At 69.4% G+C, this 107,822-nt stretch carries 119 protein-coding genes and 2 pseudogenes (1 of these 121 cut by a window edge); 67 read left to right on the forward strand and 54 right to left on the reverse strand.

What is annotated here, in order from left to right; translation table 11 throughout:
- Positions 1-36: 36 nt before the first annotated feature.
- The 7 genes from K6T25_RS06455 to K6T25_RS06485 all read right to left on the reverse strand — a co-directional run bounded on the left by K6T25_RS06455 (position 37) and on the right by K6T25_RS06485 (position 5,480).
- On the reverse strand, positions 37-1,602 hold the full coding sequence (locus K6T25_RS06455) for a sulfatase (protein ID WP_222917414.1): 1,566 nt from the start codon (positions 1,600-1,602) through the stop codon (positions 37-39).
- A gap of 270 nt (positions 1,603-1,872) precedes the next feature.
- Complete coding sequence (locus K6T25_RS06460; RefSeq protein WP_222917415.1) at positions 1,873-2,259, reverse strand: NifU family protein; 387 nt, start codon at positions 2,257-2,259, stop codon at positions 1,873-1,875.
- 64 nt (positions 2,260-2,323) lie between these two features.
- Positions 2,324-2,659: a DUF5783 family protein gene (locus K6T25_RS06465; protein ID WP_222917417.1), complete on the reverse strand. Its 336-nt coding sequence runs from the start codon at positions 2,657-2,659 to the stop codon at positions 2,324-2,326.
- A 256-nt stretch (positions 2,660-2,915) separates the two neighbouring features.
- Positions 2,916-3,542 (reverse strand): RAD55 family ATPase, encoded by a 627-nt coding sequence (locus tag K6T25_RS06470; protein WP_222917419.1) that lies wholly within the window; start codon positions 3,540-3,542, stop codon positions 2,916-2,918.
- A 250-nt stretch (positions 3,543-3,792) separates the two neighbouring features.
- Complete coding sequence (locus tag K6T25_RS06475) at positions 3,793-4,257, reverse strand: DUF8057 family protein (protein WP_222917421.1); 465 nt, start codon at positions 4,255-4,257, stop codon at positions 3,793-3,795.
- Positions 4,257-4,952, reverse strand: coding sequence for an RAD55 family ATPase (locus tag K6T25_RS06480; protein WP_222917423.1), 696 nt, complete (start codon positions 4,950-4,952; stop codon positions 4,257-4,259). Before K6T25_RS06480 ends, K6T25_RS06475 begins: the two co-directional genes overlap by 1 nt.
- A gap of 75 nt (positions 4,953-5,027) precedes the next feature.
- Positions 5,028-5,480 carry a chemotaxis protein CheW gene (locus tag K6T25_RS06485; protein ID WP_222917425.1) on the reverse strand — a complete coding sequence of 151 codons (453 nt, stop codon included), beginning with the start codon at positions 5,478-5,480 and terminating at the stop codon, positions 5,028-5,030.
- A gap of 188 nt (positions 5,481-5,668) precedes the next feature.
- Between K6T25_RS06485 and cheB the strand changes: the two genes are divergently transcribed.
- The 6 genes from cheB (at position 5,669) to K6T25_RS06515 (ending at position 13,434) form a co-directional block, all read left to right on the forward strand.
- Positions 5,669-6,709: a chemotaxis-specific protein-glutamate methyltransferase CheB gene (gene cheB, locus K6T25_RS06490; RefSeq protein WP_240009241.1), complete on the forward strand. Its 1,041-nt coding sequence runs from the start codon at positions 5,669-5,671 to the stop codon at positions 6,707-6,709.
- 49 nt (positions 6,710-6,758) lie between these two features.
- Positions 6,759-9,041 carry a chemotaxis protein CheA gene (locus tag K6T25_RS06495; protein WP_222917429.1) on the forward strand — a complete coding sequence of 761 codons (2,283 nt, stop codon included), beginning with the start codon at positions 6,759-6,761 and terminating at the stop codon, positions 9,039-9,041.
- Positions 9,038-9,862: a CheR family methyltransferase gene (locus K6T25_RS06500; RefSeq protein WP_222917430.1), complete on the forward strand. Its 825-nt coding sequence runs from the start codon at positions 9,038-9,040 to the stop codon at positions 9,860-9,862. The genes K6T25_RS06495 and K6T25_RS06500 overlap by 4 nt, the downstream gene beginning before the upstream one ends.
- Positions 9,862-11,088 (forward strand): HEAT repeat domain-containing protein, encoded by a 1,227-nt coding sequence (locus K6T25_RS06505; protein WP_222917432.1) that lies wholly within the window; start codon positions 9,862-9,864, stop codon positions 11,086-11,088. The genes K6T25_RS06500 and K6T25_RS06505 overlap by 1 nt, the downstream gene beginning before the upstream one ends.
- A 92-nt stretch (positions 11,089-11,180) precedes the next feature.
- On the forward strand, positions 11,181-11,993 hold the full coding sequence (locus K6T25_RS06510; RefSeq protein WP_222917897.1) for a CheF family chemotaxis protein: 813 nt from the start codon (positions 11,181-11,183) through the stop codon (positions 11,991-11,993).
- 265 nt (positions 11,994-12,258) lie between these two features.
- Positions 12,259-13,434: an inorganic phosphate transporter gene (locus K6T25_RS06515; RefSeq protein ID WP_222917433.1), complete on the forward strand. Its 1,176-nt coding sequence runs from the start codon at positions 12,259-12,261 to the stop codon at positions 13,432-13,434.
- Between the two features lie 94 nt (positions 13,435-13,528).
- Here the strand turns inward: K6T25_RS06515 and K6T25_RS06520 are convergent, their stop codons facing one another.
- From K6T25_RS06520 to K6T25_RS06530, 3 genes are all read right to left on the reverse strand, one after another.
- Entirely contained in the window at positions 13,529-14,395 is an 867-nt protein-coding gene (locus K6T25_RS06520) for a CheF family chemotaxis protein (RefSeq protein ID WP_222917434.1), read from the reverse strand.
- 125 nt (positions 14,396-14,520) lie between these two features.
- Positions 14,521-15,720, reverse strand: coding sequence for a cation:proton antiporter (locus tag K6T25_RS06525; RefSeq protein ID WP_222917435.1), 1,200 nt, complete (start codon positions 15,718-15,720; stop codon positions 14,521-14,523).
- On the reverse strand, positions 15,720-16,262 hold the full coding sequence (locus tag K6T25_RS06530; RefSeq protein WP_222917436.1) for a cation:proton antiporter regulatory subunit: 543 nt from the start codon (positions 16,260-16,262) through the stop codon (positions 15,720-15,722). Before K6T25_RS06530 ends, K6T25_RS06525 begins: the two co-directional genes overlap by 1 nt.
- 148 nt (positions 16,263-16,410) lie before the next feature.
- Here K6T25_RS06530 and hisA point away from each other — a divergent pair, with 148 nt between their 5' ends.
- Positions 16,411-17,133, forward strand: coding sequence for a 1-(5-phosphoribosyl)-5-[(5-phosphoribosylamino)methylideneamino]imidazole-4-carboxamide isomerase (gene hisA / locus K6T25_RS06535; protein WP_222917437.1), 723 nt, complete (start codon positions 16,411-16,413; stop codon positions 17,131-17,133).
- 9 nt (positions 17,134-17,142) lie between these two features.
- Here hisA and K6T25_RS06540 read toward each other — a convergent pair whose 3' ends face one another.
- The gene (locus K6T25_RS06540) at positions 17,143-17,295 is read right to left on the reverse strand and encodes a hypothetical protein (RefSeq protein ID WP_222917438.1); all 153 of its coding nucleotides are present in this window, start codon (positions 17,293-17,295) and stop codon (positions 17,143-17,145) included.
- Positions 17,296-17,535: 240 nt separating this feature from the next.
- On the opposite strand from K6T25_RS06540, the gene hisB reads away from it, so the two are divergent.
- Complete coding sequence (gene hisB / locus K6T25_RS06545) at positions 17,536-18,126, forward strand: imidazoleglycerol-phosphate dehydratase HisB (protein WP_222917439.1); 591 nt, start codon at positions 17,536-17,538, stop codon at positions 18,124-18,126.
- Between the two features lie 30 nt (positions 18,127-18,156).
- On the opposite strand, the gene K6T25_RS06550 is transcribed toward hisB, so the two are convergent.
- On the reverse strand, positions 18,157-18,819 hold the full coding sequence (locus tag K6T25_RS06550; protein WP_222917441.1) for a hypothetical protein: 663 nt from the start codon (positions 18,817-18,819) through the stop codon (positions 18,157-18,159).
- A 327-nt stretch (positions 18,820-19,146) separates the two neighbouring features.
- Here K6T25_RS06550 and trpY point away from each other — a divergent pair, with 327 nt between their 5' ends.
- From trpY to K6T25_RS06575, 5 genes are all read left to right on the forward strand, one after another.
- Entirely contained in the window at positions 19,147-19,647 is a 501-nt protein-coding gene (gene trpY / locus K6T25_RS06555; protein WP_222917443.1) for a TrpY family transcription regulator, read from the forward strand.
- A gap of 42 nt (positions 19,648-19,689) precedes the next feature.
- The gene (locus tag K6T25_RS06560; protein WP_222917445.1) at positions 19,690-20,193 is read left to right on the forward strand and encodes a hypothetical protein; all 504 of its coding nucleotides are present in this window, start codon (positions 19,690-19,692) and stop codon (positions 20,191-20,193) included.
- Between the two features lie 30 nt (positions 20,194-20,223).
- On the forward strand, positions 20,224-20,859 hold the full coding sequence (locus K6T25_RS06565) for an IMPACT family protein (protein WP_222917447.1): 636 nt from the start codon (positions 20,224-20,226) through the stop codon (positions 20,857-20,859).
- 84 nt (positions 20,860-20,943) lie between these two features.
- Positions 20,944-22,986: a S9 family peptidase gene (locus K6T25_RS06570; protein WP_222917449.1), complete on the forward strand. Its 2,043-nt coding sequence runs from the start codon at positions 20,944-20,946 to the stop codon at positions 22,984-22,986.
- An 82-nt stretch (positions 22,987-23,068) separates the two neighbouring features.
- Positions 23,069-23,245, forward strand: coding sequence for a hypothetical protein (locus K6T25_RS06575; RefSeq protein WP_222917451.1), 177 nt, complete (start codon positions 23,069-23,071; stop codon positions 23,243-23,245).
- A 9-nt stretch (positions 23,246-23,254) separates the two neighbouring features.
- On the opposite strand, the gene K6T25_RS06580 is transcribed toward K6T25_RS06575, so the two are convergent.
- The 3 genes from K6T25_RS06580 to mdh form a co-directional block, all read right to left on the reverse strand.
- Positions 23,255-23,458, reverse strand: a complete 204-nt coding sequence (locus K6T25_RS06580) for a DUF7569 family protein (protein WP_222917453.1) — start codon at positions 23,456-23,458, stop codon at positions 23,255-23,257.
- A gap of 191 nt (positions 23,459-23,649) precedes the next feature.
- Complete coding sequence (locus K6T25_RS06585; RefSeq protein WP_222917455.1) at positions 23,650-24,534, reverse strand: NAD-dependent epimerase/dehydratase family protein; 885 nt, start codon at positions 24,532-24,534, stop codon at positions 23,650-23,652.
- Between the two features lie 81 nt (positions 24,535-24,615).
- Positions 24,616-25,530 carry a malate dehydrogenase gene (mdh, locus tag K6T25_RS06590; protein WP_222917457.1) on the reverse strand — a complete coding sequence of 305 codons (915 nt, stop codon included), beginning with the start codon at positions 25,528-25,530 and terminating at the stop codon, positions 24,616-24,618.
- A 189-nt stretch (positions 25,531-25,719) separates the two neighbouring features.
- Between mdh and upp the strand changes: the two genes are divergently transcribed.
- Positions 25,720-26,397 (forward strand): uracil phosphoribosyltransferase, encoded by a 678-nt coding sequence (upp, locus tag K6T25_RS06595; RefSeq protein WP_222917459.1) that lies wholly within the window; start codon positions 25,720-25,722, stop codon positions 26,395-26,397.
- Between the two features lie 184 nt (positions 26,398-26,581).
- Here upp and K6T25_RS06600 read toward each other — a convergent pair whose 3' ends face one another.
- Positions 26,582-28,315 carry an excinuclease ABC subunit C gene (locus K6T25_RS06600; protein ID WP_222917462.1) on the reverse strand — a complete coding sequence of 578 codons (1,734 nt, stop codon included), beginning with the start codon at positions 28,313-28,315 and terminating at the stop codon, positions 26,582-26,584.
- 173 nt (positions 28,316-28,488) lie between these two features.
- Between K6T25_RS06600 and K6T25_RS06605 the strand changes: the two genes are divergently transcribed.
- Together K6T25_RS06605 and K6T25_RS06610 are read left to right on the forward strand one after the other, a co-directional pair.
- Positions 28,489-30,246, forward strand: a complete 1,758-nt coding sequence (locus tag K6T25_RS06605; RefSeq protein WP_222917463.1) for a methyl-accepting chemotaxis protein — start codon at positions 28,489-28,491, stop codon at positions 30,244-30,246.
- 109 nt (positions 30,247-30,355) lie between these two features.
- The gene (locus K6T25_RS06610) at positions 30,356-30,607 is read left to right on the forward strand and encodes a DUF7967 family protein (RefSeq protein ID WP_222917464.1); all 252 of its coding nucleotides are present in this window, start codon (positions 30,356-30,358) and stop codon (positions 30,605-30,607) included.
- An 81-nt stretch (positions 30,608-30,688) separates the two neighbouring features.
- On the opposite strand, the gene K6T25_RS06615 is transcribed toward K6T25_RS06610, so the two are convergent.
- Complete coding sequence (locus tag K6T25_RS06615; protein ID WP_222918101.1) at positions 30,689-30,841, reverse strand: DUF7556 family protein; 153 nt, start codon at positions 30,839-30,841, stop codon at positions 30,689-30,691.
- Between the two features lie 230 nt (positions 30,842-31,071).
- Between K6T25_RS06615 and K6T25_RS06620 the strand changes: the two genes are divergently transcribed.
- From K6T25_RS06620 to K6T25_RS06630, 3 genes are read left to right on the forward strand one after another with little or no spacing between them, the layout of a single operon-like run.
- Positions 31,072-31,926, forward strand: a complete 855-nt coding sequence (locus K6T25_RS06620; protein ID WP_222917465.1) for a CBS domain-containing protein — start codon at positions 31,072-31,074, stop codon at positions 31,924-31,926.
- 1 nt (position 31,927) lies between these two features.
- Positions 31,928-33,769, forward strand: a complete 1,842-nt coding sequence (gene glyS / locus K6T25_RS06625; RefSeq protein WP_222917466.1) for a glycine--tRNA ligase — start codon at positions 31,928-31,930, stop codon at positions 33,767-33,769.
- Positions 33,770-33,776: 7 nt separating this feature from the next.
- Entirely contained in the window at positions 33,777-34,409 is a 633-nt protein-coding gene (locus tag K6T25_RS06630; protein WP_222917467.1) for a diacylglycerol/polyprenol kinase family protein, read from the forward strand.
- Positions 34,410-34,464: 55 nt separating this feature from the next.
- Here K6T25_RS06630 and K6T25_RS06635 read toward each other — a convergent pair whose 3' ends face one another.
- Complete coding sequence (locus K6T25_RS06635; RefSeq protein WP_222917468.1) at positions 34,465-34,644, reverse strand: DUF8107 family protein; 180 nt, start codon at positions 34,642-34,644, stop codon at positions 34,465-34,467.
- A 52-nt stretch (positions 34,645-34,696) separates the two neighbouring features.
- Between K6T25_RS06635 and K6T25_RS06640 the strand changes: the two genes are divergently transcribed.
- From K6T25_RS06640 to K6T25_RS06650, 3 genes are all read left to right on the forward strand, one after another.
- Complete coding sequence (locus K6T25_RS06640) at positions 34,697-35,020, forward strand: hypothetical protein (RefSeq protein WP_222917470.1); 324 nt, start codon at positions 34,697-34,699, stop codon at positions 35,018-35,020.
- Between the two features lie 71 nt (positions 35,021-35,091).
- Positions 35,092-35,496: an SRPBCC family protein gene (locus K6T25_RS06645; protein WP_222917472.1), complete on the forward strand. Its 405-nt coding sequence runs from the start codon at positions 35,092-35,094 to the stop codon at positions 35,494-35,496.
- 100 nt (positions 35,497-35,596) lie between these two features.
- Positions 35,597-35,821 carry a zinc-ribbon domain-containing protein gene (locus tag K6T25_RS06650; protein ID WP_222917474.1) on the forward strand — a complete coding sequence of 75 codons (225 nt, stop codon included), beginning with the start codon at positions 35,597-35,599 and terminating at the stop codon, positions 35,819-35,821.
- Between the two features lie 3 nt (positions 35,822-35,824).
- Here K6T25_RS06650 and K6T25_RS06655 read toward each other — a convergent pair whose 3' ends face one another.
- Positions 35,825-37,117, reverse strand: a complete 1,293-nt coding sequence (locus tag K6T25_RS06655) for a CobW family GTP-binding protein (RefSeq protein ID WP_222917476.1) — start codon at positions 37,115-37,117, stop codon at positions 35,825-35,827.
- A gap of 205 nt (positions 37,118-37,322) precedes the next feature.
- Here K6T25_RS06655 and K6T25_RS06660 point away from each other — a divergent pair, with 205 nt between their 5' ends.
- The 3 genes from K6T25_RS06660 to K6T25_RS06670 all read left to right on the forward strand — a co-directional run bounded on the left by K6T25_RS06660 (position 37,323) and on the right by K6T25_RS06670 (position 40,738).
- The gene (locus K6T25_RS06660) at positions 37,323-37,619 is read left to right on the forward strand and encodes a DUF7990 family protein (RefSeq protein ID WP_222917899.1); all 297 of its coding nucleotides are present in this window, start codon (positions 37,323-37,325) and stop codon (positions 37,617-37,619) included.
- Positions 37,619-38,620, forward strand: a complete 1,002-nt coding sequence (locus tag K6T25_RS06665) for an ArsA family ATPase (protein ID WP_222917478.1) — start codon at positions 37,619-37,621, stop codon at positions 38,618-38,620. Before K6T25_RS06660 ends, K6T25_RS06665 begins: the two co-directional genes overlap by 1 nt.
- Positions 38,621-38,854: 234 nt before the next feature.
- On the forward strand, positions 38,855-40,738 hold the full coding sequence (locus K6T25_RS06670; protein ID WP_222917480.1) for a carbon starvation CstA family protein: 1,884 nt from the start codon (positions 38,855-38,857) through the stop codon (positions 40,736-40,738).
- Between the two features lie 348 nt (positions 40,739-41,086).
- On the opposite strand, the gene flaJ is transcribed toward K6T25_RS06670, so the two are convergent.
- The 12 genes and pseudogenes from flaJ to K6T25_RS06730 form a co-directional block, all read right to left on the reverse strand.
- A complete protein-coding gene (flaJ, locus tag K6T25_RS06675; protein WP_222917482.1) occupies positions 41,087-42,835 on the reverse strand; it encodes an archaellar assembly protein FlaJ in 1,749 nt (582 codons plus the stop codon).
- A gap of 9 nt (positions 42,836-42,844) precedes the next feature.
- Positions 42,845-44,512 carry a type II/IV secretion system ATPase subunit gene (locus K6T25_RS06680; RefSeq protein WP_222917484.1) on the reverse strand — a complete coding sequence of 556 codons (1,668 nt, stop codon included), beginning with the start codon at positions 44,510-44,512 and terminating at the stop codon, positions 42,845-42,847.
- A gap of 263 nt (positions 44,513-44,775) precedes the next feature.
- Positions 44,776-45,534, reverse strand: a complete 759-nt coding sequence (gene arlH, locus K6T25_RS06685) for an archaellum protein ArlH (protein WP_222917486.1) — start codon at positions 45,532-45,534, stop codon at positions 44,776-44,778.
- A gap of 27 nt (positions 45,535-45,561) precedes the next feature.
- Entirely contained in the window at positions 45,562-46,014 is a 453-nt protein-coding gene (gene arlG, locus K6T25_RS06690; protein ID WP_222917488.1) for an archaellum stator protein ArlG, read from the reverse strand.
- A gap of 1 nt (position 46,015) precedes the next feature.
- Positions 46,016-46,462 (reverse strand): archaellum stator protein ArlF, encoded by a 447-nt coding sequence (gene arlF / locus K6T25_RS06695; RefSeq protein WP_222917490.1) that lies wholly within the window; start codon positions 46,460-46,462, stop codon positions 46,016-46,018.
- Complete coding sequence (locus K6T25_RS06700; RefSeq protein WP_222917491.1) at positions 46,446-48,023, reverse strand: FlaD/FlaE family flagellar protein; 1,578 nt, start codon at positions 48,021-48,023, stop codon at positions 46,446-46,448. Before K6T25_RS06700 ends, arlF begins: the two co-directional genes overlap by 17 nt.
- Before the next feature lie 150 nt (positions 48,024-48,173).
- Positions 48,174-48,713, reverse strand: coding sequence for a chemotaxis protein CheD (locus K6T25_RS06705; RefSeq protein ID WP_222917492.1), 540 nt, complete (start codon positions 48,711-48,713; stop codon positions 48,174-48,176).
- Between the two features lie 7 nt (positions 48,714-48,720).
- Positions 48,721-49,920, reverse strand: a complete 1,200-nt coding sequence (locus K6T25_RS06710) for a chemotaxis protein CheC (RefSeq protein WP_222917493.1) — start codon at positions 49,918-49,920, stop codon at positions 48,721-48,723.
- A gap of 2 nt (positions 49,921-49,922) precedes the next feature.
- Entirely contained in the window at positions 49,923-50,285 is a 363-nt protein-coding gene (gene cheY / locus K6T25_RS06715) for a chemotaxis protein CheY (protein ID WP_159670067.1), read from the reverse strand.
- Positions 50,286-50,392: 107 nt separating this feature from the next.
- Positions 50,393-51,325 carry a DUF7500 family protein gene (locus tag K6T25_RS06720; RefSeq protein WP_222917494.1) on the reverse strand — a complete coding sequence of 311 codons (933 nt, stop codon included), beginning with the start codon at positions 51,323-51,325 and terminating at the stop codon, positions 50,393-50,395.
- Between the two features lie 56 nt (positions 51,326-51,381).
- Positions 51,382-51,591: a hypothetical protein gene (locus K6T25_RS06725; protein ID WP_222917495.1), complete on the reverse strand. Its 210-nt coding sequence runs from the start codon at positions 51,589-51,591 to the stop codon at positions 51,382-51,384.
- Positions 51,584-51,700 (reverse strand): annotated as a pseudogene (locus tag K6T25_RS06730) (archaellin/type IV pilin N-terminal domain-containing protein); the annotation flags it as partial. The gene K6T25_RS06725 and the pseudogene K6T25_RS06730, both read right to left, overlap by 8 nt.
- Positions 51,701-51,900: 200 nt before the next feature.
- Between K6T25_RS06730 and K6T25_RS06735 the strand changes: the two are divergent.
- Positions 51,901-52,242 (forward strand): helix-turn-helix domain-containing protein, encoded by a 342-nt coding sequence (locus K6T25_RS06735; protein WP_222917496.1) that lies wholly within the window; start codon positions 51,901-51,903, stop codon positions 52,240-52,242.
- A gap of 49 nt (positions 52,243-52,291) precedes the next feature.
- Here K6T25_RS06735 and K6T25_RS06740 read toward each other — a convergent pair whose 3' ends face one another.
- Complete coding sequence (locus tag K6T25_RS06740) at positions 52,292-53,023, reverse strand: RAD55 family ATPase (protein WP_222917497.1); 732 nt, start codon at positions 53,021-53,023, stop codon at positions 52,292-52,294.
- A gap of 220 nt (positions 53,024-53,243) precedes the next feature.
- On the opposite strand from K6T25_RS06740, the gene K6T25_RS06745 reads away from it, so the two are divergent.
- Positions 53,244-53,828, forward strand: a complete 585-nt coding sequence (locus K6T25_RS06745) for a HalX domain-containing protein (protein ID WP_345778246.1) — start codon at positions 53,244-53,246, stop codon at positions 53,826-53,828.
- A 38-nt stretch (positions 53,829-53,866) separates the two neighbouring features.
- On the opposite strand, the gene recJ is transcribed toward K6T25_RS06745, so the two are convergent.
- Positions 53,867-55,339: a RecJ family nuclease gene (gene recJ / locus K6T25_RS06750; RefSeq protein WP_222917499.1), complete on the reverse strand. Its 1,473-nt coding sequence runs from the start codon at positions 55,337-55,339 to the stop codon at positions 53,867-53,869.
- A gap of 94 nt (positions 55,340-55,433) precedes the next feature.
- Positions 55,434-56,066 (reverse strand): GTP-binding protein EngB, encoded by a 633-nt coding sequence (engB, locus tag K6T25_RS06755; protein ID WP_222917500.1) that lies wholly within the window; start codon positions 56,064-56,066, stop codon positions 55,434-55,436.
- A 143-nt stretch (positions 56,067-56,209) separates the two neighbouring features.
- On the opposite strand from engB, the gene K6T25_RS06760 reads away from it, so the two are divergent.
- From K6T25_RS06760 to K6T25_RS06775, 4 genes are all read left to right on the forward strand, one after another.
- Complete coding sequence (locus K6T25_RS06760; RefSeq protein ID WP_222917501.1) at positions 56,210-56,932, forward strand: 5-formyltetrahydrofolate cyclo-ligase; 723 nt, start codon at positions 56,210-56,212, stop codon at positions 56,930-56,932.
- Positions 56,933-57,006: 74 nt separating this feature from the next.
- Entirely contained in the window at positions 57,007-58,335 is a 1,329-nt protein-coding gene (locus tag K6T25_RS06765) for a TIGR00341 family protein (RefSeq protein WP_222917502.1), read from the forward strand.
- A gap of 59 nt (positions 58,336-58,394) precedes the next feature.
- Entirely contained in the window at positions 58,395-59,135 is a 741-nt protein-coding gene (locus tag K6T25_RS06770; protein ID WP_225917829.1) for an SIMPL domain-containing protein, read from the forward strand.
- A 79-nt stretch (positions 59,136-59,214) separates the two neighbouring features.
- Complete coding sequence (locus K6T25_RS06775) at positions 59,215-59,607, forward strand: SHOCT domain-containing protein (protein ID WP_225917830.1); 393 nt, start codon at positions 59,215-59,217, stop codon at positions 59,605-59,607.
- Positions 59,608-59,662: 55 nt separating this feature from the next.
- Here the strand turns inward: K6T25_RS06775 and K6T25_RS06780 are convergent, their stop codons facing one another.
- Positions 59,663-60,631, reverse strand: coding sequence for an NOG1 family protein (locus K6T25_RS06780; protein ID WP_222917503.1), 969 nt, complete (start codon positions 60,629-60,631; stop codon positions 59,663-59,665).
- A gap of 309 nt (positions 60,632-60,940) precedes the next feature.
- Between K6T25_RS06780 and K6T25_RS06785 the strand changes: the two genes are divergently transcribed.
- From K6T25_RS06785 to K6T25_RS06820, 8 genes are all read left to right on the forward strand, one after another.
- The gene (locus K6T25_RS06785; protein WP_222917504.1) at positions 60,941-62,170 is read left to right on the forward strand and encodes a translation initiation factor IF-2 subunit gamma; all 1,230 of its coding nucleotides are present in this window, start codon (positions 60,941-60,943) and stop codon (positions 62,168-62,170) included.
- Positions 62,171-62,184: 14 nt separating this feature from the next.
- Positions 62,185-62,589, forward strand: coding sequence for a type II toxin-antitoxin system VapC family toxin (locus K6T25_RS06790; protein WP_222917907.1), 405 nt, complete (start codon positions 62,185-62,187; stop codon positions 62,587-62,589).
- Between the two features lies 1 nt (position 62,590).
- The gene (locus K6T25_RS06795; protein WP_222917505.1) at positions 62,591-63,169 is read left to right on the forward strand and encodes a DNA-directed RNA polymerase; all 579 of its coding nucleotides are present in this window, start codon (positions 62,591-62,593) and stop codon (positions 63,167-63,169) included.
- Positions 63,169-63,366, forward strand: a complete 198-nt coding sequence (gene spt4, locus K6T25_RS06800; RefSeq protein WP_222917506.1) for a transcription elongation factor subunit Spt4 — start codon at positions 63,169-63,171, stop codon at positions 63,364-63,366. Before K6T25_RS06795 ends, spt4 begins: the two co-directional genes overlap by 1 nt.
- A 24-nt stretch (positions 63,367-63,390) precedes the next feature.
- Positions 63,391-63,924 carry a GTP-dependent dephospho-CoA kinase family protein gene (locus tag K6T25_RS06805; protein WP_222917507.1) on the forward strand — a complete coding sequence of 178 codons (534 nt, stop codon included), beginning with the start codon at positions 63,391-63,393 and terminating at the stop codon, positions 63,922-63,924.
- Positions 63,925-64,026: 102 nt separating this feature from the next.
- On the forward strand, positions 64,027-64,335 hold the full coding sequence (locus K6T25_RS06810; protein ID WP_222917508.1) for a 30S ribosomal protein S24e: 309 nt from the start codon (positions 64,027-64,029) through the stop codon (positions 64,333-64,335).
- 6 nt (positions 64,336-64,341) lie between these two features.
- Complete coding sequence (locus K6T25_RS06815) at positions 64,342-65,991, forward strand: bifunctional N(6)-L-threonylcarbamoyladenine synthase/serine/threonine protein kinase (RefSeq protein WP_222917509.1); 1,650 nt, start codon at positions 64,342-64,344, stop codon at positions 65,989-65,991.
- Positions 65,992-66,107: 116 nt separating this feature from the next.
- Positions 66,108-66,389: a DUF5808 domain-containing protein gene (locus tag K6T25_RS06820; RefSeq protein WP_222917510.1), complete on the forward strand. Its 282-nt coding sequence runs from the start codon at positions 66,108-66,110 to the stop codon at positions 66,387-66,389.
- A 16-nt stretch (positions 66,390-66,405) separates the two neighbouring features.
- Here the strand turns inward: K6T25_RS06820 and K6T25_RS06825 are convergent, their stop codons facing one another.
- Positions 66,406-66,825, reverse strand: coding sequence for a hypothetical protein (locus K6T25_RS06825; RefSeq protein ID WP_222917511.1), 420 nt, complete (start codon positions 66,823-66,825; stop codon positions 66,406-66,408).
- A 77-nt stretch (positions 66,826-66,902) separates the two neighbouring features.
- On the opposite strand from K6T25_RS06825, the gene K6T25_RS06830 reads away from it, so the two are divergent.
- Together K6T25_RS06830 and corA are read left to right on the forward strand one after the other, a co-directional pair.
- The gene (locus tag K6T25_RS06830) at positions 66,903-67,139 is read left to right on the forward strand and encodes a hypothetical protein (RefSeq protein WP_222917512.1); all 237 of its coding nucleotides are present in this window, start codon (positions 66,903-66,905) and stop codon (positions 67,137-67,139) included.
- Positions 67,136-68,176 (forward strand): magnesium/cobalt transporter CorA, encoded by a 1,041-nt coding sequence (corA, locus tag K6T25_RS06835; RefSeq protein WP_222917513.1) that lies wholly within the window; start codon positions 67,136-67,138, stop codon positions 68,174-68,176. The genes K6T25_RS06830 and corA overlap by 4 nt, the downstream gene beginning before the upstream one ends.
- Before the next feature lie 71 nt (positions 68,177-68,247).
- On the opposite strand, the gene K6T25_RS06840 is transcribed toward corA, so the two are convergent.
- The 4 genes from K6T25_RS06840 to K6T25_RS06855 all read right to left on the reverse strand — a co-directional run bounded on the left by K6T25_RS06840 (position 68,248) and on the right by K6T25_RS06855 (position 73,435).
- Positions 68,248-69,633 (reverse strand): PQQ-dependent sugar dehydrogenase, encoded by a 1,386-nt coding sequence (locus tag K6T25_RS06840; protein WP_222917515.1) that lies wholly within the window; start codon positions 69,631-69,633, stop codon positions 68,248-68,250.
- A gap of 67 nt (positions 69,634-69,700) precedes the next feature.
- Entirely contained in the window at positions 69,701-70,123 is a 423-nt protein-coding gene (locus K6T25_RS06845) for a hypothetical protein (RefSeq protein WP_222917516.1), read from the reverse strand.
- 94 nt (positions 70,124-70,217) lie between these two features.
- Complete coding sequence (locus K6T25_RS06850) at positions 70,218-71,456, reverse strand: MBL fold metallo-hydrolase (protein WP_222917518.1); 1,239 nt, start codon at positions 71,454-71,456, stop codon at positions 70,218-70,220.
- Positions 71,457-71,740: 284 nt separating this feature from the next.
- Positions 71,741-73,435, reverse strand: coding sequence for an aldehyde ferredoxin oxidoreductase family protein (locus K6T25_RS06855; RefSeq protein WP_222917519.1), 1,695 nt, complete (start codon positions 73,433-73,435; stop codon positions 71,741-71,743).
- Between the two features lie 154 nt (positions 73,436-73,589).
- On the opposite strand from K6T25_RS06855, the gene glmM reads away from it, so the two are divergent.
- Both glmM and K6T25_RS06865 read left to right on the forward strand, forming a co-directional pair.
- Entirely contained in the window at positions 73,590-74,966 is a 1,377-nt protein-coding gene (glmM, locus tag K6T25_RS06860; RefSeq protein ID WP_222917521.1) for a phosphoglucosamine mutase, read from the forward strand.
- A gap of 123 nt (positions 74,967-75,089) precedes the next feature.
- Positions 75,090-75,614: a GNAT family N-acetyltransferase gene (locus K6T25_RS06865; protein WP_222917522.1), complete on the forward strand. Its 525-nt coding sequence runs from the start codon at positions 75,090-75,092 to the stop codon at positions 75,612-75,614.
- Between the two features lie 23 nt (positions 75,615-75,637).
- On the opposite strand, the gene K6T25_RS06870 is transcribed toward K6T25_RS06865, so the two are convergent.
- From K6T25_RS06870 to fer, 4 genes are all read right to left on the reverse strand, one after another.
- Entirely contained in the window at positions 75,638-76,837 is a 1,200-nt protein-coding gene (locus K6T25_RS06870) for a DUF7118 family protein (protein WP_225917831.1), read from the reverse strand.
- 3 nt (positions 76,838-76,840) lie between these two features.
- Positions 76,841-77,236 carry a phosphoribosyl-AMP cyclohydrolase gene (gene hisI, locus K6T25_RS06875; RefSeq protein WP_222917524.1) on the reverse strand — a complete coding sequence of 132 codons (396 nt, stop codon included), beginning with the start codon at positions 77,234-77,236 and terminating at the stop codon, positions 76,841-76,843.
- 96 nt (positions 77,237-77,332) lie between these two features.
- Positions 77,333-78,445, reverse strand: a complete 1,113-nt coding sequence (locus K6T25_RS06880) for a prepilin peptidase (RefSeq protein WP_222917911.1) — start codon at positions 78,443-78,445, stop codon at positions 77,333-77,335.
- A gap of 145 nt (positions 78,446-78,590) precedes the next feature.
- Positions 78,591-78,980 carry a ferredoxin Fer gene (fer, locus tag K6T25_RS06885; protein WP_222917525.1) on the reverse strand — a complete coding sequence of 130 codons (390 nt, stop codon included), beginning with the start codon at positions 78,978-78,980 and terminating at the stop codon, positions 78,591-78,593.
- 322 nt (positions 78,981-79,302) lie between these two features.
- Here fer and htpX point away from each other — a divergent pair, with 322 nt between their 5' ends.
- From htpX to K6T25_RS06930, 9 genes and pseudogenes are all read left to right on the forward strand, one after another.
- Positions 79,303-80,184 (forward strand): zinc metalloprotease HtpX, encoded by an 882-nt coding sequence (gene htpX / locus K6T25_RS06890; RefSeq protein ID WP_222917527.1) that lies wholly within the window; start codon positions 79,303-79,305, stop codon positions 80,182-80,184.
- A gap of 109 nt (positions 80,185-80,293) precedes the next feature.
- Positions 80,294-80,737 (forward strand): annotated as a pseudogene (locus K6T25_RS06895) (LURP-one-related/scramblase family protein); the annotation flags it as partial.
- A 96-nt stretch (positions 80,738-80,833) separates the two neighbouring features.
- Complete coding sequence (gene pspAB / locus K6T25_RS06900; RefSeq protein WP_222917913.1) at positions 80,834-81,448, forward strand: PspA-associated protein PspAB; 615 nt, start codon at positions 80,834-80,836, stop codon at positions 81,446-81,448.
- A gap of 176 nt (positions 81,449-81,624) precedes the next feature.
- The gene (radA, locus tag K6T25_RS06905; RefSeq protein WP_222917528.1) at positions 81,625-82,656 is read left to right on the forward strand and encodes a DNA repair and recombination protein RadA; all 1,032 of its coding nucleotides are present in this window, start codon (positions 81,625-81,627) and stop codon (positions 82,654-82,656) included.
- An 83-nt stretch (positions 82,657-82,739) separates the two neighbouring features.
- A complete protein-coding gene (locus tag K6T25_RS06910) occupies positions 82,740-83,114 on the forward strand; it encodes a DUF7475 family protein (RefSeq protein WP_222917530.1) in 375 nt (124 codons plus the stop codon).
- A 6-nt stretch (positions 83,115-83,120) separates the two neighbouring features.
- Positions 83,121-83,675 carry a metal-dependent hydrolase gene (locus K6T25_RS06915; protein WP_225917832.1) on the forward strand — a complete coding sequence of 185 codons (555 nt, stop codon included), beginning with the start codon at positions 83,121-83,123 and terminating at the stop codon, positions 83,673-83,675.
- 140 nt (positions 83,676-83,815) lie between these two features.
- Positions 83,816-84,232, forward strand: coding sequence for a 6-pyruvoyl trahydropterin synthase family protein (locus K6T25_RS06920; RefSeq protein ID WP_222917533.1), 417 nt, complete (start codon positions 83,816-83,818; stop codon positions 84,230-84,232).
- Complete coding sequence (locus K6T25_RS06925; protein ID WP_222917534.1) at positions 84,225-85,355, forward strand: glycosyltransferase family 4 protein; 1,131 nt, start codon at positions 84,225-84,227, stop codon at positions 85,353-85,355. Before K6T25_RS06920 ends, K6T25_RS06925 begins: the two co-directional genes overlap by 8 nt.
- The gene (locus K6T25_RS06930; protein WP_222917536.1) at positions 85,345-86,271 is read left to right on the forward strand and encodes a class I SAM-dependent methyltransferase; all 927 of its coding nucleotides are present in this window, start codon (positions 85,345-85,347) and stop codon (positions 86,269-86,271) included. Before K6T25_RS06925 ends, K6T25_RS06930 begins: the two co-directional genes overlap by 11 nt.
- Positions 86,272-86,313: 42 nt before the next feature.
- On the opposite strand, the gene sufU is transcribed toward K6T25_RS06930, so the two are convergent.
- The 4 genes from sufU to K6T25_RS06950 all read right to left on the reverse strand — a co-directional run bounded on the left by sufU (position 86,314) and on the right by K6T25_RS06950 (position 89,532).
- Entirely contained in the window at positions 86,314-86,736 is a 423-nt protein-coding gene (gene sufU, locus K6T25_RS06935) for a Fe-S cluster assembly sulfur transfer protein SufU (protein WP_222917915.1), read from the reverse strand.
- A gap of 168 nt (positions 86,737-86,904) precedes the next feature.
- Positions 86,905-88,188, reverse strand: a complete 1,284-nt coding sequence (locus tag K6T25_RS06940; RefSeq protein ID WP_222917537.1) for an aminotransferase class V-fold PLP-dependent enzyme — start codon at positions 88,186-88,188, stop codon at positions 86,905-86,907.
- Positions 88,189-88,293: 105 nt separating this feature from the next.
- Positions 88,294-88,662, reverse strand: coding sequence for a DUF424 domain-containing protein (locus K6T25_RS06945; RefSeq protein ID WP_222917539.1), 369 nt, complete (start codon positions 88,660-88,662; stop codon positions 88,294-88,296).
- On the reverse strand, positions 88,663-89,532 hold the full coding sequence (locus K6T25_RS06950) for a tetratricopeptide repeat protein (RefSeq protein ID WP_222917540.1): 870 nt from the start codon (positions 89,530-89,532) through the stop codon (positions 88,663-88,665).
- A gap of 74 nt (positions 89,533-89,606) precedes the next feature.
- Between K6T25_RS06950 and thpR the strand changes: the two genes are divergently transcribed.
- Both thpR and K6T25_RS06960 read left to right on the forward strand, forming a co-directional pair.
- Positions 89,607-90,167 carry an RNA 2',3'-cyclic phosphodiesterase gene (gene thpR / locus K6T25_RS06955; RefSeq protein ID WP_222917542.1) on the forward strand — a complete coding sequence of 187 codons (561 nt, stop codon included), beginning with the start codon at positions 89,607-89,609 and terminating at the stop codon, positions 90,165-90,167.
- Between the two features lie 90 nt (positions 90,168-90,257).
- Positions 90,258-91,904, forward strand: a complete 1,647-nt coding sequence (locus K6T25_RS06960; protein ID WP_222917544.1) for a methyl-accepting chemotaxis protein — start codon at positions 90,258-90,260, stop codon at positions 91,902-91,904.
- Between the two features lie 135 nt (positions 91,905-92,039).
- Here the strand turns inward: K6T25_RS06960 and K6T25_RS06965 are convergent, their stop codons facing one another.
- From K6T25_RS06965 to K6T25_RS06975, 3 genes are all read right to left on the reverse strand, one after another.
- On the reverse strand, positions 92,040-93,329 hold the full coding sequence (locus K6T25_RS06965; protein ID WP_222917545.1) for an adenosylhomocysteinase: 1,290 nt from the start codon (positions 93,327-93,329) through the stop codon (positions 92,040-92,042).
- A gap of 55 nt (positions 93,330-93,384) precedes the next feature.
- Positions 93,385-94,929: a histidine kinase dimerization/phospho-acceptor domain-containing protein gene (locus K6T25_RS06970; RefSeq protein WP_222917546.1), complete on the reverse strand. Its 1,545-nt coding sequence runs from the start codon at positions 94,927-94,929 to the stop codon at positions 93,385-93,387.
- Between the two features lie 125 nt (positions 94,930-95,054).
- Positions 95,055-96,356: an amidohydrolase gene (locus tag K6T25_RS06975; RefSeq protein ID WP_222917547.1), complete on the reverse strand. Its 1,302-nt coding sequence runs from the start codon at positions 96,354-96,356 to the stop codon at positions 95,055-95,057.
- Between the two features lie 465 nt (positions 96,357-96,821).
- Between K6T25_RS06975 and K6T25_RS06980 the strand changes: the two genes are divergently transcribed.
- Complete coding sequence (locus K6T25_RS06980) at positions 96,822-97,430, forward strand: archaellin/type IV pilin N-terminal domain-containing protein (RefSeq protein ID WP_222917548.1); 609 nt, start codon at positions 96,822-96,824, stop codon at positions 97,428-97,430.
- 456 nt (positions 97,431-97,886) lie between these two features.
- Here K6T25_RS06980 and K6T25_RS06985 read toward each other — a convergent pair whose 3' ends face one another.
- Positions 97,887-98,984, reverse strand: a complete 1,098-nt coding sequence (locus tag K6T25_RS06985) for a nucleoside recognition protein (protein WP_225917833.1) — start codon at positions 98,982-98,984, stop codon at positions 97,887-97,889.
- A 126-nt stretch (positions 98,985-99,110) separates the two neighbouring features.
- Here K6T25_RS06985 and K6T25_RS06990 point away from each other — a divergent pair, with 126 nt between their 5' ends.
- The 8 genes from K6T25_RS06990 to K6T25_RS07025 all read left to right on the forward strand — a co-directional run bounded on the left by K6T25_RS06990 (position 99,111) and on the right by K6T25_RS07025 (position 103,329).
- Positions 99,111-99,599: a hypothetical protein gene (locus tag K6T25_RS06990; RefSeq protein WP_222917549.1), complete on the forward strand. Its 489-nt coding sequence runs from the start codon at positions 99,111-99,113 to the stop codon at positions 99,597-99,599.
- Positions 99,600-99,725: 126 nt separating this feature from the next.
- A complete protein-coding gene (locus K6T25_RS06995) occupies positions 99,726-99,878 on the forward strand; it encodes a 50S ribosomal protein L39e (RefSeq protein ID WP_222917550.1) in 153 nt (50 codons plus the stop codon).
- The gene (locus K6T25_RS07000) at positions 99,879-100,154 is read left to right on the forward strand and encodes a 50S ribosomal protein L31e (RefSeq protein ID WP_222917551.1); all 276 of its coding nucleotides are present in this window, start codon (positions 99,879-99,881) and stop codon (positions 100,152-100,154) included.
- 3 nt (positions 100,155-100,157) lie between these two features.
- The gene (locus tag K6T25_RS07005) at positions 100,158-100,823 is read left to right on the forward strand and encodes a translation initiation factor IF-6 (RefSeq protein WP_222917552.1); all 666 of its coding nucleotides are present in this window, start codon (positions 100,158-100,160) and stop codon (positions 100,821-100,823) included.
- A gap of 457 nt (positions 100,824-101,280) precedes the next feature.
- Positions 101,281-101,457, forward strand: a complete 177-nt coding sequence (rpl18a, locus tag K6T25_RS07010) for a 50S ribosomal protein L18Ae (RefSeq protein ID WP_222917553.1) — start codon at positions 101,281-101,283, stop codon at positions 101,455-101,457.
- Complete coding sequence (gene pfdA / locus K6T25_RS07015) at positions 101,454-101,939, forward strand: prefoldin subunit alpha (protein ID WP_222917555.1); 486 nt, start codon at positions 101,454-101,456, stop codon at positions 101,937-101,939. Before rpl18a ends, pfdA begins: the two co-directional genes overlap by 4 nt.
- Positions 101,940-101,942: 3 nt before the next feature.
- The gene (ftsY, locus tag K6T25_RS07020) at positions 101,943-103,070 is read left to right on the forward strand and encodes a signal recognition particle-docking protein FtsY (protein ID WP_222917556.1); all 1,128 of its coding nucleotides are present in this window, start codon (positions 101,943-101,945) and stop codon (positions 103,068-103,070) included.
- Between the two features lie 31 nt (positions 103,071-103,101).
- Complete coding sequence (locus K6T25_RS07025; RefSeq protein WP_222917557.1) at positions 103,102-103,329, forward strand: DUF6199 family natural product biosynthesis protein; 228 nt, start codon at positions 103,102-103,104, stop codon at positions 103,327-103,329.
- A gap of 65 nt (positions 103,330-103,394) precedes the next feature.
- On the opposite strand, the gene K6T25_RS07030 is transcribed toward K6T25_RS07025, so the two are convergent.
- A complete protein-coding gene (locus K6T25_RS07030) occupies positions 103,395-104,399 on the reverse strand; it encodes a THUMP domain-containing protein (protein WP_222917918.1) in 1,005 nt (334 codons plus the stop codon).
- 144 nt (positions 104,400-104,543) lie between these two features.
- On the opposite strand from K6T25_RS07030, the gene K6T25_RS07035 reads away from it, so the two are divergent.
- Genes K6T25_RS07035 through K6T25_RS07045 form a run of 3 tightly spaced genes read left to right on the forward strand, consistent with a single transcriptional unit; the run spans position 104,544 to position 106,397 of the window.
- Positions 104,544-105,104, forward strand: coding sequence for a TATA-box-binding protein (locus K6T25_RS07035; RefSeq protein ID WP_222917558.1), 561 nt, complete (start codon positions 104,544-104,546; stop codon positions 105,102-105,104).
- 1 nt (position 105,105) lies between these two features.
- Positions 105,106-105,459: a DUF7473 family protein gene (locus K6T25_RS07040; protein WP_222917559.1), complete on the forward strand. Its 354-nt coding sequence runs from the start codon at positions 105,106-105,108 to the stop codon at positions 105,457-105,459.
- Positions 105,456-106,397 (forward strand): CPBP family intramembrane glutamic endopeptidase, encoded by a 942-nt coding sequence (locus tag K6T25_RS07045; protein WP_222917560.1) that lies wholly within the window; start codon positions 105,456-105,458, stop codon positions 106,395-106,397. Before K6T25_RS07040 ends, K6T25_RS07045 begins: the two co-directional genes overlap by 4 nt.
- 39 nt (positions 106,398-106,436) lie before the next feature.
- Here the strand turns inward: K6T25_RS07045 and hisG are convergent, their stop codons facing one another.
- Complete coding sequence (gene hisG / locus K6T25_RS07050) at positions 106,437-107,288, reverse strand: ATP phosphoribosyltransferase (protein ID WP_222917561.1); 852 nt, start codon at positions 107,286-107,288, stop codon at positions 106,437-106,439.
- 154 nt (positions 107,289-107,442) lie between these two features.
- On the opposite strand from hisG, the gene K6T25_RS07055 reads away from it, so the two are divergent.
- On the forward strand, positions 107,443-107,822 hold the 5' portion of the coding sequence (locus tag K6T25_RS07055) for a DUF4382 domain-containing protein (RefSeq protein ID WP_225917834.1). 199 nt of this gene lie beyond the right edge of the window; only the first 380 of its 579 coding nucleotides appear in the window; it begins with the start codon at positions 107,443-107,445; its stop codon lies off the right edge, out of view.

A 107,822-nucleotide genomic window follows, 5' to 3' on the forward strand; every position in this document is an offset into this window, starting at 1 on the left:
TTGTCAAAAAGCACAGTACGGACCCTGAACCGGCGCTTATTCTACGTAGCCCAGATCGCGAAGCCGCTCGGTCGCCTCCTCGTCCATCTCCGCCAGCGAGTCGTCCGTCACCTCGGCGTCGTCGGCATCCGTCCACGCGCCGCCGGCGGCCGCCTCGAACTTCCCCAGTCTGGCCTCGGCCTCGGCAACCCGATCATCCTCGCCGTCGGCGAGGTCGCTGTTCTCCTCGGGGTCCTCGTCGAGCCGGAACGCCTCGTCCGGAATCCGGTCGATGCGGACGTACTTCGCGTCCGTGGCGCGGGACGCGCGCATCCGTGAGTAAAACCGAGAGTCCTCGGGCAACTCGATCCCCGCGCTCGACGCCTTCTCCTCCAGTTGCTTCAGTTCGACCACGGGTCGAGAGTACTCGACGAAGCCGAACTCTCCCCCGGGTGACGCGCGCTGTCCCGGGTCGCGGTCGGCCTCGTCGACGCCGGCGAACTCCCGGTAGTCGGCCGACAGCAGCGAGCGCGTGCGGTCGAGCGCGACCGCCTCCTCGCCAGTGGCGGCCGGAGCGCCGCCCTCGACGTCCAGCGTGTCGAGCACCGTGTGGTAGGTGTCGAGGAGCTCGACCGTGTCCGCGCGGCGGTCCGCCTCCAGGTCCGGGTGCTTGATCACGAGCGGGACGTTGATCAGCTGGTCGTACAGGCAGAACTCGTGGCCGTACAGGTCGTGTTCGCCGTGGAGTTCGCCGTGGTCCGCACAGACGACGACCGCGGTGTCGTCCCACCGGTCGGTCTCCTTCAGCCAGTCGAACAATCGCGTGAGCTGGTCGTCGATGTGGGCGATCTCCGCGTCGTACAGGCCCCGGATGGCCGCCCACTCCTCGTCGTCGATGTCGCGGGCGCCGGCGTTGTACTCCTTGGAGTTCTGGCACACCTTCGTCGAGTCGACGCCCGGGGCGTGCTCGTCGACGTACTCCTGGGGCGGGTGATACGGGAGATGCGCGTCCATCAGGTTGATGAACGCGAACCAGTCGTCGCCGGCGGCCTCGCTGTCGTCGATGAACGACCTCGTGCGGTCGATCACCGCGGGCGTCTTCGAGTCGGCGCCCTCGCCGCTCGCGAGGTACTCGTGGGCGACGTTGCCCAGCGAGACGAGCTTGTCGGCGACCGTCCGGAGCGCTTCGTTGTCGTTCATCGTCTTCCAGGCCTTCGCGAGCGGCCCCGACAGGAGATCGCCGGGCATCACCTCGAAGAAGTTGTCCTGGTCGTCGAAGCCGTCGGTGAGGTGGGTGTACGGCGTGATCCAGGCGTTCGAGGAGTAGCAGGCCGTCCGGTACCCCTCGGCCGAGAGGGTCTCGGCGAGCGTCGTCGCCCCCTCCAGATAGGGGTTCTCCTGGTCGGCGCCGTGGCGGTACGGGTACATTCCGGTGAACAGCGACGCGTGTACCGGGAGCGTCCACGGCGCGGGCGCGACGGCGTTCTCGAACACCGTTGCCTCCTCGGCGAACGCGTCCAGCCCCGGCGTCGTCCCCCCGTCGTAGCCATACGGCCCGAGCCGGTCTTTCCGGACCGTGTCGAGCACGACGAACAGCACGTTCTCGGGCGAATCGTCGCTCATGTCTCCCGAGTTCCGCTCGCGAGTAATCCCTCTTCTGGTCTGCACGGCGCCGAGACGGCACCGGGATCCGGTCGGAGTTAGATTCGATATCGCGATATATGATTCATGATCGGCGAGCACAGTCGGCGTGCGACACGACGAGGGCGGCCGAGAGACGGGTGCACGGCTCCGGAATCACGGGTTGTCGGTCGAGACGCCCTGCGAGAAACAAGCGAGTCGCTACGGGAGTCGAAGACGAAAGAGAGAGAGAAACCGAGACGGGTCGCCCGATCAGAACGGCGCCTGCGGCCCTTCGTCGTCCTCGCCGTCCGAGGACTCGCCGGGGAACGAGGGAGACGTGCCGTCGTCGGCGTGACCCATGCCGCCGAGGTCGCCGTCGGCGCCCGACCCCATGCCCGTGTCGGCGACGACCTGCTTGATCTCGGGGATCTCCTTGGTCATCCGGGACTTGATCGCCTGGATCGTCATCGGCGAGATGCCACAGCCCGAGCAGGCGCCGCCCAGCGAGATGTGGACCTCTCCTGTCTCGCGGTCGAGATGCTGGATGGCCGCGCTGCCGCCGTGCATCTGGATCTGCGGGAAGTTGCGGCGCAGGAAGTTCGTCACGCGCTCGCGCAGTTCGTCCTCGCCGCCGTCGTCCTGAGAGTCGGCGCTCATTACCGTTTGCTTGGCGGCACGAGGGTTTCAACCTTGTGCTCGGCGGGGTCTCGCGGTCGTGCGATCACCGATCCTCGGGCCGCTCGAGGTCGAAGACGCGGTACAGCTCCGATTCGATCTCCGCGACGTACCGATCGAGCGTCTCGGTCAGCTTCTCGTCGTCGACGACGATGGCGGTCAGTCGCTCGGTCGGGTTCTCGGGGAGCTCGACGGTGAACGCCCCGCTGTCCGCGTCGTAGAACGGCTCGGACTCGTTGAGGATCTGCTGGTCGATGGCGTGGATCAGCTCCGAGTCGAACCGGTCGTTCATCGTCTCGAAGGCGTTCTTGTACGCCCGCTGGAGCTCCGAGAAGTAGTTCGCGTACTTGTCCTCGAACAGCTCGGGGTCGAACTCGGCCATTGTCGGACGATCCACGGGGTCCGGTGTAAGGGCGACGGTCGACCTCGATAAATTGAATACCGCGATACTGAATACTGCTATCGACCCGGCCGCCGCGGGTAGAGGTGTGTCCGACGTAGTTCCCAGCGTGTTCAGGTGCCGGGACTGCCGCAGGGTGGGGGCGCTGGGAGTCAAGTGTCGTAACGAAACGGATGCGCTCGGAACCGCTGAAGTCAGCGTCGGAACGAATCCGTCGCCAGCCGGAAGGAAGTCGGCGTCAGAACGTCGTCCACGCGGTCGCCGTCTGCGTCCGGTTTCGGACGCGGAGCTCGCGGGCGCCGTTCTCCTCGCGGGTGTTGATCACGGTGTCGAAGGGCTCGTACATCGTGTGCAGCGTCTGCTCGTCGTGCATCGTCGAGTTGATCACCGCGATGGTCGTCCACCCCTCGTTTTCGGTCTGTCGGGTGAGCACACGGACGAACTGGTAGACGTCCTGCGGATCGAGGTACATCAACAGCTCGGACAGCGAGTTGATGCCGACACCCACGGATCCCTCCGTCTCGCGGAACACCTCGTACAGGTCGGTGAACTTCATCCCGATGTCCGTGATGTTCTTCGGGGAGGACGCGTACCTGACGAGGTCGTCCTCGACGAGCTCGCCGCCCTGCTGCTTGGAGACGCAGTCGACGACGCCGACCGATTCGGGTGCGACCCCGGCGACTTCCGCGTAGTCCGCGCGAGCTTGTTCGACGGGATCCCCGGTGGTGATGAGGACGCCGCGGTCGCCGGCTTCCGCCATCAGGCGGAGCATGAGCGCGTACTTGCCGGTCATGGGTGGACCGGCGATAAGGAGACTCTCACCTCCCCCGCCGTCATCGAGCGACAGCGGGGCGTCCTCCAACATACGCGTCAGCATGCGTCGGACAGCTAAAACTTTTGTCCAAACCGATGGAAACGGCAGTTCGGATCGGAAGAAGCTCACAGCGTTCCTCCGTCACGGCCGATCGGAGCGCGGCGTTCGTCGCTCGCGCCCGGCGGCGCCGTTGCGGTTGAACCAGTCAACGCGGTCGGTAGGATGTACGGCAACCGATCCGGACCGTGGTGTGCCCGTCGGTTTGGACCGGGGCGGGTCCGTCGATCCGTCCGACGCCGAGTCACGACTCATCATCCGGATATCCGGAGTTCGGTTCCGACCCGAGAAACCCGGGAAAGCCGAGCGCGCCGAGGTCTTCCCCACCCTCGAGCAGTCCCGCGCGTTCGAGCGCCGACGGCGACTCCGTGGCGGTGGTCGGCCGGTCGACCGGCGATCCGTTCGCGGAGCTGCCGGGGTCGGACGGCTCGCCGGACGGGCCGTCACCCTCGATCAGTTGCTTCCAGACGGCGTCGCCGTCGGTCGCCTCGCTGTCGTCGTGAATCACTTCCGCCTCGTGTTTTCCCTCCCGGTACGCGAGGTCGATGATGCTCCGGTCGTAGGACGTATCGAGCGCGTCGCGGAGCCGGTCGAACTCCTCGCGGTTCTCGTAGCCGAACGCGGCCGCGACGCCGAGCGCGTACGCCCGACGGATGGCCTCGGTTCCGGAGATGTCCTCCCAGTCGGTTCCCAGTCGTGTCTCGTACATCAGTTGGTGACTGTCCGGCCGTCGCCGACGACGAGGCCGTCGCCGGTGAATCGAAGATCCTGGATGTCGGTGTCGACGTCGGCGCCGCGCATCTTCACCACCTGAACGCCGCGGCGCATCCCGTCGTCCTCCATGTAGTTGTGGAAGAACACCACGCCGTGCGCGAGGAAGTGCTCGTCGGCGTACGCCGTGGGGTCCGTCATCTCGGAGATGAGATACGTCGTCGCGTCCGTTCGCTTGAGCGCCGAGAGGAACCGCATGGTCGTGTCGTCGTCGTCGTCGAGCAGATACCGCAGCAGCATCGTCGAGTCGATGACGACCCGGTCGATGTCACGCGACTCGACGAACGAACTGATCCGGTTGGTGACGCTGTTGACGTCACGGCGGTCCCCGGGCATGCCGAAGAAGCGCTTCCCCTCCGAGGAGAACGCATCGAGGAACGTCACCGACCCGGAATCGAGCGCCCCCTCGAAGCCGAAGTCGTAGGCGGCCATGTCCCGTTCGAGGTCGTCCTGACTCTCGTGCATGCTGATGAACAGGCAGCGCTCGCCCGCGGCGGCGCCCTCGGCGATGAACTGTGCTGAAAACGTCGTCTTCCCGCTTCCGGGCGGTCCGCAGACGACGTAGAGCCGCTCGGCTGGGAGTCCCCCGCCGACGAGGTCGTCGAATCCCGCAACGCCGCTCGAAACGCGCATACCACACCACGGATCGGGGGATCGGATAAGGACTACCCCCCGATACTCAACAGTGATACTTCTGTGGGAGCGTGCTCACTCCGTGTGCGGTTCGACCCAGACGACGAAGCGGTCGTCGCCCTTCACGATACCGCGGACGGAGTCGTCGCCCGCGGTCGTCGCCTCGTCGACCTGATCGGCGGTCACGTCGCGAACCTGGAACACCTCGTCGACGACCCAGCCGACGGTGCCGCCGTCGTCGACCTCCTCGGGATCGAACACGATGATCCGCTCGCGGGCACCCGTGCCGGTGACGCCGAGCAGCGTCTTCGGGTCGATTATCGTGGTCGTCTTGCCGCGCAGGTCCATCACGCCCTCGACGTGTCGCGGCGAGTTCGGGATGGCCGTGAGATCGCCCGCGTCGACGATCTCGTCGATGTAGGCGATGTCGAGACAGTACGTCTCGTCGCCGAGTCCGAACTCCAGCACCTGCGTCGTCTCCTCGGCGGAGACGGCGTCGTCGTCGGCCGTGCGCTGACTGCTTGCCATACAAGCGATCCTCGAATCCGCGCGCTTAACGGTAGCGCACGAGGTATCAGCGGTGAGATTCGGGACGATGACTTCAATAACGGCGTATCGGTAGGCGAGAGCATGATTCGAGACGCCGCACGACCGGCTGGGGGTGCGCCGTGAGCGCGCGGGCGCCGCGGACAGTTGTGGTGGACGATTCGCGGTTCATGCGGGGACTCATCGCGGACATCCTGGAGTCCGACGGAGTCGAGGTCGTCGGCGAGGCCGCTGACGGGCGCGAAGCGCTGTCGGTCGTCGCCGACACCGACCCCGACGTGGTGACGATGGACGTCGAGATGCCCGAGATGAACGGGATCGAGGCGGTCGAACGGTTGATGGCCGAGAACCCGACGCCGACGCTGATGCTGTCGGCGTACACCGCCGAGGGCGCCGAGGAGACGTTCGCCGCGCTGGACGCGGGCGCGGTCGACTTCTTCGCCAAGCCCGGCGGGGAAGTGTCGATGGGCGTCTCCCGGCTGGAGGAGCAGCTCGTCGACACCGTTCGATCGGTCGCCGGCGCGGACGTCTCGCGGGCGGGGCGACGGAACGAGGCCGCGACGGCCGCCGAGGGCGGGGCGACGCCGGCGTCGCCGGACGCGTCGTCCGCGGACGGTTCCGCCGGGGCGACAGTCGAGCCGAACACGACCCTGATCGTCGGCTCGTCGACCGGGGGGCCGGACGCCGTCGAGCGGGTCGTCTCGGCGCTGCCCGGCGACGCCGACCTCCGCGGGGTCGTCGTCCAGCACATGCCCGAGGCGTTCACCGGGCGGTTCGCGAACCGGCTCGACGACGCCTGCGAACTCTCGGTCCGGGAGGCCGAGGACGGCATGCGGCTCGGCCGGGGCGAGCTGGCGGTCGCCAAGGGCGGGCACCACCTGGAGATCACGAACGCCCGGAACGGCCGGCTTCGCCTGTCAGTTATCGACGAGGAGCGCGGCGAGGGCGTGCGCCCGTCGGTGAACGTGACGATGCGGTCGGCCGCCGAGGCGGTGGACGACCCGCTGATCGGCGTGATCCTCACCGGGATGGGCAGCGACGGGAGCGACGGCGTCCAGGCGCTCTCGCGGGCCGGCGCCCGCGTGCTCGCGCAGGACGAAGACTCCTGTGTGGTGTACGGGATGCCCAAGCGCGCGGCCGCCACCGGGGTGGTCGACTCGATGCTGCCGCTGGACGACATCGCCGCGGGAATCACGGGTGAGAACGCGTGAGCGACGACGATTCACGTCGAGCGCACACGGCCCACCGGAGGTGGTCCGCGTGAGCGAGGCACACGTCCGTGCGTTCGTCCGCGAGTCCGAGGAGGGGATCACGGAGCTGAACAACTCCCTGCTCGCGCTGGAGTCGGACCCGGACGACTCGGAGGCGATGGACGCCATCTTCCGGACCGCCCACACCCTGAAGGGGAACGCCGCGGCCATGGGCTTCGGCGACTTCTCCGGACTCGCGCACGCGATGGAGGACCTCCTCGACGAGGTCCGCGGCGGCGACATGGCGGTGTCCGGGGCCCTGATGGACCGCCTGTTCGAGGCGGTCGACCTGCTCGACGCGATGCTCGGCGAGATCGACGAGTCGGGCGACACGAGCATCGACCCGACCGGCGTGGAGGACGACCTTCGAGTGCTGGCCGAGGAGGGCGCTGACGCGCTCGACGCCGAGAACGGGGACGGCGCGTCCGAGGCCAGCGACGACGTGACGGAGTCCGACGCCGGCGATTCCGACGACAACACGGCTGCCGACCCCGGCGGCGCCGATGGTGGAGCCGACGACGGCGGCGACGACGCGGTCGCCGTGGATCCCGAGTTCGATCACGACCTGTCCCCCGGCGACGACGAAGGGATCTACCGCGCCCGCGTCGATCTCGGCGGGGCGGACATGCCCGGCATCGACGCGATGTTCGTGTTGGAGGCCGTCGAGGACGGCTTCGGGGGGCTGTCGTGCGACCCCGACCGCGAGGCGATCGAGGAGGGCGAGTTCGACGACACCTTCGACCTGTACGTCGTCGCCGACGCGGGCGCGACCCTCGAGGCCGGCGTCGACGCGGTGAGCCAGGTCGAGTCGGTCGACGTGGACGCCGTCGACCCGGCTCCCGGTGACGATGCGACCGCCGACGCGAGCGACGATGCGACCGTCGACACGGGCGACGATGCGGGCGACGACGCGAGCGACGACGCCGGCGACACCGACCCGGAGGCGACCGACGGCGAGGCATCGGAGGCGTCGGCCGCCGCGGATGCCGGGGACGGCGATGACGGCGACGACGACGGGGACTCCTCGTCCGACTCCGGATCCGGCGGGGGCGGCGGCTCGAACACGTCGTCGTCGGACAACATCTCGTCGGTCCGGGTCGACGTGGAGCAGCTGGACGACCTGTACGGGCTGGTCGAGCAGCTGGTGACGAGCCGGATCAAGCTCCGTCGCGAGATGGAGGAGGCCGACATCGACTCCGACAACCTCGACGAGTTGGACAAGATCTCGACGAACCTCCAGGACACGGTGATGGACATGCGGCTCATCCCGCTGTCGGCGGTCGTCGACACGTTCCCCCGGCTCGTGCGGGACCTGGCGCGCGACCAGTCGAAGGACGTGAACTTCGACATCGACGGCCGCGACATCGAACTGGACCGCACCATCCTCACGGAGATCCGCGACCCGCTGGTCCACATCCTCCGCAACGCCGTCGACCACGGCATCGAGTCCCCCGAGGAGCGTGAGGCCGCCGGGAAGGACCCGACCGGCACCATCGAGCTGCGGGCCGACCGCGAGCGCGACCACGTCACCATCGTCGTCGAGGACGACGGCGGCGGCATCGAGGCCGACGCGCTGCGCGAGAAGGCCGTCGAGGAGGGCGTGAAATCCCGCGGAGAGGTCGAGGCGATGTCCGACGCGGAGGCGCGCGAACTCGTCTTCCACCCGGGCTTCTCCACCAACGACGAGGTAACCGACGTGTCCGGCCGCGGCGTCGGGATGGACGTGGTCCGGACGACGGTGAAGGACCTCGACGGAAGCGTCAGCCTCGACTCGACGCCCGGCGAGGGGACGCGCTTCGAGATCAAACTGCCCGTCACGGTCGCCATCGTCCGCGTGATGTTCATCGAGGTCGACGGCGTCGAGTACGGCGTTCCGATCAAGAACATCGCGGAGGTGAGCCGGGCCGACGGCATCGACGTGGCCCACGGCGACGAGATCGTCCGCCACGACGGCGAGATATACCCGGTCCTCAGGCTCGGCGAGGTGCTCGATACGGCCGGCGCGGCCGGCGCGGCCGGGGGGGCCGACGACGCCCTCGCCGACGGCGGGAACGACGACGCCGACTCCCGGAACCACGACGCCGGCGACGGGGACGGCATGCTCCTTCGGATCCACGACGAGAAGCGTCCGGTCGCGCTCCACTGCGACAACGTGCTCCACCAGGAGGAGGTCGTCGTGAAGCCGCTTGAGGGGATTCTCTCGGGGATCCCCGGGCTGTCGGGGACGGCCGTCCTCGGCGACGGCGACGTGGTGAGCATCCTCGACGTGGAGACACTCGGGGGGCGGCGATGAGCCGCGCGCGCGGCGACGACGGCGACCTGCAGGGCGTCATCGACTTCGTGGAGGACCGCGTTCCGTTCGAGCCCGGCTACTACAACGAGGCGTACCTCGGGCGGCGGATCGCCGCGCGGATGCAGCGACGCGACGCCGACGACCACGCCGAGTACCGCGCGATCCTCGAGGACGACGACGAGGAGCGCGAGGCGCTGCTGGACGCGCTCACGATCAACGTCACAGGGTTCTTCCGCGACCCCGACATGTGGGCGGACCTGCGCCCGGTGTTGCGTGACCTCTCCGAGGAGAACGGGCGTGCCGGCGTCGACGTCTGGAGCGCGCCCTGTGCGGACGGCCGCGAGCCGTACTCGCTGTCGATGCTCGCCGACGACGACGACGAGGTGGACGAGCGCCGTCTCCGGATCACCGCCGTCGACATCAGCGAGGAGGCGCTCGACGCCGCTCGCGCGGGCGTGTACGAGACGACGCGGACGACGGACATCGGGGAGGAGCTGTCGCCGCTGTCGGACCCGGAGACGTACGTCGAACGGGAGGAGAGCGTCTTCAGGGTTCGTGAGTCGGTCCGGTCGCGGGTCACCTTCGAGCCGTACGACCTCATCCGCGACGGGCCGAAGGCGGACATGGATCTGGTGTTCTGCCGGAACCTCCTGATCTACATCGACAGCGAGTACAAGGGTCGACTGTTCGAGACCCTGCGCGACTCGATCCGGCCGGGCGGCTACCTCGTGCTCGGGAAGACCGAGACGGTGCCCCCCGACATGCGCGAGGAGTTCGAGCCGGTCGCGAAACGCAGTCGCATCTACCAGTACACGGGATAATGTCGCTGTACACGCTCGCCCGCGACGGGGACATGGAGCAGCTCGCCGACACCGCCAAGAACAGCGACAGCGCCGCGGTGCGCCGGCGGGCCGCCGAGATGCTCGGCGACGTGGGCGACCCCGAGGACGACCGGACCGTCGACGTGCTCATCCACCTCGCTCGAAACGACGAGGAGGACGCCGTCCGCGCGGCGGCGGTCGACGGCCTCGACGAACTGGGCGGCAACGGGCTCGAACGGCTCATCGCCAAGGAGACGGGCGTCGACCCGGACGCCGCCGACTGGGCGGCCGTCCGCGCGTTCGCGAAGGTACTCGGCGGCGCGAGTATCCCGGAGTACCGGATGGCCGCCGCGAACGCGCTGGGGCGAATGGGCGACGAGGACGCCGTCGGGCCGCTGGCGAAGCGGCTCGACGACCCCGACGCGAGAGTTCGCGAGCGGGCCTGTCTCGCGCTCGGACGCATCGGCGACCCGCGTGCGGTCGGACAGCTGAAGCAGCGGCTGGACGACGACCACCCCGCGGTGAAGTCGGCCGCCGCCGACGCGCTCGGCTCCATCGCCAGCGGCGAGGCGCTCGCGGCGCTGTTGGACCTGCTGGACGAGGAGAACGTCAGCCTCCGGCGGCTCGCGGCATCGGCGCTCGGCAACGCGAGCTCGGCGGAGCCGGTGCCGAAGCTGGCGGGGGCGCTCGCGGACGAGCACGACACGGTGCGCCGTGCGGCGGTGTTCTCGATCATCGAACTGCTCGCGAACGCGCCGACGAAACAGAGCCACGCCGTGCGCGACGCGGTCGTCTCCGAACTCAAGGACGCCGACGACGAGACGGTGACGGGTCCGCTCGTGGAGATCCTGGAGGACGCGACGCAGGCGCGCCAGCGACGCAACGCCGTCTGGTTTCTCGGACGGGTGACGAGCGCGGAGCCGCCCGAGGACGTGCTCGACGCGCTCGTCGACGCCCTCGACGACGAGGACAAGATGACCGCGCAGTTCGCGGCGACGAGCATCACCAACCTGGAGGGGCTCGCGGTGGAGTCGACGCTCATCGACCTTGTGAACGACGACGACGCGTCGGTCGACGCGCGGGCGAAGGCGGCGTACGCCCTCGGCGACGTGGGCGGCGACCGCGCGAAGGAGACGCTCGACATGATAACCGACGGCGACGTGGACAAGCAGATCCGCAAGCGCGCGTTCGCGTCGCTGTCGAAGCTCGGAGGTGTTAGACAGTGAGCGACAGCAGGCAGCAGAACGGCGGTGGTGGACAGCAGAGCGGCGGCGAGGAGTACAAGGTCGCGGACACCCGCGGCAAGTTCGCGCAGGCGATGAAGGCCGGGCGAAAGCTCAACGACGTCGGGTGGACCAACGGCCGGATCGTCCTCTCGAACAAGCGGATCGTCCTCGTCGGCAACGGCGGCAAGCGAACGATCGCGCTGTCGTCGGTCGAGGGGATCGGCGGCCGGTACGACGCCAACCAGGAGATACAGCGCGTCTCCAACTACGTCAGCCTCCGGATCGGCGACGACGTGTTCCTCGTCGCCGCCGAGGAGCACGAGGAGTTTCGGACGGACCTGTATCGCGCATTCCTCGACCGCAAGGTGATCAAGGCGCGCCATCCCGCGATCAAAGGCGGCGTCGTGCAGGACACCGAGTGGGAGCAGGCACGCCTGAAGGTGGAGGCCGACGGGATCTCGGTCGCCCAGCAAAGCGGCGCGTTCGTCCGGCTCGAACTCGACGACATCGGGACGCTGGAGGAGACAGAGCGGACCGTGATGGACGAGAAGGCGCCGGTCATCGAGGCCGAACACACCGACGACGGGGGGACGAGCGTCCAGACGTACCTCTCGGGCAAACCGTGGCTGGTCGCGGTCGTCAAGTCGTACCTCGAGCAGGGCCACGACCGCAACCGCGGCGCCGTCGAGCTGTCCGAGTCCGAACGCGAGGTGCTGATGGCGCTGTACTCGGGCGTCTCCTCGTTCGAGGTGCCGAACTTCCTCGGGATGGAGGTCGACCGGGTCGAGGAGATCTTCGATCGACTCATCGAGGCGGAGGTACTGGAGGAGGTTCGCACCCGCCGCGAGGTCGCCCTGGAGCCCCGCGGACGCAACATCGCCAGCGAGGCGATGAACGAGCAGTGAGGGAGCGCGCCCGTTCGTATATCGACATCGGTCGTCCGGCCGAGATCGCTCGTCGGCCTCCCCGGCGCGGACCTGCCCGCCCGATCGCCGTCAGCTTGCGGCTCGCGGCTCTCGCCGAGCGGGTCCAGCGTCCATCGGGAGAAGAACGCGAGCGGTCTGACCTGTTGTACGGCGGCTCGACGGATCGGCTACCGGTCTGACCGCCCCGGGTGAACCGCTCAGTGGAATCACAACAGCTACGCGTCCGTGATCCAAAAGCGATCGTATGGTTTCGGTGCTCTTACTGATCGCACTCCTGGCGGCTGTCTTTGTCGGATTTAACATCGGAGGGTCATCGACGGGCGTCGCGTGGGGGCCGCCCGTGGGGGCACGCATCGTCAGCAAAACCGCAGCGGCCGCCCTGATGACGTTTTTCGTCTTTCTCGGTGGCTGGACGGTCGGACGCAACGTCATCGATACGCTCGGTGGCGACCTCGTCCCACGGACAGTGTTCTCTGCCGAGGTGAGCATCGTCATCTTGGGGTTTATCGGACTCGGAATGCTGCTCGCTAACCTCTACGGCGTTCCCGTTTCGACCTCGATGACGGCGGTCGGAGCGATCGCCGGTCTCGGACTCGCAACCGGGCGGCTCGATTTCGCCGTGCTCGGTTCGATTATGGTGTGGTGGCTCATTGCGCCGGTCGTCGGGTTCTGGTTCGGCGCGGTCATCGGTCGGTACTTCTACCCCTACCTCGATCAGAAGTTCGCCCTCGAACAGTCCAGCGGCCCGCTGTTCACGCTCGACCGGTCGGGGATCGTACCGACACCGGAACTGGGACCCGGAACCACCGCTCGTGAAGCAGTCAGTACGGGACTGGTACTCGCCATCGCCTGTTACATGTCGTTCAGCGCCGGTGCGAGCAACGTTGCGAACGCGGTCGCGCCACTCGTCGGTGGCGGATTGATCGGCGTCGATACCGCCGTTGTGCTCGGGACTGTCGCGATCGGTCTCGGTGCGTTCACCATCGCACGACGGACGATGGAGTCCGTCGGAAACGATCTCACTCAGCTGCCGTTACTGGCAGCCGCGATCGTGATGACCGTTGCCGCGAGCATTACGACAGTGGCGTCGGCTCTCGGTATCCCGATGAGTCTCGCACTCTCGACAGTCATGTGCATCGTCGGTCTCGGATGGGGACGGGCAACCCGTCCGACAGCAGTGACCGGTCTCGTGAAAGGGAACGTCAAAGGCGAGATCTCGGCGGGTGCGGTCGCCGCCGAGACCGGTGACGAAGTCCCTCCGGTCGGCCAAGAAGACCCCGAGAACCTGCGGGACGTCCAGCGGTTGTTCGACCCCTCCTCCGTCGTCCGGTTCGTCGCGTTCTGGATTATCGGCCCCTCTCTCGCGACCGCACTCTCCTATGCGACGTTCGCGCTCCTCCCGATCGCAGGACCCGTCTGACACCCGAGAGGACAGGTGGGTTGTGAACCGTTGTATCCCAACGCTCGGGAAGCCTCGCCCTTCAGCGCGGGTGTGTGTCAACCGCACACGTCCGTCAGGTGTTCACGCTCTCGATCCGTTGGCCGACGATGACCCGGCCCTTGGCGGTGAGTTTCGTCCCCTCGTCGGTGTCGACGAGCAGCTCCTCGTCGATGAGACCGTTGAGGAGCATGGTGAGCCGCTGGGGCTCGATGTCGACAACCTTCGACAGCGAGACGCTCGGTCCGGCCGAGTAGGCGGCCACGAGCACTTCCGTCTCCTCCTCGCCCAACTCGACGTCCTCCAGCTCCTCCTTCACGTCGGCGTAGCGCAGGCGGATGTACCGCCCGAGAATGTTCGTGAGCCGCCCGGAGCTCATGCCGACCTGCGAGGTGACGGCGGTGCCGCCCTCGATGTGCCGGAAGGAGATGACGGGGTGTGTGCCGTTGCCGAGGTCGCGTTGGCTGCGCTCGACCGAGACGACGCCGCGCAGGTCGACCGTGAACGGCTCGGGACAGCCCTCGAACGAGAGCGCGCCCTGGGTCACGTCGAGGCGGGCCGTGTGCGTCTCCGTCTCGACGACGCGCCCGCCGACCTTCGCCGGATGCCGAACCAGCGCCTTCGTCCCGTTGAGCAGCACCTTGAACAGCACCGTCGCGAAGCGGTCGATGTTGGTGTCGTTCCCCTCGATCGCCGCGACGCCGCGGGTATCGTCCGTGCGGTAGGCGACGGTGACGGTGTCGTTGAAGTAGCCGGCCATCTCCGGCGGCACCTGTCCCACCTTCACGTCGAACACCGACGACAGCGGGATCGTCTCCTTGTAGCCGTCGGCCGCGAGCACGAGCCGTCGCCGACTCAGGATGATCCGACCCGTCGGCGGGTCGCCCTCGATCCCGGGCGCGAAGAACCGACCGACGAAGTCGGCGACGACCGTCTCGCTCATAGCTTTCGACAGTGAGGCGGTCGACTTGACGGTTTCGCACCCGTGGTCAGCGGTGAAAACCGGGACGGTCCGGCGACACGCGCGGTCCGGACGGCGATCGGGGCGCCGTCCGTGACAGCGCCGGATCAACCGTCCGTCACGCCGACCAGCCGCTCGATCCGGTCGGCCTCGCTCATCGCGAGCGTGCCCGCGAACGACATCACGAGCACGTAGCCGACTGCGAACGCCGGGATCAGTCGGGCGATCGTCGGGTCCGGCGAGGTCGCCGCCAGCGCGGCGATGATGAGCGAGAACTCCCCGCGCGGCACCAGCGCGAGCCCGGTCCGCAGCGAGCGCCGCGGCGAGAGGCCGTACAGCCGGCCGGCGATCCCGCCGCTGACGACCTTCGCCGGCCCCGACAGTGCCGCCGCCACCAGCACGAACGCGGCGACGCCCGCGACGGCGACGGGGTCGGTGTTGAGCCCGACCCACGCGAAGAACACGACCGCGAACGCGTCCCGCAGCGGCGCGATCCGGTCGGCGACGCGGTCGTGCAGCGGGGTGGCGCCGACACCGACGCCGACGAAGAAGCCCGCGACCGCCTCGCTGGCGCCGACCGACAGCGCCAGCCCGGAGATCACGAGCGCGACCGCGAGCGTCCGGACGACGAGGTCCTCGTCGCTCGTGCCCAGGTAGGGGGCGAGCCACGGCGCGAGGAACTGGGCGGCGAGCGCCAGCGCGATCAGGAAGCCCAGCGCGACGGCGATCCGCGGGAGCGCGTCGACGGGCGAACCGCCGGCGACGAGCGCGACCGCCAGCGCGAGGTAGACCGCGATGACGAGGTCCTCGGCGACAAGGACGCCGAGCACCGGCTCGGCCTCGGGGTCGGCGATCCACCCGAGGTCGACCAGCGACTTGGTGATCACCGCCGACGAGGAGATGTACACGATCCCCCCGACGAGGAACGCCCCGAGCGGGCCGAGCCCGAACAGGAGGCCGAGGACGACGCCGACGGGGAAGTTCACGAACAGGTCGACGGCGGCGGCCGTCGAGAGCTTCTTCCGGGCGGCGATCAGCCGGTCGATGCTGAACTCCAGTCCGAGGAAGAACAGGAGAAGGACGACCCCGACCTCCGCGAGCGTGAGTACCTCCGCGGGCGCGATCGACGGGAGCCCGACGGCGCCGGCGACGTGCGGGCCGACGAGCACCCCGCCGAGGACGTACAGCGGGACCGTCGGGATCCCGACACGCCGGCCGGCCGCGGCGACGAGCGTCGCGGCCGCGATCAGGACACCGAGCGCGAGCAGACCGTGAAGCTCACCGGCGGCGGTCGAGCCCGCCGCCATCAGTTCCCGCCGTCGCCGGATCCGTCGACCACGTCGCCGTCGACCCCGTTCCCGCCGCCGGAGTCGATGAACGTGGCTTGGAAGGAATCGACCTCCGAGCGCGAGCCGATGACGACGACGGTGTCGCCGGCGCGCACGCCCGCCCCGGGGTCGGGATTCGGCGTCACCTCGTCGCCGTGTTCGACCGCGATGATCGACGCGCCCGTGCGCCGGCGGACGTCGGCCGCCTCGATCGTCTCGCCCGCGAGTTCGGAGTTCTCGGGCACCTCGTACCACTCGATGAGCGCGTCGTCACCGAGGACCGTGTCGATGTTCTCGGTGGCGACCGGCTGGAAGTACGCCCCCTCCAGCACGGTCCCGACGGTGCGCGCGAGCCCGTCCGAGAGTTCGAACAGCTTCTCGGCGTCGCTGGCCTCGTCGACCCGTCGGAACACCTCGCGTTTACCGGTGTTGTGCGTGACGACGACGAGTCGCTCGTCGCCGTCCAACTCGATCTCGTGTTTCTTCCCGACTCCCGGGAGGTCGGACTCGTAGACCGTCATGCGTGGGTGAGTCGTGCGGGCGGTCGGCGCATAAACACGGCGACGGGGGGACGCGACGCACGGATAGCAGAGGGGTCCGCCCCGGCCCCCGGCGTCCAGAGTCGCCGGTGACGAACGACTTACCAGCCGCCCCGACGCAGGCCATCGCATGACTCACTTCCCGGAGTTCGAGGTGATCCCCGCCGTCGACATGCAGGAGGGCGAGGTCGTCCAGTTGGTGCAGGGCGAGCGCGGCACCGCCACCCGCTACGGCGACCCCGTCGAGGCGGCCCGACGCTGGATCGACGAGGGCGCCCGGACGCTCCACCTGGTCGACCTCGACGGCGCCTTCGAGGGCGAGCGCGTCAACGCCGCCGCCGTCGACGCCGTCCTCGACGCGGTGGACGTGCCCGTCCAGCTCGGCGGCGGGATCCGCACCGCCGACGGCGCGCTCGATCTCCTCGGTCGCGGCGTCGACCGCGTCATCCTCGGCACCGCCGCCGTCGAGAACCCCGACATCGTCGCGGATATCTCCGAGAAGCACCCCGGGAGCGTGATGGTGAGCCTCGACGCGAAGGACGGGGAGGTCGTCGTCTCCGGGTGGACGGAAGGAACTGGCCTCGATCCGGCGGAGGCCGCCGGCCGCTACGAGGACCTCGGCGCGGGCGCGATCCTGTTCACCGACGTGGACGTTGAGGGACAGCTGGAGGGCATCAACCGCGAGAGCGTCGAGCGCGTCGTCGACGCCGTCGACATCCCGGTCGTCGCCTCCGGCGGCGTGACGACGCTCGACGACGTTCGCGCGCTGCGCGAGGCCGGCGCCGCGGCCGTCGTCGTCGGCACCGCGCTGTACGAGGGTCGGTTCACCCTCGCGGAGGCGCAGTCGACCTGAGACGACGGCTCAGTCCCCGAGTCGTCGCGACGCGTACGCGACCGCCAGCACCGTCGCGGCCGCCATCAGAACCAGCCCGACCACGAGCCCCGCGTCCGTCGCCGACGACAGCGAGACGGAGCCCCCGGCGAACACGATCGCTGCCGGGAGTGCTTCGTCCATGTATGTTGTTGTCGTTTCACATGGATCGACTTGAATCCCCGTCGAACAGCCGTCAGACGACCGCCAGACGGATGCCGGGTGAGCAGCAGGCCGACGCCGGGCGAGCAGTAGCCGGGCAGCAGGCGGGCGGTGGACGACTGCGAGACGGCACGGCAGTGACAGCGGAGCCGAGGGCGCACGTCCGGCACGGCGACCGACGAAGCCGGAACCGTCTTGGCCGGCGCCGCCGAGGCCTCGGGCATGAGCGACCGCACGGCGGCCGTCAGTCGGGAGACGGCCGAGACGGAGATCGACCTCACGCTCGCGATCGACGGCGACGGCGACGGCGAGATCGACACCGGCGTCGGCTTCTTCGACCACATGCTGACCGCCTTCGCGAAGCACGGACTGTTCGATCTGACCGTCCGCTGCGACGGCGACACCCACATCGACGACCACCACACCGTCGAGGACGTGGGGATCGCCCTCGGCGAGGCGTTCGCGGAGGCGCTGGGCGACAAGCGGGGCATCCGCCGCTACGCGGACCGGCGCGTGCCGCTCGACGAGGCGGTCGCGGGCGTCGTCGTCGACGTGAGCGGCCGGCCGTACGTCGAGTTCTCCGGCGAGTTCTCGCAGGCGGCGGTGGGCGAGTTGACCAGCGACATGGCACGGCACTTCGCGTACTCGCTGGCGATGAACGCCGGGGTGACGCTGCACGCCGAGATCGAGACCGGCGTCAACGCCCACCACGAGGTCGAGGCGCTGTTCAAGGCGCTCGCGCGAGCGCTGGACGACGCGACCCGCCTCGACGACCGCCGCAGCGACACGCCAAGCACCAAAGGTGATCTCTGAGCCGGACGGACAGCGGACTCGCCGAGTCCGCTATGCCTTCAGCAACTGGCCGTTCTCCTCGACGAGGACCCCCCGCTCGATCGCGTAGTCGAAGATCTCCCGTACGTCCTCGTCCTCGAGGTCGTAGGCGCCGGCCGCGAACTGGGCCACCTCGGCCCGGTCGACGGGGAACTCGCGGTTGTTGAGGAATCGCATCACTTTCCGGAAGTCGGCCGGTTCCTCCCGGGACGGCTCCGTCGCGCCCGGATCGTCGGTCGGGTCGGTGTCGACCGCCGCAGCGTCCCCCATGGCGTCTTTCGTGGCGTCTTCCGCGGCGCCTTTCGTGGCGTCTTTCGTAGTGCTCTCGCCGTTCGGCGTCCCCGGCTTCGAGTTCGACTTCTCGGGGGCCGTCACGCTCCCCGCGATGTCGAGCGCGATCCCCGAGTCGTCGGCGTCGTCGTCGCCGTCACTGTCCGCGCCCGCCGCGGACGACGAGTGGTCGGCCGCGTCCGCGGCGAACGAGTGGTCGTCGCCCGCACCGTCGGCGCCGAGGCGATCGAGGAGGGGAGCCAACACGTCGTCGAGCGTCTCCCGACAGGAGCCACAGAGGACGACGCGCACCTGTTCGTCGGGGGATGGGTCGAGATCCGCCGGGAGGACCTCGTAGGCGCCGGCTGCCGTCCCCCCGCAGAAGTCGCAGTCGAGTTCGCGCATGTGCGGAGCGTGGGTGGGGGCCGACAAGGGCGTTGTGGGCGCGGTCGAACGAAGTGAGACCGCGAAAGCGAACGGCGAGCAGCGCGAGCCATGAGCAGGGCGAGGCTGACCGAAGGGAAGCCTCGAAAGCGAACGGCGAGCAGCGCGAGCCATGAGCAGGGCGAGGCTGACCGAAGGGAAGCCTCGAAAGCGAACGGCGAGCAGCGCGAACCGTGAGCAGGGCGTGGCCGAGCGAAGCGAGGCCACGATGACGAGCGGGGAGTGAAACGACGTTCGATCGCCCAACACCGAACAGTTATGCCCGTCGCTGGGCGATGATGGACAACGATGTTCGACGAGATCCTGGGGAAGTTCGAGGGGTCGCCGGGGCAGCAGGCGGTGGTCAGGCTCCTGCTCGCGCGGGGGTTCTCCGTCAACGAGGAGGGCCGCGTCGTCTCCGGCGGGATCGAGATCCCCGACACCGGGATCGCCCGCGAGGCGGGCGTCGACCGCCGGGTCGTCGACGCGACGACGACTGCGATCCGCGAGGACGGGGAGCTACGCCGGATCTTCGCCAACATCACCTCGGTGCCGAGCCTAATGGACCTGGCGCCGGTGCTCGGGCTCACCGTGCTCACCGTCGAGGTCGGCGATCCGGACGCCGCCGGCATCGTCGCCGAGATCACGGGGCTGCTCGCCGACGCCGGCCTCTCGCTGCGACAGGTGCTCTCCGACGACCCCGAGTTCGCGGACGAGCCGAAGCTGTATCTCATCACCGACGAGGAGCTTCCGGGCGACCTCCTCGTGTCGATCCGCGAGCTGGAGTACGTCCGAAGCGTCGAGTTCTGAGGAACCGACGGCGCTTTCACTGCGACCCGCCGAGGTCGGTGCATGGACGACCGAACCGCGAGCCTCCTGCGCGTGCTCGGCGTACAGGCGGCGCTCGTCTCGGCGGCGATCCATCTGGTCGAGGGGCTCCCGCGGCTGTTCGTCTACCTCCCGATACTGTCGTTCCGGGACCCACGACCGTACCTGTTCGTCCCCTCGGCGCTGCTGCTCGTCGTGCTCGCGACCCTCGTGGTCCGCGGGTCACACAACCGGCGCCTCTACTCGCTGAGCGCCGGCGTGTTGCTCACCTACTCCGCCGGGTACGCCTGGTGGCACCTCACCGATCACGGCGGCCTCCTCCCGAGTCACGACGTGAGCGACCCGGTCGGCGAGATCGCCGCGCACCTCGCGAGCGATCCGATCGCGCTGGTTTCGGTCGTCGCGCAGGCCGTCGGCGCGGCAGTGTTCCTGACGCTGTTCGTCGCCGACCCGCGAGCGGCCGGAACCGCCGACGGGAGTCCGGACGTCGATGCCGTCGCCGGGGACGACCGCGCCGGCGACGAGTAACCCTTTCACCCGGCGTCGGTAAGAGTCGCCATGGAGACCCCCAACACGTACCGCACCGCCGCCGGCCGCGCGTCCGCGGAGTTCACGGTGCAGGGGTCACGGTTCATCGGCCACCTCGCGCCCGCGGACACCGTCGACGCGGCGGAGGCGTTCGTCGACGAGGTGCGCGCTGAGTTCGACGACGCCACCCACAACGTCCCCGCGTACCGCGTCCCCGCGGGCGACGGCGGCCCGTCCACGGCGCCCGGTGAGGTGATGCTCCGTGAGTACGCGAACGACGACGGCGAGCCGACCGGCTCCGCGGGCAAGCCGGCGCTGAACGTGCTCGAACAGCAGGAGATCCGCAACGTCGTCGCGGTCGTCACGCGCTACTACGGCGGGACGAACCTCGGCGTCGGCGGGCTCGCACGGGCCTACTCCCGCGCGGTGAAGGAGGGGCTGGACGCCGCCGGCGTCGTCGAGGAAGCGCCCCACGAGCGGGTCGCCGCCACCGTCGCGTACGACGACTCCGGCACCGTCCGCGGCATCCTCGAGTCGGCGGGCGTCGAGTTCGACGCCGACTACGACGCCGAAGTCGCCTTCGAGGCGCGCGTGCCCGTCGCCGATGCGCCGGAACTGCGGGATCGACTCCGCTCGGCGACGAGCGGCCGCGTCGACATCGAGTAGCCGAACACCCCACAGCGCACGCTCGGAAGCCGCCGTCCGTTCCGGGTTCCGAACGTACTTTGCGCGCGGCTCCGAGGCCGCGGTATGGACCATGTTCAGGCGAGCGACGTCCACGACATCGCCAAGCCGAGCGACCCACGGGTCGCGCCGGACGGCGAACACGTCGCGTTCGTTCGGAGCGTCCCCGACGACGACGAGTCCTACGAGTCGACGGTGTACGTTGCGCCGACCGACGGCGACGACGATCCCCGACGGCTGACGCTGGAGGAGGGAACCGACGCGGAGCCCCGGTTCTCGCCGTCCGGAGACAGACTCGCGTTCACCTCGACGCGTGGAAAGGACGACGACACCCAGCAGCTGTGGCTGCTCCCGCTCGGGAGCCCCGGCGGCGAGGCCGAGCGGGTGACGGACGTGGTCGGCGGCGTCAGTTCACTCGCGTGGAGTCCCGACGGGACTCGGATCGCGTTCCTCCAGTCCGTCACCGAGGAGGACCGCGAGGAGGAACGGGACATGACGGTTCCCGAGGAGTACGAGCCGGAAGAGCCGGACCCGCGGGTCGTCGATCGGACCGTCTACCGCACCGGCACGGAGTACTTCGACGGGAGGCGGCCGCAGGTGTACGTGCTCGACGTGGAGTCGGGCGACCTCACGCGCGTCACCGACGGCGACCACGATCACGCGGGGCCGACCTGGGGTGACGACGAGACGCTGTACTTCACGGCACAGAAGGCCGGCGAGGACCCGGACGACAACTACCAGATCGACATCGTCGCCTGCGACATCGAGTCGGGCGAGACCGAGGACGTCCACCGGACGACGGGGTGGGGCGCGTCGCTCGCGGCCACGGAGGACCACCGGATCGCCTACACCTACACCGAGGCCGAGCAGGCAAGCATCCAGCCGACCGAACTCCACGTGTACGACCGCGCGGCCGACGAGACGTACGACCTCACCGCAGAGCTCGACCGCGGGCTGGGCTACGAGGCGGCCCCGCAGTGGGGCCCCGACGAGGAGCGCGTGTTCTTCACGACGCCCGACGAGGGTGCGACGAGCCTCTGGTCGGCCCCCGGCGACGCGAGCGAGTCGCCCGAACGCGAGTACCGCGGGGGTTCGGTCAACGGCGCACACGTCGCCGACGGCGTGACCGCGATCACGAAAAGCGAGTGGGATCATCCCGGCGATCTGTTCGTGCTCGATGGATCCGAGGAGCGCAGACTGAGCCGTCTGAACGACGGGTACCTCGACTCAGTCGCCGTCTCGGAGCCGGAACCGATCGCGTTCGAGTCCGAGCAGGGGCCCGTGGAAGGGTGGGTGCTGACGCCGCCGGGGTTCAGTGAGGACGAGACGTATCCGCTCGCGGTGGAGGTCCACGGCGGTCCACACGCGATGTGGACGACGAGCGGAACGATGTGGCACGAGTTCCAGACGCTCGCGGCGCGCGGCTACGTCGTCTTCTGGTCGAACCCGCGCGGGTCGAGCGGCTTCGGGGAGGAGTTCATGCAGGCCATCGAGCGCGACTGGGGCGACGTGACCCTCACCGACGTGATGGCCGGCGTCGAGGAAGTCGCGGACAGGGAGTACATCGACGAGACGAACGCCTTCCTCACCGGCGGCTCCTTCGGCGGCTACATGACCTCGTGGGCCGTCGGACAGACCGACTACTTCCGCGCGGCCGTCTCCCAGCGCGGTGTGTACGACTTCGCCGGGTTCTACGGCTCCACCGACGGGGCGTACAAGCTGGTCGAGGGAGACTACGACACGACGCCGTGGGAGGAACCCGAGTATCTCTGGGAGCACTCGCCCGTCGCGTACGCGAACGAGGTCGACACGCCGACGCTGCTGATCCACTCGGATCGAGACTACCGAACGCCGGACAACACGGCGGAACTGTACCACCGCATCCTGCGCAAGGGTGGCGTCGACACGCGGCTGGTCCGATACCCGCGCGAGGGCCACGAACTGTCGCGCTCGGGCGAGCCGGCGCATATCGTCGACCGGATCGAGCGCATCGTCCGGTGGTTCGACGGCTACTCCGAGCATCACGACGCCGAGCGCGCGCTCGACCGTCCCGAGGGCGACGGACTGAGTGCGGGCGCGGACGACGAGAGCGACGACAGCGGGGAGTGAACGACCGACGCGTCGAGCGCGGTGGCTACCGGCCCGCACAACTGCCGTCCGCTTTTGCGGCCGGTCGTTGTAGCCATCGGTGATGACCGATGCTGTCGATTGCGCGTACTGCGGCTGCGACGTGACCGTCCACGACCCGGTGTACGTCCGCGAGAATGGCTCGGAAGGAGCGGTTCCGTACTGCAACTACGGCTGTCTGTCGGCGCACATCGAGGAGGAGGGACTCGCGGTCGGAACGACCTGTTCGATCGATGGGTGACGACCCGCCTCAGTCGACGATGATGTCGTTGTCCTCGTCGATCGTCACGTCCGGCTCGGACTGCAGCTGTTGCTCGTAGCGGTCGATCCAGTCGGCGAAGCAGCCCGGGCACAGGCGCTGCTCGTCGACCGTCGAGCGGTCGACCGAGAGCCGGATCGTCCGGGCGAGCGCGTCCTCCACCGACGACCCGCACGCGTCACAGGAATCGGCCATATCTTCGGCTGTGCGAGCCAGCGATTTAGTCGTTGCCTCGATGTGTCGAGGAAGCGACGGCTGCGGAGGGGCTGACAGGCGGCGCGATCGCATCGTGACGGGAGTGCCGCGCACCCGCGAACCCGCCACGGCCGGGGTCAGGTCACGACACGACTGGTCCCGCCATCGGATATGAACCCTCGCCTCGCCCGCTAGCTCCACAGTTCGGGCGCCGACACGTCCTCCTCGCGCGCGGTTCGCCACTCGTGCTCCGGACTCCAGCCGAACAGTTCGGCCGCCCTCGCCGTCGACAGCGCCGACTGCTCTCCATCGAGTTCGCACGCGTCGGGGAGTCCCCCGAAGTGGTCCTCGACCGCCTCGGCGGTCGACCGGCCGAGGTAGTTGTCTGCGGCGGCGGCGTGGACCGCCTCGTGGCCCCTGGGCGGGTCAGCGACCGCGCGAGCGACGAGGGAAGCGACGTCCCGCACGTCGACGTAGGACCAGCAGTTGCCCGCGCCGTCGGCGAGCGCGTCGAAATCCCGGCAGGCGTACTCACCCGGATACTGGATCCACGACGGACGGATCGACGTGACCGGGACGCCGTCGCGGCGGTGGACCATGTCCGCGATCTCCTCGGCGACGACTTTCCCGGTTCCGTACGGGTCCTCGGGCCGCATCGGGTGGTCCTCGGTGATCGGGAGCTCCTCCGGAAGGGGCGTCTCCTCGGCGAACGCGAGGCCGTAGGCGCTCTCGCTGGACGCCTGCACGACGGTCGCGCCCGCGCGGCCGGCGGCGACGAGGACGTTGTACGCGCCGGCGACGTTGTCCTGAAAGACGCGACTCCCCGTGTAGCGCGTCGGCGACGGATGTGAGCCCCAGTGGACGACCGCGTCGGGGTCGACCTCGCCGACGAGGTCGAGCGTCTCGCCGGCGTCGGTGAGGTCGACGGCGCGGAAGTCGACGTTCTCGCGTGGAGTCACCTCGTAGCCGGGGTGGTCGAGATCGACGCAGACGACCTCGTGGTCGTCGGCGAGCCGGTCGACTATCCAGCGGCCCGAGCGTCCGAGACCGCCGGTGACGACGACTGTGGAGCCCATACGCTCGCAATCGGGAGCCGGCGTGAAAAACGAGGGCGATCAGGCGGACGCGACCGCGCGTCGGAGTCGGGGCGGTCGCAGTTACGCGATCTCGTCGTACTGGTCCGCGAGCTTTTCGGCCGCCTCGTCCATGAGGTCGACCTCGTAGTCGTCCAGCTCCCACTCGACGACTGCCTCGACGCCGTCGGATCCGAGCTTCACCGGGACGCCGAAGGCGGTGTCCTCGTGGCCGAACTCGCCCTCCAGCGCGACCGAGCCGGGGAGCACCTCGCCGGTGTCGCGGACGACCGCCTCGACCATGTGGGCGACGCCGGTCGCCGGACCCCACTCTGTCGCGCCCTTGCGCGAGATGACGTCCATCGCCGACTCCTGCAGGTCGCCGAGGATCTCCTCCTTCTCGTCGGCGGTGAACTCGGGGTCGGCCCCGTCGACGCGGACCTTCGAGAACACGGGCACCTGTGCGTCGCCGTGCTCGCCGAGGATCGTCGCCTCGACGTTCGTCACGGGCGCGTCGAAGCGCTCGGAGAGGACGTACCGGAAGCGCGCGGAGTCGAGGCGACCGCCGAAGCCGATCACCTTCTCCCGGGCGCGCTCGCCGCTCTCGTACAGGTGGCGGTTGAGCAGGTCCACGGGGTTCGACGTGGTGATCGACACGAAGTCGTCGTTGTACTCGCGCAGGGACTCGCCGATGTCCTCCATGATGGGCGCGTTGTCGCCCGCCAGATCGATCCGGGTCTGGCCCTCCTTTCGCGGGATGCCCGCGGTGATGACGACGACGTCGGACCCCTCGGTGGCCTCGTAGCCGCCCTGCCGGATCCGCGTGTTGGAGTCGTACGCGACTCCGTGGTTGGTGTCGGCCGCCTGGCCGATCGTCGTCTCTTCCATGTCCGGGATGTCGACGAACACGAGTTCGTCCGCGATGTCCCGGAGCGCGATGTTGTACCCCGCTGCGGCGCCCACGGTTCCCGCCGCGCCGATCACGCTGACTTTCGTCATATCACGTACACAGCCGGCCGAGTCGCCGGTAAACGTTTCGAAACCGACGATCTCGGCGGCGAACGACGTAGATCGATTCGACGATCGACGATATCTCGACGCCACGATCCCGGGATCCACGCGACACTCGGACACGAGACGCGCGAGCCAACGGGATTATGAGCGCCCGCACAGCTACCTTCGACAACGATGGCCATCGAGGACCGAGGGGACGCACACCTCATCACGCACGCGCTGGCGAAGGACACGCTGTCGCGGCTGCGCGACGTGGAGACGGAACAGGTCGCGTTCCGCAAGGGGCTGGTGAAGCTGGGCCGTATCTGCGGCTACGAGATCATCGACGGCGCGATGGAGACGGAGTTCGTCTCGATCGAGACGCCGATGGCCGAGACGACCGGCGAGCGCGTGAAGGGGCTCGACAACGTCGTGATCATCAACGTCCTCCGGGCCGCGACGCCGTTCGTCGAGGGACTGCTGAAGGCGTTCCCGCGGGCCAAACAGGGCGTCATCTCCGCCGGTCGCAACGAGGAGGCCGGCATGGGCCCGGACGGTACCTTCCCCATCGAGATCGACTACACGAAGCTGCCCGACATCACCGAGGAGGACACCGTCATCGTCGCCGACCCGATGCTCGCGACGGGGTCGACCATGTGCGCCGTCCTCGATCACGTGCTCGGGGACAACCCCGAGCCGGAGGACCTGTTCGTCCTCTCGGCGGTCTCCGCGCCCGACGGGCTCACCCGCGTTGCCGAGGCGGCGCCCCAAGCGGATCTCCTCACCGTCGCCATCGACGAGGAACTCAACGACGAGGGGTTCATCGTCCCCGGCCTCGGCGACGCCGGCGACCGCGCGTTCCGGACGCAGTAGCGTCGGCTCCGGGGTCGGCGACGCCGTAGCTCGGTCCGGCCGAACCTTCTTGTGCGAAACCGGGACCATCCCGTCGCGTGACGTAGCGGCAGCCGGCGAGGACCTGGGCGGGTGTGCGGTCCCCCTTCGCCGACCGCAGGACGATCGGACCGCCTGTCAGCCACAACGGAACGACCAGCCGCGCTTACAGCCGCTCCTGCAGCGCACGCACCGTCCGCTCGCCGACGCCGGGCACGTCGAGCAGATCGGACTCGCCGGCCGCGCGGACGTTCTCGACGGAGCCGAAGCGGCGGAGGAGTCGACGCCGCGTCTCGGGTCCGATGCCGGGGACGTCGTCGAGGACCGTCGAGACGTCGTCCCGGAGCGTCTGGTGATACTGAACGGCGAAGCGGTGGGCCTCGTCGCGCACGCGCTGAAGGAGGTGAAGATGAGGGGCGTCGTCGTCCCAGCGGTGCACCCTGTCGGGGGTGATCACCAACTCCTCCTCCTTGGCGAGTGCCACGACCGGAATCTCCCAGCCGACCGCCGCGAGCGCGTCGCGGGCGGCGCCGAGTTGCCCGTCGCCGCCGTCGACGAGCAGCAGATCCGGGTCCGGGCGGTCGTCGCGCCCCTCGGCGCCGCGGCGGGCACGCCACGTCACCAACTCGTGCATGTTCGCGTAGTCGTCGTTGCGGTCGGTGAGCTTCTTCCGGCGGTAGTCTTCGGTCTGGGCGCTCCCGCCGATGAAGCACACGTTCGAGCCGACGACCTGCTTCCCCTGCGCGTGGCTCACGTCGAACCCCTCGATGCGCTCGGGGCGATCGATCCCGAGCGCGTCGGCCAGCGCCGACAGTTCGTCGCGGCGCGCCGGGCCGCTGCGGGCGTTCTTCAGCGCGAGGTCGACGAGCGTCGCCTCTCGACCCGCGCCGGGGACGCGGACGGCGACGCCCTCGGTCTCGAGCCACGCGAGGACGTCCTCGTCGGCGGGACGCTCCGAGAGCAGGACCGCGTCGGGAAACTCTCGCTCCGCGTAGTACTGCACGAGGAACGCCGACAACACTTCGGCGACCCGATCCTCGGCCTCCGGGGTGGCCAGCGAGTGGCGGGACCGGTCAACGAGTTGACCGCGATCGCTGTGCAGACGGGCGACGACTGCGGACTCGCCCTCGACGGCCGCGCCGAGCACGTCGACCACGCGCTCGTCGGAGCGGCCGGCGACGGCCTCCTCGCCCCCGCCGTGGAACGCCTCGACGACGTCGAGGCGATCGCGGATATTCGCCGCGCGTTCGAACTCCTGCGCCTGTGCGGCCGCCTCCATCTCGCGGCGCAGTGGGTCGGCGAGCGCGCCGGTCTCTCCCTCGAAAAACCGGACCGCGGATTCGACGTCCTCGCGGTAGGACGTCCCGTCGATCTCGCCGGTACACGGCGCGGAGCACAGCCCCATCTCGTAGTCGAGACACGGCCGATCGCGGCCCTCGTACTTGTGATCCGAGCAGCCGCGCAGCCCGTACGTCTCACGGATCGCCTTGATCACGGTGTCGATGCGGCCCTTGTCGGTGAACGGGCCGAAGACGGTGGCCGCCTCGTCGGGGTCACGCGTCGCCTCGATCCGTGGGATCGCATGAGCCGTGAGTTGGACCAGCGGGTACGACTTGTCGTCTTTGAGGCGGACGTTGAAGCGAGGGGTGAGCCGCTTGATCAGGTTCGCCTCCAGCAGCAACGCCTGCGTTTCCGTGTCGGTGACCGCGAAATCGAGCGCGTCCGCGCGATCGACCATCCGTCGGACCCGAGCGGACCGCGGGTCGGCGTACGACGGTACCCGGTCGCGAAGGTCGACCGCCTTTCCCACGTAGAGGACGGTGTCGCCGTCGAGGAACTGATAGATCCCCGGCTCACGCGGGAGATCTGCCGCACGCTCGCGGACACCGCTGGCGTCCATCGCGGAGACGTGAGGGCTCCGCGCGTTTGAGGCTGACGCGTCGGCGGCGAGCGACGCCGGCGTCGAGGATCTCTCCCGACGGAGTACGGCTCGGACCGTAGCGGGGACAACTAAAGTATCAGTTCTGAATTCCGGACGACAACCATTAAACCGAGTTCGAAGAGCCTAATCGTATGTCACTACTCGTCCGCTTCCGGGAGTGGATCGCGGGGACGAATCAGGAGGAGCCGGTGGCCGACGGCGGTGTCACGGTTCAAGCCGACGCCGAACCGGTCCCGTCGCCGGAAGAAGACGACGACGAACTGAACATCGACGACGACCTGTTGCTCGACGGGATGGGGACACCCGTCTTCATGCTCGATGCGGACGGAGAGATCACCGCCTGGAATTCGGCGATCGAGGACCTGACGGGCGCGAGCGCCGAGGAAGCCGTCGGCCACGAACACGCAAGCGAGATGTTCTACCCCGACGGTCGCCGGGCGCAGACGCTCGCCGACAAGGTACTCGAACACCCCAAATCGGTTCACGAGGAGTTTGGCGTCGACCTCGAGGACGAGTCGATGTACCTGTACGCCGACACCAGCGTGATGACCGATCAACACGGCGTCGACCGCGACATCTACTTCACGGCGATGCCGCTGTACGAGGACGGCGAGCTGGTCGCCGTCGTCGAGACGGTTCGCGATCGAACGGACCAGATCCAGCGGCAGAAGGCGGTCGAGGGGCTCGTCGACGAACTCGGCGCGACGATGGGATCACTGACCGAGGGGAACCTCGGCGCGCGGGCGTCGTTCGAGGACGAGAACGACTGCCTCGACGACCGGCTGCTCGACGTTATCGGCGAGTTCAACGAGATGGCGGACGCCTTCCAGAAGACCGCCGCAGGCGTCGACGAAGGGACCGTCCGGCTGGAAGACTCCGTCGAGGAGGCCGTCGACGCCGCCGAGGAGATCGCCGAGAACGTCGGCGAGCAGAACGAACTGCTCTCGGAGGGGGTCTCGGAGATGCAGACGTTCTCCGCGTCGATGGAGGAGGTCGCCGCGACCGCCGAGGAGGTCGACACGGCCGCCGAACAGGCACGCGACGCCGCGACCGGGGGCCTCGACGCCAGCGAGGACGCCCGCGAGGCGACCGAAGAGGTGACCGAGATCGGCGATGAGCTGGTTACCTCCGTCACGGATCTCGGCGACCGGATGGACGACATCGAGACCGTCGTCGGGGTCATCTCCGACGTGGCCGAGCAGACGAACCTGCTGGCGCTCAACGCCAACATCGAGGCCGCCCGCGCGGGCAAGGACGGCGACGGGTTCGCGGTCGTCGCGGAGGAAGTGAAGACGCTCGCCGACGAGACCCGCCAGCACACCGAAGAGATCACCAGCAACATCGAGGAGCTACAGAGTCAGACCGACTCGACGGTCGTCGCCGCCGAGCAGAGCCACCAACAGATCGACCACGCGGCCGACCAGATAGACGACGTGTTGGAGGCGTTCGAGGACATCGCGTCGTCGATCGACCAGGCGGCGGACGGCATCGCCGAGGTGTCGCGCGCGACCGACGACCAGGCGGCCACCGTCGAGGAACTCACCGCGACCATCGAGGAGGTCCGCGAGCGGTCGAACGAGACCGAACACGCGGCCGACCGCATCGTCGCCGCGACCGACGACCAGAGCGAGGCGATCGCGGAGCTGTCCCGGCGCGTCGCCGAGCTCCGGGGAGAAAACGCCGAGAGCGCCGACTTCCGTGCCGACGGCGGACGCTCGACCGACAACACCAGCGGGTCGATCCGGCCCGGAAACACGGAGTCCGAGTTCCGGACTGACGGCGGCGTCACCATCGACGCGCCCGCGAACGAGCGCGCAGACGAACCCGACGGGGCCGAGGCCGACGAGTCCGGAACCGACGACTACGGCGGCTTCGAGTTCGGAAACTGAGCGACGCCGTCTCGAGGCCGCAACGCGACGGCAGTTCGACGGCTGTCAACCGCACGATCGACGGTCACGATCCCCGTAGCCTTTCTCGTCCGCGGCCGAACCGGGGCGCATGCGCCTCTGGCTCGTCTCCCGCGAGTACGACACCCGACAGACGGTGACGCTTACCTACGCGAGCGTCGACGGCCGACGCTCGTACACCCGGCAAGCGTCGATCGAGTTGCTCCAGCGGAAGCCGATCACCGCCGCGATCGACCGCGACGAGGCCGATACCGAGCCCGTCGCCGACGCCGAGCGGCGCGACCGCTACGCCGCGGAGGCCGAGCGAATGGCCGCGGATCACGACCCGGACGACGATATCTGACGGCGCCGTCGCTGGTGTAACTGGAGTGTCGTTGCGACAAAACCGACCGATACACAGCGTAGGGGCCACGATCTCCCGACGTCAACACCAGTTCTCGAGCACCGGGGCGTCCGCCTCGCCGACGGAGAGCCACGCGTCGTCGCATTCGAGGTCCGCGATGACGAACTCCGCGGAGCTCTCGTCGACCGACGCCATCACCTCACCGGGCTCTTGCCCCGTGTGTCTCGTTGCCATATGCATATCTCTCACATACGCACTGATAAACTCGTCGGATTGATAGCAATTCACAGGGTCACCACGCAGTGCCCGACGTCGCGGTGATGCCGTGCCGACGGCGAACTGACGCCGCAGTGACCCCGCATCGGCGCCGTGTGCGACACCGACTGCGACGACTGCTGAGCCGGCGGGCGAGTGGGCACCACACCTTCGTATGATACAAGAGGCGTCGGGGCGCACTGCGGGGTATGAACGTAGCAGACGCGATGACGCCGCGGGCAGACCTCATCACGGTGTCGCTCCCCGGCAGTCGCGACGACGTCCTAACGTACCTCCAAGAGTACCGCTTCTCGTCGGTTCCGGTCGTGAAAGGCGAGGGCGACGAGGAGGTGTATCGCGGTCTCGTCTCCCGGGACGACCTCATCGACAAGCCCGACGAGGATCAGCTCGCGCTGTTGATGCGCGAGACCCCGACGGTCACCCCGGAGACGAACCTCCGCGACGCCGCCCAGGTGATGCTCGGCGGCAGTCGCCGGGTGCCCGTCGTCGAGGAGGACAACGGCGACACGCTGACCGGCATCGTCACCGTCACGGACATCGTCGCCGCGATCGCTCGCGGCAAGGTCGACACCGACGCCACCTGCGGCGACATCGCCGGTACCGACGTGAACACCGTGTACACCGGCACGCCGCTGACGGTGGCCGAGCGCCAACTGTTCTTCGCGAACGTCCCGTACGCGATCGTGCTGGGCGACGACAGTGACATGACCGGCATGCTCACCGAGGTCGACGTGCTCGACGTCGCCCGCGTCGTCGAGGGCGAGGACGACACCGGCGACTCCATCGCCGACCAGGACGACGACTGGAAGTGGGAGGGCATCAAGGCTATCGGCGCCGCGTACGTGCCCACGCGGAACGTCGAGATCCCCGCCGAGCCGGTCTCGGGGTTCATGACCGAGGACGTGATCACCGTCTCGCGCCGGCGGAGCGTCACCGAGGCCGCCCAGGAGATGATCACGGAGGACATCGAGCAGATCCCGCTGCAGGCGGGCGGCGAACTCGTCGGTATCGTCCGGGACGTACACCTGCTGGAGGCGCTGTAGGATGGTCACACAGGAGGACGTGATCGAACTGGCGAAGCGTCGAGGCTTCTTCTTCGGCGCCAACGGCGCCTACGGCGGCGTCGCCGGCTTCTACACGTACGGCCCGAACGGCGCGGCGGTGAAGGACAACCTCGAGTCCGCCTGGCGCGACCGCTTCACCGTCCGCCAGGGCAACATGGAGATCGAGGCGCCGACGATCGTGCCGGAGGCCGTCTTCGAGGCGTCGGGCCACCTCGACGGCTTCGACGACATGCTCGTGGAGTGTCCCGAGTGCGGCGAGTCCAGCCGCGCCGACCACCTCATCGAGGACAACACGAGCATCGAGGAGGCCGAATCGCTGCCGATCTCGGAAGTCGAGATGATCGTCCGGGATCACGATCTGCGGTGCCCCTCGTGTGACGCGCCGCTGGGCGGCGAACCCGTCGAGGAGTTCAACCTCATGTTCGAGACGAGCATCGGCCCCGGCTCGGGCCAACCCGGCTACATGCGCCCGGAGACGGCGCAGGGCATCTTCGTGGAGTTCCCGCGGCTGAAGGAGTACGCCCGCAACCGCCTCCCGTTCGGCGTCACCCAGATCGGCCCCGCCTACCGCAACGAGATCAGCCCACGGAAGGGTATCATCCGCGTGCGCGAGTTCACGCAGGCCGAACTGGAGACGTTCATCGACCCCGAGGAGGACAAGCCGCCCCTGCACGAGGTCGAGGACGTGGAAGTGACGTTGTATCCGGCAGACGAACAGGAGGCGAGCGAGGCGCAGAGCGTCTCGGAAGCGAGCGGCGAAGCCGCGAGCACGGACGGCGAGGCGTACACCACGACCGTCGGCGAGGCCGTCGACGAGGGCGTCATCGGTTCCGAGTGGGTCGGCTACTACCTCGGCGTCGCGCAGGAGTGGTACGAGCGCGTCGGCGTCGACATGGACCGCTTCCGCTTCCGCCAGCACCTCCCCGGCGAACTCGCCCACTACGCCGCGGACTGCTGGGACGCCGAATCGGAAGTCGGCGGCGACTGGATCGAGATCACCGGCTTCGCGTACCGCTCGGATTACGACCTCACAAAGCACGCCGAGCATTCCGGCGAGTCGTTCACCGTGTTCAAGCAGTACGACGAGCCCAAGACGGTGGAGCGCGCGGCCGTCGACCCCGACATGGCGACGCTCGGCCCCGAGTTCGGCGGCGACGCCGGCGCGGTCGCGGACGCCCTGCAGACCCTGGCCGAGCGCGACCCCGACGCCTTCGACGCCGACGCGGTCGAAGTCGAGGTCGACGGAGCGACCCACACGGTCGACACGGACGTGGCGAACTTCTCGGTCGAGGAGGTGACCGAGAACGGCGAGCACATCACCCCGCACGTCGTCGAGCCGTCGTTCGGTATCGACCGCATCGTCTACACGGTGATCGAGCACGCCTACCGGGCCGACGAGGTCGACGGCGAGGAGCGCGCCTACCTGGCATTGGATCCGGAGATGGCCGCGACCGACGCCGCCGTCTTCCCGCTCGTCTCCAACGACGATCAGTTACTCGACCTGGCAGACGACGTGACCGACGACCTCCGCGCGGCGGGCCTCTCCGTCGAGTACGACGACTCGGGCTCGATCGGCCGGCGCTACCGCCGGCAGGACGAGGTCGGCACGCCGTTCTGTGTCACCGTCGACCGCGACGGTCTCGAGGGCGACGGCCCCGACACCGTCACCGTCCGCGAGCGCGACTCCGCGCGACAGGTCCGCGTGGCCGTGAGCGAGGTCGCCGACGAGATCGCGCGCCTCCTCGACCCCGAAGAAGATCGGGCGTTCGACGCGCTCGCGGAGTCGCACGACGAGATCGAGACGGACGTCGAGACGGCCTGAGACGCCGATGGGGGAGCTGAAGCGGCGGGCGGTTCACGTCTCCGGGACCGGGTTTCCGGTGATCTACCTGCTCGGGCTCGTCACCTGGCGACAGCTCCAGGCGCTGCTCGTGGCCGCCACGGTCGGCGTGTTCGTGCTGGAGTTCCTCCGGCTCGTCGTCGAGATCGATTACGGCCCGCTCAACCGCGTGTACGACGAACTGACGCGGGAGTACGAGGCCGACAACGTCGCCGGCTACGCGCTGTTCATGGTCGGGGCGACCCTGGCGGCGCTGGCGTTCGCGCCCCCGTACGGGCCCGATGTCGTCGCGTTCGAGCCGCCGCTGGCGGTGTCGGCGGTCCTCATGCTCTCGGTGGGCGACCCGATATCGGGATACCTCGGGAGCAACGACGCGACGACCGCCAAGGAGGTGGGCGTGCTCGCGGTCATGTTTCTCGTGTGCTTCGCGCTGGCGGTTCCCGTGACCGTCCCCCACGCGGGGACGGTCGTCGGCGTCGCCGCCGCGGCCGCGGGCGCGCTCGGCGCGACCGTCGCAGACGGCCTGAAGCCGGTGATCCGCGGCTACGTGGTCGACGACAACCTCACGATCCCGCCCGCGGCGGGGGCGGCGATGACCGCGGTGTTCCTCCTCGTCGCGTAGGTGCGTTCGGCGGCGTTGCCGCCCTCCTCACCCGCTCCGGTCGCACGACCATCCGCTACCGTAACACGATCAGGTACGTCAGCAGGAACACGATGAGCCCGAAGCCGGCGACGGTTCGGAGGGTGAACGACGCGAGATCGAGGTACGAGAATCCCCACACCACCACCGACGCGAACGCGGCCGAGAGGACGAGATTCATCGCGAACAGCACGCGCGGGTCGCCGTCGGATGCCATGCGATGGGGTGTGGGGACCACCTACTTGGCTCCCGCGGTCGTAGACGATCGCGTGCCGCTCCGAAACCGCGCGGGCGACCCGGTCGACCCGGTGCCGTTCCTCGTCGTCGCCAGCCTCGCGTTCCTGCTGGTGTTCTCGACGGGGCCGATCTACCTGCAGGCGCTGTTCGGCGTCGGCCTCGCGACGGCACTTGCCGGGTCGACGGGCGTCTTCCTCGTCGTGACCGCCGCCGCGTACCACCGGTTCGTCCGGACCGACAGGCCGGAGCTCCGCGGGGAGGTCCCCGTCGAGGGACGGTATCGACGGCTGTGGTACGGCGCCGTCGCGCTCGCGCTCCTCCTCGCGCTGCTGTCGCTCCCGTTCATGGAGCTTTGAACGCCCGCGATGTCGCGGTCGCCCGCCGCCGATCCCCGCGGACTTTTGTCGGACGGCCGCACAGGCCGGGTATGCGCGAGGTCGATGCCGAGCGATTCGTCGGCGCCACGCCCGCGACGCTCCGGCGACTGCTCTCGCCGGCCGCGCTCGTCGAGTACGAGGGGAGCTTCACGGCGCGAGGGACCGCCGAAGCGGGCGACGCCACGGTCGTCACCGTCGCCGGCGGCGGCCTGGAGTTCGACCTCCGGGTGACCGAGACGGACGACGGCTGGCACTACGAGCAGGTCGGCGACCGGGGGCCGTTCGACGCGATGGAGACCGAGGTGACGGTCGAGCCGGCGAACGAGGGGAGTCGGGTTCGGGCGGTCTCGCGCGTCTCGCTGGGACTGCCGCTCCCCCTCGTCGACCGGATCGCCGGCTGGAAGCGCCGCGGGGAGCTCCGTCGGCTGCTCGACGCCGTCGCCGACGACGCCTGAGGCGGTCGATCGGCGCGAACTCGGTCGGCTCGGGACGGTCGTGTGTCACGGCCGGGAAGCCGCGCCGGGGTTTATGAGCGAGTCAACGAGTACCACACGTATGGGACTGCTCGGCACGCTCACGGAGACGCTGAAAGCCTCGACGGAGTCGCCCAACCGCGGCGGCGATCAGACGGCGGAGTCGGAGGGCGCGTACTGGTGTCACGACTGCGACGAGCGCCTGATCGATCTCGACGTCGAGGGCGAGGATCCTCCGTCGTGCCCGGAGTGTGGCGACGGGATGGAGTTCGAACGCTCGCCCGGATCGACCGGCTGCGCCTGCTGACGGCTACGACAGCGAGACGACCGCGTCGTCGCCGTCATCGTCGTCGGACGCGGTCGGAACCCACGATCCGGCGTCCCCGTCGATCCCTCCCACGATCTCGTCGTCCGTGATCAGACAGGCGTCCAGTCCCGCACGGACCGCCGACTCGTCGAGGGCGACGCCGATGACGACCAGCTCGGTGTGCCGGTCGCCCCACTCGTCGTCCCAGTCGGCGTCGCCCCGGCGGTTCGCACGATACAGCTCCCGGTCGGCCTCGTCCATCGCGGCCACCCACGGGCCGACCGCCTCCGCCCGAACCGAGGGGCCGGCCTGACTGTAGTTCAGTCGCTGGTCGCTGCCGGCGACGTGGAGCGTTCCCTTCGAGCGGACGACCGACTCGGGGAGGTCCGAGAGGAACTCGGCGAGTCGGTCGGGGTGGAACGGTCGGCGCTCCCGGTAGACGAAGGAGGTGACGCCGTACACCTCGTCCGGGTGGGCGTGATCGTGGCCCCCGTGGCCGTGCTCGTGAGCGCCGCGATCCCCGTGGTCATCGCCGTGAGCGCGGTCGTGCCTCTCCTCTCGGTGCTCGTACAGGTCCACGTCGAGAATCCGGTCCAGCGGCGCCGCCGAGTGCTCGGTGGGGACGACCTCGGCGCCGGGGCGAAGCGCGCGCACCAGCTCCTCGGCCTCCGTGATCTCGGCCTCGTCACACAGGTCCGCCTTGTTGAGGAGGACCACGTCGGCGCCCTCGACCTGTTCGACGAGGAGATCCGAGAGCGGGCGACGCCCCGCGTCGTCGTCATCGGCGGCGCCGTCGGCCTCGTGGGCGGCGCCGCCGCGTCGCTCGGGCGTCCCCTCGCCGGCGAACGCGTCGAGGAACTGCGGGGTGTCGAGCACCGTGACGACCGCGTCCATCCGGTAGCGCGCGGCCGCCGGGCCGTTGATGAACTGCCGCGCGACCGGGCCGGGCTCGCTGATCCCCGAGGGCTCGACGACGAGGTGGTCGAACTCCTTGCCGTCGGCGAGCTGCACGACCGCGCGCTCCAGATCGTCGCGCAGCTCACAGCAGATACAGCCGTTCGACAGTTCGGCGACGCCGACCGCCGGGAGGTCGTCCGAGGAGAGCAGGTCGTAGTCGACGTTCACCGCGCCCACGTCGTTGACGAGCACGGCGATGTCCCTGTCGCCCGCGTTCGACAGCAGGTGGTTCACGAGCGTCGTCTTCCCCGCGCCGAGGCTCCCCGAGAGGACGGTTACGGGGACGGCGTCGGGATCGCTCTGGCCTGGGCCGCCGCCGAGTCCGCGTCCGGGCGTCATGAGTCGTCCTAACGCCGGGGTGTGTGGTACTTGTGCTCGTTGGTCCCGGCGACGGCGCGAGTCGCCGGCGACCGGACGCGCCGACAACCCCGACACGGCGTCCCGCGCCGCCGACGCGACCGCGACAGCCTTATCCACGATACCGTCACACACACGACCAATGACCGACGACACGGCCGTCGGGGGCGACGGCGACGACGACGAGGTGACGCTGTCCGACCGGATCGACCGATTCCTCGCGGTGGTGCGCGAGTGGGGTGCCGGCCTCTATCACGGACTGATCTCCCACCCCGCGTTCGAGAAGGTCGAGCAGGAGGCCGAGGACCTGGAGGACTCGTTCATGTTGGCGTGTTTCCCCGACGCGTTCGGCATCCCCTCGCCCGTCTCCTACTACACCGCCGAGCTGCTCCCGTACCTCGAATCGGAGTTCGAGGCGTGGGAGCGGCGGATGTGGAACCGCGGGTCGATGCTCGAACGCAAGGGCCAGCAGTACCACTTCTGATGGCGACCCACACGCGGCCGACGGAGAAGTTCGTGTTCTTCGGCGGCAAGGGCGGCGTCGGGAAGACGACCATGTCCGCGGCGTACGCCGTCAAGTGTGCCGACGCGGGCCTCGACACGCTCGTCGTGTCGACGGACCCCGCACACTCGACGTCGGACGTGTTCGACCAGCGATTCGGCGACGACCCCGAGGCGGTCGACGGACGGGAGGGACTGTGGGCGATGGAGATCGACCCCGACGAGGAGGTCGAACACCACCTCATGGAGACGAAGCGGGCGCTGGGCGATCAGGTGAGCGCCGCGATGGTCAACGAGATCGACCGCCAGATCGAGATGGCTCACCAGACGCCCGGCGCGTACGAGGCGGCGCTGTTCGACCGCTTCGTCGACGTGATGCAGTCGAGCGAGGCGTTCGACCGCGTCGTCTTCGACACCTCCCCCACCGGGGGAACGCTGCGCCTGCTCGGGCTCCCCGACTTCCTGGAGGGGTGGATCGACCGCCTGCTCCGCAAGCGAGAGAAGTCCATCGACCTGTTCGAGAAGGCCGCCATCGGGAGGAACGAGCCCCGACGCGTGGCGGAGGGGGACCCAATCCTCGCGCGCCTCCAAGAGCGCAAGGAGTTCTTCGAGTACGCCGGCCGGATGCTGCGGGAGCACGCCGCGTTCTTCCTCGTCGTCAACCCCGACGAACTGTCGGTCCGCGAGACCCGTCGGGCCGCCGACGGCCTCGCCGACCGCGGTCTCTCCGTCCGGGGACTGGCGGTGAACCGCCTCACGCCCGAACCCGACGACGACGAGAACGGCCGCGGGGCCCGCTACCTCCGCGACCGTGTCGCCACCGAGCGCGCGCACCTCCGGACGCTCCGCGAGGAGTTCGACCAGCCCGTCGTCGCCGAGATCGAGACCCGCGTCGAGGAGGTTCGGGGGGACTTCCTCTCGGAGGTGGCCGCGGAGTTGGACATCGACACCGCGGTCGCCGCCGACCCACCGAGCCGCTCCTAGCCGATACCGGTCGTCACCGACGGGCGCAGCGCGCGCGAGCGTCCGCCGGTGACGACGGAGCGGCCACAAAGTACTCAAGTGACATTGATCAGCAAATATTGCCCGTTGATCCGAGAAATCAACCCGTCTGTCACCGCAAGGACCTGTGCTTCCGGTCTCTCCTCCGCGGGATCCGGCGTCGAAGCTTAATGTTTTTATAGAAAGTACACACACGCCTGCGACGAGGTAACACACATGGTGGCTGTAATGTGGCTGGTGCTCGCGGTACTCGTGCTGTTCAGCGCGGGGTACCTCGGCTACTCCCGATACCTGGCGAGGTTCGTGGAGCTGGACGGGGACCGCGAGACGCCGGCGCACAAATACGAGGACGGACAGGAGTACGTGCCGTCGAAGAAACCCGTACTCCTCGGGCATCACTATTCGAGCATCGCGGGCGGGGCGCCCATCGTCGGCCCCATCACGGCCGGCGTGGTGTGGGGCTGGGTGCCGGCGCTGCTGTGGATCGCCATCGGCAACCCGCTGATGGGGTCGGTCCACGACTTCGTCTCGCTGTCGTCGTCGCTTCGCCACGAGGGGAAGTCGATCGGCTACATCATCGGCGAGTACGTCGGCGACCGCGGCAAGAACATGCTGCTGTGGTTCGCGTTCCTCACGATCATCCTGGTGGTGGCGGTGTTCGCGCTCGTCGTCGCGCTGGTGTTCGACGCGTTCCCGAGCGCGGCGACCGCGTCGTTCCTGTACATCGCGCTCGCGCTGGTGTTCGGGGTCTACCTGTACCAGCTCGACGGACCGTTCATCCCGGGGACCGTCGGCTTCGTCGCCGGCGTGTTCGCCAGCGTCTGGGTCGGTATCCAGTACCCGATCGCGCTGACCGCGGGCGCGTTCGTCGGCGAGGGGGAGACCGTCGCGACCGCGACGAACGCCGCGGGCAACAGCTTCATCGTCCTGTTCGGCGAGGGGCTCGGCTTCCTGCCGACGGTCATCAACGCGAACATCTCGGCGTGGATCCCGGTAGTGCTGGTGTACGCGTTCATCGCGTCCGTGCTCCCCGTCTGGATGCTGCTCCAGCCGCGCGACTACCTGTCGTCGTTCCTGCTGTACTCGGGGGTCGGCGGCGCGCTGCTGGCGATCATCGTCGGGACCGTGCTCGGCACGGCGAACCAGGCGCTCGTCATCGACTCGAGCATCCCGGCGTTCCGCGGGTTCATGGGCGGCTCCTACGGCCTCCCGCTGTTCCCGCTGCTGTTCGTGACGATCGCCTGCGGCACCATCTCCGGGTTCCACTCGCTGGTGTCGTCGGGGACGACCGCGAAACAGCTCGACAAGGAAACCGACGCGCGTGCCATCGGCTACGGCGGCATGCTCGGCGAGGGGCTGCTCGCGACGGTCGCGCTCGCGACGGTGTCGATCGCCGGCATCACCGTCAGCGGCGGCGGCATCGGGCAGGCGCTCCCGAACTTCGCCACCGGCGGCGGCATCATCCTCACGTCGTTCGGCATCCCGGCGGCGTACGGCGCCCCGTTCATGGCGCTCGTGCTGGTGAGCTTCCTGCTCACGTCGACGGACACCGCCGTCCGGCTGGGTCGGTACATGATGGACGAGATCGTCGGCACGCCGGAGACGAGCGTCGAGGAGACCGCCTCGAACCGCTACGTCTCCGCGAGCATCCAGGTGTTCGGCGGCTACGTGCTCGTCGCCTCGGGGACGTGGTCGAGCCTCTGGCCGCTGTTCGGCGGCGCCAACCAGCTGCTCGCGGCGCTGGCGCTGCTCACCGCGACGGTGTGGCTCGCCAACTGGGACGAATCCAAGCAGCTCATCTCGACGGGCGTCCCGATGGCGATCATGACCGGGGTGACGGTGACCGCGCTGCTGTATCTGGCGCTGTACCAGAACTTCTACCAGAAGTTCGTCCAGGGCAACTGGGGGCTCGCGGAGGGCGAGACCCTCACGTTCGCCATGCAGGCGTCCGTCGCCGTCCAGATCGTCATCGCGCTGGTGTTGGTGTACCTCGCGCTCGCGCTCGCGAAGATGGGGTACGAGAACATCCAGGAGGCGCGCGAGACGCCCGACGGCGCGGTCGCCACGGACGGCGGCCGGGAGTCCCACGGCGACTCCTGAGCGTCCCGGAGCTCGGTTCCGGGGCGCGGCCACGCCGACACGGCCGACCGACGCGCACGAATCGTTCGACGACCGACTCCCCGTTTCCCGTTTTTCCACCGGCCAGCGGCGGCGTCGCGGGCTGCACGGTCGGACCCCGAGCGTCGACGCAGTGTCCGACCGCCGCGGGCGGGTCCGCGGGTCGGTCGACCTCGTCGGCCCCGGCGGACCACGCGACGACGGCCGCACCTCGTCGCCGTCGTGTCCGACCGTCGCGGTCGCGAGCCGGTAGTCGGTTCCGTCGGTCGTCGGTTCACACGCCGGGGGGCGGTCTCGGTTCCGGGGAGCGTGACCGTCGGGGCGGCCGCCTCAGATCGTGAGGATAGAGCTGACGAGATATTTGGTGAAGATGGCCACGCCCGATCCGAGCCACGTCATGAGCACGAAGTGGAGGTACGCGTTCGCCTTGTTGCCGCCGTCGATGGTTCGGATCATCACCGACGAGAGCACGGCGTTGAACAGGATGACGAGCAGGAGCAGGAACTCGATGAGCGCGATGTCGTACACCCCCGCGTAGATGATCTTGCCGACGCCGCCGGCGTTGGTGATGTCGAACTGCTGGGAGAGGTCGGCGAGGATGTTCACGACCTGGAGTCCGATGAAGAACGCGAACGCGGAGGCGGACGTGATCCCGTACAACAGCCCGATCATCGTCATCGTCGCCTGCCGGCGCTGCTCGCGCAGTTGCATGACCGTGTTCATGTTTTGGGAGATGAGCTCCCCCAGCAGCTTCGGCCGACCGCCCATCGAGCGGCCCTCGAGGTACATGTCGGAGAACTTCTGGATGAGGTACGATCGCGTGTCGGTCGCGAAGGTGTACCACGCCTGTTCGGAGCTGATCCGGATGTTGAGCCGGCGGTACAGGCGGACGATCGCGGGCGTGAGCGCGCCGAAGTCCTTCTCGTGGAGCGTCGCGAGCACGTCGCCGGTCGTCGACTGCTTGGCCGACTCGGCGGCGCCGAGCGCACGGATGAACGAGGGGAACTCCCCGTCCCGCTCCTCGATGTTTCGCTCCTCGAACCGGAGCATCACCCCGGTGATCGCCATCGGCGTGATCGGGACGCAGATGTACAGCGCGAGCGGGATGTCCTCGAGGAAAAAGAGGAGACCGCGCAGGCCCGGGCCGACGTTGAACAGTCCCGCGCCGACGTAGGCGATGAGCGCGATCGTGCCGAAGACGCCGACCGCGAAGCTGGCCCACAGCCGGAAGTCCGAGGGCGCCCCCTCCTCGGAGTGGAACCAGACGGGGTCGTGCGGAGCCATCGCCCGGATGACGACGTAGAAGCCGAGCTGCACCAGCATGAACAGGACGATGACCGCCGAGACGGTGAGCGTCGGGTTGTCGCCGGTGAGGATGGGGAGCACGATGGCGAACACCAGCGCGAACGTCATCGAGAGGATCATCGACATGTAGAGGTCCTTCATGACCTCCAGGTTCGCCAGCGCGCCCTCGTACACCGTGATGTAGTTCTGAATGACCGCGTCCTGCTCGGACAACAGGAACTCGTCGAGCGTCTGGCCGGCGCCGATGGTGTAGCCGAGCCGGTCGAAGAAGTCGGAGAACACGTCCGAGGGGACCTCCTTCGCCCGGCGACGCAGCGCGTCGTCGAGCGACTGGTTCCACGTGTCGACGAGGTGGACGACCCGCCCGAGCTCGTCGGCGGCGGCGCCGTACTCCTCCTCGCTCGCGAGCGTCCGGAACACCTCCATCCGGTCGATGTTCGTCGTCGACAGCACCGTCATGTGCGTCATCACGAGGTGGAGCTGGTTCTCGATGGCCACCTGTCGCCCGTTGAGGTACAGCTTCGGGTAGAACACCGCCGCGACGAACACTAAGATCCCGAGCGCCGGGATCGGAAGGCGAACCGTCACCGGCAGCGGCAGCAGGAACGCGCCGACGATCGTGAGCAGGAAGAACGCCGCTGAGGGAGCCAGAATGTAGCCGAGGTACTTCCGCTTGGACATGTCCAGCGCGTCGTACGACGCCACCAGATCGGCGGCAAGCTCCGACGCTGAGTCGGGGAAGAAGTCGGACGCGGACGCGCTGTTCGTGCTCATGTGCGGCGCTCAGGTCGTGCGGTGCATATCGAAGGGAAGCCCGTCGACGCCGTCGCGCTGGAAGGAGGTGATCGCCTCGTTCACCTCGTGGTAGCCGAGGATGCCCTCCTGGATCATCCGCTCGATGAGCTCCGCGCGGAAGCTCAGGTCGTCGTAGATGTCGCGGGTGTCGGCGTAGCCCAGCAGCGTCGCGATCTGCTCTTCGAGCACGTAGGAGTTGTTGCGTCCGCGGAAGACGATCTCGTCTTCCACGGGGTCCCAGTCGAACACCTGGCGGGTGACGACGCCGTCCATCTCCTTGGAGTACCCCTCGATCTCCTGCACGGAGGTGACCCGGCGGAGCACGTCGTCGCCCTGCTTGACGCGGTTCTGGAACAGCGCCACGTCGGCCACGTCCATGAACGTCTCCGGGACGTTGATCGGCTCGGACGTGAACCGCTGGATCATCGAGACGATGTCGGAGGCGTGGAACGTCAGCATGACCGGGTGGCCCGTCTGGGCCGCCTGGAACGCCATTCGACCCTCCGCGCCGCGGACCTCCCCCACGATGATGTAGTCGGGACGCGAGCGGAGCGCGGCCGCGACGAGGTCGAACATGTCCACGTCGTTCGAGTCGCCGCCGTCGCCCTCCCTCGTGAGGAGCTGCTGCCAGGTGCTGTGGGGCGGGACGACCTCGGCGGTGTCCTCCGCGGTGTAGATCTTCGAGTCGCGGGGGATGTAGCTGAGGATGGCGTTGAGCGTCGTCGTCTTCCCGGACGCGGTCTCACCGACGACGAAGACGGTCTGCTCGTTCTCCAGACACAGCCAGAGGTACGCCGCGAGCTCGGGGCTGAGCGTTCCCCACTTCGTGATCTGGTTGATCGAGAGGGGCGTCTCCTCGCCCTGACGGATGGTGAGCGAGGAGCCCTTGATCGACACGTCGTCGGAGTAGATGATGTTGATACGCGACCCGTCCGGCAGCGTCGAGTCGATGATGGGGTTGGAGTCGGAGACGGGGTCGCCCATCCGCTCGCCCATGTTGCGCAGCCAGTTGTCGAACTCCGTGGGCGTGCCGAAGTCGACGGTCGTCTCCATCATGCCGAAGACCCCGTGGTCGACGTGGCACTCCTTCGGGCCGATGACGTGGATGTCCTCGTTCTCGGGGTCGCGCATGACCGGCTCCAGCGGGCCGAAGCCGACGATGTCGCGGTTGAGCCGGTAGCGGATGTTGTCGTACGTCTGTTTGGACACCTCGACGCGCCCGAAGTTCTTGATCGACGAGAGCACGTTGCGCCGTCCCTGTTCCTCGGTGACGGCGGTGACGTCCTCCAGCAGCTCCTCGATGAGGTCGTCGTACCCCGACTCGCCCTCCGGCGCCGGCTTGTGGCCGCTCTGGCGCAGGAGCTTCGATTTCACCGTGTCGAGCACCTCCTCTTCGGCGCCCGACAGCGTCGGCTCGACGGTGTAGTACTTCGTGTCCTGCCCGAAGTCGCCGTACACGTGACAGAAGATGGGGCCGCCGACCGGGTACAGCACGTTCGGGCGGCGGGTCTCGTGGTCGCCCTCGATCTCGTCGACGAACATCGGGAACTCCCCGGTGATCTGCTTGAACTTCTGGAGGTGCTCACGCAGGTGCGGCCGCTTCATCGCCAGCTGTTTCAGCTCGCTCGAGGGGTTCGCCTGTCCTTGATCTGTCATTGGGGACACCTCCGTTCCGGCGACGACCGGCGATCGTCGTCGGACGTGACGGCACCGCGCCCCCGACTCCCGACGAGGGTGCTGCTCATTACGACGATACACCCGCGAACGAGTCTTAAACCCTCCCCGCGAGCTATCACTGACGATAACACGCCGTGGCGTATGCGAACGCGCGGGAACGCGTCCACCGTGGTCGACGGTCGGTCAGACGAGGGGTCCTGACCGACAGCAGGTCGGCCAGCAGTCACCCGGGCGACGCTCCCTCAGGCGACGCTGCGCGACTCGATGACGATACCGGTGCCGGACCGAACGGAGAACCCGATCGAGTCGCCGACCTGGCTCCCCATCCCGGCGAAGCGCTTCACGGCGATGTTGCGTCGCACGTCGGACCCGACCTCGACCATCTGAAGCTCCAGGAAGACGTCGGCGATGGATCGGAACGGACCGATCGCGTCGTCGCCGACCGCCGAGGGGTCGACGGTGAGCACGATGACCTTGCCGTTGGAGATCATGTCGCGGAAGAACGAGATGATCTCGAGGGCGGCCTGCCGCTCGTCGTTGTTGCGGACGAGCGCCTCGAAGGTGGGGTCGTTGCGGAGGATCGAGTCGAACGTGTCGATGATGATCACGTCGGAGTTCCACATCGTCTCCGCCTGCATGAGGAGTTTGAGCAGCTCCTTCCGGTCGGCGTCGGTGTCGGAGAAGTTCCCGCCCGAATCGAAGTCGGCCGCGAGAAACAGGAGGTCCTCGTTGAGCAGCGGCTTCGTCACGTCGTACCGCAGCGAGTACATCTGGTCGATGAACCCGGAAACGGTCAGCTCCGTCGACAACAGCGTGACGGACGCCCCCTCGTCGACGAGGCCGTAGGCGAACCGTTGAGACAGCGCGGACTTTCCGGCGCCGTAATCGCCCTCCATGAGAACGATGGAGCCGCGCGGGATCCCCCCGCCGAGTTCCTTGTTCAGTTGGTCGCGCTCGGGCATCCCGATCGACAGCAGCGAGTTCTGTTGTGCTCGTGACATTGTAAGCGGTGGATACTGTGGTACGGATCAGGTTCTGAAGCGGAACACTTCCTCGTCGCCGCTGACGACCAGCTTCAGCCGGTGGTCGCCGGCGGGCAGGTCCGGCGCGGAGAACTCGAGGCGAACGACGTCACCCCGGTGCCAGGTGTCGCCCCCGCCGACGACGGAGACGTTCACTCCGGTCTGATACTCGCCGTCGAAGAGGACGTCGACCGTCCCCGGCTCCGCTGGGAGATCCGATGCACCCGTGTTACGGACGTGGATCGTGACGTTCTCGTTGCCCGAGCGGTTGTACACCTGCGCGCCGGCGTCGGAGACGATCTCGGCGTCGGCGCGGATCTCGCCGGCCACGTCCAGCGACTTCGCCGAGATGGCGTCGCTGACGCGGTCGACCTCGCTCGTCAGGGTGCCGGCGACCGACGCCGCGACGACGATGGCCGCGATGAACAGGATGAGTTCGGCGGCGCTCCCCCCCGCCATCTCAGTTCACCTCGACCACGTCGCTCGCGTCGCGGACCCCGTGGTCGACGACGACCTGCGTGCGGTTCGGCGCGCTCGCGAGGTCGACCTCGAAGCGCGCGGTCTCGCCCGGCAGCCACACGTCGGTGTCGACGTTGCCCTCGACGGCGACGGTCGTGTCCGCGGGCGCCGGGATCTCGTTGTCGACGAGCAGCGTCGCGTCGCCGACGTCGAGGCTCGTAGTGCCGTCGTTAGTGGCGTTCACGACGAGCGTCTCGGAGGTCGTGTTGTACGTCGCGTTCGTCACGGAGACGTCCGTGTTCGCCTGTGCGAGCGCGCGGTCGGCGGCGTCCTGGCGCGCGTCGCTCACCTGCTCGAAGCCGTTGGCCGCGGCGGGGTAGACGATGCCGACCGCGAGGAACACGCCGAGGAAGACGACGCCGGCGGAGGCGCTAACGCTGAAGCCCATTCATCCCCCCCGAGAGCTGCGGCCACCGGTCGATGACGACCGACTCGGCCGTGGCGTCGGTCAGCTGCATGATGTACTTGAGCGAGCGCGTGTGGTGGTCCAGATCGAGGTGGTCGGTCCCGGGACGGTCCATGAGGTTGCGATCGATGTCGCCGAAGCCCGAGAGGAACCCCTTGAGCTGGTCGGCGACCTCCTCGTCGATCCAGTCGACGCGCTCGTAGTAGTTGACCGCGCGCACCGCGTCGGTGGTGGTCGATTCCTCGACGAGGAACTCCAGCCACTCCATCACCATCAGATCGCCCACGTAATCGCCCGGGAGGCTCGTGAGGTACGGCTTGTCCGGTTCGTCGGAGAGGTCGTCCTCCTCGACGAACTCGAAGCCGCCGTCGTCGTCGACGCCGGCGCCCCGTCGACTCGGATCCGTCGGCCCCGCCGTCGACTGGGGCGTCGGATCGGGGTCGGGTTCTGGTTCGGGATCGGGGTCGGGTTCCGGCTCCGCCCCGCCGCCCATGCCGAGGTCGCCGGACTCGTCGTGGCCGTTGGACTCCGGCTCGGCGTCGAGCGCGTCGAGCGGGTCCTCGGCCTCGTCGGCCGCGGCTTCGGCCTCGGCCTCTGCGGCGTCCTCGTCCCAGTCGGCGTCGCCCGACTCGTACTCGTCTTTCAGTTCACTGAAACTCTTTCCGCCGCCGTTGTCGGTCCCCATAGTGTCTGAATCGGTGTCATCCGCGTCGTCGTCCCCGAAGCCGTCGAGGTCGTCGTCGAAGCTGTCCGCCTCGTCCATCCCGTCGAGGTCGTCGTCGAGGCCGTCCGCCTCGTCCATCCCGTCGAGGTCGTCGTCGAGGCCGTCCGCCTCGTCCATCCCGTCGAGGTCACCCAGTCCGTCGTCGGCTGAGTCCTCATCGAGGTCGTCCATCCCGTCGCCGGCGAGGTCCTCGTCGAAGAACCCCTCGGCGTCGGCGCTCGCGAGGTCCTCGTCGAGGTCCTCCTCGCTCTCCTCCTCGCCGCCGGTGTCGTCGAACAGTCCGAACCCACCTTCGCCGCCGAAGTCGCCGCCGCCACCGCCCTGCACGTCGTCGACGAAGGGGTTGATCCCCCGCGTGACCATCTCGTAGATGTCGAGCAGGCTGCGGACGTCCTCCCCCATGTCCTCGACTTTCCCGGAGATCTCCTCGTTCTCCGAGCGAACCGTGTTGACCGTCGAGGAGAGGCTCGCGACCTCGTTCTCGAGATCGTCGACGCGCTTCTCCAGCTCCGCGACCCCGTCGTCGCCGCCGCCGCCCTCGTCCCCGCCGAAGGGGTCGTCGTCGTCCCAGTCGTCCATGCCGCCGAGGTCGCCGAGGTCGTCGTCGTCGCCGCCGCCGCCGCCGTCGCCGCCGAAGGCGCCGTCGTCGCCGCCGAGCAGATCGTCGCCGTCGTCGTCGACGTCCCCGGGCCCGTCGTCGCCGTCGCGGAAGCGATCGAGCAGACTGGCTCCCAGGAGCCCCAACGAGACGAGGAGTGTCGCGTCGGCCCCCGGGATCCCGCCGACTCCTGCTCCCGATAGCGCGGTGAGGAGACCCATTACGCCAGAACACCCCCGAGCGAAACTTAAACCCATCCCGCAGATTATCGCACCCGATAACAGCGGTTCGGTGACTCCCTCGGCCGAGATCGGGGAGACCGCGCCCGGAGAACGTGACCGCGTGCCGATCGAACGTCGACCGCGAACTCTCTACAGTACGATCGTCTCGCCGCCGGCGTACGAGACGTGGAGCGCACCGGTGGCGGTGTCGAACCGAAGCGACCGTCCGCGGTCGCCGCCGGTGTCGGTTCCGTCGACGACGATACCGCGCTCGCTGAGCGCCGCCTCCGCTGCGGCGACGTTGCGGTTGCCGACCGAGCCGTCCGTTCCGTTGGCGTTGAACTCGATCATCTCGGCGGCGCCGGCGATCTTCGCGCGGACCCCGTCCGGGTCGGCCCCGGCGTCCGCCATCGCGTCGACCGTCGCGTCGATACCGTCGACCACGAACTTCTCGGGGGCCCCCGGGCGGCCGTCGGCGACGGGGAGCATCGCGTGTAAGAGTGCGCCGACGCCCGCGCTCGGATCGGAGAGCGCGACGCCGAGACACGAGCCGAGCCCGCTGGTGACGAGCACCGCACCGTCGTCGGCGACGACCGCATCGGAGAGTCCGACCTTCAGTCGCGGCGCGGACTCCTCGGACGCCGGCGCCGCCGACGGCGCGCCGGCGCTCGACGAGTTGGTCGGGCTCACGGTCGCCTCACCGGGGGAGCCCGCCGTCGGTCGCCGCCGGTTCGATACGGTCCAGCGCCGCCGCCAGCTCGCGTTGGTCGGGGAGGGCGTAGATGTCACACCGCACGTTGCCGTCCGGGGTTCGGACCGTCGAGTCGATGATGAACGCGTGGTCCTGCGTCCGCCCGAGCCGACCGACCAGCGGACTCATCACCGCCGAGCCCATGTCGTGGACGAACTGCGGCGGGGTGTGCTCGATGCTCGTGCCGAGCACGTTCGCCCAGCCGTCGATGAACCCCGAGGTCATAATGTTCCCCAGCTCCCGGAGCGCTCCCTTCTCCATGTCGCCGATCCCCGGCTCGGTCTCCGTGGGTATCATGCCGTCGGCGACCTCCTCGGCCGACGCCTCGTCGAAGAGAATGGCGAGGTAGCCGCTCGGGTCGCCGTGAAGTTCGAACACCGTGCCGGCGACAGTCTCCGTGCCCAACTCGGCGGGCACGTCCTGCACCGGGACGAATCGGAGTCGCGAGACGTCCACGTCGGTCTCGGTCCCGGTCATCATGGTGATGTTGTCGGCGGCGGAGGCGGCGCCCTGCTCGGTCATCCGGTTGAACGTGGGCAGCTTGTTCACCGGGACCGCGTCGCCCGCCTCGCCGACGGGGCCGTCGTGGCCGAGCATGTCGGTGAAGCCGGCGTACTCGGGCAACATGTAGATCGCGAACTCGAGGTCCTCGTCCATCGAAGAGATCTGGGACTCGAACATGAACACGCCCTGTCTGTCGGCGTCGAACGCGCCGTCCGGGAGGATGTCGATCCCCGACGCGCGGACGTACGCCGGCGGCGTCATGTCGATGCCGACGCCGAGGTGGTCGGCCCAGCCGTCGATGAACCCCGAGGTCATGATGTTGCCCGCCTCGGTGACGCCGCTTCTGACGAACTCGCCGTCGCCGCCGCCGGGCATGAGTCGCTCGACGAGACTCTCGGCCGCCTCCAGCTCGAACGCCAACACGGTCTGGCCGCTGATCCCGCCCTGTAGCCCGATCTCGACGCCCACGAACTCCCGGCCGGCGAACGACTCCCGCAGGTCGCCGGCGGCCATCAGCGTCACGTCGGTCACGTCGACGTACACGTTCGCGCCGGCGAGCTGTCCGAGCGCGTCCGCGGCCCGATCCGCTCCCTGACGCGCGAGATCGGAGAACTCCCCCAGCGACTGGATGTCGACGTACATTCCTACGCGGGGACGACGTCGTTGATCGCTTCGAGCACGTTCGGCTTCTGGAACGGTTTCGTGATGTACCCCTCGGCGCCCGCCTTGATCGCGGCCTTCATCTTCTCCTCCTGCCCGACGCTGGTGCACATGATGACGCTCGCGTCGGGGTGTTCCTCCGTGATCTCGGTAGTCGCCTCGATCCCGTTTCGGATCGGCATGACGATGTCCATCATCACGATGTCGGGAGCGTGTTCGCCGTAGAGGTCGACCGCCTCCACGCCGTTCTCGGCCTCGCCGACGATCTCGAACTCGCCCTCGAGGATCTCCCGCAGGAGGTTCCGCATGAACTCCGAGTCGTCCGCGATCAGCACGCTGGTCGGCATATAGCCGATCTCGCCCCGCCGGAACGCATAAACGCATCCCCGCGGCTATCACCCGTGAAAACCGGACGGTGTCGAGGCGGCTCCCGGCGCGCCGCCGCCCGGGCGACTCACTTCAGCCGAAGTCCGCCGGCCTCGTCGAGTGCTGCGAGCACGTCCTCGACGGAGTCGTCACGGGAGACCCCGAGCCCGGCGAGCGCGGACCGAACGGCGTTGGGCGACAGTCGCGGGGCGGTGTCCATCCCCGCCAGAAGGATGCCGAGCGCGTCCGCCGTCTCGGTGTCCCCGCCGACGGCGTCCGCGAACCAGGTCACGAGCGTCTCGAAGGTCTCTCCGACGTCGTCGGAGGCCATCCGGTGGCGTGCCGTGCGCCCGTCGATCGACAGCGTCGCGTCGAAGCCGTAGGCGAACTCGGTATCCGCGAGCGAGGCGGCGAGCCACTCGCCGACCGCGCCGGCGTCGAGTTCCGACGGCGAGGCGGCAGCCTCCCCTCGCGGGGCGCCCCGGCGAGCGTGTGAGGCGGGCCGTTCGGACGCGGTCGCCTCGCCACCGCCGCCGGGGCCGTCGTCGCCTTCCGGATCCCCCGGAAGCCCGTCGTCGGTGCCCGCGGCCGGCGACCGCGATGCCCGGGTCTGCTCGGCGTCGGCGTCGCTGGCGCCGTCTGCGTTCGGCGTCGTCCGCTCGGCCGACGGCGGCGAGGACGACGAGGTTGAGCGCGTCGACGACGCGTTCGCCTCCGTAGCGGCGGCTCCGGGCCCTTCCGCCGGCGAAAGTCCCTCTCGGACGGATTCGGCCGTCGAGGCGACGTCCGGATCTCCCGGATCGTCCGCGGCGTCCGTCGTCGCAGCCGCGCCCGCGTCGTCCGACGCGTGCTCCGGCTCCGCACCGTCTGAGCGGTCCGCCGCCGGCGGCTGCTGCGGCTGACGGCGACCGGGCGAGACGACGTACCGGTCGTCGCCCAGTTCACGGACGTACTCGCTTTTCGAGATATCGAGGTCGTCCGGGTCGACGCCGGGGTTCCCGCGCGGCGCGTCGTCGCTCATGGTTCGGTGTTCAGTGGCGTGTGCTAAAAAGTGTAGTCGCGGGCGAGTCGGTCGGCTTACAGCTCGCCGCCCTGCCGCTGCCCGAGCGACTCGGGCAGCGTGAATCCGATCGTCGTCGCGCCGGCTCGGGTGTTGATCTTGATCGTGACCTCGTCAGCTTCCGAGAGCAGGCTGGGGTCCTCGCCCCCCTTGGAGAGATCGAAGTTGATGTCGAACCGGTCGTCAGAGTCGTTGAGCACCGTCGACGAGCGATCCGCGTTCTTCACTCGACTGCTGTCCGGGTTCCTGTGACTTGCGCTGGAGGAAGCCGGCGGTGTTGATGAGGACCCCGGCGGCGAGCGCCGCCACCAGCACCATCGCGATGAACACGATGATGGTCCCAAGCCAGTCGTCGGCCGGGTGGTGGCGCCGACAACTCGGAAATGGAGAGTACCCCCGAGACGTCGCATCCCAGAACGGATAGCTGAGGTGTGGGTATCGATGACGATACTACGGAGCCAGGGACACAGAATTCGGCGGAAGGAGCCGGATAGAAGGCGGTACGCTTATTGCACGCACAATCAGTATTGAGAGTTATGTCCGCGGACGACGAGGATATCATCGAGGTGCTGGGGAACAAGTACAATCCGGAGATCCTCGACGCGGCGGGCGAACCGAAGTCGGCACAGGAGCTCTCCGACCAGTTGGGCGTGCCGATCGCCACCTGTTATCGCCGGATCAACGAACTGGAGAACACAGAACTGTTGGAGTTACACGATCGTCCACTCTCGGACGAACACCGTCGAATCAAGGTGTACCGGCGGTGCGTCGACGGCGTGAGCGTGACCTTCCGCGACGGGCTGACCGTCGAGTTGGAGGAGCGCTCCGAGGTGAAGAACAAGCTCGACGACGTGTGGCGGACGATGACCGACGGGTGATCGGACCCCGAACGACCGCTACGACCGCGGGACTCGACCGCGCCGCCGTTCAGAACCCGGAGTCGGGACTGTCGCGGCCCATCATCGAGAAGCCGCCCGCCCGCTCGTACACCTTGATCCCGCCCTCGTCGATCTCCATCGGGAAGATGTCGGTGTCGATGTCCTGCTTGCGCATCTTCGCCACCCAGACGTAGCGGTTGACGCCGGAGTCCGTCGGCGTCTGGATGAAGTAGATGTTCCCGTCGGTGAGGAAGTTCTCCAGGCCGATCTCGGTCTGGGGGAACACCGCACCCTGCTCGTTGATGAGCAGCGAGGTGAGCCCGTTCTGCTTCAGGATGTCCGAGAACTTCAGGAGGTACGTTCGCTTTTCTTTCTCGTTGTCGAAGAACAGCGAGAACATCGTCAGCGAGTCGAGCACCAGCCGATCGTAGGCGGTGTTCGCGAAGTCCTCCATCAGCGTCTCCAGCGCCGACGAGAAGTCGCCCTCACGGAGCATGTGCTGTTTGTCGTACACCTTGATCGAGCCGTCGTCGACGAGTTCCCCCCAGCGGTCGAAGCCGATCGACTCGGCCGCCTGCCGGATGTCCTCCTCGTTCTCCTCGAAGGAGATGTAGATCCCGTGCTCGTCGTGGTCTATGACGCCGTCATAGAGGTACTGGATCCCGAACAGTGACTTCCCCGTTCCGGGGTTACCGCTCACGAGCACCGTCGCGTCCTTGACGAGACCGCCGTTGAGGATGGAGTCGAGACCGTCGATTCCGGTCGGGACAGTGGCTACCATATTGGTATCCGCCGTCCTCATAAATGAAAACGGTTCCGCCGTGGACCGGTACCGTGAACCCGATCGATGCAGCGGGACCGCGGAACGGGTCAACTGTTCAATTCATCATATGTCCTCGGTAATAGCTTTCTACGGGCGAATCAGTGTGCGATAGCTTTAAGAACGAACACCTCCGGTTGACGAACATGATTGAGGGCGGGGTCGAGCACGCCGGGGGTCGATTGCGGTGACACGGCGCGTGCTCATCGTCGAGGACGAACCCGAGGTCGCCGACTTGTACCGCGGGTACCTCTCGGGGACCTACGACGTCACGGTCGCGAACACGGGCGCGGAGGCGCTCGATCTCGTCGACGACGCGACCGACGCTGTTCTCCTCGATCGGCGGCTTCCGGACACCACCGGGGCGGACGTGCTTGCGGCGATCCGCGAGCGCGACCTCGACTGTCGAGTCGCGATGGTGACCGCCGTCGAGCCGGACGTCGACATCGTCGAGATGGGCTTCGACCTGTACCTCGTGAAACCCGCGACCCGCGACGACATCCAGTCGGCCGTCGAGCGATTGGGGACGCGCGCACAGTACGACGACACGCTCCAACGGACCGCCTCGCTGGTCACGAAACGGGCGGTGCTCGAGGCCGAGCGGACCCCGGCCGAGCTCCGATCCTCGCCGGAGTACGAGGATCTACTCGACGACATCGACTCGCTGCAGTCGGAGATGGACGACCTCGCGGCCGCGTTCTCGCCGGACGACTACCGGATGCTGTTCCGCGATCTCGGCTCGTCGTCCCCGTCCGAGTCGGCCTGATCGCTGAGTCGTTCTCCGATACACGGACGAACGCACGCTCACTCGGCGTCCAGTTGTTCCCCGACGAGCTCGTCGACCGTCGCGAGGAACGCCTCGCGCTCGTCGGCGGGGATCGTCGCGCCCGCGGCGACGTCGTGCCCGCCGCCGTCGCCGCCGACGGCGCGGCTCGCCTCCCGCATCACCGCCGAGAGATCGAGCCCCTCGCCGACGAGGAAGCCGCTTCCCCGCGCGGAGACCTTCGTCTCGTCGTCCCCCTTGTCCGCGAACGCGACGATCGGCTTGCGCGCGGAGACGCCGTCGGCGCCGACGGCCATCCCGGCCACGATGCCGACGATGGTCTCGCGGATCCTGGTGCCGGCGTCGAACCACTGAACGTGCTCCTCGCGCTCGACGCCCTCGTTCGTGACCCACTGGAGCCCCTCCGAGAGGTTCCGGCGGTGGTTCCGAAGCAGGGTCCGGGCGCGGTCGAGCGCCTCCCCGCGGTCGCCGAGACACACCGCGAGCCCCACGTCGGCGCGCTCGTAGCGCGCGGTCGCGTTGAGCAGCGTCGAGAACTCGCTCACGTCGCGGAGTTCGGTGCCGGGCTCCTCGTCGGCGAGCACGTAGGTCGTCCCGACGAGCGAGTCCACGCGCTCGCTGGGGACGCCCGAGGCGACGGCGCGGCGGATGAGCGCGCTGGCGACCGTCCGGCGCTCGCCCGGATCGAGGTCGACCCACCGACGCCACTCGCCGTCCGCGTCCTTCATCGGCACGTCGAGGTCGGAGAGGAACTCGATCGCGCCGGCCTGGTCGTTCGAGATGCCCGGGATTCGGGCCTCGCTGGCGTACTCCAGGAGCTTCGGCAGTGGGCGGGTCTGGCGGCCGTACAGCGCCAGGTCGGTCACTTCCTCCAGCGTGCCGGCGGCGACCGCGTCGGCGACGAGCCCCTCGTTGGCTCCCGAGAGCCCGCCGTCGCCGTCCTGCATGTCGCCGACCGCGCCGACGACCGCGAGGGCCGCGAGATCCCGGTTGTCCGTCCCGGTCGCGTCGCCCAGTGCGTGCGCGAGGAGGTACGAAGCGCCCGCACCTGATAACTCGCTGGCGCCGTCGAGCCCCTCGAGGAGTGGGTTCAGATGGAACTCCGTCTCCGCGTCCGCCGGCTGGTGGTGGTCCGCGATCACGGGGACGAAGTCGCCGGCCTCCTCGTGGGAAGCGATCACGTCGAGTTGGCCGCTGCCGAAGTCGGTGAAGCAGACCACGTCGTAGTCGGTCGCGGCGATCGAGGCGACCGCGTCGGCGTCGAGCTGTTTGAAGAAGGCCGTCTCGAAGTCGAAGCCCGCGCGCTCGAACGCCGCCGTCGCGACCGCGGCGCTGGTGAGGCCGTCGGCGTCGATGTGCGAACACAGGAGGAACTCGCCGGCCTCGCGAAGCCGGCCGGCGCAGGCCTCGGCGCGCTCGCGGAGTTCGGGGACGGGGAAGCCGTCGCTCTCGTCCGGTTCCGACCGCGTTTCGTCGGCGTCCGCGCTGGCCATTACTGTGGGAGGGTGGGGCGTTCTGCGGCATAAACGCTCGTACTCCGTGACCGCGCACGTCGAGAACGAGGTGATCGGGGCCGGAAGGGCGGCGCTACTTCACGAACTGTAGCAGGTCGTCCCGCTTCGCCTCGCTGAAGTGCCCCCGCAGCGCCTCCTTCAGCGGCTCGATAGAGCCCTTCTTCGCGGTGATCGGCGCGATCGTTCCGCCCTCGCCGGACCACTGCTGCCACGGCGGGTACAGCCCCAGCCGCTCGCACAGCTCGTTCAGTCGCTCGTCGCGGTCGTCCACCTTGTCCATCTTGTTCACCGCGACGACCGGCGCCACGTCCACGTCCTGCAGGAACTGGAACAGCTCCACGTCGTGGGGGATCTCGCCCGCGTCGCTGTGGCGGTCGATGATGTCGATGACGGCCTTCCCGTCGACGACGAGCACGCCCGCGACGATGGAGTCCGCGTTGTCCTCGACGTAGCGAATCACGTCGGTTTTGATCGCCTCGCGTTTGTCCTCCTCGACGCCGGACATGAACCCGAAGCCGGGGAGGTCCGTGAACATGAACGACTGGGGCGCCCAGTCGAAGTGGTTGGGCTGTCTGGTGACGCCGGGTTTCTTGCCCGTGGACACGTCGTGGCCGGTCAGCTCGCGCATCAGCGTCGACTTGCCGACGTTCGAGCGCCCGACGAGCACCACCTCGGCGTCCCGGTCCGGTCGCCCCTCGAAGGTCATAGCGTCGAGTTGGACGAGAGGCCGGTTAAGCGGCGCGGGTCGACGGGCCGGGAGCCGGCGGACCGAGCGGCCGTGACCCAATCGAGTCGCCGCCCGCGACCGGCGAGCGACGCGCCCAAGTTCCCGGCTTCCGAGCCACGGACATGGACAAACAACCCCTCCGCGAGCGGATCTGGGACGACCTGGAGGAGTCGGGGGAAGCCCGCTTCCCGTTCCCGCCGCACGGCCGGATCCCGAACTTCGCGGGGGCCGACGAGGCGTGCGATCGCCTGACCGACACCCCGGAATGGGAGTCGGCGGAGACGATCAAGGCGAACCCCGACGCCCCCCAGCTTCCGGTCCGTCGCGCCGCTCTCCGGGCGGGCAAGACCGTGTACATGGCCGTCCCCCGGCTTCGGGAAGAGCAGCCGTTTCTCCGGCTGGCGCCCGAGGAGGTCCCCGATATCGACGAGGCGACCACCGTCTCCGGTTCCTCGAACCACGGCGTCCCGGTCGGCCCCGACGAGGTTCCCCACGTCGACCTGATCGTCTCCGGGAGCGTCGCCGTCACGGAGACCGGCGGTCGAGTCGGGAAAGGCGAGGGGTTCGCGGACCTGGAGTTCGCCGTGCTGTCGGAGTTGGGCGCCGTCGACGACGAGACCGCGGTGGCGACGACAGTCCACGAACGCCAGGTCGTGAGCGACGAGGTGAGTCTCGACGCCCACGACGTGCCGCTGGACCTGATCTGTACCCCCGAGAGAACGAGACGGACCGCGACGGCGCGCGGTGGGGAGTCGCCAACGCGCCCCGACGGCGTCGACTGGGACGCGCTCCCCGCCGAGAAGTTGGAGTCGATCCCGGTGTTGCGGCGGCTACGGCGGGAGTGAGCCACGCCGGGATCCGATCGGTCGGGGAACGGCGAGCCCGTCGATTATAACTGTCCCCTCGCCGAGATTCGCCCGTGCGACTCGTTCAGGTGATGGTGCCGGCGGGCAAGCGCGAGACGGTCCTCTCGGTTCTCGACGAGGAGGGGATCGACTACGTGCTCTCCGACGAGACGAGCGGGCGAGAGTACACCGCGATCGTCTCGTTTCCGCTGCCGACCGAGGCCGTCGAACCCATCCTCGCGGAGCTTCGGGAGGCCGGACTCGAACGCGACGCCTACACGGTCGTTCTCACCGCCGAAACGGTCGTTTCGAAGCGGTTCGAGGAACTGGAGGATCGGTACGACGAGGACGAGGAGGGGAACGGCGACCGGATCGCCCGCGAGGAACTGGAGGCGCGGGCGACGGAGATGACGCCCCAATTCGGTGCGTTCGTGACGATGATCGTCATCAGCGCCGTCGTCGCCACCGCGGGACTGCTGCTCGACTCGGCGGCGGTCGTCGTCGGGTCGATGGTGATCGCGCCGCTGATCGGTCCGGCGATGGCCGCCAGCGTCGGTACCGTGCTCGACGACCAGGAACTGTTCGTGCGCGGCGTGAAGCTGCAGGTGCTCGGGGCGGTGCTCGCCGTGGCGAGCGCGGCGGGGTTCGCGGCGCTGCTCAGGTACGGACGAGTGGTCCCGTTCGGCGTCGAGGAGGTGTTCTCGATCGCGGAGGTGCGCGAGCGACTCGCGCCCGACGTGCTCTCGCTGCCGATCGCGCTCGGGTCGGGCGTCGCCGGCGCGCTGTCGCTCGCCTCGGGCGTCTCCTCCGCGCTCGTCGGTGTCATGATCGCCGCGGCGCTGGTGCCGCCGACCGCCGTCGTCGGCATCGGGATCGCGTGGGGTCAACCCGGAACCGTCGCCGGGGCGGCGCTGTTGGTCGTCGTCAACTTCGTTGCGATCAACTTCGCCGCGCTGGCGACGCTGTGGTACAAGGGCTACCGCCCGGACTCGTTTTGGCGCCTCGACGATGCGCGCGCGACGACCATCCGGCGTGTCGCCGTGCTCGGCGTCGCCATCCTGCTGTCGACGGCCGTGCTGGCGGGCGTGACGGTCGCCTCCTACCAGAGCGCGCAGTTCGAGACCGCCGCCCAGGAGGAAGCCGACACCCTGCTCGACGGCGATGCCCGCGTGCTCGACGTCGAGGTGACGTACGGCGGCTTCCCCTTCCGGCAGCCGACCGCGGTAACGGTGACGGTCGGCCACCCGCCGGGAACGACGCCACCACGGATCGGCGACGCGCTCGCGACACGCCTGGCGAACGACGTGGAGGCGCCGTTCGGGATCGGCGAGCCCGCGACGGTCGACGTGTCAGTTCGGTATGTTCTCGTCGAGGAGTCGCGCGTCACAGAGAACGCAGCGTGACACAAACGCGCATTTGTGTGTAAGATAGCTTAACGGTCGATGCGAGCGTCCGGTCTGGTGTGAGCCGAACCAGAGCCCTCCCCACAGTGTTCGTCGCGGCCATGCTCGTGCTCGCGGGCTGCGCCGGGGCGACCGGACCGAGCGCCACCGACGCGGCCGCAGCCGCGACGGGCGCGAACGCGACGGACGTGAACAGCATCACCGCCGACGGCACGGCGACCGTGAGCGCCTCGCCCGACCGCGCCGAGATAACCGTCGCCGTCGAGTCGACCGCCGACAACGCCAGCGCGGCCCGCTCGCAGGTCGCCGCCGACGTCGAGCGGCTCCGCGCGGCCCTGACCGACGCCGGCTACGAGGTGCGAACGGTCGACTTCCGGCTGTCGCCGGAGTACGACCACCGGAGCGACGAGCGCGAACTGGTCGGCTACCGCGCGTACCACGCGCTCGCGTTCGAGACGAGCCCCGACGACGCCGGCGCCGCCGTCGACCTCGCCGTCGACAACGGCGCGACCGCCGTGCGGGACGTCCGCTTCACGCTGAGCGACGAGCGCCGCGCCGAGCTCCGCGAGGAGGCGCTCGCGGCCGCCGTGGGCGACGCCCGCGCGACCGCGGAGACGGCCGCCGGCGCCGCCGACCGGTCGGTCGGGACAGAGCTGTCGATGCGGGTCGGCTCGGCGGGCGTCTCGCCGTACGACTCGCGGGTCGTCTACGAGACCGCCGACGCCGGCGCGTCAACGTCGTTCGATCCCGGGCCGGTGACCGTGTCGGCCTCGGTGACGGTGACTTACGAGCTGGAGTAACGCGACGGGAATCGAGATCCCGGACGGTCGTGCCCGCCGGGGCGGAACCGCCAAGTAATCGTCTCGACGACATGGATCCGTGAGCGACTCCGAACGCCTCGTCACCGGGACGATGTTGGGACTGTTCCTCGCGTTCGGCGTGGACACGATCCTGATCGTCGCCGTGCTGTGGTACGTCGGCTCGATCCCCGGCTCGACGGCCGGCCGGATCTCGGTCGCGGTCCTGTCGGTGTTCCTGCTGTGGGTCGCTGTCCGATGGAATCGTCTGCGCCGCACAGGTGGGACCGACGCCACCGAGAGCGCCGGGACCGACACCGAGGACGACCCCGTCGAGCACCTGAAACGTCGCTACGCCGAGGGCGAGGTGTCCGACGACGAGTTCGAGCGCCGGATCGACCGACTGCTCGGCGCCGACAGCCGACTCGACGCGGAGGCGACCGGGACGGCGACCCGTGAGCGCGAGCCGGAGTGACGGGAGTCGTGTGGCCTGTGACGAGGGCCGTGTGGCTTCGGTGTCGCCGCGCGGCTCAGTTCTCGCCGCGGGAGGGCAGGTCCGGCTCGAAGCCGACCGCCTCGACGGCCATGTCGAGGACGGCGTCGACGTTCTCGCCTTCCGTGACGCTCATGTACGCGTCCGCCTCCACGTCCCTCGACCGGTCGCTCTTGTTGCAGACGACGAGCACCGGCGCGTCGAACCGCTCTTCGACCTCCGCGAGCAGTTCCAGCTGCGACTCCAGGGGGTAGCCGCAGTCGCCGGAGGCGTCGACGACGAAGAGGACCGCGTCCGCGAGGTGGGTGAGCGCGGAGACGGCCTGTCGCTCGATCCCGTTGCGGTCCTCCTCGGGCCGGTCGAGCAGGCCGGGCGTGTCGATGATCTGATAGCGGATGCGGTCGCGCTCGAAGTGGCCGATCTGGACCGCCTTCGTCGTGAACGGGTAGGAGGCGATCTCGTTGGAGGCGCGGGTGACGTGGTTGACGAACGAGGACTTGCCGACGTTGGGGTAGCCGGCGACGACGATCGCGGGCTCGTCGGGGCGGATGTCCGGCAGCGTCTTGAGCGCGTCGCGGGCCTCCCCGACGGTGAGGAGGTCGTCCTCGATCTCCTCGACGATGTCGGCCATCCGGGCGAACGCCTGCTTGCGGTGCTTGCGGGCGGTCTCGACGCCCGACTTGCGCATCTTCGCCTGATACTCCGAGCGGAGCTCGTCGATCCGGCGGGAGGCCCAGTTGACCTCCGAGAGCGCCTGCCGGAGTTCGTCGACGTTCACGACGGCGTCGGCGAGTTCGTAGTAGAACGGCCCGACCTCGAACTCGAAGTCGGGCCAGGAGGTGGAGACGTTGGCGAGGTTGTCCGAGAGGATGTTCGCGGCGGTGATCAGCATCGACTCCTGGGCGTCCCAGCCGTCCTTGGCGCGGCCGGTCCGGGACGCGCGGGAGAACGCCTTGTCGAGGAGTTCCTCCGCGCGGGGGGTGGTGGGGAGGTCTTCGAATGTCATACTCAGTTGTCGGAAGTTGACGACGACGGCGTATAAGCCCGTTCGTTCGGGGTTCGCGCGCTCTCGGATGTGTTCGGCGGTGTCGCAGTGACGGTCGGCCCGGACGACGTGGCGGTGTGACAGCCGAACGCGACGCGGGATCGCACGCGTGCTCGGCGGCGACCGCGGGCACGCGACGGTTCCACTCGAAACGGCGCCCGCGCGACGTGGGTGAAACGGAGGGACACACCCGCGAATTCGCCATCGTCGGAACAGCACCTTTATCAGGCGCACGAAGCGAAGTTCCAACGAGATTACTCTCGGAGGCCCATGGTGACGGAGCAAACACAACCGGAGGTGAACATCGGACTCGTCGGTCACGTCGACCACGGAAAGACGACGCTAGTGCAAGCGTTGTCGGGCGACTGGACCGACCAGCACAGCGAGGAGATGAAGCGCGGGATCTCCATCCGTCTGGGGTACGCCGACGCGACGCTGCGTCGGTGCCCCGACTGTGCCGAGCCCGAGTGTTACACCGTCGAGGAGACGTGCCCGGAGCACGACGTCGACACCGAGATCCTGCGGACGGTCTCGTTCGTCGACGCCCCGGGCCACGAGACGCTGATGGCGACGATGCTCTCCGGAGCCTCGATCATGGACGGCGCGGTGCTCGTCGTGAGCGCCACCGAGGACGTCCCGCAGGCGCAGACTGAGGAGCACCTGATGGCGCTGGACATCATCGGCATCGAGAACATCGTCATCGCCCAGAACAAGATCGACCTCGTCGACGACGAGCGCGCCCGCGAGAACTACGAGCAGATCCGGGAGTTCGTCGAGGGCACCGTCGCCGAGGACGCGCCGATCGTGCCCGTCAGCGCCCAACAGGAGGTCAACGTCGACCTCGTCATCTCGGCGCTGGAGGAGCGGATTCCGACGCCCGAGCGCGACGAGACGCTCCCGGCGAGGATGTACACCGCCCGCTCGTTCGACATCAACCGCCCCGGAACGACGGCGGAGGACCTGCTGGGCGGCGTCATCGGCGGGTCGCTCGCACAGGGCACGCTCTCGGAGGGCGACGAGATCGAGCTCCGCCCGGGCCGCGAGATCGAGGAGGGCGGCTCCTCGGAGTACCACTCGATCGAGACCTCCGTGCGCTCGCTGCAGGCGGGCGGCCGGTCCCAAGAGGAAGTCGGACCGGGCGGCCTGCTCGGCGTCGGCACGGGGCTGGATCCCAGCCTGACGAAGGGCGACGCGCTCGCGGGTCAGGTCGCCGGCGAGCCCGGGACGCTCCCGCCGACGCGCGAGGGCTTCGAGATGGAGGTCGAACTGCTCGACCGCGTCGTCGGCGAGGGCGATGTCGAGGAGATCTCCACCGGTGAGCCGCTGATGCTCACCGTCGGCACCGCGACCACGGTCGGCGCGGTGACGAGCGCCCGGACGGGCGAGTGCGAGGTCAACCTCAAGCGTCCCGTCTGCGCCGAGGAGGGCGCGAAGATCGCGATCAACCGCCGGATGGGCGCCCGCTGGCGCCTCATCGGGGTCGGAACCCTCACGGAGTAACGGAGCCGGTGACGATGGTCGTCCTCGACACGAACGCGCTCATGATGCCGGTCGAGTGCGACGTTCGCGTGTTCGAGGACCTCGACCGACTGGTCGACGACCCCGACCTCGTCACCCCGGAGGCGGTCGTCGCCGAGCTGGAGAAGCTCGCGACGGGCGCCGGCGAGGAGGCCGCCGCCGCGTCGGTCGGCCGCGACCTCGCCGAGCGGTGTCGAGTCGCCGAAACGACGGAGCAGTACGCCGACGACGCGGTCGTCGAACTCGCGGCGGGCGGCGCCGGTTCCGGCGCCGACGCCGACACGGGCTTCGACGGCTACGTCGTCACGAACGACCGCCCCCTGCGCGAGCGCCTCCTCGCTCGGGGCGTACGCGTAATCGGTTTAAGGGGCGCGAACACACTCGCGATAACAGAACCATAGCATGTACAAACGGGTACGACTCAAGGACACGGTCGAGGTCCCGCCGGAGCATCTGGCGGACGTGAGCCGCGGCCGCGTCCGCAAGCTCTTGCAGGACAAGTTGGAGGGACGCATGGACGAGGACGTGGGCAGCGTTGTCAGCGTCATCGAGGTCCAGGACATCGGCGACGGCGCCGTCCTCCCGAACAGACCGGGCGTCTACTATCAGGCGGAGTTCGACGCCGTGACCTTCGATCCGGACATGCAGGAGGTCGTCGACGGGAACGTCGTGGAGGTCGTCGAGTTCGGCGCCTTCGTCGGCATCGGCCCCGTCGACGGCCTGCTGCACGTCTCGCAGATCTCCGACGAGTACCTCGCGTACGACGGCGAGAACCAGCAGCTCGCCTCGACGGAGTCCGACCGGACGCTCGGCGTCGACGACCCAGTCAGGGTGCGCGTCGTGACGAAGTCGATCGACGAGCGCAACCCGCGCGACTCGAAGATCGGCCTCACCGCCAAACAGCCCGGGCTCGGCAAACACGAGTGGCTGGAGGCGGACGTTCGACGCCGCGCCGAGGGGGCGCCCGCGGAGGGTAACTGATGGCGGAGGACCGACTCGCCTGCCGCGAGTGCCACTACGTCAACGGGCCGGACGCCCAGACGTGCGAGAACTGCGGCTCCTCCTCGTTGACGGAGGACTGGGCGGGCTACGTGATCATCCCCCATCCCGAGGAGTCGGAGATCGCTCCCGAGATGAACGTGAGCGAGCCGGGCAGCTACGCGCTGAAGGTCCGGTAACGGACGAGCGCGAGGACGAACGCCATGCTCACGCTCCCCGACGACCTCCGCGGCGCGTTCAAAGACCCCATGGGCCCCGTCTACACCGACGCCGAGCAGCTGCTGGCGGACGCCGGCGACCCGATCGTCGCCGTCGGCGACGTCGTCACCTACCACCTCCGCGTCGCCGGCCGCGACCCGGACGTCGCCGTGATCGACGGGAAGACGAAGCGCGAGGCCGTCGGCGAGGAGATCGCTACGGTCCTCGACGGGGAGAACCGCCGGATCGAAGTCGACAACGAGCCGGCAACGCTCTCGACGGCGATGCTCGACGCGCTGGTCGAGGCGCTCGCGGGCGACGACCCGGTCGTGATCCACGTGACCGGCGAGGAGGACCTCGCGACCGTCCCCGCGATCGTCGCGGCCCCCGAGGGCGCGAGCGTCGTCTACGGTCAGCCCGACGAGGGGATGGTGCTCGTGGACGTGACTCCGGAGTCGAAGCGGGAGGCCCGAGATCTCCTCGGAAAGCTCGACGGCGACACCGCGGCGGCGCGTTCGGCGCTGGGCGTCGACGGGTAGTCGACCGGCCGCGCCGACGACCTGCTCGCGGCCGCTGAATCGGGGTACAGGCCCTTCGAAATCCTTTTCCGCCTCTCGGGCGCACTCACTGACAACTGAACCATGGACATCGACATCATCTCCGAGACGGAGAACCCCATGCTCCACCGGACGGACGTCCGGTTCGAGGTGCAGCACGACGAAGCAACCCCCGCGCGGCTGCAGGTCCGGGACTCGCTGGCCGCCAAGCTCGACAAGGGCTCCGACGAGGTCGTCATCCAGGACTTGGACACGAAGTTCGGCATGCGCAAGACCGTCGGCTACGCGAAGGTGTACGAGACGGCCGAGCACGCTACCGACGTGGAGCAGGACTACGTTCTCGAGCGGAACGCCATCGCCGGCGACGAGGACGCCGAGGCAGAGGAAGCCTAACGCCGGATGCGCGTCCTCGGCGTCGAGGGCACGGCCTGGTGCGCCAGCGCCGCGGTGTTCGACGCCGAGACCGACTCCGTGTTCATCGAGTCCGATCCCTACGAACCCGACAGCGGCGGCATCCACCCGCGCGAGGCCGCCGAGCACATGGGCGACGCGATCCCGCGAGTGATCGAAACCGCCCTCGACCACGCCCGCGAGGAGTACGACGACCGCACTGGCGACGAGCCGTCCGTCGACGCCGTCGCGTTCTCCCGTGGCCCGGGACTCGGTCCGTGCCTGCGAATCGTCGCCACCGCGGCCCGAGCGCTGGCGCGGACACTCGACGTGCCGCTGGTGGGCGTCAACCACATGGTCGCACACTTGGAGATCGGCCGCCACCGCGCCGGCTTCGACTCGCCCGTCTGTCTGAACGCCTCGGGCGCGAACGCCCACCTGCTGGGCTTTCACGACGGTCGCTACCGCGTGCTCGGCGAGACGATGGACACCGGCGTCGGCAACGCCCTCGACAAGTTCACGCGCCACGTCGGCTGGAGCCACCCTGGCGGCCCGAAGATCGAGGAACACGCCAACGAGGGCGAGTTCGTCGAGCTCCCCTACGTCGTGAAGGGGATGGACTTCTCCTTTTCGGGGATCATGTCGGCGGCGAAGGCCGCCCACGACGACGGCGTCCCCGTCGAGGACGTCTGCTTCTCGCTGCAGGAGCACGTCTTCGCCATGCTGACCGAGGTGGCCGAGCGGGCGCTGTCGCTGACGGGCACCGACGAACTGGTGCTCGGCGGCGGCGTCGGGCAGAACGCGCGCTTTCGGGAGATGCTCGCGTCGATGTGCGCCGAGCGCGGCGCCGACTTCCACGCGCCCGATCCGCGCTTCCTTCGGGACAACGCCGGGATGATCGCGGTGCTGGGCGCGAAGATGGCCGCCGTCGGCGACACCGTCGCGGTGGCCGAGTCCGCCATCGACCCCGACTTCCGCCCGGATCAGGTGCCGGTGACGTGGCGCGACGACGCAGAGTCGGTCGCGCGCGTGCCGAGCGCGGGGGGCGACGGGGAGGACGACCGCGACGCCGCCGACATGCGCGGCGCGGAGGCGACCGTCGAAGTCCGCGGCGACGAGGTCGTGAAGCGGCGGCTCCCGAAGGGGTACCGCCATCCCGAGCTGGACGCGACGCTGCGACGCGACCGGACCGTCGCGGAGGCACGCCTGCTCGCGGCCGCACGCGGGACGGGCGTGCCGACGCCCCTCGTGCACGACGTGGACGTCGCCGAGGCGACGCTCGTGATGCAGTTCGTCGGCGAGCGCGACCTGGCGGCGGCACTCACCGCCGACCGCGCCCGGACGGTCGGCGAGCACCTCGCGCGGCTCCACGACGCCGGGATCGTCCACGGCGACCCGACGACGCGCAACGTCAGGGTCGGGCGGACGGGCGGACCTGAGGACGGACGGCTCTTCTGCATCGACTTCGGCCTCGGCTTCAGCTCCGATCACGTGGAAGACTACGCGATGGACCTGCACGTGTTCGAGCAGTCGATCGAGGGGACCGCGACCGAGCCCGGCCGGCTCGTCGCGGCGGTCGAGGACGGCTATCGGGCGGTCGGCGACCCGGCCGTGCTGGAACGACTCCGCGGCGTCGAGGGACGCGGTCGCTACCAGTAGCGTCGCCGATGATCAACGCATCGGGACGACTGGGTCGTCATCCCGGATGAACCTTCGGCGCCGAACTGTCGGGCGCGAGCCAAAACGATTTATCCGACGGCGTCGTTGTCCGAGTCATGGCAGACAAACCCCAGACCGGGGAGCTCTTCGGGATCCCGTACAACTTCGAGCGTCCGAGCGTCGGTCGCCTGCTCTCGTCGTACTGGAAGCCCGGCAAGGGCATGCTGGTGGAGAAACCGTTCGGAATCGGCTACACGCTCAACCTCGCGAACTGGCGCTCGTGGCTCGTCCTCCTCGTCGCGGGCGCGCTGCTGTACCAGGAGCGCGCGAGCGGCGACGACGAGGACGACGCCGACGAGGAAGCTGAGCCGGTCGAGGTCGTCGTCGACGACGACTGAGCGTCGAGGGCGACGCTTACTCCGTCCACTTCTCCGACTCCGCGCGATTCCGCCAGGCGCGCTGCTGTGCGCGCTCGGCGACGTGGTCGACGCCGTCGGCGACGTCCTCGCGGACGGTCGTCTCGAACCCGTCCAGTTCGTCGAGGAGGTTCCGCCGATAGGCGGTGACGAGCTCGTACGTCCAGCGGTCCTCGACGACGCCCGCGGGGAGCAGTCGGTCGCGGATCTCGTCGGCGTACTCGTCGTGGCCGGCCGCCCGGAGGAGGTCTTCCGCCTCCGCGAAGCGGTCCATGGCGTGTCCGGTTCGGTGATGGCACCCGAGCAGATCGGCGTACGCGCGGTACGCGTGTTCGATCCCGAGCTGTATCGAGTGCAGCGCGGCTCGCTCGTCGGCCGTCAGGTCGGGGGCAGGTGAAGCCGGTTCGTCGACGGACATATCATGCGGTACGTCATCGTCCACCAAGGGCTTTGTGCGCCCGAACGGTTAGGGGGACCGACGCCGAGGGAGGTCGCATGAACGGGTCGTTCCTCGCGTCGGCGGCGCTGACGGTGTCGTCGCTCGCAGGCTACGTCCTCGGAACCGTCGCGCCGTACCCCGGTCGTGAGGCGAGCATCGCTGGGGTGCTCGTGGGCGTAACGCTTGCGACGGTGACCCACGGTCGCAGCGGCGGCGGAGCGACCGGCCCCGTGATCGATGCGGAAGCGACCGATCCCGATGACGGGGCGCGCGGCGGGGGTGGATCGCGGTGATCCGCGCGATGTCGTACACGGACGGGGAAGCCGCGACGTTCGAGGAGGTGACGGCGGCCGCGGAGGCGCCGGGGACGACCTGGGTGTGGGTGAACGCGGCGGACGGGGACGAGGCCCCGGACGGGGACGGGGCCGCACCCCGGGAGAGAAACGCAGACGTGGGGCGCGTCCCGCAGCCGACGGGCGACCTCGCGGCGGTGACAGAGCGGTTCGACATCCATCCGCTGCACGTCGAGGACGTGCTCGGCGACGCCCGCCCGAAGTCGGAGCTGCTGGACGAGTACGCGTTCCTGCTCGTGAAGAGCGCGCGGTTTCGCGTCGGCGAGACGACGTTTCTCGAGGAGCTCCGGACGCGTCCGGTGGGCGTGTTCGTCGGCGACGACTGGCTGGTGACGGTGACGACCGCCGGCGACGACGCCGTCGAGGCGGTGTGGAACCGTCTCGCCGGGGCGGACAGACGAGCACTCGCGCGCGGGGCGGACTTCGCGGGCTACCTCGTCGTCGACCGGATCGTGGACGGCTACTTCCGCCTGCTGGACGAACTGGAGGACGACATCGAGACCGTCGAGGAGCGCGTCGTCGAGGCGCCCGACCCGAACACCCTCGCGGCGATCAACGAACTCCGGCGGGAGCTGCTGTCGGTTCGGCGGGTCGTGTGGCCGACACGCGACGCGGTGAACGCGCTCTCGCGCGGCGACGCCGACCAGATCGCCGAGGGGACCGAGAAGTACTACCGGGACGTGTACGACCACCTTGTGCAGGTGGTGGAGCTGACCGAGACGTATCGCGATCTCACCGCCGGCGCGCGCGACATCTATCTCAACACGCTGTCGCAGTCGACGAACGAGGTGATGCGCCGGCTCACTGTCGTCGCGACGATCGTTCTCCCCTTGACCTTCGTCGCCGGCGTGTTCGGAATGAACTTCGAGTCGATGCCGGAGCTCGGCTGGCCGTACGCGTACCACGCGACGATGCTCGGAATGGCCGGCATCGCCCTGGTACTCGTCGCGTACTTCCGGCGCGAGGGGTGGCTGTAATACGAGCGGGGTCGACGGCGCGACCGGTCCGGCGGCAGAGCCGAATCGAGCCGCCGGCCGCCGCGTGATGCTCACCCGTCGACGATCCGTCGCACCGATCCCCCGGCGTCGCCGACGGTACAGACGTACAACTCTCCATCTGGCCCCTCCCCGAACGAGAGCAGCCCGCTGTCGAGCCCGTCGGTGGGGACCGCGCGGGTGGGCCAGCGGCCCGACTCGCGCGGCTCGGCCAGGAACAGGTCGCCGCCCGGGCGGTAGTCGCCGAACACGTACGTCCCCGCGAGGTCGGCGACGGCGTCGCCGCGGTAGACGTAGCCGCCGATGACCGAGATGCCCGACAGCGCCGCGTCCCCGTGCGGGTACTCCAACACCGGGTCGATCAGCGGGTCGCCGTCGGGCGTCTCCGTCGGCGCCTCCGCGGCGTCGAACGGGTGGAACCCCTCGCGGACGTTCCAGCCGTAGTTGCCGCCGGCCGCGACGCGGTTCACCTCCTCCCACTCGTTTTGGCCCACGTCGGCGACGAGGAAGTCGCCCGTCTCGCGATCGAAACTGAAGCGCCACGGATTGCGGAATCCCCACGCGTACTGCTCCGGGAGCCCCTCCCTGCCGACGAGCGGGTTGTCCTGGGGGACGCCGTAGGGATCGCCGTCGCCGCCGACGGCCACGTCGTCGCCGCCGAGCGGGTCGATGCGGAGGACACTGCCGAGGAGGTTCTCCGTCACGTCCTGCCCGTTGCCGCCCGGGACGCCGTCGTACCAGTCCTCGACGTGGCCGGTCCCCCGGTCGCCGCCGCCGCCCCCGTCGCCGACGCCGACGTACAGCAGTCCGTCCTGGCCGAACGCGACCGACCCGGCGTTGTGGTTGGCCTGCGGCTCCGCGATCTCGAGGAGGACGCGCTCGCTGTCGGGGTCGGCGGCGTCGGGCGTCGCCCGGACCTCCGAGAGAACGAACGTGTGGCTGTAGTCGCCCGGCATGTCGTCGCGCAGGGGGGCGCTGTAGCGGACGTACACTCGATCCTCGTCGGGGAACTCGGGATGAAACGCGACCCCGAGCAGTCCCATCTCGCCGCCCGCCCGGGCCAGTCGGTCGGCCACGTCGAGGAACGCCGCCCGGTCGCCGTCGGAGCCGTCGTCGCCCTCGCTCGCGACGACGGTTACTGTGCCGCCCTGATCGACGACGTACAGGCGGCCGTCGAGGCCGGCCGGCGCCGCCAGCCCCAGGGGCGCGGCGAAGCCCGAGGCGACCGGCTCGGTCGCGAGCGAATCCGGCGCGGTCGTGTCCGCTCCTGTCGTCCGGGTTCCGGTCGTGCCGGCCCCGGTCGTCTCCTGTCGACCCGCCGACCCGGAGGTTTCGGACGTACAGCCCGCGACGGCAGTCGTCGCGAGCGCGCCCGAGGCCCCGAGACGGCGGAGGAGCGTCCGGCGGTCGGTCGAAGCGTCCCGATCGGAACGGTCCATGCCGATCGTGACGGTCCGCGTCGGGGTATACTCGTTGACGGTTCGAGTCCGCGGGAACCCGGGATCGCTACCTGAAGCGCCACGTCGCCGCGACGCCCGCCAGCCACGCGACGGCGAAGAAGGCGGCCAGCAGCCGGACCGTCTCGATCGCGGCGCCGCCGGCCGCGACCGCGGCGACGAACACCACCGCATCGACACCCAGCCCCGCGCCGACGATCCGACGGAACCAGCGCGTCGGGCGCTTGACGCGGTCGAACAGGGTCGTATTGAGCCATACGCCGCCGATCGCGCCCGGCGCAACGAGCATGAACACCGGGGACAGCGCGCGCGACCCGACGACGCCGAGCGCAACCGACAGCGCGAGGACGGCGACCGACAGCGCCGACGTGGTCAACGCGCCGGAGACCGCGGCGTGCCCCTGGCGGGAGAGCCGCCGGTCGCGACGGTCGAGAACGGACTCGGGGTCGATCCCGTCCGGATCGCGAGCCACACGTGTTCACACGGTGCGTGCGCCAATGGATATTACGCCCGTCGCGGATGGAACATCGCGCCCGTCACGGGGAGGATATCGCGCCCGCCGGACGTCACACCGTCACGCGCTCGCCAACCGACGGGGCCGCGGCGTCGTAGCCGTCCGCCCGCAACTCCTCGGCGAACGTCGGACAGCGGTCGCCGTGGTTGACGAGGACCGTCGCGCCGCGGTAGTCGTCGAGGAACGACCGGAGGCCGTCGCGGTCGGCGTGGGCGGAGAAGTCGAACAGTTCGACGCGGGCGGCGACGGGAACGACGCCGCCGTCGAGTTCGCAGCGGCCGTGTTCGAGCAGCTGTCGCCCGTTCGTTCCCTCGACCTGGTAGCCGGTGAGACACACCCGGTTCGTCGGGTCCGAACGGAGCATCGGGAGGTAGCGCATCACCGGCCCGCCCGAGAGCATCCCGGAGGTGGTGACGATGGCCTCGTTGTCGGCGGCGATGCGTTCTCGTTGCCCGTCGTGTCCAGTCACGTACCGCGCACCGGACTTCGCCCGCCGGAGCGCCTCCGGATCGCGGACGTACTCGGGGTATCGCCGGACGATGTCGGTGACGCGCTGGCCCATCCCGTCGAGGTACGGCCGGATCTCGGTGTCCTCCAACACCGTCAGTACCTCCTGCGTCCGGCCGATCGCGAACGCGGGGATCAGCGCGGTCCCACCCTCGTAGCGAGTGGTTCGGACCGTCTCGACGAACCGCTCCTCGACGCGGGCGCGGTCCTCGTGGGTCACGTCCGAGTAGGTGCTCTCGCAGATCACGGCGTCCGCATCGGGGCGGGCCGTCGACCCCGACAGCAGGCGGGTATCGTCGGTGTGGAAGTCGCCGGTGTACAGCAGCCGGGTGTCGCCGTCGGTAACGAAGACGTGCGCGCTGCCGGGGATGTGGCCGGCGTTGTGGAACGTGATCTCGTACTCGGTGCCGCCGGCGGCGACGGTGAACGGCTCGCCGTAGCCGTGTCGCTGCTCCACCTCGCCGAGGCGCTGGACGTGGCTCTCGGTGAAGGTGCACTCGTAGCCGCGCAGCTTCAGCGTGTCGCGCGCGAGCACCCGGGCCAACTCGGCCGTCGGCGGCGTCCAGTGGATCGAGGGCCGCCGATCGCCGCGCAGCAGCGCGGGGACCTGCCCGACGTGGTCGAGGTGGCCGTGGCTGACGACGACCGCGTCCGGCTCCGGCCGACCGACCGGGTACTGCGGCGGCTCCCCGGTCAGCATCCCGTAGTCGAGGAGGAGCGCGTCGTCGACGAGGATCGCCGAGCGGCCCACCTCGCGGGCGCCGCCGAGGAACTGAATCTCCATCGAGAGGACGGAGTCGCTCCGGGCGGTTGGCTTCGTCGGTTCGGGGCGGTCGCTGGGAACCGACTCCGACGACGCCCTCAGACCACTTGCACCGCGACCAGCGCCGCGGCCCCCAGCGCCAACACGCACAGCACGCCCACCGAGAGCGTCGACAGTTGCTTCATGTTCATATCGGGAGGCGGCCGAGCCCGCGCATAACCGTTCGGTCCCGCGTATCAGCGCTGAAACGCGAGCGCCGGCGTACCGTCCGTACTCGCGGCTCGGCTACACCTCGCGGCTTCGCTTCAGTCGTCGGCGCTCGCGGCGCCCCGGTCCGTGTCCGCCTCACCGAGCCCCGGAACGACGCCGTCCTCGCGCCAGCCGCGCGTCTCGTAGTACTCGTCCAGCGCCGACTCGAACCCCTCGATGTCGTACGGGAGCGCGTCGTCAGCGCGGTCGAAGCCGCGGCGGTTGTTGAACGCCCGCTCCAGTTCGACCACCCGCGCGCCCACCTCGAGGAGCTCGTCGTAGTCGGCATCAAGCAGGGAGCCGAGCCGCTCCTCGGTCATGAAGTCACGACTGAACTTGCAGGCGACCGCCGAGTCGAGGACGGCGTTGTGGTTCTCCGCGGCGGCGACCATCGGCGCCTTCCCCTCCAGTCCGCGCTTGTCGACCGCCTGCTCCTTGTCGACGAGCGGGTACTCCTTCGGGTAGAAGCTGGCGTACATGTGATCTGCGCCGCGGTTCGAGGTGGCAAACGAGAGGCCCTGCCCGTTCAGCGTCCGACCGTCGTGGGCGGCGAACTCCAGTCCCTTCACCGACCAGTCCTCGACGCCCAGCTCGGGAGCGGCGCGGTGGACGCCCTCCGCGAGCAGGTCGCCGACCTCGCCCTCGCGGTAGGCGGCCTTCCGAAGCAGTTCACGGGCGCGTTCGGGATTCGCGAGGTCGTCATCGCTCTTGAGGTAGGCGGCCATCGTATCGCCCGCGGAGATGGTGTCGACGCCGAGGCGGTCACACAGCTCGTTCGCCTTCATCACCTCGACCACGTCGTCGACGAGCTGGTTCGACCCCCACGCCATCACCGTCTCGAACTCCGGCCCCTCCGTCTCGACGCCCGCGTCCTCGTCGCGAGTGGGAAGCTTGCAGGCGAACGCGCACTGCGAGCAGGTGCCCTTCTTGTGCTTCTTCGACTCGACCGCGTCGCCGCCGATCCCCTCGACGCCGTCGAACGACAGCGCCGAGAAGTAGTCGGTCGGCAGCGCCTCCACCTCGTTGGCGTACTCGGTGACGCTGGTGGTTCCCTGCCGCTTCATGACGTGGTCCGACGTGGCCGCATCGCGATGGATCTCCGTCTGGACCGGGTCGATCTCCACGTCCGCCTCGCTGTCGCCGTCGAAGGTGAGCACCTTCACGTTCTTGCTCCCCAGCACGGCGCCCATCCCGGTCCGGCCGAACGCGCGCGTCTCGCTGGTCATCACGCACGCGTAGCGGACCAGGTTCTCGCCGCCGGGACCGATACACGCGAGATGTTCGGCCTCCAGATCGTGGGTCTCCTCGGCCCACTCGGTCACCGCGGGCACCTCCGCGCCCGCGAGGTCGGGGACCGCCTCGAACTCGACGCCGTCGTCGCGGACGTGGACCGCCAGGGGAACGTCGCTGGCGCCGCGGAGCTCGACGGCGGCGTAGCCCGTCCCGGTGAAGTTGCGCGAGAGGAAGCCGCCGGCGTTCGAGGAGGCGAGGCCGTCGGTCAACGGCGAGACGCTCGTCATGTCCATCCGGCCGGTGAAGCTCATCCGCGAATGCTGGAGCGGACCGGTCGCGAGGTAGACGCGGTTCTCCGGGCCCAGCGGGTCGACGTCGAACGGGACGCGGTCGAACGCCAGTTTCGTCCCGACGCCGCGGCCGCCGACGAACTCGCTCAGTACGCCGTCGATGGTCTCCTCGGTCGTCTCGCGGGCGTCGAGGTCGACCGACAGCAGCGGACCGGTCGCGTGGATCATACACATGGGTTTCCCGCCGAGGGTGGTAAATCCCGCTGTCGGTCGGCGTGTCACAAACGATCGTGTGTCGCAGTTCGTGTCGGGAGGGCGGGGCGAGAGCGCCACGCGGCGGTTCGGAACCACTATCCCGACGGCCGTCGGACCCACGAACCGAATGAAGGTCTTCGGATCGAGCGGCACCCGCGGGGTCGTCGGCGAGGAGTTCACCCCGGAGTTCGTCTCCCGCGTGGCCGCGGCCGCGGCGGCGACGTGGGACGCCGAGCGCGTCGCCCTGGGTCGCGACACCCGCACCTCCGGGCGGACGTTCGCAGACGCCGCCGCCGCCGGCGTCACCGCCGCCGGCGTCGACGTGGAGCGACTCGGCGTGGTCCCGACCCCGAGCCTGGTGCGCTACTGCGAGGTCGAATCGATACCCGGCGTGATGATCACCGCGTCGCACAACCCACCGGAGTTCAACGGCGTCAAGCTCGTCGGCGACGACGGGATCGAGCTCCCGGTGAACCGACTCGAGGCCGTCGAGGAGCGTCTGCTCGCCGAGGAGCCGACGACGGTGTCGTGGGACCGGATGGGCGACTCCCGCCGCATCCCCGACGCAAACGACGACTACGTCGCGGAGATGCTCGACACGATCGACCGCGACGCCGTCGCCGACGCCGACCTCACGGTCGCGCTCGACCCCGGCCACGGCGCCGGCGCGCTCACCTCCCCCGAGTTCTTCCGCGAGCTCGGCTGCGACGTCGTCACCGTGAACGCCCAGCCGGACGGCCACTTCCCCGGCCGCAACCCGGAGCCGGTGCGGGAGAACCTCGACGACCTCGGGCGCCTCGTGCGCGCGGCCGACGCGGACGTGGGGGTCGCCCACGACGGCGACGCCGACCGCGCCATCTTCTTCGACGAGGCCGGCGAGTACGTCGAGGGCGACGCCTCGCTGGCGGCACTCGCCGCCCACGACCTCGGCGAGGGCGACACGACCGTCGCCGCGGTGAACGTCTCCCAGCGCCTCGTGGACGTGTGCGAGGCCGCCGGCGCGAACCTCGAACTCACCCCCATCGGCTCGACGAACATCATCACCCGGATCAAGGAGCTGTGGCGCGAGAACGAGTCCGTCCCCATCGCCGGCGAGGGCAACGGCGGGGTCTTCTTCCCCGACTACCGACTGGTGCGCGACGGGGCGTTCATCGCCGCGAAGTTCCTCGAACTGCTCGCCGAGCGCGACGCCGCCGTCAGCGAGATCGTCGCGCCGTACGCCGACTACACGAACGTCCGCGAGAACCTCACGTACGACACCGACGCCGAGCTGGACGCGATGCTCGCGGCCGCCGCGGCCTACGCCGACGCCGCCGACGCGGAGCCCGACACGAAGGACGGCTATCGGCTCGACTACGGCGACGCGTGGGTGCTCGTGCGTCCATCCGGCACGGAGCCCAAGGTGCGCGTGTACGCCGAGTCCGCCGACGCCGACCGTGCGGCCGCGCTGGTGCGGGACGTGCGCGAGGCGCTGGAGGAAGCGAAGGCCGACGCCGCGGCGTAGCCGGCCGACCGTCTCCCGCCGACCGCCCGCGCTCCGATCGCGAGCGCCCGACCGCCCGCTCTCCCACTGCTCCCCGACCGTGTCCCCCGAATCCTTTCCTCCCGCCGACCCCGACTCCCGCACATGGACATCGAGGTGCGTCCCGTCGCCTCCCCGACCGAGTTCCGTGCGGCGCTGGTCGTCAACCGCGCCGCTTGGCGCGACGCGTACGCCGACATCCTCCCGGATGAGCGGCTGGACGCGATGACGGTCCCCGACGGCGTCGAGCTCCGGGAGCGGTACGACCGTGCGACCGCCGACGGCCGGGCGTTCCTCGTCGCCGTCGACCGAGAGCCGGGCGCGGTCGTCGGCTTCGCCGACGCGGTGTGGAACGACGAACGGACGGCGTTCTGCGAGCGCGACGACGCCGAGCTACGGGCGATCTACGTCGCCCCCGACACGCAGGGAGCGGGCGTCGGCTCGGCGCTGCTGGCGGCCGCGGTCGAGCGCGTCCCCGACGCGTGCTCGCGGCTGGCCCTGGAGACGTTCACCGAGAACCACGCGGCCCGGGACTTCTACGAGGCGCGCGGGTTCGAGCGGATCGGTGCCTCGGCGTTCGAGGTGGGCGGGGAGTCGTACCCGACGGCGGTGTACGTGCGGCCGCTGTAGCCGGTCGCCGTGATCCCTTGCGGTTACGAGTCCGCGGCCACGAGCGCGTCCGTCAGCAGTTCGCGTCGCTCGCGTGCCTCGGCCAGCTCGGCGGCCGCCTCGCCCGAGGCGACGCGCTCGACCTCCGCGTCCGACAGCTCCGCCTCGGCCTCGGCGGCGCGGCGGAGCCGCTCGTAGTCGGGGTGGTCCGCGGCCTCCCGCAGCCGGCGGGCGCGGGCGACGGTCCCCTCGGGCGCGAACTTGGCGACGACGGAGACGAGCTCCTCGCGCTGGAACCGGAGCGTCTCGGCCGACGGCGGCGGCCAGTCGACCGTGAGCGGCGCCGCGGACAGCCGTTGGAGGTACGTCCGGTGCGGCCGAACCCGCGCCGTGAACGTCCCCGAGTCCTCGACGTAGTGGTCGAGCTTGGAGGCGGAGTAGTCGGCGTACTCGAGTAGGTCCGGAAGCGCCGCCCCGTCGGCGGGCGACGAGTCGAGGAACGAGCGCAGCTCCGGCGGCGGCGCGGCGTAGTCGACGAACGGCGTCTCCGCCGCGTCCGCGACGAACGCCAGCAGCTCGCGGGCGGACGCCTCCCGGCGGACGTCGTCGAACGCGTCGCGAACGGCGTCGTTGTAGGCGGCGATCGGCTCACGAAGTTCCTCGGTGGGAGCGGTCAGGTCCGCCTCCCCGAGCTCGACGAGCCGTTCCAGCGCCGCGATCCGGTCGTCCAGCGCGTCGAGGCGCCGTGTGACGTCCCGTTCGGCGTCGTGGACCGCGGCCTCGGCCGCCTCGCGCTCGGCCAGCCGGTCGGCGAGGTCGCGGGCGGGCGAAAGCGCCTCGCGGGCGCGCTCGAAGTCGGACTCCGAGAGCCGGCGGCCGTCGACGGCCTCGTTCGCGCGTTCGAACGCGTCGCGTCCGGGGATATCCTCGTCGAGGTCTTCGACGACGGCCGCGAACTCCCCCTGAAATTCGACGTACGCCTGGAAGTCGCCCGTCCCGGTCGCAGAGTCGACGTAGCGGTCCAGCAGGCGGTCCGCGCGCCGAACGGCGTCGCGGACGGTCGACAGCGTCGACTCGCCGTGTTCCTCGACGGCGGCGGTCGCGTTCTCCAGTCGCCCGCGAGCCTCACGGAGCGTCGCCGCGAGCGCGGCCGCGTCGCGCTCGGCGTCCGGGAGCGGGTCCGGCGTCGCGTTCGGCCCGGCGGTCGCGTTCGCCTCGGGGGCCGCGTCGGCGTCGCGTACCATCCGTTACTCGTACACCGCGTCGGGGTCGAACACGCGCTCGCCGACGTGCTCGCCGTCGAGCGTGCGGTGGAAACACGAGCGGTGCCCGGTGTGGCACGCGCCGCCGGTCTGGTCGACGAGATACAGGAGCGTGTCGGCGTCACAGTCGACGCGGACCTCGCGGATCTCCTGAGTGTGCCCGCTCGTCGCGCCCTTCTCCCACAGCTCGTCGCGGGAGCGCGAGTAGTAGTGCGCGCGGCCGGTCTCTCGCGTGCGAGCGAGCGCCTCCCGGTTCACGTACGCGAGCATCAAGACCTCGCCGGAGTCGGCGTCCTGCGCGACGGCGGGGACGAGCCCGTCGTCGCCGAAGTCGACCGCGATCCGGTCGTCGGGTTCGGCGTCGGGCGTGGAATCCCTCATCGGTCCGAACGTCGGGGCTGCGGCGAATAGGTCTTGTGCGTGGCGGGCGCGACCTCAGCCGCGTGGTCGAGTCGGGGCGGGGGGATTCCTGGGAGGTCAGACCAGCCCGAGCGTCCCGAGCGCGACCGTCAGCACGTCCCCGTACGTCAACGCGAGCACGAGCCCGCCGAACAGCGGTACGAGGAACGGGAGCCCTGGAGACACCCACAGCGCGTCCTCCGCGGCGACGCGCTCCAGCCCCTCGCGGAGCGTCTCGGGCGTCGTGCCGTAGGCGGTGCCCTCGATGTCGTCGAGGAACCGCTCGGCGGCCCACGGGTCGTCGACGGCGGACGCCTCGGCGTCGGCCGCCGGCCCGTCGCGTCCCGGCGCCGCAGCGGCGTCCCGGTCGCCGGCGGCGTCATCGGCCGTCGAGCTCGACTCGGGGAACTCGAATCCGCGGTCGTCGACGCCCCCGTCCGTCCGCGGACCGTCGTGGACCGCGCCGTCGGTCGGCGGGTGCGTCTCGCCGACGGAGGCCGGGTCGCGGTGCGCGTCGGGGTCCGCACGGACGGCCGCGAGCGTGGCGCCGCGCCACCGGAGGTACATCCGAAGCGCGTCGAGGTCGAGGCCCCGCTGCGGGCGGAGCCCATCGGCGCGGATGAGTTGGCCGTGTACGTCCGGGAGGTCCTCGACCGCGGTCCAGCGGCCGACGAACATCGCAGAGGAGATCCGGCCGGCGGCGACGTTCGACGCGAACAGCAGGGCGATGTAGCCGGCGCCGAACAGCACCGCGTTCGTCAGCGCCGACATCGCCGTGACGCCCAGCGCCGAGGGATGGACCGGGAAGCCAACGGTGTGAAGCCACGTCACGTCCGGCAGGATCGACAGCGGGACGACGTACCCGGGGGTGGTCGGGAACGCGACCGCGAGCACGACGAGCGCCTTCATGTCGGCGCCGCCGAAGGCGGCCATCCGGTAGGCGAGCAGCGAGAAGGGGACCAGAAAGAGGATCGAGAACCCGACCCGAACGAGGAACAGCCGGCCGGCGTAGCCGTCGAACGGGTACGCGCCGGCCGCCTCCACGGCGAGCGCGAGCGCGCCGATCGCGAGCAGCGGCAGCCAGAGGGAACTCGCGACCCGGCGGGTCCGGATATCGCGGTAGGCGGCCCACGCCAACCCCGGGAGGAGGAGAAGTCGGAGGAGGTCGGCCGCGGTGGCGACGCCGAGCACGTTCATAGTCCGTCGCGCGGCCCCGGAAGGTTAGTCGTTACCGTCTACGTCTCGGTTGTGAGAAGCGTCGTCGTGGGCGTATCATCGGGGAACGCGCCGCTGTGGAGAAGGAAAATAAACCGAGAACTCGACCGGCAGACCGCGCTCAGATGACGCGGTTCTGGAGGTAGTCGAGGTGCTTCGCGTTGTAGACGATCCGGACCTCGTCGGTCTCGGGCGACCCGATGCAGGTCAGGCGGACGTTCTTCTCCTCGACCTCCTCGTCGGAGAGGATCTGCTGCATGTCCATGTTGATCTCGCCCTCCCGCACGATGGCCGCGCAGTTCGCACACGCGCCGGCGCGACACGAGAAGGGCCAGTCGAAGCCCTGCGCCTCGGCGGCCTCGAGGATGTATTCGCCCTGGTTGACCTCGAGTTCGCCGTAGTCCTCCTCGTCCAACCCGGCGTCGGCCGCGTTGTCGAAGAGGTCGTCGTCGTCCATCTCCCAGCCGTTGTCGTCAAGTACTTCGTAGTTAAGGTATTCGACCGTGGGCATCTCGTTTCGCGTTTCGCCGGCCGTCCCATTAGTTGTTGCTATCTCGCAGGGCACAACCGCGGCAGACGGGCTTTAGGCCGGCCAAAATGACTGTTCTCCGGATCCGAGAGCGCCTCGCCGACACGATCGAGCGAGCCGCGCCACGTCGACGGGACGGCACGACCCGCCACAGATCCGGGCCACGGGAAAACGGCTCACGGGAAGCCGAGTCGCGGAGCGGCGGATACGGGGGAAGGACCGCGACCAACACGTACGAGCACATCCTTCGACCGACCCCGCCGAGCCGCGACAGCGTTTAAGCCGTGGGTCCGGTATGCGGGGTATGGAATGGAAGACAGACTGGGGCCTGCGGGGCCGGATGGTCCTGACCGGGTTCCTGCTGTTCGCCCTCTACATCGTGTTCGTCGCGGTGTTGTCCCAGTACGTGGGGCTGTTCGCGATAGTCGCGATCATGGGGCTGTTCTCGCTCGGACAGTTCTTCTTCAGCGACAAGCTCGCGCTGTACTCGATGGGCGCCAAGGAGGTGTCAGAACAGGAGTATCCGGAACTGCACCGGAAGATCACCCGCCTCTCCCAACAGGCGGATCTCCCGAAGCCGACGGTCGCGGTCGCGGACACCCGCGTCCCGAACGCCTTCGCCGCCGGCCGCTCACAGAAGAACTCGACCGTCTGCGTGACGACCGGACTGCTTCGCACGCTCGACGACGAGGAGCTGGAGGGAGTGCTCGCCCACGAACTGGCGCACGTCAAGAACCGCGACGTCATGGTGATGACCATCGCGTCGTTCCTCTCGACGCTGGCGTTCATCGTCGTACGGTGGGGCTGGCTGTTCGGCGGCGGCGGGGGCAACCGCGGCGGCGGCAACCAGGCGCCGGTCATCGTCGCCATCCTCGTCTCACTGGTCGTGTGGGTGATCTCGTTCATGCTCATCCGCCTGCTGTCGCGCTATCGCGAGTTCGCCGCCGACCGCGGCGGCGCGGCCATCTCGGGCAACCCCGGCGCGCTCGCGTCGGCGCTCGTCACCATCGACAGCGGGATGGAGAAGGTGCCGAAGGAGGACCTCCGCGACACCGCTGAGATGAACGCCTTCTTCGTCATCCCGATCAGGTCCGGGTTCATCGGGAAGCTGTTCTCGACGCACCCGAGCACCGAGAAACGCGTCGAGCGGCTCCGCGACCTGGAACGGGAGCTCGAGACCGCCTGAACCGAGTAGCGGCGCGCTCGGGGCGAAGGGCGGAGCGGGGTGGAACGGAACGGTCCGCTTCACCTCGCCCAGTCTCGCATCGTTCCGTCCGTGTGAAGCCTGAAACACGATTCCGCGGAACAGACCGTATGCGCGACCCACGTACGACATCTCCGGGATCGATCTCGCCGACGACACCGACACCGTGGTCCAGAGCCTCGTGCGCAACAAGTACCGGGCGGAGGACTGGTCGGGGAACGTCGTGTTGCGCGGGAAACAGAAGATGCTGAAGCTGAAGGAACAGTTCCCGTTCGTCGACGCCGACACGGAGGCGGCGCTCGCGAGGATCGACTCCCGCGGTGCCCTGACGACGATCGCACGGAACGTGCTCTCGTTCGGCCACTGGATCCCGCACCGCTACGAGATCACCGACGCGAACGGCGCCCACGTCGGCACGATCGCCGGGACGCTCTCGCTGGCGGACACCTACGAGATCACCATCGACGACGACGACGCCGTGCCGAAGGAGGCGGTCGTCGCCGCCGCGATGGTGATCGACGCGATCCAAGGGAACTCACGGTGCCGGCGGCGTGGCGGTGTCGACTCGAGAGCGCCCGCCCGCGCGAGCGACGGCTTGAACACGCCGCCCCACGGAGTACCGACAGCGCCAATGGGGATTCTCGACACACTCAGATCCGTGCTCGGCTCGCGCGCGGAGGCCGACGCCGTCAGCGACGCCGACCCCGAGGACCTGTTCGGCATGAGCACCGCCTACGTCACGATGGAGGCGGACCTCGGCTTCCGGTCGGTCGACGAGGCGGCGCTGTGCTTCTCGTCGGTCGATTCGACCGACTTCGCCGACACCGTCGACGCCGTGGAGTCGATCCTCGACGCCGGCGCCGAGGAGACGGGGACGACGTTCCGCCGCCGCGAGGACGACCACGGCTACCACTGGGTGATCCTTGGCGACGACGACCCCGAGGACCTCGTCACCTCCGTCCACTTCGCGGCCGACGAGTTCGTCGACCGGGGGTACGGCTCGCGACTGCTGGCGGCGGTGTTCGGCTTCGCCGACGAGCGCGACCCCGACCGCCACGCCTACTGGATCTACTCGTTCCGCCGCGGCGCGTACTACCCGTTCGCCCCGACGGGAACCAGCAGTCGGAGCAACAAAACCGAATTCAAACTGGAGTCGGTGCTGGACGGAGAGCTCGGCATCGAATCCGACAAGGAGTACTGGTACCCCCTGTGGCCGGACAGCCCGAACGGCCACCCCTGGAGCTAGCCTCCCGCGGCCACGCGGCAGATACGTCCACGGCGACCTCGACTCCCCGATCACCGTCCCATCCCTTCTGAATCCTCGCACACCGTCCGTGATCGACACGACGACGTACCGGAGTTTCACTTCCACTTTGGTGTTAACGAGGGTTTATGGGGGGAGCCGAGCAAGGAGGAGGTACGATGGCAGAAGACGACCTCCAGGAACTCCCCGGCGTCGGCCCCGCGACCGCAGACAAACTCGTCGACGCGGGCTTCGACAGCTACCAGAGCATCGCGGTCGCGAGCCCCGCGGAACTGGGCAACACGGCCGACATCGGCGACTCGACGGCGAACGACATCATCCAGGGCGCCCGCGAGGCGGCTGACATCGGCGGCTTCGAGTCCGGCGCACAGGTGCTCGAACGACGCGAGGAGATCGGCAAGCTCTCGTGGCAGATCGACGAGGTCGACGACCTCCTGGGCGGCGGGATGGAGACGCAGTCGATCACCGAGGTGTACGGCGAGTTCGGCGCCGGCAAGTCGCAGGTGACCCACCAGATGGCCGTGAACGTCCAGCTCTCCAACGACGACGGCGGACTGGACGGGTCGGCTATCTTCGTCGACTCCGAGGACACGTTCCGCCCCGAGCGGATCGACGACATGGTCCGCGGGCTGGACGACGAGATCCTCGAGCGCGAGTTCGAGCGCCGCGAGATCGAGGGATCGCCCGACGACGACGACGACATGCGCACGCTGGTCGAGGACTTCCTCGACCACATCCACGTCGCGAAGGCGTTCAACTCCAACCACCAGATCCTGCTGGCCGAGAAGGCGAAAGAACTCGCCAGCGAGGCCGAGGACACCGACTGGCCCGTGCGGATGCTCACCGTCGACTCGCTGACTGCCCACTTCCGCGCCGAGTACGTCGGTCGGGGCGAGCTCGCCGAGCGCCAGCAGAAGCTCAACAAGCACCTGCACGACCTGATGCGCATCGGCGACCTCTACAACTGCGTCGTGCTCGTGACGAACCAGGTCGCCTCCAACCCCGACTCGTACTTCGGTGACCCGACCCAGCCGATCGGCGGCAACATCCTGGGTCACACCTCGACGTTCCGGATCTACCTCCGCAAGTCGAAGGGCGACAAGCGGATCGTGCGACTCGTCGACGCGCCGAACCTGGCGGACGGCGAGGCCGTGATGCGCGTGCAGGACGGCGGCCTCAAGCCCGAATAGGCTGCCCCCCTCCGTACAGGTGGTATCACCGCTCGACCGATGCCGTGAGAGTTTTTAACACGATACCCGCCCTCCATACGAGTATGAGCACCGAAACGGCGTCTGAGGGGCTGGCCCTCCACACGGAGACGATGACTGGACTGCACTGGCTCGGGATCGCGCTCGCGGCGATCACCGGCGTCATCCACCTGTGGCTCGCGTACGCGTTCAGTTCGGAGACCGGGATGGCCGTCGCGTTCCTGATCGCGGGAGTCGGCTTCCTCGGCGGTGTGGCAGCGGTGCTGTTCGACTACCGTCGCCACCTGTTCTACGTGCTCGGGATCCCGTTCACCGCCGGGCAGATCCCGCTGTGGTACGTCGCGAACGCCCCCGACTTCGGGGCGACCGGGATCGCGGACAAGGTCGTGCAGGTCGTCCTCGTCGTCGTTCTCGTCGTCCTCTACAGACGCGAGTCGTAGGCCGTGATGGCGTTCACGCACGCCCTTTCGGGCGCAGTGCTTGCAGCTCCCGTCCTCGCGGTCGCGCCCGAGTTGGCCGCTCCGGCCGCAGTCGCGGGGATCGTCGGCGGACTCCTCCCGGATCTCGACCTGTTCGTCGGACGCCATCGGCGGACGCTCCACTTCCCCGTGTTGGGGTGGGCACTGGCGCTCCCGGCGATCGGCATCGCCGCGGTCGCTCCGACGGCTGCGACCGTCGCGGCGGCCGTGGGGACCGCGTCGTTCGCCGTCCACGCTGGAACCGACGCCCTCGGCGCAGGCGATGAGATCCGGCCGTGGGAACGGACCTCCGCGGAGGCCGTCTACGATCATCTCCACGGTCGGTGGATCCGTCCGCGCTTCTGGATCCGCTACGACGGCGCCCCCGAGGACGCCGTCGCTACCGCGGTGCTCGCGGCCCCGATCGTCGCGTTCTACCCCGCGCCGTTGCCGGCGGTCGCAGCCGTCTGCGTCTTCCTCGGGATCGTGTACGCGATCGTCCGACGCCGGCTTCCCCCGGTCGTCGAGGAGTTGGTCGGGTGAGGGTGGCTCGCCGCGCTCGACACGTTTAGTGTGCCGGGGTCGCTGTGATCGCTCATCAGATCGACGGACGCGACGCGGAGCGCGCTCGTCCCGACGCGACGGGGCGTTCCCGACCGCGGTCGTCCCGCCGCCCCAAACACATGACATACCGAACGACCGTCACGCGGCAGTTCGTCGCACAGCACTATCTCACCGTCCCCGACCCCGGTCCCGAGGGCGATCTTCACTCGCACGTCTTCTCCGTCGAGGCGGCCTTCGCGGGACCCTCGCTAAACGAGTACGACTACCTGGTCGACATCGACGACGTGCGCGCGGCGCTGGACGAGGCGGAGGAACGCTATCGCGACGCGACGCTGAACGACCTTCCGGAGTTCGAGGGGTACAACCCCAGCGTCGAACGGTTCGCGCGCGTCCTCCACGACCGGATCGCCCCGGCCGCCGCGGGCGGGTCCGCCGAGACGCTCCGCGTGACCGTCTGGGAGGACGACGAGGCCGCCGCCGGCTACGAGGGACCGATCGCCGGTACAGGCGTGGACGACGTCGTCGCCGATGGCTGAGCCGCCGCCCGGGTCGTCAACAGCCGTCGACAGCGACGACGACCCTGCCGGCGACGGCCTCGCCGTCGCCCTCGTCGTCCCCGGCGACCCGGCCACGACCTCGGGGGGGTTCCGCTACGATCGCCGCCTCGTCGCCGGCCTCCGCGCGACCGGCGCGACGGTTCGCGTGTTCTCGGTGCCGTGGCGACGCTATCCGCTCGCCGTCCTCGACGCACCCGGGCTCGCGACCGGGGTACCCGACCGACTGAGAGACGCCGACGTGGTCGTCGTGGACGAACTCGCCCATGCCAGCACGTGGGGGCTCGTCCGCCGGCTCCGCCGCGGCGGCACGCCCGTCGTCGCGCTGGTGCATCACCTCCGGCGCGCCGAAGGGGACCGGCTCGCGCCGGTCGCGGCGCGGCTGGAACGGCTCTTTCTCGCTGGGAGTTCGGCCGCCGTCTGCGTGAGCGACCCGACCGAACGCGACGTGAGGTCCCTCGTCGACGGCATCCGAACCCACGTCGCGCCCCCGCCGGCCGACCAGTTCGACCCCGCGGTGGTGCCAGCCGACGTGGACCGCCGCGCCCGCGAGGACCCGTTCCGAATCGTCTCGCTCGGATCGCTCGTCCCCCGGAAGGGACATCCGACGCTGCTGCGGGCGGTCGCCGGCGCCGACGCCGACTGGCGACTCGCCGTCGTCGGTCCCGAACCGGACCCGGGCCACGCCCGCGAGGTGCGCGCGATCGCGGCCGACCTCGGCGTCGCCGACTGCGTGTCGTTCCGCGGGAAGTTGTCGACGGCCGACCTCGCTGCCGTCCTCCGGGAGTCGCACGTCCTCGCGGTTCCCTCCGAGCACGAGGGGTTCGGGATGGCGTATCTGGAGGGGATGGGCTTCGGCCTCCCGGCGATCGCCTCCGCGGCGGGCGGTGCGTCCTCGATCGTCACGGAGGGCGAGAACGGCTTCCTCGTCGACCCCGGCGACGTGGGAGGCGTCCGGGAGGCGCTCTCGGCGCTCACGGGCGACCGCGACCGACTGGCGCGGATGGGAACCGCGGCGCTCCGGCGCTTCGACGCCCACCCCGACTGGGCCGACACCGTCGCGGGCGTCCGGGACTTCCTCGCGGAGGTGGCCGATGGAGGGTGACGACGTGACGTATCTGGAGGCGGCGCGGACGGTCGACGGCCGCGCCCACAGCGACGCGGCGACCGACGCGTTCCGGGCGGCGCTGGAGCGACCGGCGCCCGGGGCGGACGAGGGGCAGGGGTCGGCGGATGGGGTCCGCGTGTTTGAGGCCGGCGCCGGCACCTGCGGAATGGTTCGCCGTCTGCTCGCCGACGGCGCGCTGCCGGCGGGCGAGTGGCTCGCCGTCGACGCCGACGAGCGGGTGCTGTCAGCCGGACGAGATCGGCTGCACGAGGCGGCACGCGAGGCGGGGTACGGAGTCGAAACCGAGGGGTCTGGACTGCTGCTCGATCTCCCCGACTTCGACGCGACGCTCCGCGTCCACTTCGCGGTCGGTGACGCTCGCGAGGTCGCCGACGACCGCGCCGGCGACTTCGACGGCGTGGTCGCGCGGTCGTTCGCGGACCTGCTGGCTCCCGACGACGTGCTCGCGCTCCTCCGGACAGCTGCCCCGGATGGCTGGTATCACCTGCCGCTCACCTTCGACGGCGAGACCCGGTTCGCGCCCGAGCACCCGGCCGACGACGCCGTGATCGACGCCTTCCACGGGACGATGCGCAACCGCGGGCGGGCGGCGACGCTGCTCGCCGGTCGGTTCCGGGAGGTCGGGACGCCACCGGCGGTCGACGCGCGCGCCGACTGGGTGATCGAGGGAACCTCTGACGGAGCGGGAACCCATGGGGGCGCCGCCTATCCGGCCGACGAGGGGACGTTCCTGCGGATCGTCCTCGAAACCGTCGTCGCCTCCGTGCGCGAGTCGGAAGCCGTGTCGGCGGCGACGCTGTCGGCGTGGACGGAGACGAGAACCGCGCAGTTGGAACGGGGAGCACTCGGCTACGTCGCGGTGAACCGCGACCTGTTCGGGCCGGTTCCCTGAGTCGTCCGCGGGACGAACTGGCTGGGAGTCCGCGAGTCGGCGTCAGTCCTCGGTCTTGGTGATGTCGAGGTCGTCGATCTCGCCCTCGTGGAGCTTCGCGCCGTCCTGCGCGACCTGCCGGGCGAGCACGGCGCACTTGATCCGCATCGGGGAGATGTCGACGCCGAGCATCTCCGTGATGTCGTCGGTGTCCATCGCCTCCAACTCGTCGAGGGTCATCCCCTGCAGGCGCTGGGACAGCATCGACGCCGACGCCTGCGAGATGGCGCAGCCGTCGCCCGAGAAGGCCATGTAGTCGATGGTCTCGTCGTCCTCCTCCAGGCGCACGTCGACGGTGATCGTGTCGCCGCAGGAGGGGTTCTCGCCCGTGTGGGAGAACGTGGCGTCGTCGAGTTCGCCGTGGTTTCGCGGGTTCTTGTAGTGGTCGAGTATCTGCTGTCGATACATGTCGGAGCCGCCGCCAATGCCCATTGTTGTCTGTGGTTGGCGAGTGAGTCCGTTAAGCGTTCCGGGGACGGGGGTCCACGAGCGTCACGAAGAGTGGTCCGGGGGCGGCCACAGGGGAGTGATCGGGGGTGGGAATCGGGAGCGTAGCCCGGGCCGGTCGCGACGGAAACGATGGGCAGGCGGGAGCTACGCGAACAGCTGTCGCGCGTCGTCGACCGCCTCGACCAGTTTGTCGATCTCCTCGCGGGTGTTGTAGATATAGAAGCTCGCGCGGGCGCTGGCTGCGACCCCGAGCTTGTCGTGCAGCGGCTGGGTGCAGTGGTCGCCGGCGCGGACGGCGACGGCGTGGTCGTTGAGGATGCTGGAGAGGTCGTGGGCGTGGACGCCGTCGAGGTTGAACGCCACGAGCCCCGCGCGGTCGTCGCCCGGCGGCCCGTAGATGTCCACGTCGTCCTGTTCGGTGAGCCGATCGTAGGCGTACTCCGCGAGCAGCTGCTCGTGGGCGTGGACGTTCTCCATCCCGATGTCCTCAAGGTAGTCGATCGCCGCGTGGAGAGCGATCCCCTGCGCGATGACGGGCGTGCCGGCCTCGAACTTCCACGGGAGGTCCTCCCACTCGCTGTCCTCGAAGGTGACCTTGCGGATCATCTCGCCGCCGTAGAGGTACGGCTCCATCTCCTCCAGCAGGTGCTCCTTCCCGTACAGCACGCCGATCCCGGTGGGGCCGCACATCTTGTGCCCCGAGAACGCGAAGAAGTCCGCGTCGATAGCGTCCACGTCGACGGGCATGTGCGGCACCGACTGCGCGCCGTCGACGAAGATCAGTCCGTCGTGGTCGTGGACGAGGTCCGCGAGTTCGGCGACGGGGTTCACCGTGCCGAGCGTGTTCGAGACGTGGACGACGTTCGCCATCGCGGTGTCGTCGTCCACGAGTTCGCGGGCGTGGTCCATGTCGAGGCGGCCGTCCTCGTCGACGCGGATGAACCGCACGTCGGCGCCGGTGCGCTTCCCGATCTGCTGCCACGTGACCAGCGAGGCGTGGTGCTCCATCTCGGTGAGGACGACGTTGTCCTCGGGCCCGAGTTCGTTGAGTCCCCACGCGTAGGCGACGAGGTTCTCCGCCTCGGTGGTGTTCTTCGTGAAGACGACCTCCTCGCGCCCCTCCGCGCCGATGAACTCGGCCACACGGTCGTGCGCGTTCTCGTAGGCGACCGACGCCTCCTGGCTCAGGTGGTGGATGCCGCGGTGGACGTTGGAGTTGTACGAGCGGTAGTAGTCGGCGATGGCGTCGACGACCGGGTCGGGCGTGTGACTCGTCGCCGCGTTGTCGAGGTAGACGAGCGGCTTCGTGTCCCCCTCGTCCTCGCCGGGGACCGTCACGTCGCCGCCGACCTTCCGCTGGAGGATGGGGAAGTCCGCGCGGACGGCCTCGATATCGAGCGGATACGGTTCCTGCTCAGGCGCTTCCATTACCCGATATGAGGGGTCGGAGGGGTAACATCCCTTCGGTCGTTCGGGGGGTTCGTACCCGAAACCGGCTACGAGTCGCCGCCAGTCCTGAAGACCGGTGGCGGGTCAGAGCCAGAGCAGTTGCGCGTGTAACGTGTCGTCGACCTCCAGCACGCGGTCGGCGTCGATGACGCCGGCGTCGACGGCGACGCCGACGCAGTCGGCGCCCACGAGGTTCGCGGTGTCGGCGTCGTACAGCCCCTCGACGACCGCGTCGGCGTCGGCGGGTTCGGCCTCGTCGCCGCCGTAGAACGCCTCGGTCACCTCCAATCTCACCTCGCCGTCCTCGAACGTCTCGCCGAGCACGTCCGCGTCGCAGACCGCGACGAGCGTTCCCTCGGGCGTCTCGCGGCGCGAAAGCAGGAACGCCGCTTCCACGTCGCCGTTGGCGTGGCCGCCGGGGCCCGCGTCGTCGCCCCCGGCGTCGTCGCTCATCTACAGGCCCCCGAGATCGAGGTCGTCGCCGCCGTCGCGGCCGCCGAGACCGCCCGGTCCGCCGCCGTCGCCGGAACCGTTCATCCCGCCGCCCATCGCGCCGGTCGCTCCCGCGCCGCCCTCGGCGTGCTCCTCGACCATCCGCTGTTCGGCCTCCTCGCGGATCTCCTCGGCGCGCTCGGCGGCCTGCTCGGCCTCGTCCTCGCGGCCGAGCTCGTCGAGCGCGCGCGCCTTCTCCTCGAGCACCTCGGCGTTGCGCATCCCCAGGCGGATCGCGTTGTCGAAGGCCGTGACGGCGTCCTCGAGCAGGCCGCGCTCGACGAGGAAGAACCCGCGGTTGTACCACGCCTGCGGGAAGCGTGGGTCGATCTCGACGGCGTTCTCGGCGTGTTCGAGCGCCTGTTCGCCCTGACCGTTCTCGTGGAGCGCGTACGCGAGGTTCGTCTCGGCGCTGGCGGCGTGTTCGGAGTCGTCGTCGATGCGCAGCGCCTCGCGGTAGGAGCCGATGGCCTCGTCCCACTCCTCCAGTTGCGCGTGGGCGACGCCCTTGTTCACCCACGCCTCCTGCTCGTCGAGGGAGTCGTCCTCGGCGAACTGGGCGGCGCGCTCGAACGTCTCGGTCGCCTCCTCGAAGCGATTGATCCCCATGTAGGAGAGCGCGACTTCCATCAGGCTCTCCACGTCGACGCGATCCTTCGGGATGTTGCGCTCGTCGAGCAGGTCGGTGAGGACGCGCGTGTCGACCGGGTCGACCTGGGAGGGGTCCGCCTGCAGCTCCTCCGGGTCGAGAGTGAACTCCTCGTAGTCCTCGTCGAGGCCCTGCCCCTCTGAGAACTCGTGTGGCTTGCGTTCGGACTCGTCGTCGCTCATTGCTACGAGTTGGACCGTGTGGACGGATGTATGTTGCGCGTGCGGTTTTTGGTCCCCGACGACGACGCCCCCGTATGCCGCGACTGTTCGTCTCGGTCGACCTCCCGGACCGGCTCGCGGACGCGTTCGCCGCCGTGCAGGAGCCCCTTCGCGACGTCGAGAGCCTCCGGTTCACCGACCCCGAGCAGGCGCACTGCACACTGACGTTCCTCGGCGACACCGACGAGGCACGCGTCGGCGACGTGGCCGGGGTGCTGGAGGCCGCTGTCGCGGACGCCGACGCGAGCGCCTTCGAGCTCGAAGTGGGCGGCGTGGGCGTCTTCCCGTCGACCGACTATATCAGCGTGATCTGGGTCGGCGTGCGTGACGGACACGGCGCCACGGAGCTGACCCGGATCGCCGAGGCGGTCGAGCGCGAGACGGTCGCGCTCGGGTTCGACGAGGCCGACCACGAGTTCACGCCGCATTTCACCCTCGCACGGATGGACGACGCCCGCGGGAAGGGGCGGGTGCTGGAGTATCTGAACGAGGACCCGACGGTGGGACGGTTCGAGGTCGACGAGATCCGCCTCACAGAGTCGACGCTGACGACCGACGGCCCCGAGTACGAGACGCGGGCGCGGGTGCCGCTGTAGCGCCGCCGTCTCTCGGTTCCCTCGACGTTGGGTATCAGCTTCGATACGTCCGGCCAGTGGGTTATATGACGGGGACCCGAGCGGCCACGCATGAACGTCTCTACGCTGCTACCGAAGCCGCTTCGACAGGGGATGTTGACCGAGGTCATGGCGGGGTACGTGGTGTTGGCTACGCTCGGCGGCGGGCTCTCCGGAGGCGTCGCCGCCGTGCTCGGCTACCCGACGCTGCCCGTCCTCGTCGGCTGGGCCGCGACCACCGCGCTGTTCGTCGGCGGAGGGTTCGTCATCTCGTCGGACCTCATCGGCGTCTCCAACGAGCTGACCGCCAGCGCCCGCTCGCTCGCGGCGGGAGACTTCTCCACGACGTTCGATCAGGACCGCGACGACGAGCTCGGCGACCTCAACGACGCGCTGTCGGACCTGAAGTCGTCGCTGCGCGAGCAGCTCGACGAGGCGGAGGCGGCCCGTGAGGAGGCGACAGAGGCGCGCGAGCGCGCCGAGGGCGTCGTCCGAGAGATGCGCACGGCGGTCGACGAGTACGAGCGGGCGTTCGCCGCCGCCGGCGACGGCGATCTGACGGTCCGGCTCGGCGCCGACACCGAGGAGGAGGCGCTGGCGGACCTCGAGGCGGCCGCGAACGGGATGCTCGACGGGCTGGAGTCGACAGTTGGCGCGGTGGATGCGGAGGCGCGCGCCGTCGACGCCGACAGCGGAGCGCTCGCCGACGACGTGACAGCCGCGGCGGACGCCATCGAGGAGGCGAGCGGCGCCGCCGACGACATCGCGACCGTTGCCGACGACCAGCGCGAGCGACTCGTCTCGGTCACGGACGACCTGAGCGACCTCTCGGCGACCGTCGAGGAGGTAGCGAGCCAGGCCGACGAGGTCGCACGCGAGGTCGACGACGCCGCGGAGCTGGGGGAGTCCGGACGAGCGGCTGCCAGTGACGCCGCCGAGGAGATGTCGGCCATCTCCGACGAGGTGGCGAGGGCCAACGAGGCGGTCGTCACCCTGGAGTCACGGATGGACGAGATCACCGAGATGGTCGAACTGATCGAGGAGGTCGCCGAGGAGACGAACCTCCTGGCGCTCAACGCAAACATCGAGGCGGCCCGCGCCGGGGAGGAGGGCGACGGCTTCGCGGTCGTCGCCAATGAGGTGAAGACGCTCGCCGAGGAGGCCGGCGACGCCACCGACGAGATCGCCGCCACCATCGACGAGGTGACCGACGCGACCGACGAGACGTCCGACCGGATGGGACGGATGAGCGATCGGATGGAGTCGGGCGCCTCGACCGTCGAGTCGGCCGTCGAGCGGATGGACGACCTCGCGCGCGCCGTCGAGGCCGCCGCCGACTCCGTCGACGCCATCTCGCGGGCGACCGACGATCAGGCCGCGACCGCCGAGTCCGTCGTCGCCGCCGCCGAGGAGGCGTTGGAGGCCGGAGAGTCGGTGACCGATGCGGCCGAGCGCGCCGAGACCGCCAGCGGGCGCGGGCGCGACGCCGTCGCCGGCGCCGCCGACCGCGCGGAGGAACTGCGCCGGGAGGCCGAACGGCTCGGAGCGCGTGTCGAGGCGTTCGAGACCGACCAGGCCGAGGGAGCCGCCGCGGTCGACACCCGGGTTGGCGGCGGGAGGTCCGGCGGTGCGACCGCCGCCACCGACGGCGGCAGCGAGCACCCGATGGCGGGCGACGGTGACGACGAGAGCGAGTTCCGCTTCGGCGACACGCGATAGCGTCCGCGCGTCGGTCGGAGGAAACGGACGGCCTCGCGGGGGAGCGAGCGCGACGGCGCAGCCGAGCCGCTCGGGGGACGAGCCCCGGTTCGGGTCGGTGTCGCGTCCGGGGAGACGGCCGGCAGGCGTCTCAGTTCAGGTCCCGTGCTGCCACGAGCCCATGTACTCGCGCTGTTCGTCGCTGAGGTCGTCGAACTCGACGCCCTCGGCCGCGAGCTTCACCTCGGCGACCTCGCGGTCGAGTTCGTCGGGCACCTCGTGGACGCCGGCGCCGTACGCCTCGCCGTTCTCGACGAGTTCGCGCACGCAGACTGCCTGCACGCCGAACGACTGGTCCATGACCTCGACCGGGTGCCCCAGCGCGATGGGCGCCGCGAGGTTGACGAGGCGGCCCTCCGCGAGGACGTTGAGCCGGCGGCCGTCGGCCATCTCGTAGGCCTCGACGCCGTCGCGGGCCTCGTAGCGGTCGACCGCGAGGTCGTCGAGCTGGTCGAGGTTGATCTCCACGTCGAAGTGGCCCGCGTTCGCGAGGAGGACGCCGTCCTGCATGGCCTCGAAGTGCTCCTCGGTGATCACGTCGCGGTTGCCGGTGGTCGTGATGAACACGTCGCCCTGCTCGGCGGCCTCCGCCATCGGCATCACGTCGTAGCCCTCCATGTGCGCCTCCAGCGCCTTCCGGGAGTCGACCTCGCAGACGATGACGTTCGCGTTCTGGCCGGCGGCCTTCTTCGCGACGCCCTTGCCGCAGTAGCCGAAGCCGCCGACGACGACGTCCTTGCCGGCAAACGAGAGGTTCGTCGTCATGGCGATGGTCGCGAGAGAGGACTCGCCGGTGCCGTGGACGTTGTCGAACAGCCGCTTCATCGGCGTGTCGTTCACCGCGAAAACGGGGTAGTGGAGCTCGCCGTCCTCGTCCATCGCGCGCAGGCGGTGGACGCCCGTCGTGGTCTCCTCGGCGCCGCCGACGATGGAGTCGATGAGCTCGGGGTAGTCCTCGTGGATGGCCGCGACCATGTCCATCCCGTCGTCGACCGTGATCGTCGGCTCGTGAGCGATCACCGACTCGATGGCGGCGTAGTAGTCCTCGTCGCCGACCTCCCGGACCGCGTAGGAGGTGATGTTCTCGTGGGCGTCCAGCGCCGCGCTCACGTCGTCGTGCGTCGAGAGCGGGTTACAGCCCGTGATGGCGACCTCGGCGCCGCCCTCGGCGAGCAGTTCGACGAGGTTCGCGGTCTTCGCCTCCACGTGCATCGCCATGCCGATGGTCTGGCCCGCGAACGGCTGCTCGTCGGCGAACTCCTCGCGGAGGTGGTTCAGGATGGGCATGTGCTGGAGCGCCCAGTCCATCTTGCGGCGGCCCTCCTCGCGGGCCGAGTCGGGGTCGTCGAGGTGATCGGTGACGGGCGGATACGACTGCGTACTCATGTGGTCAGGATGGGTCGGGGGCGGTATAATCCCGCCGAACTCCGATCACGCCGCCTCACTCGTCCCGAGCCACGAACGGGGCGAACGACCCGACGAGACAGCCCCAGACCACGTGGCCGAGCAGCGACGGCAGCGTGAGATTCGGGAGCTCCGTCGGGATCCCGACGCTGTTGAGCCACAGCCCCATGACGACGCCCGCGGCGACGAGCCAGAGGGCGAAGCCGTACGCGATCCCGAGGGGAACCGACCGACGCAACGATCCGAGGGCGCCCGACACGGGGGACGCCGAGAGCCCGGCGACGAAGATCGTCGCGAAGACCGCGCTGTGAAACAGGTGTGCCACCCAGCCGCCGATCGAGGCGTCGGCCCCGTACAGCGCGCCGATGACGGCGAGCGACCCGGTCGCCGCCTCCAGAACGGCCCCCATCGCGACCCCGGCGACGAGTCCGGCCACCAGCGACCGCCGCAGCGTCTCCGGCTTCACGCCCGGGTCGTTCCCGGGCGGGGCGTGTTCGCCGGTCCGGAGCAGGCGGACCGCCACTCGGGTCCGGCCGCCGTCGCGGACGACTTCCACTCCCCCGCCGTACTGTGCGGCGAGGAGGTGGAGGATCGGCGCCCCGTAGTCGACGTCGTTGTGCTCGTACTCGGGGACGCCGTCGACCAGCACGTCGGTCTCGCGGTCGGAGAGCCACGAGCCGGGCGCCTCGACGGCGACCGTGACGGTCGTCGCGTCGACCGCGACCTCGACGGCCGCCGCGCCGTCGCCGTCCGATGCCGGGGGCAGCGAGAACAGCTCCGCCAGCAGGGTCGTGAGGTTCGAGTCCGCGCGCACCGAGACCGACCCGATATCGTCGCCCCGAACCGCCATCGGGCCCTCGACCGTCCCGCGTGCAGAGGCGACCGCCTCGTCGAGCGGAACCGGCGCGAGCGAGGCGTTCGTCTCCCGCGTGGACCGGATCAGGAACTCGAGCCCCTCGATCGTCCGTTCGATGCGGTCGATCCCCGACCGGATCGCCGCGTGGCTGCGGTCGTCGTCCGGAGCCAGGCCGTCGGCGAGCAGGTCGGCGTGCCCCCGGACGGCGGTGATCGAGTTGCGCACCTCGTGACGGAGCTTCCGGTCGAGCAGGACCACCTGGTCGGCTTGGCGCTCGAGTTCGTCCCGGTACCGGTCGGCGGTCGCCGAGCGGGCGCCGATCACCACGCCGGCCGCCCCGCCGGTGAGCACCATCGTCGCGACGACCCCGCCGAGGCGCGCGCCCATCGGACCGCCCGTCGCCCCCGTCACCGCGACGAGCGAGGTCGCGGCGAGGAAGACGCAGCCGACGGCAAACCATCCGGCGACGGTACGGACGTACCGCCTGCCGTACGTCGATATCGCGAGGTTGAACCCGTACAACACCACCCCGAACCCGAACACGAGCGGGACCGTCCGCGTGGCCGTCATCCGGAGCGTCGGCGCGGCGGTCGTGTAGATCAGGTCCGCGACGAGGAACCGCGTCAGGACGAAGGCGACGACGGCGATGAGGAGACCGCTCGGTTTGATGACGCGCTCGTTTCCTGCAGAGGGGACCGCCACGACGACCTCCTCTTCGAACAGCATGATAAGCGCCCGTCGGTCGGGCGAATATCGCGCACAGCCGATAGCCGCGATCGTTCCGGCGCCCCCTATTGCGGATCACAAGAGAGACCGGTCGACGGGGTCCAGATCGGGGTCGCAGGTCCGTGTTACTCTCCAGCGCGCGCGACGAGCGCCTCGGCGTGGTCCTGCGCTCGCTCGCGCACGTCCGCCTCGTCGAAGGCGAGCACGTCGCGGTCGCGCATCAGCACCTCGCCGTCACACACCGTGTGGCGCACGTCGCTCCCGCGGGCGGCGTACGCGAGATGCGAGACGAGGTCGTGTTCGGGCGTCAGGTGGACGGCCTCGAGGTCGACGACGGCGAGATCGGCGTTCGCGCCCGCCTCGATCCGGCCGGAGTCGAAGCCGAGCGCGTCGGCGCCGCCCTCGGTCGCCATCCGGACGGCGGTCTCGGCGTCGACCGCAGCGGCGTCGTCGGCCGCGAGTTTGCCGAGCATGGCGGCGTCGCGGATCTCGTCGAAGAGGTCGAGGTCGTTGTTCGAGGCGGCGCCGTCGGTGCCGAGCGCGACGGTCACGCCCGCGTCGAGCAGCTCCTGTACCGGCGCCATCCCGGACGCGAGCTTCATGTTCGAGGCCGGGCAGTGGGCGACGGCGGTGCCGCGCTCGGCGAGCGTCTCGATCTCCGAGGCGTCGGTGTGGACGCCGTGGGCGACCCACGTGTCCTCGGCGAGCAGGCCGAGGTCGTCGGCGTACTCGGTCGGTCGGACGCCCGCCTCGGCGTCGATCTCGTCGAGGTAGGTCTCGGTCTCGTTCAGGTGGAAGTGCAGCGGGACGCCGGCCTCGCGGACTCTCGGGACGAACTCCTCGAAGTACTCGGTGCCGACGGTGTGGGGCGCGTGCGGCATCACCGCCGTCCGGACCCGGCCGTCGGCGGCGCCGTCGTACTCCTCGGCGACCGCGATCGACTCGGCGAAGTCGTCGCGTGCGGCCTCCTCGTCCTTGCCGACGGTGACGACGCCGTGGCCGACGCGGGCGCGGAGGCCGGCCTCGCGGACCGCCTCGACGACCTCGCCGACGTGGAAGTACATGTCCGCGAAGGCGGTGGTTCCGCTCCGGATCAGCTCGACGGCCGCGAGTCGGGTGCCGACGGCCACGTCCTCGGGCGTCAGCTCCGCCTCAGCGGGCCAGATGTCCTCCTGAAGCCAGTCCTCGAGGGCTTTGTCGTCGGCGTAGCCGCGGAGGAGCGTCATCGTCGCGTGGCCGTGGGCGTTCACGAGCCCCGGCATCACGAGCGAGTCGGTCGCATCGAGCGTTCCGTCCGCGTCGCCGGCGAGGTCGGGCCCGACCTCGAGGATCTCGCCCGCGTCGGCGTCGATCAGGACGTCGGCGCGGATCACGTCGAACTCGGGCGTGAGCACGCGCCCGTCGGTGACGGCGAGTGTGTCGGTCATGTCTGTGGGTCGCGGCGGTCGGCTACTGAAAGCGTCGGGATCGTCGCGCGACCATGTGGCGGGATCGATGCGAAGGGACGCGGTGGGGGGCAGGCACGTTCACGCGAGAACCACGACCAGCGCGACCGAGATGACCACCAGCGTGAACCACCCTACCCTACTCGATCGCGGCTGACGCCGTTCGCTGCTTGAGGGCAGGGCTTCCTGAATACGAGGTTCGTATCGCCATCAGTACAGCGCGTGGAGAGCGTAGCTACCGTGGCATCTAGCGACAGCTACGATTGCACTCCACTTCCCTCGACGAACGGGGAGTGGCCCCCTGCGATGCCGAGTGATCCTCGGCGTGATGAATGCGAACACGGTTGGAGGTCTTCCGCCAATTTCCAGCCCGTTCTCATAGTTGATTTCTCGTAGGAGAGATATATACGTCAGGTGAGATTCGGTTGTCTTGTTCGGTAGAAACCAATGTTCGAGTTCATTACGGACGAGGAAGAGCGCGGGCAGGTGGGTATCGGGACGCTCATCGTGTTCATCGCGATGGTACTCGTGGCGGCGATCGCCGCGGGCGTTCTCATCAACACCGCCGGCTTCCTCCAGAGCAAGTCGCAGGAAACGGGTCAACAGAGCAGCAAGCAGGTCAGCGACCGGGTTCAGGAAGTCGCCACCGTCGGCAACGTTGACAGCAATGGGGAAATCGACATCGTCAACGTGACCGTGACGCAGGCACCCGGTGCCGGCGAGATCGACATCCAGAACGCGACCGTCACCTGGATCGGCCCGACTGGAACCTACCAGTTGGTCTCAACAACAGATAATTACGACAACCAGAAGCCCGCCAATCAAGAGTTCTCCTACTCCAGCGTTAAAGACGCCGATGACTCGGGCAGCGTCCTCAACGACGCGGATGACCGACTAAAACTCGTGTTCGACATCAGTACGTACGCGGGCACCGATAATAACCTCGGCGAGGGTGAGGAAGTGACGATCAAGGTCAACACGATGGCCGGCGCGACCACGGAGATCCGGTTCACCGTGCCCGAGTCGCTCGGGAACAAGGAAGCCGTCGAGCTGTAAGTCGGCGCCCCCTTTCTCTCGGTTCGCTCGCTCTCGAGTAGTAACACCTCCCCAGCGGCGACAGCGAGAGGCTGACCCTGAAATCGAGCCCCACACACGCGTGAACGAGCCGTTCAGCTGGCCAGGACATCCGATTCTGGGATCGCTGAGACGCGACTCGTGGCCGTCTCAGGCCAGGACCGCTCGGAAGTCGGCCGTAGCTCTGTGTTGCCAGCCGCCTCGTTTCGTCTCGAACACCAGGACCGACGACGATCGGACGCCTGAACAGCACCGTGTGACCGGCACGTCGCCGATCGAAACGGGAGCGAGTTGGTCGAGGGACAGGCCGAATTGCCTCTCGATCGATACGAGCTCGCCCGGGGGTTAGACGCCCAACGCTTCTTACCGAGATGATCCGTTCTCACGCTGGCCGTCGGGGCGAACTACCGGCGATCCCGTTCGGCCACAGATCGGTGCTCACGCGAGGAACACGACCAGCGCGAGCGAGATGAACACCACCTTCAGCGCCGTGTTCACCGCGATCACCTTCGATCCGAACTCCGGCCCCCAAACGCCGTACTGGAACGGGATCGAGCGCTTGAACGTCGAGAACGCGAACGAGACGATCCCGCCGATCAGCAGTCCGGCGACCGCCTGTTCGGGCGTCAGCGTCGAGCCGATGAGCGGGGCGAACGCCGCCGCCCCCGCGGTCGTGTCGAACACGAACACGACGATCGCGGGCACCACCGCCGCTGGCAGGCCGACGACCTCGGCGAACGGTCCGGCGACGTCGCTCGACAGCGCCTGGAGGTCCACGCGAGCCACGAGCACCGTGACGAGCACGTACACGACCGCGAGCCGCGGCACGATCCGGCGGAGCGTCGACCACGTCGACTCGGCGGCCGCCGCCAGTTCGTCGCGGAGCTCCCCGTCACCGTCAGAGTCCTCCGGGCCGTCGGCGCCGTCCGGGTCCGGGGCGCCGCCGGGATCCGCGGAGGTCGCCCCGCCGTCGGTCGCCTCCCGGACCGTCTCGGCGTCCGGACGAGCCCGCGCCTCGCCGCGAAGCAATAGCGCGCCCGCGAGCACCCCGGTGAACGTGATCCCGAGCGCGATGGCCCCACGGGTGCCGACGTACAGCACGCCGGTCTCGCGGCCGAGGATGGGGATGACGACGGGAACGTAGAACGTGAACAGGTGCTGGACGAAGCCGAAGAACGTGTTGATGACGACGGCGACCATCGTCGCGCGGTCGGACAGGCGACCGGACTCGCGGAAGTCCGCGAGCATGCCGTAGCCCGCGGTCGTCGACGCCGCGGTCGTGACGATGGCGGTGCCGGCCTCGTCCGGGAGGTTCGCCGGGCCGGTGAGGTATCGCGAGAACCCCGCGATCCGTTCGACGAGCCCGAACTCGACGGCGACGTTCGCGAGGAACACCCCGACGGCGATGAGCACCGCGATGCGCGCGACCCGCGCTACCGCGTCGACGACGAGCGGGAAGAGGTTCACGAGAACCGAAACGGGGTCCGCGGAGATCTGGAGGGAGTCCGCACGGAGTGCGGCGCCGACGGCGTCCATGGACGCACTCCGGGCGCGGCCGGTAAGCCGGTTTCGCCGCGTCGGTTCCCCCTTCCCCGTTGCTCCCGGAGCGTTCCACCGAAACGGGCGGCGGATTTATCCTATCGGCCGGGAAACCTGACTCGAATGCGCGGCCGAGGGCAGACGAGGACGACGATTCGTCATCGGGTGAGCGAGCCGGCGCTGACGGGACTCGGCGCCGGCGCCGTCGTCGTCCCCGCCCCGCTGTTCGCCGCGGCCGTCGCCGTCGACGGGTGGACCGCCGGGCTCGTCGGGCTCGCGGCGACGATCGGCGTCGCGCTACACGTGGCGTTTGCGGCCGCCGACGCCGACGACGGCGGCCTCTCGACAGCCGACGACCCGGTGCGACGGGCGGGACTGGCCGGCGGCGGGGCGTTCCTCGCCGGCGCGCTCCCGTCGCTGGTAGTGCTCGCGGGGGTCGCGTTGGGGTTCCTGCTCGCGATCGCCGTCGTCGCCGCCGAGTTGGCGGTCGTCGCGGGGTTGCGCGTTCGGTTCGTCGGCGGCGACGTGCTGGAAACGGCGGTTCGCGTCGTCCTCGGCGGCGCACTCGCGGTCGCCCTCGGCGCCGGCGTCGGCTCGTTGGCAGGGATATGACTCCGAGTACGCGAGGACTGTGGTCCTGGGCACACGGGGACTGCGATCCCGGGACGGGAGGAGTGGCAGAGCCACGCGTCCGGATAGACAGGGTTTTCCCTTCCGGCGATGGATATGCCGGATACCATGACTAAGAAATCCAAGGGCAAGAAGAAGCGCCTTGCCAAGCTGGAGCGGCAGAACAGCCGCGTGCCGGCGTGGGTGATGATGAAGACCGACATGGAAGTGACCCGTAACCCGAAGCGACGCCACTGGCGGCGCTCGGACACCGACGAGTAAATGAGCGCCAACGACTTCGAGGAGCGCGTCGTCACGATCCCGCTCCGCGAGGCGAAGCAAGCGCCGTCCCAGGAGCGCGGCGACAAGGCGATGTCGCTCATCCGGGCGCACCTGGCGAAGCACTTCTCGGTCGACGAGGACGGCGTTCGCCTCGATCCGGCGGTCAACGAGACCGTCTGGGCGCGCGGGCGCCAGAAGCCGCCGAGCAAGGTTCGCCTGCGCGCGGCTCGCTTCGACGAGGACGGCGAGGTCGTCGTCGAAGCGGAGCCGGCCTGAGGCGTGCTTCGCGTTTCGTTCGCCGGGTCGTCGTACGTCGGAGTGTACGCGCACGCCGCCAGCGACTGCCTCGTCGTGCGGCCCGACGTGGAGGACGACCTCGCCGACCAACTCGAGCGCGAGTTCGGCGTCGACGTGTTGGCCACGACCGTCGGCGGCTCCGGCACGGTCGGCTCGCTGGTCGCGGGCAACGAGCACGGGACGCTCGTCTCCCGACAGGCGACCGACCGCGAGATCGACGCGCTCCGCGAGGCGACCGACGATCCCGTCGAGCGCCTCCCGGGGAAGCTCAACGCCGCCGGCAACGTCGTCCTCGCGAACGACTACGGCGCGTACGTCCACCCCGATCTGACCGACGAGGCGGTCGACGTGGTCGAGGCCGTACTCGACGTGCCGGTACGCCGCGGTTCGCTCGGCGACGTCAACACCGTGGGCACCGCCGCGGTCGCCAACAACACCGGCGTCCTCTGTCACCCGCACAGCGAGGAGCCGGAGTTGGAGGCACTGGAGGAGCACCTCGACGTGTACGCCGACCTCGGCACCGTCAACTACGGCGCGCCGCTGGTCGGCTCGGGACTGCTCGCCAACGACGACGGGTACGTCGTCGGCGAGGACACGACTGGGCCCGAGCTGGGTCGGATCGACGACACGCTCGGGTTCATCGAGTAAGGCGAGGCCGACCGCAGGGAGGCCTCGGAAGAACGGCGGCGAGCTTGCGGGCGAGCCGCCCACGATAGAAGCGTCGCCGAGCGAGCGGAGCGAGCGAGGCGACGGACGACGGCGGAGCGGTCCTGTGCCGCTCCGCCCACGAAAACAGCGAGGCCGACCGCAGGGAGGCCTCGGAAGAACGGCGGCGAGCTTGCGGGCGAGCCGCCCACGATAGGAGCGTCGCCGAGCGAGCGGAGCGAGCGAGGCGACGGGCGACGGCGGCGAGGTGTTCGCAGGCGACCGGGAGAGTCTGCGCGGCCCGAGCCGCCCGCGAACCATCGACTCGAAAAGCGGGCAATCCCCCCGTGAGCCGCCCGCGAACGACCGACCGGACAGGTCGTCGTCGCTACGGGCGTCCGTTGGGCTCGGGGCCCCGAGTCGGAAGGTACTTCCCGCTCCCGAGCGGTTTTTCGGGCACATGAGCCAGTACACTGTTAGCGGCGAGTTCCAGACTCGAGACGGGATGCAGGCGTTCACCCGCTCGCTCGACGCGGTCAACGAGAACGTCGCGCGCGAGCACGTTCTCTCGAAGTTCGGTGCCGAGCACAACCTGAACCGCAGCCAGGTCGAGATCGGCGAGGTGGTCGCCGAATGAGCCTCGGTGGTGGCGGTGGTCAGGGACAGCAGCAGCTCCAGCAGATCTCCCAGGAGATCCAGGCGATCGAGGACGAGATCGAGGAGCTCGAAGGGGAGATCGAGGACCTTCGCCAGGAGCAGCGTGACATGGACGACGCCATCGAGGCCATCGGCCAGATCGAGACCGGGTCGACGGTGCAGGTGCCGCTGGGCGGCGGCGCGTACGTCCGCGCGGAGGTTCAGGACCTCGACGAGATCGTGGTGAGCCTCGGCGGCGACTACGCAGCCGAGCTCGAGGAGGGCGACGCCGTGGAGGCGCTCGAAGGGCGCAAGGACACCCTCGACGACCAGATCGACACCGTCAGCGAGGAGAAGGCAGACCTCGAGGCCGAAAGCCAGCAGCTCGAACAGCAGGCCCAGCAGATGCAACAGCAGATGCAGCAACAGCAGATGCAGCAGATGCAGCAGATGTCCGACGAGGGCGACGACGGGGACCAGTAAGGGATGTTCGACGGCCTGAAGGACAAGCTCTCCTCGTTCCGGGAGGACGCAGCCGAGGAGGTCGAAGAGAAGGCCGAGGAGGCCGACGCCGAGACGGAGACGGCCGCCGACGCGGACGCGACGGCCACACCCGAGGCGGCCTCCGACGCAGACGAGACCGAGGCGTCGAGCGCTCCGGCGCCCGACGCCGAGTCGGCGACCGAACCCGACGGAGACGAGGCGGCCGACGACGAGTCCTCGGGCCCGGGACGGCTCAAGCGCGCGGCGGCGTTCGCCACCGGGAAAGTCGTCATCGAGGAGGAAGACCTCGAAGCCCCCCTTCAGGATCTGGAACTCGCGCTGCTGTCCAGCGACGTGGAGATGAGCGTCGCCGATCGAATCCTCGACACCGTCCGCGAGAAGATGATCGGCGAGACGCGTGCGCAGGTCCAGACGACGGACCAACTCGTCACGGAGGCGCTCCACGACGCGTTGCTGGACGTGATCAGTGTCGGGCAGTTCGACTTCGAGCGGCGGATCGCCGAGGCCGACAAGCCGGTTACCATCGTGTTCACCGGCGTCAACGGCGTCGGCAAGACCACGAGCATCGCGAAGCTCTCGGAGTGGCTCGACGAGCGGGGCTACTCGTCGGTGCTCGCGAACGGCGACACCTACCGCGCCGGCGCGAACGAGCAGATCCGCGAGCACGCCGAGACGCTCGACCGGAAGCTCATCGCCCACGAGCAGGGCGGCGACCCCGCCGCCGTCATCTACGACGGCGTCGAGTACGCCGAGGCCAACGACATCGACGTGGTGCTCGGCGACACCGCGGGTCGGCTCCACACCAGCAACGACCTGATGGCGCAACTGGAGAAGATCGACCGCGTCGTCGACCCCGACATGACCCTCTTCGTCGACGAGGCGGTCGCCGGACAGGACGCGGTCAAGCGCGCCCAGGAGTTCGACGACGCGGCCGCCGTCGACGGGTCGGTTCTCACGAAGGCCGACGCGGACTCCTCGGGCGGCGCCGCCATTTCCATCGCGTACGTGACCGGCAAGCCGATCCTCTTCCTCGGCGTCGGGCAGGGGTACGACGACCTGCGGCGGTTCGACCCCGAGGAGCTGGTCGACGAGTTACTCGGCGAGCGGTAACCCTTTGCCGACGGCCGGCGAGCCGGCTCGTGTGTGCCCTCCGAACTACCTGTTTCTCGCGGTTCTGGGTCTCCCGCTCGGCACGCTCGCGGCGGCGAAGCCGTACGCCGTCACGAAGGCCACCGAGGTGGTGGACGCGATCGGTCGCAAGCCGAGCGGATCGGTCGAGCCGGCGGACTGGAACGTGCTGCTGACGCGCGTCGTCGGCGCCGCGTTCGCGGTGCTCGGCGCCGGTGCCGCGGTCACGTGCGTCCTGTGACGTGACGCCGTCACGGCTCGGCAGACACTACCGCGAGCGGCTGTACCGTCGCGGATCCGTCCCCGCTACGATCGCTCCAACACGTGCACGTGTCGAACGAGGCTGCGGTGAACCCGCCGCTCGAAGGTGTCGGTCACTCGCCAGCCGGCGGCGACGGCGGCCTCGCGCCACGACCGATCCGCGACCAGCACGCCCCGCGGGGCGACCCGCGCGGCCTCCACAAGGGCGTCGCTCACGAGGTCATCGAGGCTATGGCGCGCGATCTTCGACTGGCGGCCGTACGGCGCGTCGAAGACGACGCCGTCGACCGCGTCGTCGCGGAGCGCGAGCGCGGTCGCGTCGCCGCGGAGGAGATCGAACCCGCCGGGCGGGCCCTCGGCGGCCGTCGGCGACCCGGCGTCCCCGTTCAGGTAGTGCGCGAGGTTCTCGCGGGCGCCGCCGACCATCTTCGCCTGCGCGTCGTTGCCGACCACGTCGCTGCCGACGAGGCCGGCCTCGATCAGCACGCCGCCGGTCCCACACATCGGGTCGAGGACCCGGGTTCCCGGCCCCGCCCCGGCGAGGTTCGCGTACGCGCGGGCGTCCATCGGCGCCATGCTCCCCGGTTGGAAGAACGGCCGATCCGTGGGCCGACGCGTCGAGAAGTCGCGGACGGACTCGGCGACGACCCACCCAACGAGGCAGGTGTCGTCGGCGAACAGCACGCGGAGGGTGTGGTCCGGGTCGTCGAGGTCCACGTCGAAGCCGCGGGCGACGAGCGCGCTCCCGCATTCGCGTTCGACCTCGCTCGTCGAGACGGCGGCGCTGTCGCGGAGGACGCGCGCGCGGACGGCGACGGTTCCCTCGCGGTCGATGCTCGCCGCCTCGACGACGGCCCGGGCGCTGTGCGGGTCCGCGTCGGCCCGTCCGAGCAGGTCGAGCGCGCGCCTGGTGTACGCCAGTCCGCACGCCCGATCGGGGTCGACCGCGTCGGCGATGGCCAACCCCGGGGCGACGCGTTCGATCCCGGTCGCGGCGGCGACCCCGGCCTCCAGCGCCGCGAAGCGGTCCTCGTCGCCGACGAACTCCAACCCGTACACGCCCGGAGGTGCGGCGTCGCGGCGCTTGAACGCACGGGTTCGCGTCGAAACGGGCGTCGCTCGATAGCGCGGGGCCGATCCGCATCGGGCGGTGCGGTACTACTTTATTTGTTTAAACCGTCGGTTCGGGTGAGAATGGCCGACCCCACGGAGTCGATACACATCGAGAACGTCGTCGCGTCGACAGGGATCGATCAGGAGTTGGACCTCCAGACGGTCGCCATGGATCTAGAAGGGGCCGACTACGACCCCGAGCAGTTCCCCGGCCTCGTCTATCGCACCGCCGACCCGAAGAGCGCGGCGCTCATCTTCCGCTCGGGCAAGATCGTCTGTACGGGCGCCAAAAGCACCGACGCCGTCCACGAGGCGCTCCACATGGTGTTCGACGAACTGCGAGCGTTGGAGATCCCGATCGAGGACGATCCCGAGATCACCGTCCAGAACATCGTCACCTCCGCGGACCTGGGGACGGACCTCAACCTGAACGCGATCGCGATCGGGCTCGGTCTGGAGAACATCGAGTACGAGCCCGAGCAGTTCCCCGGCCTCGTCTACCGGATCGACGAGCCCGACGTGGTGGCGCTGCTGTTCGGCTCCGGGAAGCTCGTCATCACCGGGGGGAAAGAGCCAGCCGACGCCGAGGCGGCCGTCCGCGTCATCTCCGAGCGCCTCTCGGAACTGGGGCTGCTCGAGTAGCGTGCTGCTACAGCTGTCTCCGTTGGGGGTCGTCGGCGGGTTCCTCCTCATCGCGACGCTGTCGACGCTGTTGGCGAACACGGCCGCCTACTTCGTGCTCGGGAACGAGGCGGAGCTCCGGCAGGCGATCCCGCCGGGCGTCGCGATGGCCACCGTGGGGTTGACCGCGGCCGTTCTGCCCGCGGCCGCAACCATCGCGCTCGCGCTCGTCGTCGATTTCGGTGTCGTCCGACTCGCGTACGGGCTGGACCGCCGCGGCACCGCGATGATCACCGCGATGCACTACGCGCTCACGATCCTCGCGGCGTACGGCATCAACAGCGTGCTCGCGATCTACCAAACCGCGCCGGTATGAGCCCCGGCCGTCTCGGTGCCCGTCTTCGGTATCCGGTGTGGAACGACGCCGAGCGTCGCCCCCGCGCGCCCGTTCGACTCTGTGTCGCGCTCGTGCTCGTCGGGCTCGGACTCCTCGCCGGGGGCGTCGCCGGAGTCGTGCTCGCCCTCCCCGTTCCGTTGTCGACCGTCCTCCCGATGCTCGCGATCACCGGGGCGATACTGCTTTCGGCGCGATACGTCGACCGCCGACAGCTCTCGGATCTGGGCCTCCGACGAGAGCCGGAGTGGATCGCCGATCTCGCCGCCGGGCTCGCGCTCGGCGTGCTCCTCCAGACGCTGATCGCGGGCGTCGGCCTCGCCGGCGGGTGGTTCCGCGTCGCCGGCACGCTCGCGGGGACGGCCGCCGGCTTCGGCTCCGCCCTCCTCGTGTTTCTCGTCGTCGGCGTCTACGAGGAACTGCTCTCGCGGGGGCTCCTGCTCGTCAACGTCGCCGAGGGGCTCCGGTTCGCGGGCGAGCGCGTGGCGGTCGGGGGCGCGCTCGTCGTTTCGGCCGCCGTCTTCGGCCTGCTCCACGCGGGCAACCCGGGCTCCTCGCTCGCGTCGACGCTCGGCGTCACCCTCGCGGGCGCGTTCCTCGGGGTCGGCTTCGTGCTCACCGGCCGACTCTCGTTTCCCGTGGGCGTCCACGTCTCGTGGAACGCCGCGCAGGGGCTGTTGTACGGCTTCTCCGTCAGCGGGCTCGGCGTCGACGCCGCCGTCGTCGACCTCGAACCGACCGGCCCGGCGCTCGTGACCGGCGGGTCGTTCGGCCCCGAGGCGGGGCTGCTCGGGATGGGCGCGGTCGTGCTCGGCTCCCTCGCGACGGTCGCGTGGGTCCGCTTCCGCGAGGACGACGGTCGCGGAATCGGGATCGATCCACGGGTGGTGGCACCGGCACTGCGGTGGCGGGCGAACTGAGTTCGGACGGGAAAGCAGCGGTGAGCCCGTGCGAGGGTCCTATTCCACGAGCCGTTCGATCTCGGTGACGAGGACGTCGCTCGCGCCGACCCGCTTGAGCTCGTCGATGACCTCGAACACCGCGCGTTCGTCGACGACGGCGTGAACCGCGACGTGTTCGGTGTCGCCGTCGGCGACGTCCATCACCGTCGGCCCCCCCATCCCGGGGAGCACCTCCTTCACGTCCGCGAGCGCCTCGCGCGGGGCGTTCATCATCAGGTAGCGCTTGTCCTCGGCGGCGGTCACCGACTCGAACGCCGTCGCCACCTGCCCGACCTTGTCGTCCTCGGCCACGTCGGGGCGCGCGAACAGCCGGACCGAGGAGGCGAGCACCTCGTCGACGATCGCGAGGCGGTTCACCTGGAGGGTGGTGCCGGTGGAGGTGATGTCGACGATCGCGTCGGCCATGTCGACGTGCGGGGTGAGCTCGGTGGCGCCCGTCACCTCGACGATCTCACAGTCGATCCCCTCGTGCTCGAAGTAGTCGCGGGTGATCCGGGGGAACTCGGTGGCGACCGTCAGCCCCGCCACGTCGGCGGGCTCGGCGATGTCGCCGTCCTCGGGCGCCGCGAGCACGAGGCGGCAGCGACCGTAGCCCAGATCGAGGAGATCGACGAGGTCGTGGCCCGACTCGCGCGCCTGATCGAGGCCGGTGACCCCCACGTCGGCGGCGCCGTCGGCGACGTACTCGGGGATGTCTGCGGCACGCGCGAACAGTACGGACACCTCGGGGTCGACCGTGTCGGCGTACAGCTGCCGGTCGGCCGTGTTCTCGATGTGCAGGCCCGCCCGTTCGAGCAGGTCGATCGTCGGCTCGTGCAGGCGGCCCTTGTTGGGCACGGCGATGCGCATGGGCGGGAGGACGGCGGCACCGTCCTTGAGTCCGTCGGGCGGAACGTCCGCGGGGGAGACATCCGTCGGGCGATTCCTCCGCCCGGCGGAACGACATCGGTCGGGGTCGGGGCCACCACTGACTTCCCCCCTCCGAGCGAAGGATCGAGTGTCGATGAACCGACGAGAGTATCTCCGGTCGACGGCCGGCCTCACAGCGGTGGGGACGGTCGGTCTGACCGGCTGCATGGGGGGATCGGGCGGAACAGGAACGCTGGCGACACACGTGAGCGACCAGCCGGGCGACATCGGCGACTTCGAGTCGCTCGTCGTGACGGTGTCGGAGGTGCGGATCCAGCCCGCCGACGGAGAACTGATCGCGGAGTCCGTGGACGACGTGACCGCGGACCTGACGAAGCTCCAGGGCGACAAACAGAAGCTCGTCGCCCAGTCGGAGCTGGAGCCTGGCGACTACGAGTACGTCCACCTCGGCATCTCGAACGTCGAGGGGACGCTCGCGGACGGGAGCGAGACGAGCGTCGACACCGCCGGCGA

This window comes from Halobaculum rubrum, assembly GCF_019880225.1.
Taxonomy (GTDB): Archaea; Halobacteriota; Halobacteria; order Halobacteriales; family Haloferacaceae; genus Halobaculum; species Halobaculum rubrum.

What these genes read in the sequence shown, in the direction of transcription:
- K6T25_RS06580 (WP_222917453.1), bottom strand. Translation starts at nt 23,458, where the DNA reads ATGGCCGATTCCTGTGACGCGTGCGGGTCGTCGGTGGAGGACGCGCTC.
- K6T25_RS06710 (WP_222917493.1), bottom strand. Translation starts at nt 49,920, where the DNA reads ATGTACGTCGACATCCAGTCGCTGGGGGAGTTCTCCGATCTCGCGCGT.
- K6T25_RS06910 (WP_222917530.1), top strand. Translation starts at nt 82,740, where the DNA reads ATGAGCACCGAAACGGCGTCTGAGGGGCTGGCCCTCCACACGGAGACG.
- K6T25_RS06650 (WP_222917474.1), top strand. Translation starts at nt 35,597, where the DNA reads ATGGGACTGCTCGGCACGCTCACGGAGACGCTGAAAGCCTCGACGGAG.
- thpR (WP_222917542.1), top strand. Translation starts at nt 89,607, where the DNA reads ATGCCGCGACTGTTCGTCTCGGTCGACCTCCCGGACCGGCTCGCGGAC.
- K6T25_RS06840 (WP_222917515.1), bottom strand. Translation starts at nt 69,633, where the DNA reads ATGGACCGTTCCGATCGGGACGCTTCGACCGACCGCCGGACGCTCCTC.
- arlG (WP_222917488.1), bottom strand. Translation starts at nt 46,014, where the DNA reads ATGGCGGGGGGGAGCGCCGCCGAACTCATCCTGTTCATCGCGGCCATC.
- K6T25_RS06670 (WP_222917480.1), top strand. Translation starts at nt 38,855, where the DNA reads ATGGTGGCTGTAATGTGGCTGGTGCTCGCGGTACTCGTGCTGTTCAGC.
- K6T25_RS06795 (WP_222917505.1), top strand. Translation starts at nt 62,591, where the DNA reads ATGTACAAACGGGTACGACTCAAGGACACGGTCGAGGTCCCGCCGGAG.
- K6T25_RS06485 (WP_222917425.1), bottom strand. Translation starts at nt 5,480, where the DNA reads ATGGCAAGCAGTCAGCGCACGGCCGACGACGACGCCGTCTCCGCCGAG.
- radA (WP_222917528.1), top strand. Translation starts at nt 81,625, where the DNA reads ATGGCAGAAGACGACCTCCAGGAACTCCCCGGCGTCGGCCCCGCGACC.
- K6T25_RS06810 (WP_222917508.1), top strand. Translation starts at nt 64,027, where the DNA reads ATGGACATCGACATCATCTCCGAGACGGAGAACCCCATGCTCCACCGG.
- K6T25_RS06480 (WP_222917423.1), bottom strand. Translation starts at nt 4,952, where the DNA reads ATGCGCGTTTCGAGCGGCGTTGCGGGATTCGACGACCTCGTCGGCGGG.
- trpY (WP_222917443.1), top strand. Translation starts at nt 19,147, where the DNA reads ATGTTCGACGAGATCCTGGGGAAGTTCGAGGGGTCGCCGGGGCAGCAG.
- K6T25_RS06930 (WP_222917536.1), top strand. Translation starts at nt 85,345, where the DNA reads ATGGAGGGTGACGACGTGACGTATCTGGAGGCGGCGCGGACGGTCGAC.
- recJ (WP_222917499.1), bottom strand. Translation starts at nt 55,339, where the DNA reads ATGGCCAGCGCGGACGCCGACGAAACGCGGTCGGAACCGGACGAGAGC.
- hisG (WP_222917561.1), bottom strand. Translation starts at nt 107,288, where the DNA reads ATGCGCATCGCCGTGCCCAACAAGGGCCGCCTGCACGAGCCGACGATC.
- K6T25_RS06460 (WP_222917415.1), bottom strand. Translation starts at nt 2,259, where the DNA reads ATGAGCGCCGACTCTCAGGACGACGGCGGCGAGGACGAACTGCGCGAG.
- K6T25_RS06760 (WP_222917501.1), top strand. Translation starts at nt 56,210, where the DNA reads ATGGACAAACAACCCCTCCGCGAGCGGATCTGGGACGACCTGGAGGAG.
- K6T25_RS06960 (WP_222917544.1), top strand. Translation starts at nt 90,258, where the DNA reads ATGAACGTCTCTACGCTGCTACCGAAGCCGCTTCGACAGGGGATGTTG.
- engB (WP_222917500.1), bottom strand. Translation starts at nt 56,066, where the DNA reads ATGACCTTCGAGGGGCGACCGGACCGGGACGCCGAGGTGGTGCTCGTC.
- hisI (WP_222917524.1), bottom strand. Translation starts at nt 77,236, where the DNA reads ATGAGGGATTCCACGCCCGACGCCGAACCCGACGACCGGATCGCGGTC.
- K6T25_RS06850 (WP_222917518.1), bottom strand. Translation starts at nt 71,456, where the DNA reads ATGGAGATTCAGTTCCTCGGCGGCGCCCGCGAGGTGGGCCGCTCGGCG.
- K6T25_RS06560 (WP_222917445.1), top strand. Translation starts at nt 19,690, where the DNA reads ATGGACGACCGAACCGCGAGCCTCCTGCGCGTGCTCGGCGTACAGGCG.
- K6T25_RS07000 (WP_222917551.1), top strand. Translation starts at nt 99,879, where the DNA reads ATGAGCGCCAACGACTTCGAGGAGCGCGTCGTCACGATCCCGCTCCGC.
- K6T25_RS06975 (WP_222917547.1), bottom strand. Translation starts at nt 96,356, where the DNA reads ATGACCGACACACTCGCCGTCACCGACGGGCGCGTGCTCACGCCCGAG.
- arlH (WP_222917486.1), bottom strand. Translation starts at nt 45,534, where the DNA reads ATGTCACGAGCACAACAGAACTCGCTGCTGTCGATCGGGATGCCCGAG.
- K6T25_RS06970 (WP_222917546.1), bottom strand. Translation starts at nt 94,929, where the DNA reads ATGCTGTTCGAAGAGGAGGTCGTCGTGGCGGTCCCCTCTGCAGGAAAC.
- K6T25_RS06925 (WP_222917534.1), top strand. Translation starts at nt 84,225, where the DNA reads ATGGCTGAGCCGCCGCCCGGGTCGTCAACAGCCGTCGACAGCGACGAC.
- pspAB (WP_222917913.1), top strand. Translation starts at nt 80,834, where the DNA reads ATGGGGATTCTCGACACACTCAGATCCGTGCTCGGCTCGCGCGCGGAG.
- K6T25_RS06785 (WP_222917504.1), top strand. Translation starts at nt 60,941, where the DNA reads ATGGTGACGGAGCAAACACAACCGGAGGTGAACATCGGACTCGTCGGT.
- K6T25_RS06455 (WP_222917414.1), bottom strand. Translation starts at nt 1,602, where the DNA reads ATGAGCGACGATTCGCCCGAGAACGTGCTGTTCGTCGTGCTCGACACG.
- hisA (WP_222917437.1), top strand. Translation starts at nt 16,411, where the DNA reads ATGACTCACTTCCCGGAGTTCGAGGTGATCCCCGCCGTCGACATGCAG.
- K6T25_RS06525 (WP_222917435.1), bottom strand. Translation starts at nt 15,720, where the DNA reads ATGGCGGCGGGCTCGACCGCCGCCGGTGAGCTTCACGGTCTGCTCGCG.
- K6T25_RS06825 (WP_222917511.1), bottom strand. Translation starts at nt 66,825, where the DNA reads ATGTCCGTCGACGAACCGGCTTCACCTGCCCCCGACCTGACGGCCGAC.
- htpX (WP_222917527.1), top strand. Translation starts at nt 79,303, where the DNA reads ATGGAATGGAAGACAGACTGGGGCCTGCGGGGCCGGATGGTCCTGACC.
- spt4 (WP_222917506.1), top strand. Translation starts at nt 63,169, where the DNA reads ATGGCGGAGGACCGACTCGCCTGCCGCGAGTGCCACTACGTCAACGGG.
- K6T25_RS06985 (WP_225917833.1), bottom strand. Translation starts at nt 98,984, where the DNA reads ATGGACGCCGTCGGCGCCGCACTCCGTGCGGACTCCCTCCAGATCTCC.
- K6T25_RS06615 (WP_222918101.1), bottom strand. Translation starts at nt 30,841, where the DNA reads ATGGCAACGAGACACACGGGGCAAGAGCCCGGTGAGGTGATGGCGTCG.
- K6T25_RS06475 (WP_222917421.1), bottom strand. Translation starts at nt 4,257, where the DNA reads ATGTACGAGACACGACTGGGAACCGACTGGGAGGACATCTCCGGAACC.
- K6T25_RS06565 (WP_222917447.1), top strand. Translation starts at nt 20,224, where the DNA reads ATGGAGACCCCCAACACGTACCGCACCGCCGCCGGCCGCGCGTCCGCG.
- rpl18a (WP_222917553.1), top strand. Translation starts at nt 101,281, where the DNA reads ATGAGCCAGTACACTGTTAGCGGCGAGTTCCAGACTCGAGACGGGATG.
- K6T25_RS06740 (WP_222917497.1), bottom strand. Translation starts at nt 53,023, where the DNA reads ATGGTAGCCACTGTCCCGACCGGAATCGACGGTCTCGACTCCATCCTC.
- K6T25_RS06605 (WP_222917463.1), top strand. Translation starts at nt 28,489, where the DNA reads ATGTCACTACTCGTCCGCTTCCGGGAGTGGATCGCGGGGACGAATCAG.
- K6T25_RS06540 (WP_222917438.1), bottom strand. Translation starts at nt 17,295, where the DNA reads ATGGACGAAGCACTCCCGGCAGCGATCGTGTTCGCCGGGGGCTCCGTC.
- K6T25_RS06855 (WP_222917519.1), bottom strand. Translation starts at nt 73,435, where the DNA reads ATGATCCACGCGACCGGTCCGCTGCTGTCGGTCGACCTCGACGCCCGC.
- glmM (WP_222917521.1), top strand. Translation starts at nt 73,590, where the DNA reads ATGAAGGTCTTCGGATCGAGCGGCACCCGCGGGGTCGTCGGCGAGGAG.
- K6T25_RS06915 (WP_225917832.1), top strand. Translation starts at nt 83,121, where the DNA reads ATGGCGTTCACGCACGCCCTTTCGGGCGCAGTGCTTGCAGCTCCCGTC.
- K6T25_RS06515 (WP_222917433.1), top strand. Translation starts at nt 12,259, where the DNA reads ATGGTTTCGGTGCTCTTACTGATCGCACTCCTGGCGGCTGTCTTTGTC.
- K6T25_RS06950 (WP_222917540.1), bottom strand. Translation starts at nt 89,532, where the DNA reads ATGAGCGACGACGAGTCCGAACGCAAGCCACACGAGTTCTCAGAGGGG.
- K6T25_RS06665 (WP_222917478.1), top strand. Translation starts at nt 37,619, where the DNA reads ATGGCGACCCACACGCGGCCGACGGAGAAGTTCGTGTTCTTCGGCGGC.
- K6T25_RS06610 (WP_222917464.1), top strand. Translation starts at nt 30,356, where the DNA reads ATGCGCCTCTGGCTCGTCTCCCGCGAGTACGACACCCGACAGACGGTG.
- K6T25_RS06520 (WP_222917434.1), bottom strand. Translation starts at nt 14,395, where the DNA reads ATGAGCGAGACGGTCGTCGCCGACTTCGTCGGTCGGTTCTTCGCGCCC.
- K6T25_RS06820 (WP_222917510.1), top strand. Translation starts at nt 66,108, where the DNA reads ATGGCAGACAAACCCCAGACCGGGGAGCTCTTCGGGATCCCGTACAAC.
- K6T25_RS06510 (WP_222917897.1), top strand. Translation starts at nt 11,181, where the DNA reads ATGAAGGCCGGGCGAAAGCTCAACGACGTCGGGTGGACCAACGGCCGG.
- K6T25_RS06500 (WP_222917430.1), top strand. Translation starts at nt 9,038, where the DNA reads ATGAGCCGCGCGCGCGGCGACGACGGCGACCTGCAGGGCGTCATCGAC.
- pfdA (WP_222917555.1), top strand. Translation starts at nt 101,454, where the DNA reads ATGAGCCTCGGTGGTGGCGGTGGTCAGGGACAGCAGCAGCTCCAGCAG.
- hisB (WP_222917439.1), top strand. Translation starts at nt 17,536, where the DNA reads ATGAGCGACCGCACGGCGGCCGTCAGTCGGGAGACGGCCGAGACGGAG.
- K6T25_RS06585 (WP_222917455.1), bottom strand. Translation starts at nt 24,534, where the DNA reads ATGGGCTCCACAGTCGTCGTCACCGGCGGTCTCGGACGCTCGGGCCGC.
- K6T25_RS06980 (WP_222917548.1), top strand. Translation starts at nt 96,822, where the DNA reads ATGTTCGAGTTCATTACGGACGAGGAAGAGCGCGGGCAGGTGGGTATC.
- K6T25_RS06920 (WP_222917533.1), top strand. Translation starts at nt 83,816, where the DNA reads ATGACATACCGAACGACCGTCACGCGGCAGTTCGTCGCACAGCACTAT.
- K6T25_RS06945 (WP_222917539.1), bottom strand. Translation starts at nt 88,662, where the DNA reads ATGAGCGACGACGCCGGGGGCGACGACGCGGGCCCCGGCGGCCACGCC.
- K6T25_RS06830 (WP_222917512.1), top strand. Translation starts at nt 66,903, where the DNA reads ATGAACGGGTCGTTCCTCGCGTCGGCGGCGCTGACGGTGTCGTCGCTC.
- K6T25_RS06995 (WP_222917550.1), top strand. Translation starts at nt 99,726, where the DNA reads ATGACTAAGAAATCCAAGGGCAAGAAGAAGCGCCTTGCCAAGCTGGAG.
- K6T25_RS06815 (WP_222917509.1), top strand. Translation starts at nt 64,342, where the DNA reads ATGCGCGTCCTCGGCGTCGAGGGCACGGCCTGGTGCGCCAGCGCCGCG.
- K6T25_RS06780 (WP_222917503.1), bottom strand. Translation starts at nt 60,631, where the DNA reads ATGACATTCGAAGACCTCCCCACCACCCCCCGCGCGGAGGAACTCCTC.
- K6T25_RS06620 (WP_222917465.1), top strand. Translation starts at nt 31,072, where the DNA reads ATGAACGTAGCAGACGCGATGACGCCGCGGGCAGACCTCATCACGGTG.
- K6T25_RS07035 (WP_222917558.1), top strand. Translation starts at nt 104,544, where the DNA reads ATGGCCGACCCCACGGAGTCGATACACATCGAGAACGTCGTCGCGTCG.
- K6T25_RS06790 (WP_222917907.1), top strand. Translation starts at nt 62,185, where the DNA reads ATGGTCGTCCTCGACACGAACGCGCTCATGATGCCGGTCGAGTGCGAC.
- mdh (WP_222917457.1), bottom strand. Translation starts at nt 25,530, where the DNA reads ATGACGAAAGTCAGCGTGATCGGCGCGGCGGGAACCGTGGGCGCCGCA.
- cheB (WP_240009241.1), top strand. Translation starts at nt 5,669, where the DNA reads ATGCGGGGACTCATCGCGGACATCCTGGAGTCCGACGGAGTCGAGGTC.
- K6T25_RS06990 (WP_222917549.1), top strand. Translation starts at nt 99,111, where the DNA reads ATGCGCGGCCGAGGGCAGACGAGGACGACGATTCGTCATCGGGTGAGC.
- ftsY (WP_222917556.1), top strand. Translation starts at nt 101,943, where the DNA reads ATGTTCGACGGCCTGAAGGACAAGCTCTCCTCGTTCCGGGAGGACGCA.
- K6T25_RS06700 (WP_222917491.1), bottom strand. Translation starts at nt 48,023, where the DNA reads ATGGGTCTCCTCACCGCGCTATCGGGAGCAGGAGTCGGCGGGATCCCG.
- K6T25_RS06465 (WP_222917417.1), bottom strand. Translation starts at nt 2,659, where the DNA reads ATGGCCGAGTTCGACCCCGAGCTGTTCGAGGACAAGTACGCGAACTAC.
- K6T25_RS06720 (WP_222917494.1), bottom strand. Translation starts at nt 51,325, where the DNA reads ATGAGCGACGACGCGCCGCGCGGGAACCCCGGCGTCGACCCGGACGAC.
- K6T25_RS06550 (WP_222917441.1), bottom strand. Translation starts at nt 18,819, where the DNA reads ATGCGCGAACTCGACTGCGACTTCTGCGGGGGGACGGCAGCCGGCGCC.
- flaJ (WP_222917482.1), bottom strand. Translation starts at nt 42,835, where the DNA reads ATGAGCACGAACAGCGCGTCCGCGTCCGACTTCTTCCCCGACTCAGCG.
- K6T25_RS06655 (WP_222917476.1), bottom strand. Translation starts at nt 37,117, where the DNA reads ATGACGCCCGGACGCGGACTCGGCGGCGGCCCAGGCCAGAGCGATCCC.
- arlF (WP_222917490.1), bottom strand. Translation starts at nt 46,462, where the DNA reads ATGGGCTTCAGCGTTAGCGCCTCCGCCGGCGTCGTCTTCCTCGGCGTG.
- K6T25_RS06865 (WP_222917522.1), top strand. Translation starts at nt 75,090, where the DNA reads ATGGACATCGAGGTGCGTCCCGTCGCCTCCCCGACCGAGTTCCGTGCG.
- K6T25_RS06940 (WP_222917537.1), bottom strand. Translation starts at nt 88,188, where the DNA reads ATGGAAGCGCCTGAGCAGGAACCGTATCCGCTCGATATCGAGGCCGTC.
- K6T25_RS06805 (WP_222917507.1), top strand. Translation starts at nt 63,391, where the DNA reads ATGCTCACGCTCCCCGACGACCTCCGCGGCGCGTTCAAAGACCCCATG.
- K6T25_RS06575 (WP_222917451.1), top strand. Translation starts at nt 23,069, where the DNA reads ATGACCGATGCTGTCGATTGCGCGTACTGCGGCTGCGACGTGACCGTC.
- cheY (WP_159670067.1), bottom strand. Translation starts at nt 50,285, where the DNA reads ATGCCGACCAGCGTGCTGATCGCGGACGACTCGGAGTTCATGCGGAAC.
- K6T25_RS06680 (WP_222917484.1), bottom strand. Translation starts at nt 44,512, where the DNA reads ATGACAGATCAAGGACAGGCGAACCCCTCGAGCGAGCTGAAACAGCTG.
- K6T25_RS07045 (WP_222917560.1), top strand. Translation starts at nt 105,456, where the DNA reads ATGAGCCCCGGCCGTCTCGGTGCCCGTCTTCGGTATCCGGTGTGGAAC.
- K6T25_RS06645 (WP_222917472.1), top strand. Translation starts at nt 35,092, where the DNA reads ATGCGCGAGGTCGATGCCGAGCGATTCGTCGGCGCCACGCCCGCGACG.
- glyS (WP_222917466.1), top strand. Translation starts at nt 31,928, where the DNA reads ATGGTCACACAGGAGGACGTGATCGAACTGGCGAAGCGTCGAGGCTTC.
- K6T25_RS06600 (WP_222917462.1), bottom strand. Translation starts at nt 28,315, where the DNA reads ATGGACGCCAGCGGTGTCCGCGAGCGTGCGGCAGATCTCCCGCGTGAG.
- K6T25_RS06470 (WP_222917419.1), bottom strand. Translation starts at nt 3,542, where the DNA reads ATGTTGGAGGACGCCCCGCTGTCGCTCGATGACGGCGGGGGAGGTGAG.
- K6T25_RS06505 (WP_222917432.1), top strand. Translation starts at nt 9,862, where the DNA reads ATGTCGCTGTACACGCTCGCCCGCGACGGGGACATGGAGCAGCTCGCC.
- fer (WP_222917525.1), bottom strand. Translation starts at nt 78,980, where the DNA reads ATGCCCACGGTCGAATACCTTAACTACGAAGTACTTGACGACAACGGC.
- K6T25_RS06630 (WP_222917467.1), top strand. Translation starts at nt 33,777, where the DNA reads ATGGGGGAGCTGAAGCGGCGGGCGGTTCACGTCTCCGGGACCGGGTTT.
- K6T25_RS06735 (WP_222917496.1), top strand. Translation starts at nt 51,901, where the DNA reads ATGTCCGCGGACGACGAGGATATCATCGAGGTGCTGGGGAACAAGTAC.
- K6T25_RS06870 (WP_225917831.1), bottom strand. Translation starts at nt 76,837, where the DNA reads ATGGTACGCGACGCCGACGCGGCCCCCGAGGCGAACGCGACCGCCGGG.
- upp (WP_222917459.1), top strand. Translation starts at nt 25,720, where the DNA reads ATGGCCATCGAGGACCGAGGGGACGCACACCTCATCACGCACGCGCTG.
- K6T25_RS06530 (WP_222917436.1), bottom strand. Translation starts at nt 16,262, where the DNA reads ATGACGGTCTACGAGTCCGACCTCCCGGGAGTCGGGAAGAAACACGAG.
- K6T25_RS06570 (WP_222917449.1), top strand. Translation starts at nt 20,944, where the DNA reads ATGGACCATGTTCAGGCGAGCGACGTCCACGACATCGCCAAGCCGAGC.
- K6T25_RS06635 (WP_222917468.1), bottom strand. Translation starts at nt 34,644, where the DNA reads ATGGCATCCGACGGCGACCCGCGCGTGCTGTTCGCGATGAATCTCGTC.
- K6T25_RS06965 (WP_222917545.1), bottom strand. Translation starts at nt 93,329, where the DNA reads ATGAGTACGCAGTCGTATCCGCCCGTCACCGATCACCTCGACGACCCC.